Source organism: Campylobacter sp. RM9328, from assembly GCF_012978615.1.
Window position 1 is genome coordinate 1 of record NZ_LIWF01000008.1, and the last position, 106,924, is coordinate 106,924.

Here is a 106,924-nt window from a genome sequence, read left to right on the forward strand (position 1 = left end):
GTTTTTAATCTAAAAACTTTTGTTTTTTATTTATTAGTTTTAGTTTGCTAAGATAGCAAACTGGCTCAATCGATCACTTGTTTAGATTTCAAAGATTGACTAATAGTTTAACATTAATAATTTAAAAGAACAACGATAAAAAGGAAAGCTTTATTAACTCAAGAGGGTTAAAAGTGGTTTCTCTCAACTCGTGAGCTGGAATTATACAGGCATGATGCTTAAAGAAAGATTAAAAAGAGAGGGGAGATTGAAAAAAGTTGGGGAAAAATTTTCTACTTCTTACATTGGTTTGTAGAAGGGTCTAAAATACACGCATATCCAGTGTTTTGATGCACTAATATACTAACCGTTGAACTTCCATCTGATAAATTTATCCTGCAACTATCTTTTAAAAGCCTATCATATCCCCTTGCTGATCCACCGCCATTAGTAGTACTTACTGTGCGCATAGGTCTTCCTAGCTCATCAAAAGATATAGTTTGCGATCTATTTCTTCCGCAACTACCTTCAAGCGTAACATTTGTTACTCCATATCTCTTTCCTATGTTTAAGGACTGGTCGACTTTTTTACAAGCCACTTTAGAAATACCTTGCCAACCTGCGCTTAAAAGATGTCCGTTTTTTATTATATTACTAGCTGCTTCCGACACGGAATTTAAATTCCCGGTTCCATCCTTTGCTATGTCATGATATATATGATATTTCCAACTTGATTTATTTTTCTTGTCAATATTGCAATTGGTTACAGAGGTATTATTAAAAGTTAAATTCCAGCGTTTTTTATACCACTCTTTTTGTGGATCGCCTTTGCTGTCAAATTTAAATTTATCATCTTGCAAAGCCAAATGTTGTGCGTATCTTATGTGTGTAATTATCTGTTCGGCTGCCTCGCGTAAATTATCACGCTTAACTCTAGGCACAGCAAGAGCCGCTAAGATACCGGCTATAACTATAACCAAAACAAGTTCGATCATGGTAAAGGCTCTTTTACTTGCCAACTGCATCTCTTTCTCTTATATCAAATGCAGCTATAGTTTTATCAAAAATTTTAATCTTCACATCTGCAAATTTATAATCACGCGAATTTAAAAGAATTGTATCGCTGCTATTGCTTACATTAATATTATAAAACTTAAGTCTTAAGGTCAATTTGCTATCTTCGGTATAAATTTGATCCAAACCCATCTCTTTGAGCCTATTTGCAAGATCTCTAGCAACATCAAATTTATAAACAAAATGATTATTTGGCTCATCTATAAATTTATAAGCAATTTGGTTGAAAATCAAAAATAGCCAGTTTAATCCCAAAAACACAAGGATAAGTGCAGTTATCAGCCTGTAAGTTCTGCGAAATTGCGGTAAACGAACGCGGTATGAATTAAAAAACACCCTAACCATAAGCGGTGTTGCAATGATACAAAAAGGCAAAAATTCTTCCAGTTCAAGCTTTTGACGAACAGAAACCACCATGCAAAAACAAAACGAACAGATACAAACGAACCACAAAAGATCCTTTTTCTCTTTTATCCAAATTCTATAAAGAGTATAGACAAAAAAGATAAAAACAAATGGTGAAAAAACTGCAGCAAAGACCCCAAACGTATCCACAAAGTGTCCGCTTGGCCTGCCCCTGGTGTCAAAACCAAAAACATATAAACTAGCCAAAAAAAACAAAGCTCCAACCCATGACAAAAAGGCGTTTTTTCTATATAAACCGTATATAAAAAATGCCAAATAAAGTATCAAAAAGTCGCCGTCTATAAAAAACGAAGTAAAAAATAATACATAAAAAATTCTGTTATATCCGGCATGAAAAGCATAAAGTATGGCAAGTGTTAGAAATATACAAAGCCCTGCATTATTTAACACCAAAGCACTAGCAAGCGTGCCAGGAAGTAGCATAAAAAGTAAGGTGCATATAATGCGATCCGGCTCAAATTTGAGATAAAATTTACTTAATTTATAAAGCAAAACGACACTTGATGCGTGTAAAATAATCATTGGAAGGCGCAAAGCAAGATCGTTTTGTCCAAAAATGGCACAACTTGCGCGAACTAAATATCCTATAATCTCATTACTTTGAAAAAAAAGTCTTGCCTCATAATAACTAATGCTTAAATTTAATCCACAATACAACAACAAAGCAAGCTCAAATAGGCAGATTATAAATAAATTTCTAACCCTGGACGAACTTTCGTAAAATCTCATGCAGTTTTCTCTTTTTTAATGTCGTTAAAATACAAAATAGCCATAAAGATTATAGCTGCTAAAAGCATGAATGTCAAAAGTAGTAAAAATGCACTCCATCCTCCATTTTGATAAATAAAACTAGGGGCAAAGCTGCCAAGTGCACCGCCGGTATAGTAAAAGCTCACATAAAACCCATTCGTCATGGCTTTATACTGCTTTGCTCTGGCGTTTATGGTGCTTGAAGCCACAGAATGCGCTATAAAATTTCCTATACAAACAACAACCATCGCCGTAAATAAAACGATATAGTTATCAGACCAAAACATAAAAATACTTAGGATAAAGATCACTATGCCGATAAGAACCGCTAAAAAAGGGTTTTTAAAAAATTTGACGATGTTTTTAACATTAAACGCTATCAACACTCCCACAACATAACCAAGATACATCATGCCCGTTTTTGAACCGCTAAAATTTTCACCAAGACTCATCATGTAAAACGGAACAAAACTAAGTATGGCTTGAAAAGAGAAAAATACAAAAAATATCGAGGCGCAAATGTAAAAATTATGCTTTATCTTAAAAACCTCTTTAGCATCATGCAAGGTAGGCTTTATCGAATTTATGCTGCCGTCTTGAGATATTTTCTGTATCGCAAAAGCTAGCATGAGAAGAGAAATTCCAAGCGCAAGAAAGAAAAATCTCCAGCCAAAAATATCGGTAAAAAGCCCGGATAAAAACCTCGCTATAAATCCACCGATAATAGTAACCCCGACATATCTGCCGATATTTTGCCCTACTTCGCCGCTTGGGCTGTTTTGCGCGATATAGCTCATTATGCCTGTAAGTGCGGCAGGAGCGATAAGTCCTTGAATTCCTCGTATAAAAATGAGCAAATAATAACCGCTTGAAAGAGCAAATAAAATTTCTAAAATTCCAAATGATAAAAAGGCATAAAACAAAACGTTTTTTATGGAAAATTTCTCCAAAAAATATCCATAAACTATAGAAGCAACGGCAAGTGGAGCCAAAAAAGATGTTGTAAAAAGTGATGCTTGAAAACGTGAAATTTCAAGCATCTTTTCAAAGAGCGGCTGGATAGGTTGTGTGGCATACATGACGCACATCGCAAGAATTGCGGCTACATACATCAAGTAAAGATTCGCTCGTGCCACAAGTTTAGTCCACTAAATATGTATATCCCAGAAAAACTCGACCCACTCCGTCGCTTCTTTGACTCTATAATCAGGCAATAAAAGTGCCTTTTGTTTATAAAAAACAGTAGCGATTTTAATCTCCAAATCAGGATAGATTTTAAGCAATTCTCGCTTTATCTCAACCATGCTTTCGCCACTATCGATAATATCATCTACTAATAAAATTTTCTTATATCCGGTAAGGTTTGGGATATTAAAGATGTCGATAGTGTCTAGTTTATTTGTATTGTCATAGTGAATGGAATTTAGTGTAAATAAATTTCTGTTTTCAAGCGCAACTGCTAACGAGTGACCTAAAGTAAGTCCACCGCGTGCTATAGCCAGTATGACTTCAGGCTTAAACTCATCGTTTATTTGTTTTGCCATTTTTTGCACATCAAGTGCAAATTCCTCATAAGAATAAAACATAAATTTCCTTTTTTAATGAACTAAAAATATAATAAAACTAATAAAGGCAAGAACTATCACGCCAAGACTGATATCTTCAAATTCTCGCTTTAACAACTTAACTATCAAATACGCTATAAAACCAAAAGCCAAACCATTTGTGATCGAATACGTAAGTGGCATCAAAACAACGATAAAAAATGTCGCTATACTAACAGCCGTATCTTTAAAATTTACCGTTCCAAGCTCAGTAAACATAAGCACGCCGACCATTACAAGTACCGGATATATCGCATTTGCAGGTATAGCCTTAAACAACGGTAGCATAAAAAGCGTAAGGATGAAAAACGAACCGCAAAAAACAGCCGTAAGACCGGTTCTGCCACCCTGCTCAACTCCACTTGTGCTTTCTACAAAAGATGTTGTTGTACTAACTCCTATCATAGAGCCAACAACGGTAGCAACAGCATCTGCTTCTAATGTTTTTTCAAGTTTTTCAACACCGTCTTTTTTGCTCTCATCAAACATTCCAACACGCGTACCAATGCCTGTCAATGTACCGACTGAGTCAAATAGATCCGTAACAAAAAACACCACAATAACCGGCAAAAACGCTAATGTAAAATTCCCTGCTACATCAAAAAATACACTCTTTATATCAAGCTCTAAAAATATCGGAGCCATAGACGCGGGAAGTGAAATAAACTCGCTAGGATAAGGTGAGATACCTACTGTCCATGCCAAAGCAGATGTTAAAAATACCGCCAAGATAAAAGCACCTCTTATCTTCCAAGCCCAAAAAGCCACGACAAAAAATATCCCGGCGATACCTAAAAGCACTTGCGGATCTTTTAAATTTCCAAGTCCTACAAGAACCGCGTCACTGTTTACTACAATACCCATTTGCTGAAGACCGATAAAGCTTATAAACGTTCCGATACCGGCGCTTATAGCACGGCGAAGATCAAGAGGAATGGACTTTATAACCCAGATTCTAAAATTTGTAAAAGACAAAACAACAAAGATGATACCTGATAAAAAAACTACTCCAAGGGCTGTTTGCCATGCCATGCCCATGCCGATAACTAGTCCAAAGGTAAAATAAGCATTTAAGCCCATGCCTACGCTCATAGCAACAGGAGTGTTTGCCCAAAGTCCGTTTAATATAGTTGAAAATATCGTAATGAGCGCGGTCGCGGTAATAAGTGCATCCATGGGAAGCCCTGCTTTGCTCATAATGATAGCATTAACAGGCACGATATACATCATAGCAAGAAATGTCGTAAGCCCCGCACTAAATTCTTGCCTTACACTTGTGTTATTTTGCGCTAGTTTAAAAAAGTCCAATGTAAGCTCCTTTTTCGTGATTAGTAAGTTTTTATTTCGTTATATAAGCTATCGCGCTCAACAGGGATAAAGCCCGAAGTCTTTATCAAGTCGCAAAAAGTTTTTAAAGTAACCCCATGCGCGCTTGCGGCTCCAGCAGCACTTTGAATACTCTCTTTTTGTATAGTGCCGTCAAGATCATCAGCTCCAAATTCCTGAGCTATCATGGCCAAATTTAATGTCGAAGTAGCCCAGTAAGCCTTGATGTGAGGCATATTATCAAGCACCAAACGAGAGATCGCCATTGTTTTTAAAATTTCAACCGAACCCAAAAATTTCACGTCTTTAAGATAGTTGTTTTCCCTTTGATACACAAGCGGTATAAATGCATTAAATCCACCCGTAATATCTTGCAAATCACGAATTCTAAGCATATGATCGATACGGTCAGCCCTGCTTTCTATATGACCAAACAACATCGTAGCGTTGCTTTCTTTGCCTTTTTCGTGCCATTTTTTATGAATTTCAAGCCAATTTTGGCTACTTACTTTTCCTTTGCAAATTTTAGCCCTAACATCTTCGGCAAAAATTTCAGCCCCGCCCCCAGGCATGCTGTCTACGCCGTATTCAAGCATCTTTTCTATAACCTCATCGTAGCCAAGGGAGTAATGGCGTGATAAAAAGTCTATTTCAGCCGCAGTCATCGCTTTGACATGGATAGTTGGGTGTTTTGACTTAATCTTCTTAAAAATTTCTAAATACCACTGCCAGCCGCTTTGTGCGTTATGAGCTGAAACGATATGTACCTCTTTGGCTCCATTTTTAACGCTCTCGTCTACGATTTGCATTATCTCTTCGTGGCTCATTTTATAAGGATTTGGATTTTTGCGATGCGCGGAAAATGCACAAAATTTACAGACGTCAGCACAGATATTTGTAGGATTTATATGGCGATTTATGTTAAAAAAGACCTTTTTACCGTGCATTTGACGCCTTTTAGCATCAGCAAATTTTGCTAAATCAAATAGATCAAGTTCATAAAGTCCAAGCGCTTCCTCGGCGTTTATACGATCGCCGGACTCAAGTTTTTTAATCAAATTCATTATTATTTCTTTTCCTAAAGCTTAAACTAGTTTGGTGATTATATGAAAATAAAGCTTTGTTTTTGCAAAAATTTAATATCATTAGCGCTTACAAATTTTAAAGAGAGCTTTAGTTTATGTATAGTATCGAGGATATAAAACAAAATAAATTAATAATCAAGGCAGATGAGACCTTTGCTCAGTCACGTCAGAAAATGACAAAATTTTTCCAGAAAAACCAAGGTAGAAATTTTGTAAATTTTTTGATAAAAGAAAATGACGACTTTATAAAAACATACCTAAATGCACTGGTAAAAGAGTATTTTGGCGACTTTGCGCCTGAAACAGATGCATTTAGTCTTAGTATTTTAGCTACAAACAAATACGCCCAAGGCTTGGTTTCGGTTGATTCCGCTTTTGAAATTTTAATTGTTTATAAAAATATTCGCGGATATAACATCAAAAATTTTATCAAAACTTTCATCGAACTACTCCACTCTTCTTCTATAAATTTACAGATAAAAACGATAGAAATAGATGAACTTTTTTTACATTACAAAGACGATATAAAGGTAAAAAGTGAAATTTCATGGGTAAGATATATCTGTGGCTCAAAAAGTATCTACAGGATGGCAAAAACCCAAATTCAACTTGCAAAAGAGCACAATAAACTTGAGTTTTTAAGCTATCATTTAAAGCCGTTTTTACCGTTTGAAAACATAAAATACTTAGAGCAAGAGCCAAATCTAAAAACAGGCTTTGGCGGAAGTGATGAAATTTGGCACTTAAACTGCATACTAAACTGCCTTGACAGCGAGGTTTCGGTAAGAACTCAAGCTCTTAAGTTTATGGACGAGAAAGAAATTAGCGAGTTTAATCTAAACACCGACTTTTTAATGAGCCTAAAATCAGCTCTAAATTTAACCAAAAACTCCGATACCTTTATCGCTTCAAGCGTAGACGAAGTGACAAATTTAATGCAAACCAAGTCCAAAAAGACACAAGATACCGATAGTATAATAAGCCAAAAAATGCTTAGCAATATGAACAATATCGCGATATACTCACGCTTTTTGGCAGCGTCGCTTTGCAGACCTATGTTTAAAAGCGAGCTAAATTTCACTCAAAGAAGAGCCGCAAGACTTTCAAACGGACTATATCAGATACAAAACATAGTCTATACGCCAACACACAAAAAACCAGTTGGTATAAACAAGCTCATAAAAGAACTTTTATCCCTAAAAGATATAGACTATAAATTTGATATAAGCACTATTTTCTACATCAAAAGGGCGATCATAACAAAACCTGAGCTAGAAAAAGCGATAATGAATTTTAAAAAGATATTTGCAAGAAACAATACCTATTGTATCTTAAAAGCCTTGCTTGACGCCCAGATCATCCAAATTTTAGTAAAACCGATGGAGCACATATCGCAACTTGCACAATACGACGGTTATCACAACTTTACCGTTGATGAACACAGCGTTCTTAGTGTCAAATACCTTGAAAACATAAAAGATAAATTTATAAAAAATTTATACAGCGAGCTTTGTGCCGAAGGTCGCATAATGCTTAAAATGGTCACTTTAATGCATGATGTCGGCAAGGGTGTAAGTGGCGATCACAGCGTAGTTGGCTCAAATATCTTCCGCGCATACGCAAACAAGCTAGAGCTTAGCGCAAAAGCGACAAACACGGGTGTCACACTGATAAAGTATCATACTCTAATGAGCAACATCGCAAACAGAGAGGACATCTACTCGCAACGCGTGATATTTGGCTTCATATCAAAGCTAGCAGAAAAGCAAAATTTAAAGCTTCTTTACATTCTTAGTTACTGTGTCATAAATGCCACTAGCGAAACACTTTACACCCCATACACGGCAAAGCTACTCAAAAAACTATACGACCTATCATACGAGAGCTTTGACGATGAGACGCTACTTGATGAAGCAACAAGGCGTGTAAAAAAAGAACATAGTATAAAAAGAAACGAGGAATTTGAAAGGCTTGATGATGCTATAAAAGCAAAACTACTTAAAATTTCATCAAATTTATTATTTGCAAAACATAGTGTGGTCGATATCATAAACATAGCAAAACGTGCGTATAACCTAACATCAACTCAAATGGACGTCTTAAACAACCAAAGCTTAAGTGTAAAAATCATCTCAAACGAAAATTTAAATTTATCCGCCCTACTTGCAGTTTTGGCTGCTTACGATCTTGCATATATGGAAATTTATGAGTTGTTTGACGATAAATTTTTCATCCGCTTGGAATTTAACAAAAATGTAAAAAATAGCGAACTCTTAAATTTAAAAGTAAAGGCCGATGAGGCACTTCATAGTAATGAAAACATCAAGCTTGAATCCCCTAAGATAAGCCGCGATGAGATAACTTTTGACATAAACCACTCAAACGAATACGCAAGGCTCAATATAAACGCCAAAGATCAAAGAGGGTTAATGGCATACGTGATGAGTGTATTTGGCAAAATGAACTTTAAGATCACAAGCGCAAAGGTGCAAACTATCAAAAATCGCACACGCAACCTTTTCCTAATAGAAAAAAACGATGAGCTGTGTTATAATGCCGAAAAAATTTTAAAACTATTAATAAGCGAGTAAAATATGTGTGGAATAGTAGGATATATCGGAAAAGACGAAAAAAGAAATATAATCATAGACGGACTTAGAGAGCTTGAATATCGCGGATATGATAGCGCGGGCATGGCTGTCATGAGCCAGGATGAGATAAGCTATTTTAAGGCTGTTGGCAAGCTTGATAATCTAGCCGACAAGACCAAAGATTTTAGCTCAAGCGGTCTTGGTGTAGCTATAGGTCACACAAGATGGGCTACACATGGCAAACCAACCGAGATCAACGCTCACCCGCACCTTGGCGAGCACTCTTTTGTTGTTCATAACGGCATTATTGAAAATTACAAAGAGTTAAAAGAAGAGCTTGAGGGCAAAGGCGTAAAATTTCTAAGTCAAACGGATACCGAGGTCATAGTTCATCTTTTTGAAGAGAACTTAAAACATATAAAAGATCCTTTCAAAGCCTACGAAGCAACAATCGCAAGACTTCACGGAGCTTACGCCACGCTACTTATAACCAAAACAGCGCCAAATAAAATTTTCTTTGCCAAAGTTGCTGCACCTCTTGCCATCGGCAAAAACGATAAAAACGAAATTTACTTTGCCTCTTCGGATGCTCCGTTAATCGGCGTTGCAAAAGAGGTTTCATATCTTGACGATAAAGCTTACGGTGTAGTAAGTATAGATAGTATTGAAATTTACAAAGACGGAAAAAAGATAACTCCACACTTTTCAACACTACCAAAAGATAGAAGTTATGCCCAAAAAGAGGGTTATAGATTTTTCATGGAAAAGGAAATTTACGAGCAAAATACCGTTGTTTCCGAAGCCATAATGGGACGCGTTAAAAACGGTAAAATTTGTCTTGAAAATTTAACCGATGAATATCTAAAAAATATCGACGACATCGTGCTTTGCGCTTGTGGCACAAGCTATCATGCGGCACTTACCGCAAGCTATCTTTTTGAGCGTTTAGCAGACGTTAGGGTTAAGGTCGAATTTGCCAGCGAATTTAGATACCGCAAGCCTAAGCTTAACACAAATTCTCTATTTATCGTTATCTCTCAAAGCGGCGAAACAGCCGACACACTTGAAGCTTTAAAGATCGCAAAAGAGGCTGGACTTAAAACCTTAGCGATATGTAATGTTGATAACTCGTCTATCGTGCGTCTTGCCGACACAACTCTTCTAACTAGAGCCGGCATAGAAAAAGGCGTGGCTAGCACAAAGGCGTTCGCAACACAGATCGTTTTACTTTGGATGCTTGTTTTGCAAATGGCAAGCGCAAAAAAAAGCATAAGCCAAAGCGAGCTTGATACTGAAATTTCAGCCTTACTTCATATACCTCAAATTTTAAATATCGACAATAGCTTGCAAGAGCGTATTCACCGTCTTGCAAAACATTATCTGCATGGACATGGATTTTTCTTTATCGGAAGAGATATATTCTATCCGCTAGCTCTTGAAGGGGCATTAAAACTAAAAGAAATTTCATATCTACACGCGGAGGGTTATCCTGCAGGAGAGATGAAACATGGCCCTATAGCACTTGCCGATGATAGGCTATTTACTATCGCACTAATGCCTCAAACAACGCTTTATGAAAAGACAAAAAGCAATGTTGAAGAGCTTGCAGCAAGGGATGCCTACATACTAGCCATAAGCCCAAATGAGTTTGAGCTAAGCGATGATTTTATAAAAACAAGCAAGCAAGAACACCCTATGAGCGAGTTTTTTGAAATGATGATAATACTTCAAATTTTTGCTCTTGAAATTTCAATAAGACTTGGCAACAACGTAGACATGCCAAGAAACCTAGCAAAAAGCGTAACCGTAGAATAACTTCATATCTTGCCTGACCACAGATCAAAGCGATAAAAAACGCTTTGATTTTAGTCAGGGCAGACTCTAAATTTTAAAACTAACCTAAAATTTCGACCAAGCGAGACCTTGTCTCCTCACCCCATTCGCTTGCACTTATCACGCCGTCAACATCGCAAAGCTTTGCTTCATTTACCATGCAGTATTCGCTAAGTGCATTTTTGTATCCGCCTCTTATGCAAGCCTCTTTACCGATTAAAAATCCGGCTCCGCCGAATACCAATGCTCCAAGGTCAAAACACATCTTTATTCTAGCGCTAGAGCCACTCCTGACCCATGATAAAAAAATTTCATCATACCTTAGACTAAGTGCTCCGATACCGTCAGGAACAACCATCATATCTATACCATAAAGACTTTCTCCATAAATTTCAGGATGAAGCCTTATCCCGCTTTCATCGATAATCTCGGCTTTAAAAGCATAAGTTTTTACACTTATTTTTTCAAAAGTGCGTAAAAAACTATGTATCTGAGCAAAATTTAGCAAATTTACCTTGTCATATAACAAAATACCAACTTTCATCTCTATCCTTTATCAAAAATCTCAGCTAAATTTTAATGAAGCGCCTCATTTAACTTTATTGCTCTTTTACTTGCACTAGCGGTGATTTGTCCTGTTTGACTATTCTGACGGAAGTGAAGTCCACTTACTCCAGATAGCTCAAGACCTTTATAAATTTCTTTTTCAAATTTAAACTCAGGATTTATCAGGGCTAATTTACCGCGCTCTTCCTTGCTTATATACACTTTCGTTCCTTCAAGCACAGCTATGCCTGCGTCTACAATGCACTTGTCTCCAAGAGGTATGCCGGTAACCGAATTTGCACCAAGCAAGCAGTTTTTACCGATACTTACTGGGTTGCCATTTGTTCCGCTTAAGACGCCAAGTATGCTAGCTCCTCCACCGATATCGCTTCCCTCGCCAACCACCACCGAACTACTTACACGCCCTTCTATCATCACGCTTCCTGTAGTTCCCGCGTTAAAATTCACATACGCAGCTCCAGGCATAACGGTTGTTCCTGCGCTTATTAAAGCACCCATCCTAACCTTTGCACTATCAAGGATTCTCGTGTTATCACAAGGTATGATATGACTTAAATATCTTGGAAATTTATCTACGCTAACTATTGTAGGATACTCACCGTTCATCTTTAAATTTACCTCGTTTTGACGTAACCATTCAAGCTCGATCGGTTTGCTGTTTGCATCCCAAGCGACATTTGGCAGCACACCAAATGCTCCATCAAGCACAAGACTTCTAAGTGGCGCTTTTTGTAAACTAAGCAGATAAAGTTTAAGGTAAACAACCTCTACACTTAACGGTTTTGTATCTTCAAATATAAAAACAACACGAAATTTACCAACATTTTTTTGCTCTTCAAGAGCGTGTTTTACATTATAAACCACCTCAACATTTTTATGTGTTTGCATCTCATCTTTAAACACACCAAGAAGTTTCCATGCTTTTTTTGCTGCTCTTTGGCTAAATTCCGCCACAAATTCACTGCCATTAAAATCAACACTTATCCCATCTTCGCTCAAAGCCCAGATAATAGCTGCCGCACTTAAAAAATTTTCCTTAAAACTTACGGCCGCATAGCTTGCTTGCAAGATCTTATCTTGATCTAGCTGGCCTTTATCGACCCTTGCGATACCAAAAGCGATCGGGTCTTTATAGCCTTCGCTTGCTCTTAGGGTTTCGCAAAATTCTTTAAATTCATTGGCTGTTTTTATTTCGATTTTTGACATTTTTGCTTCCTGATTTTTTAAAAGAGTTTAGCAAATTTTGTATAAAAGATTGATGATTGAAAAATGAGAGTAAAATTTAAATTTATATGAAAGAAAAATGGTAACAAAATTCTAAGTCAAGCAAATCCGGTGTCGACTTAGAATTTTAATTAGCTTAAAAGTATTATTTACTGCAAGCTGACTGTCCATCCATTACAGGCTGTATAGCAGAGTTATCGGCACCGCCGTCATTATTTATCTTTTCTATCTCTTCCCAAAGCTTTTTAGCTGCCTCTTCGTAGCGTTTTGCAGTTATGCTTTCAGGCTGATAAAAGCTTATAGGCTTACCGCTATCGCCACCTACACGCACTGCCGGCTCGATAGGAATTTCAGCTAAAATTTGAGTGTTATAATCTTTAGCTATAGCCTCTGTTGTGCCCTTGCCAAAGATATCATACTCTTTACCGTTATCAGGACAGATAAAACCGCTCATGTTTTCTACTATTCCTGCGATTGGGATATGTAGTTTTTCAAACATATCTAGTCCGCGTTTACTATCATCAAGTGCAACAACTTGAGGTGTAGTAACACATACTCCGGCAGTTACAGGCACGTTTTGAGCTAAAGTTAGTTGCGCATCACCGGTTCCTGGAGGCATATCTAAGAACAATATATCAAGCTCGCTCCAAAGCACGTCTTTTAGTAGCTGCTCGATCGCTTTCATTATCATAGAGCCACGCCAAATTAACGAAGCACCCTCTTCCATCAAAACACCCATACTCATCATCTCAACACCGTGACTAAGGATAGGCTTTAGTTTGTTGCCGATAACTTGCGGTTGAGTTTGTGTCTCGCCTAACATTCTAGGGATATTTGGACCGTAAATATCAGCATCTAAAATTCCCACTTTTTTACCAAGTTTAGCCATAGATATAGCTAGATTTAGAGTTGTGGTTGACTTGCCAACGCCGCCTTTACCAGAGCTAACCATGATGAAATTTTTTATCTGAGGTGCGATATTTTTACCGCTAACTGAGTTGCTTTTCTCATCAGGTATCTTTGGCTGAGCGATACGAATAATCGCCACATGCGGTGTTAAAACACGCTTAATATCCTCTTTTAGCTCTTTTACCATCTCAGGATTTGAGCTTACTATCTCAACATCAACCTCTATCGGATCGCCCTCTTTAACGCTTTTTACAAAGCCAAAATCCACAATACTTTTTTCAAAGCCAGGATATATAACGCCTTTTAGGCGCTTTAAAATTTCCTCTTTATTTAACATTATTTTCCTCCGTTATCTTTCTTGAAATTTTATATGCACAAAATTTTGGACCACACATAGAACAAAAGTGCGCCTCTTTAAACACATCTTGAGGCAAGCTCTCGTCATGCAGCTCTCTTGCCTTATCAGGATCAAGCGCTAGTTCAAACTGCTTGTTCCAGTCAAAATTATATCTAGCATCGCTCATTGCATGATCGCGATCTATCGCTCCTGCTCTACCGCGAGCTATGTCGGCTGCGTGCGCTGCGATCTTATGGGCGATTATACCGTCTCTTACGTCAGCGGCATTTGGCAAGCCAAGATGCTCTTTTGGAGTAACATAACAAAGCATAGCTACACCATAAGATGCCGCCAAAGCCCCACCTATAGCACTTGTGATATGATCATATCCAGCACCTATATCAGTAACAAGTGGACCTAGCACATAAAACGGTGCATTATGACACCACTCTTGCTGAATTTTGACGTTGTATTCGATTTGATTTAACGGCACGTGTCCTGGACCTTCGACCATAACTTGCACGTTTTTATCCCATGCTCTAAGCGTAAGCTCGCCAAGTACCTTTAACTCGCTCAACTGCGCTTCATCAGTTGCATCATACAAGCAGCCTGGACGCAGACTATCTCCTAAAGAAAGAGCAACATCATACTTAGCGCAGATATCTAAAATTTGATCAAATGCCTCATAAAAAGGATTTTCTTTATGGTAGTGCATCATCCAAGTCGCCATAAGGCTTCCACCACGACTTACTATGCCCATTTTACGCTTTGATATAAGCGGCATAAATTTAAGTAAAAACCCGGCGTGTATCGTAAAATAGCTAACACCTTGTTTTGCCTGCCGCTCGATCACTTCAAGCATCGCTTCAATGGTCAAATTTTCTATCTCGCAAACATCATGTATGATCTGATACATCGGAACAGTACCAAGAGGAACGTTGCAATTTTTAATTATCGCCGTTCTTATCTCGTCAAGATCGCCTCCCGTGCTTAAGTCCATAACCGTGTCTGCACCGTATTTTAGACAAATATCAAGCTTTTCAAGCTCGCCGTTTATATCACTAACAAGACTTGAATTGCCGATATTTGCATTTACTTTTGTTTTTGCGTCTATACCGATCGCCATCGGGATTAAATTTGTGTGATTTATATTTGCAGGTATTATCATGCGTCCTTTTGCTACACACTCTCTAACAAAGTCAGGCTCTAAACCCTCAACCTTTGCGACATGGTGCATTTCAGGCGTTATGACACCCTGTTTGGCGTAATACATCTGCGTTGGAGTAGCATCGTTTTTACGCTCTTTTATCCACTCTTTTCTCATGATTTTTCCTAAAATGAAATCGGATAATTTTACTGCATTTTAACTTCTGTTATGCTTTAACATAAATTTATGTCTATCTTTTCAAATTTACAAAGCAAAATTCAAGTTTTATAGATGTATAATATCGTAACATTTTGATGTTTATTTACATAAAATACTCTTTAAAACAACATGCTTTAAAGTTGTTTTATGTTTTATTTTTTGCCTTTTCTCACAAAAATCTTAATAATGTTTCTAAAAGAAACCAAAAATATCAAACAAAAGGCAAAGCAAGGAGATAGATTTGCTAGATATTACACTTATTATGCTTGGAGCCGGGGATTCTACGCGTTTTGGACTACCGGTAAAAAAACAATGGCTAAGAGTAGGTTCTGATCCGCTTTGGCTAGTGGCAACTAAAAATTTGAGTGGTTTTTACTCATTTAAAGATGTTATAGTTGTTAGTAAAGAGAGTGAGTATATGTCCTTTTTCGCGCCAAATTATAAATTTATAAATGGTGGACAAACTCGCCAAGAAAGCCTAAAAAACGCACTTTCACTAGTAAAAAGCGAATTTGTTTTAGTAAGCGATATAGCACGCCCGATGATACCAAAAGAGCTTTTTAATAAAATCATAGAAGGCGCGAAGCAAGCAGACTGCGTAGTTCCTGCACTTAAGATCGCAGACACTGCCTATCTTGGCGAAGAGGCTATCGATAGAGAGAGAGTAAAACTTATACAAACCCCTCAACTTTCACGCACAAATTTACTAAAACAAGCGCTTGAAACAGATGTTACCTATACAGACGATAGCTCTGCTATAAGAGCAGTCGGCGGGTCTGTTTGGCATATTTTAGGAGATGAAAGAGCTAGAAAAATAACCACAAAAGAGGATCTTTCACGGCTTAACCTTGTCTCTCCTAGCCTTGAACAATTTGTCGGCACGGGATTTGACGTGCATGAGTTTGCAAAGGGCAGAGAGCTCTGGCTGTGCGGGGAAAAGCTTGAATTTGAACTAGGGTTAAAGGCTCACAGCGACGGAGATGTAGCGCTTCATACTTTAACAGATGCGATCTTGGGAGCTGCAGGGCTTGGCGACATAGGAGAGCTTTTTCCTGATACGGACGCAAATTTTAAAGACATAAGTTCGATGTTTTTGCTAAAAGAGGCTTATAAAAAAGTCCAAAGCGTTGGTTTTGAGCTTGTAAATGCAGACATAACGATAATGGCTGAAAAACCAAAAATTTCTAAATTTAAAAGAAAAATGGCGGAAAATATCGCGGTCGCTTTGAATTTAACACCAAATCGCATAAACGTAAAAGCAACTACCACCGAAAAACTTGGCTTTGTTGGACGTGGCGAAGGCATAGCCGTTATAGCAAGTGCGAGTTTAAAATATTATGACTGGACAAAAATATGAAAATTTTAATAGTAGAAAATGAAATTTACCTAGCAGGCTCTATCGCAAGTAAATTAGCTGACTTGGGTCACGAATGCGAGATAACAAATAACGTCAAAGACGCACTTAAATACGAAAATTTCGATGTTGTGCTACTTTCTACAGCACTTCCGGGGCAAGACTTCTACCCTGTGATAGATAAATTTCAAGATGCTATCATCATACTTCTTATCGCTTATATCAGTAATGATACCGTTTTAAAGCCGATACAAGCGGGAGCAAATGACTACATCCAAAAGCCTTTTATGCTTGAAGAACTCGTTAGAAAGATAAGGCATTTTGAAGAACACAAACGCATGAAAGCACTTTTACAAAGCTACGAAGACTACATACAATACACTCTTCGCAACTACAAAATAGACGACATAGACGTCAAAAAGGTAAAACTCCCTCTTTTAATACGCACGTCAAAAATACCTTATGCGGACAAATTTGTCCAGCTTTATATGAGCGAGATGAAGACCCCTTTTATCTTCTGTCCGGCAACTAAACTAGCCCAGATCGATAAAATTTTAAAACAAAATCCAAAAGAGTATCTTTATATCTCAAATTTTCAACTACTAAAAAATGACGAACAAGAGAGAATTTTATCGTTTTCATACAAAAAAAAGATAGTCATCTCAACAACAGACCTAGAGCTATCCGTGCCTTTTGATACGCTTGATATAGTAAATAAGGCGCAAGGATTTAGCGTGGATGAGATAGTAACTATCGACGAATACATAAGACACATTATAACCACATATCAGGATAGATTTCCAGATACGGAACTATCTAAAAAACTTGGAATTTCACGTAAATCACTTTGGGAGAAAAGAAAAAAATATGATATCCTCAAGAAAAAATAAAACTATAGCCATAAGCACCGAAGCGTTTGGAACGCTTGAACTTATCAAAAACAACATCATCTCAAATTTTAGCTCTTTTATGGACTATGATCAGATAAAAGCAACGAACAAATACGGTTTTTTCGAGAGTGAGCCGATGCCTTACTCTTTTGGATTTGCTCCATTTGGCGATGAAAATCAAGCAGTCGTAAAAAGCTTAAAACAAGGAGAGAGAGTAAATTTATCGCTAAAAGGTGAGATAATCGGGCATGTGGATGCAGATAAAATTTTTAAACTAGATAAACAAACAAGTGAAAAAAATATATTTTTAGCTAACGAATCAACAAGTGTCCATCAGATGAGACTTGGAGAATACGCCCTAAGCGGAGAATTTGAAATTTATGACCAAGAGCTAAAAAAGACAAAACAACGCCTTCAAAAGGTCATTAAAGAAACGGGTGCAAAGAGGATAACTGCGCTTTTCCTTACTGCTGATCCATTTAACCGAGCACATGAGCGCCTAGTGAGAATGACGATAGATAAAACCGACTTGGTTATTGTGTTTTTAGTAAGAACAACGCAAGATAGTCATATAAACTACGACTTGCGCAAAGAGGTACTTGAGTATTTTAACCAAAACTACTTACCGTCAAATAGGATTTTTATATTTCCGTTAAGAAACACAACCCTTTTTAGTTCACATAAAAATCCAACACTTGAGTATATAACTGCTCACCATTTAGGAGCAGACAAGCTAGTTATCGGGCAAAATCACACAGGCATAGGTATGTTTTTTGATCAAAACGAAGCCCATACTATACTTGATAAATACAAAGACGCTTTAAAGATGGATATCATCATCTTACCTGAACTTGTTTACTGTAACAAGTGCAAAACTCTTGTAAGCACAAAAACATGCCCGCATGGTGCACATCATCACATCAAATACCATCCAGACACTATAAAAACGCTACTTTTTCAAGGTATTTTGCCGCCTGCTATCTTGATACGCCCGGATATATCGGCGCTTATTTTGTCACAAATTTTACCGGATAGGTTTAAAGATATTCAAAAACTATGCGATGATTTATTTCCAAATTCAGGTCTTCTTGAAAAACGCAGCGATCGCGACTTTTATGAAGAGTTAATGAAACTTTATCAAACATCATCAATGACTTAAGGACGATACATGCAAAAATTATTTTTGACATTTTTTGGCACTGGGCTTTTACCAAAAGCTCCTGGGACTTGGGGTTCGCTAGCCGGTATGGTTTGCGCATATATAATTCTTGCGTATTTTTCTTCTACGACGCTGTTTTTAGCTAGTATTTTGCTGTTTTTGCTTGGCGTAAGCGCAGTGGAAAGCTATGAAAAAATAACCGGTAAACACGATAGTTCACATATCGTTATAGATGAAGTTGCAGGTGTATTTTTAGCGATAGCTATTAGTGGAGCTACGTTTGCTCAAATTTTGCTATCGTTTTTATTTTTTAGACTACTTGACATCAAAAAGCCGTCTATTATCGGACGTATAGACAGAAATGTCAAAGGCGGACTTGGTGTTATGGGAGATGATATGGTCGCTGGATTTTTCGCGGGACTTATGAGTGCGATAGCTTATGGTATATGCCTAAAATTTGGTATAAGTTTGATCTAAGCTCGTTAATATACGAGCTTTTATCTTGCTCTATTTTTTCTATTCTCTACGCCTTGGCTTTCATACTCCTCTATCTCGACGACATACTCGGGATTTTTCTTCTTAAGTCCGGCGTTTAATACGGTTATTATCTTAGCATCGGCATTTTTATGACTACATATAAGAAGAACCAAATTTAAATATATTCCCGCTTCTTGAGGCGCTTTTCCGTTTTGTTTTTGTGGAAATTTAAACTCTTCTATAAATTGACTTACAACCATAGCTAGATCATCTTTGCTCTTTTTGCTATCAGAAGCTATACTGATAAGATCTTTTATGCTAGTCTCTTTTTTGGGAGTTGCTTGCTTTGCGGACTTAGGAGCCACTTTATGTTCTATGTCGTCATTTTTTATAAATTTGATCAAAACCATCATAAGCACGATAATAGCGATTAAAAAAATCGCTATTATAACAAGCAAAATCGTGCTTTGTGTGCTCATATTAAAGTCTTGAACAGATATTACGTTTTGGATACGCTAGAAGCGTAATCGCCACCATAACACCTATCATGATCCAAATAAAATCCGGTACCGGCAACGGATCTCCTGCTGCATACGAGTGCATACCCGCCAAGTAGAAATTCACACCAAAATACGTCATAAGTATCGCCCAGTATGCAAAAAACGATGCAACAGCAAAGGCGTATTGGTTATTAAGCTTTGGTATAAATCTAATATGTAAAACTGCCGCATAAACCAGTATCGACACAAGAGCCCAGGTCTCTTTACTATCCCAACCCCAGTATCTACCCCAGCTTTCATTTGCCCAAACACCGCCTAAAAAGTTTCCTAAAGTTAGCAAGCTAAGACCAAGTATCATCGCCATCTCATTTATACGGGTAGCCTCTGTAATGTTGCGTGAAATTTCTTCGTTTGGTTTTTTCTTGCTTTGCATGATGATAAGTATAAGTACAAAACCGCCAAGCAATGCACAAAGCCCTAAAAATCCATAACTAGCCGTAATAATAGAAACATGGATCGTTAGCCAGTAGCTTTGAAGAACAGGCACAAGCGTTGTTATCTGTGGGTCCATCCAGCTTAAATGTGCAACAAAAAGCGTAACACCGGCAAGTATAGATGTAAGCGCGATAGCTATCGGGCTACGTTTTGAAAACACTATACCAGAAAGACCAAGCGCCCAAGCGATATATACCATAGACTCATAGGCATTACTCCAAGGAGCGTGTTCTGCGATATACCAGCGAAGCCCAAGACCAATGGTATGAACTGCAAATGCAAGTAAATTTATGCCATATATCACCTTAACGATCTTGTCGATATTTAGCTTTGGAGCTAACATTTTTATAAACACAAACAGTAACAACACTAAGCCGGCTAGTAAATATATCGGTGTTAAGCGATCAAAAACTTGCAGCTTGTTAAACAAAAGCTCGGTTTCTATCTTTTGCTTTGCAGGCATTATTTGTGAGCCGTAGTTGTTTTGATACTCAAAAATTTTATCCAAAGCCTTATCCGCTTCACTCCATTCTTGAGTTTTTACCGCATTATCAACTGCTGTAAAATAATCCCTCATCATGCCTATAACCAAATTTCCCTCTTCAGGAGAAAAATACATCATTGCCGATGCAGGAGAGTACCAAGTGTTTGATGGATCATCTTGTTTTGGAAAAATTTTAAATATCTCTCCTATAAACATCATATAAAAGACATTTAGCCTTTCATCTATCTTGATCACATCTTTATCAAAAGTGCCACGCGAGCCAGGGTGTTTGCGGTTAGCTTGTTCGGCAAATTTAGTAAGCTTATACTCGCTTCTGCCATCCTTACCTAGTTTAAAAAAGTCGTTAAAACTAGCGTATTTTGCATTTTCAGATACTCCCAAAACCTTTTTTAACTCGCTGCTTGACCCAAGTGCGATCACAAATTCATTACGCCAAAACTCCGGCATAACCATTATGGAAAGCGCTGCTTGGTTTGAGTCAAGCGAACCGATACGATCTTTTCTGTGAAATTTGTTTAATACTTCTTTACTAAGCGTATCAAAAGGTTTCATCCTGCCGTCAGGACTTTGCACGATAAGCCTTGAAAGCTTTTTGGCATGCTCTGGACTTATACGAGGCAAGAAGTCGTCAGCCGCTTTTAGCTGAGTTAAATTTAAAGCAAAAAGTCCGATCACAAGGAAGCTTGCTACTTTTTTTACAGAGTCGTTATCTATCAGTTTTGCTAGCTTTCTAAATCTACTTGTGGGGTTTACTACATTTAAGAAAAATCCTATGCCAAGCAAAAAGTATCCGATATAAGTCGGGATCTTGCCGGGGTCTTTGTTTACTGATAGTATTGTTCCGCGCTCATCTTGATCATATGAGCTTTGGAAAAATCTATATCCATCATAATCTAAAACGTGATTCATATATATCCTATAATCAAAACTTGGACTATCTCCATCTTTAACGACAACTTCACTTGCATAGCTCATTGGGGAATTTGAGCCAGGGTATCTTTTTAATTCAAAATCTTTTAAATACAAACTAAAAGGAAGCTTTATCTGTTGAAGTCCCCAAGATGCGTTAAACTGCTGACCTGCGACTGTAGCTTTACTAGGCTCTATAAGGTTATAAAACAGTGGAATTTCTTTGCTCTCACCCTTATATGTTAAAAGCACGTTTACTACGTCAAATTCGCCGTTTTGATTTGCCATGAGCTTTCTTTTTGCCTTAGCTGAAATAAATTTAGATATAAAATTTACTCCCTCTATCGTGTATAAATTTTTCTCTTCAAACTCATTTACACTCTCTGGGCTAATCACACTTTTAGAACTATCTATCATTGAAATTTTACTTAACTCCATGCTTGAAGTAACGCTAAATTTTCCATTTTCTAGTTTAAAAAGAACAAATTTTTGATTAGATTTTGGCATTGTGTTAAATAAGAAGCTTATATCACCTGCAACGACTTCTTCGCCCTCAAGTAGATATACATCTTCTCTATTTTCATCATCAGAGATCGTTAGCTCTATAACGGCTCTTCCACCCTCATCGTCGACAAATCTATATGCGGCGCTTGGCAGATACTCTACAAATTTCATATTAGCACTATCTTGACCGATCTTGAGCTTTATATCAAAGCCGTTTGTTACTATGTCGTTAAATGAACGAGGTATCGAAGTAGTAACCTCTTGTCCATCAACCAACGAACTTAGACTTATGTATGTGCCTTTTGTTGTTACAATATTAGTTTGGGAATTTTCTCTAATATGCACATTGCCTTCAAATCCAAAATACCTAGTTATCCCTGCGCCTATAAGTATAACTATAAAACCTGCATGAAAAAGCAATGACGGGAGTTTTTTGACATTTAAAAGCTTATATTGATAAATATTGTAGGCTAAATTTATACCTAACAATAACTGCACAAATGCAAACCAACCAGCACCATATACATAAAACCATGCGGCTTCGGTACCAGACTTACTCTCAATAATGGTTGCCGCGCCACTTCCGATAGCAAAGATGATCATCAATACTATCGCTGAACTCATACTTAAAAAAACTGATTTAAAACCAAACATTAAATACCTTTGTTGTGTAATCGCACAATTATATAATAAAATATTTAACGCAACCGTTAATTATATGGTTTTTTAGGGAGTTTGTGAGGAAGCTAAAGATATAGCGTAAAATTCATATAAATTTATTATAAATTTTACGCTCTTAAGGATTGGTTGTCAAAAAGCGAGCTACCGATAGATATTTTATCTTAGATAGCTGCCTTGTTTTTTCTCGGTAGAAACAGGTTTATTTTGTAGCTCCTCTTGCTCACTTAATGCATCTTTGCCTTTTAGGTATGCGATTATCGCTCCAAGATCTTGGTTGTTTACTATCTTGGCCTGTGTTTGCATAAGTAGTCTTCCACCCTTGCCAAATTCCGTATCACTTCTATATGAAATTATAGAGTCTTCTATATCCTGGGCACTTAAATTTTTAAGAGCTGTTGATCCATAAGGTCGTTTGTCTGCATTTTCACCGTGACAGCTCATGCACTGCTTTTCATACAGTTCTTTTCCTAAAGATGCGCTATATCTACCTTTGCGATCGACGCCGATTTTTACTATCCTGTTATCTTTGTATTTTCTAGGGTCTTCGTCGATGAAAACTTGAATTTTCTCATTTTTTTCATTGGCCTGTTTTGTTGCCATATCAGCAAGTTCTTTGCCAAACTCTCCATACGCTCTTATATAGTAAACTTCTGAAGCGCCAAATACACTTGCCGCAAAAACACACGCCAAAAAAGAAATTTTAAAAATTTTCATAAGCTTCCTTTTAAATGTCCTAAATTTAAAAATCCCAAGTTAGGGATACTAACTTGGGATTATATCATAAGCTTGTTAAATAAAGCTAAGTGAATTAGAATGAGTATCTAGCCTCAAATCTATATTTTTGAGAATCGCGATCAGATGCACCTTTTTCATCATAGTTAGCCCATGAGTAGAATGTGCTGAATTTTAGCTTTTTGTTGTATTGGTAAGCTACAGCAGGCATTACTTCTTGGTAATCTGTTTCATTACCTCCAGTGTATTTAACTGTACCAGCTACATAATCAACACTAAATTTAAATTTATCAATTCCATAACCTAGTTTAGCAAACCAGAAGTTACCTTTACCTTCAGCTAATGTATAATCACCAACTTTATCAGAGAATTGCTCAGCAACATCTATTAAAGAGCCTTGGTCTTCTAGGCTAAATGATGTCATGCCTTTGTTTTTAACATCATATCCGATATAACCAGCAGTTGCGTTAACGCCAAAGAATTCGCCAGATAACTCACCTGCATAGAATTTACCGTCATTATAATCAAAGCCTAGAGCTTTTCCTGCATTTTTAATATCTGAATTTGCATCAGAATTTACAAATTGACCTTTAAAGCCGATATTTACATCATTAGTAACATCAAAATCACCTGCTAGTTCAAGAGCAAGAAGGTCTGTTAGGTTTTCAAGAGAAGCATACCATAGTTGGAAACTAATAGGATCATAAGAACCGATAGCAGCTACACCATATAGGTTACCTGCATCATATTGCTCTAGTGTTCTGCCAGCAATAGGAGCTGGAAGCTTAGCTGTTACTGCTTCAAAATCATAAAGACCGCCATCACTCTCTTGCTTATCATTTTCAAGTCCATCAAATGCTATAGCAGCTAGAGTTAAGCCCTCTACATCTTTATTTAAAACCTTAATACCTGTGCCAATAGCATCATCAGTAAAGAATGTACCTAGAGTTTGTTTACCTGCTGTGATTGTAGTGTTAGCATAAGTATATCCTAGGTAAAATTGATGGATGCCTAGATTACTATCATTATTTACATTTGTTTTGTCTGTTCCAGTGTTTGTTCTGCCTGAATCGTCAGTCTTGTTATATCTAAGACCTATAACGCCAAAGAAGTTATCATCGATAGCCGCTTTGAAGTTAGCTATAAATTTAAACTGATGTCCTGCGCCAGTTGTGCTTCCAACTGCATCATCTGTAGTTTTATTTGTATAGCGGTATCTTGCCATACCTGAAACGTCTACATTTTTAATAGCCTCTTCAAGTGGAGTAGCAGAAGCAACGCTTGAGAAAGCACCTAAAGCAACCAAAGTAGCTAGACTAATTTTAGCTAATTTCATTTTCTAAGTCTCCTTTTAAGAAATATTGTGAAAGCCATTATAATACAGATTTTTTGATTTTAAGCTTAAAAAATCATAAAAATCTACGAATTTGTTACCGTGTATTTACCGTATATAGAGCAAATATGCTTTTGTTAAGAAAAAGGACTTGCTAATGTAATATGAAAATATGCAAAAAATAATTTTATAAAAAGAATTATGACAAAAAAGCATGAAAGATAAGGAAAGGGGCGAAGTTCCATCACAGCCCCTTAAAAGGAGTTCTAGTTTTGATTGCTTGGTGAAATTATAGTCAATGACAGTAAATCAACGGCTAATCAAAAAGATATATGCTCCTCTTTTGGTACTTCTATCTTTGTTTTTATATTTTTACGATTTGTATTGATTGTATTTTGCGGTTTTTTGATGCCTGAAATTTTGCCAGACGAACTTCCCTCACGTATGAGAAGCATACTCTCAAGGTTTCTGCCAAAAAATGTCGCGTAAACAAGATCGCCTTTGTCATAGTAGTATTTATTAGCACAAAAATTTGCGCTAGGTAACTTAGAATTTTTAGTGTCAACAGCAATGATAGTATAACAATATCCGCCATCTTCATAAGTAAGGTCTTTGATAAAACCTTTGATAGAACTTTTAGCAGGCTTTTGCACTACGATATTTTTTGGCTTAGATGGTTGTTTGTAAAAAAAGGAACAACCACCAAGAGCAAAAACTACAAAAATAGATATTAAAATTTTAAACATACAGACCCTTAAGCAGAAACATTTAGAACATTTCCACCAAGAGAAGCGATCTTTTCGTCGATAGAAGATAGGGCCTTATCGATAGTCTTTTGTGAAATTTCAGGCAAATTTCCACCCCATGCTTTTTGAGCTTCATTAAAACCTCTTAAAATTCCTTCGCGACCGGCTTGAAGCTTTTCTAAATCATCGCCTGCAAAAGATAAAACAAAGCCTGAAAGTCTTTGCGCGGTATTTGTAATACCAAAAAAACCCTCTTCACTCACTAGTGCACTTGCTTCATCTACATTTAACTTATCTATAGCTGTACCGTTATATCCGATGGAAGATAGGTCAAGTCCGCTTAAAATTTCAGATAAATTTGACGGCACGCCGGATATCACACCGCTTAATGCGCTTTGAGCGGAGGAGTTCGATGTTGTTTGGGCTGAAATTTGTGCTTGAAATTGTAAAAAATAACTATTTGAAAGCTCTTTTGCACTCATTGAGGAGAATTCTTTTAATTTCTCTTCATTGTTCTTGTTTAAAAGAGTATCTTGTTTTGTTTGTGTTTTTTCGCTTATCGTTGTTAAAATGCTTGAATTTAGGCTAACTTGCATATTTGCTCCTTTGCAATAATCTGCCACCAATATCGTCAAAAATGAAAATTTCTTTAGGTTTAAAAGGAAGAAAAAAGGGCGAAATTTTCGCCCTTGGGGTTTTATTTGCTTAAAGTTGCGTTAAGCATCCAAATTTCTTTTTCGTATTTTGCTATTTGCTCTTGAGCATAAGCTTGAGTTGTTGTATCGCCCTCGGCAACTTCGTCAAGGTCTTTAAATTCTTTTAAAAGATGTTTATACTCTGCTAAAACGATCTCCAAAACTTCTGTTGGAGTATAAGATGGTTTTGCTTCGTGTTTAATGCAAGTTAGTTTTGCCAACTCCTCAGCTTTAACAACAGCTGTACCGCCAAGCATGATAGCACGCTCTGCAACAGCATCGAAAATTTCGCTCATATCATCATATGCTTTTTCAGTGTATTCGTGAATGCTAAAAAACTGAATTCCTTTTACATTCCAGTGAAGATCGTGAAATTTAACATATAACGCGTTTGCGTCAGCCTGAATTTTATTTAGTCTTGCTATAACTTTTGACATTTTGTCTCCTTTTGTTAATTTGGCGTAATTTTAACACAGAATGCTTAATAATTATTAAATTAAATAATAAATTTTATTATTTAGGAAAATTTATCTTACTTTATAGTGAACACTTCCATTATAGCAAATATCTTCGGCTTTGACGTTATCATTTGTTAAAATTTCGCTTATTCCTTGTTTTTTATCTAGCTTGTCTTTATCAAACTCAACATCTTCTTGATATGCATAAACCATAGCAACAGTCGCAACCCCTTCGATCATCTCCATACGTCTAAAGGTTGCCACTTCGCCATTTACGTCGTCTGCGGTTACAACGGCTACGATTTTATCGTTTTTGTGAGCTATGATTTCTACATCTTTAAATTTACTAAGCTCGTTTAATACTAAATTTTTGTCTGCTTTTTCTTTTAAATTTATAACAACGCTTGAAATATTCATCTTACCTTCCAAAAATGTATGTTTTTCTCAAAAGCACTACTTAAAAGCATATCAGGAGAGATAAAGACTATACTATTTATCGTATTTTGAGGAGTTTGCAAACGCTTTACTTGCGTAAGAGAATTTGTATCAAAAACATAAATTTCACTCAAATCATCTTGAATATAAGCACCTGTTTTTGCGTCAGTGCTTAAAGCTATATCCATAACTGAAGTTTTTGCCTTTAGACGTCTTATCTCATTGCCCCGCAAAACAGCCACGCTCATATCAACGCCTGCAGTAAGCACAACGTTACCGTCATAGTCGATAGCATACATTGTATCTTTATGCACGTCTACAATCCTGCTCATATCCCTACTTTTAACATCGTAAAAGTAAATTTTACCTCCTTCGGTAGCTATAGCAACGGTTGTTTTGCTTGGATTTGCCTTCATATCAGCTAGAAGCGCGGTTGAAATTTTAAAGTCATGCTCACTCTTGCCGTTTTGTAAATTTATAATAGAAATTTCATTGCTGATAGTACCTAAAATCGCTTCATTTTCACTTAGAAACAGAGCTTTTTTAGCAGATTCGCCAAGTTGGGAAACAAGCTTTATGCCGCTATCTTTTACAAGATAAAGCGAACGTTTATTAGAATTTGCTTCAGCCAAAACCAGCAAAGAATCATTTAGCTCATCTATGCTTAGGATATTTGGTCGCAAAATTTCATCATTTATATTTTTAATGTCGTCAAAAACAATACTTTGCTTAAAAGTGTCATTTTTTACATCATAAATTTCTATACTACCGCTATAAGTTGCGATATAAAGGTTGTCATTTACAAGCGTCATAGACATGACATTTGCTTGTGTTTGTATGGTCTTAAAGGGCAAATCCTCGCCAAAAACAAAGCCCAAAAACAGTAAAAAAACTAAAAATACTCTCATAAGCTCTCCATTTTAATCGAATGTTTGAAGCAAGCATTAATACACTCGCCACATGAATTACAACGCTCGTTTATCATCGGACGAAAAACACCAAGAAAATCAATCGCCTTATACTTGCACGCATCTTGACAATTATAGCATATGACATCATTCCAAGCTAAGCAAGAATTTACTTGTATTGCTGTTTTTGCTCCGATATTTTGGCTAAATTTTAGATCTAGAACACTCTTTTTAACCGATTCACAAGCTATAGCACACTCTTTACAAAAGTTGCAACCCCTATCCTTAACGTCAAAAATCACTCTTTGTCCGTCAAAACTAAGCAACTCTCTTGCACAAACACTAACACAAGGTGCGTCGCAGCCCTCACAATCAAATTCACCGCTAAAATAAGGCGGAGTAATAAAGCGCGGCTGCTCCCCAACGGCAGTAACCGGCTTTAAAATTTTAGTAAATAGTGCGCGACGCTGCAACTATCTTACTCCCTCGTTTAAGATATCAAGTAAATTTGACTTAGCAGAGCCGTTGGCATCTCTAAATTCAGGAGTGAAGTTGTTTTTGATAGGCACTTTAACATCCGCTTGAGAAACGTGACAAGTTGTGCAGTTAAAGCGCTCGTCGTGCAAAATTCCCTTCAAGTCGGTTTTATTTCTTAAATCATACAAGTGTGAAGCAGGTATCGGTGTAGCTCCGCTATCTGCGGCAAATTCAGGCATATGACAGGTTACACACATGTTCATATCTTTAGTAATAGGCACTAAACCCTCTAAATCATGCGGGATAAACGGAGGTGCGTTTTCAAACGATCGGTCAAATTTCTTTGACATACCGGCAGGCTCTGCACTATAATTTATATCTCTAGCCGCGATATTGTCATTAGTAAGATCGCCTCTAAAACCCATATCGGTATCGCTTATGCTTTTGTTTGAAACCGCACAAGCACTTAAAATAAGCGCAAGTAGTGCGCCAAATGCTATAAATTTAAATTTCATCTTTCTTCCTTTAAATTTCTTATACTAAATTTCATCGCATCATCATTGCAAACATCAATACAGCGTCCACAACTTATGCACTCGCTATTTGTTACAAAACCGCTTTTATGCCCTACCATCGAAAGGACTTGCGGCTCGGGGCAAGCTTTTAGACATTTTGCACATTTGTTGCATTTGCTTAGGTCGTGACTGATACGAATTAGCGAAAATTTTGACAATAAAGCGTAAAACGCACCCAAAGGACAAATGTATCCACATATGCCTCTAGGTAAAACAAACATGTCAAAAACTATAATCACAAAGATCGCTGCTAATACAAAAATATCAAGATATATGATACCTCTTTGCACCATACCCACAAAACTTACACTCTCAAAAACAGGTAAAGAGAGCAAGGCTGAAAACACAAGAATTGCCAAAAGTAGGTAATATCTTGTGTTTTTAGGTAAATTTAAAAGCTTTGCGTCTTTATTAAAGCCTAGTTTTTCGCGTAGTTTTGCAGCCATATCCGTAAATAAATTTACAGGACAAACCCAAGCACAAAATGCACGTGGAGCAATAACAGCATATAAAATAGCCACAATCATAGCTCCAATAATCACACTCATACCGACACTTGCTCCTGCTAAAATAAGCTGTAGCAAAGCAAATGGATCAGCAAATGTGATCGCACCAAAAAGCGATGAGGCACTAAGATCGCCCAAAAGCAACTTTAAACCATAATGGTTTGATACGATAAACGCAACTAAAATTAAAATTTGAGTAAGCCTTCTAAAAAGTAAAATTTTCATCACAGCTCCCCATCATTTAAATAATCTTTAGCTTTATTAATATCAAGCTTTATGTTTGTATCAACGCCCTCGAGTCGCTTCTCGTCGCCTTCTACCCAACCTTTGACATAGTTTTGATCCACAGAGCCCATAACGATATCTCTAGGCATGATCTTAATGGCTGGATTTTGCGTAATGCAAACTCTTTCACATACTCCACAGCCTGTACAAACATCCATATCAACAACCGGTAGCAAAAATGCGTGTTTTGCGGTGCGTTCGTTTCGTCTGTACTCAAGTTTCAATGCCTTGTCTATAAGTGGACAATCACGATAACAGGCATCACAGCGGATACCCCAGTATGCGATACAGCTGTGAGTATCTATCATGGCAACGCCCATTCTTGCTTTATTGATGTCTAGCTCACCATTTGTGCTAACTAAAATTTTATCAAGTGCATTGGTCGGACAGGCTACCACGCAAGGTATATCCTCGCATAACTTGCAAGGAGTTTCACGCGGAGTAAAGTGTGGAGTGCCGTTTGCCACACCAGAGCTAAGCGTTGCTAGCTTTAACGTATCAAAAGGACATGCCTCAACGCAAAGCCCGCAACGTATACAGCTAGCTAAAAATTCGCTCTCATTTTTAGCTCCGGGCGGTCTAAGCAAAACTAGCTTATCCGCCTTTACAGCCTTTGTCCAAACAAAACTACCGGCAACAGCCAGCGCAACGGCTTTAAGTCCAAATTTTAGGACTTCTCTTCTATTTTGCACGACTAAGCCTTATAAACCTTAACGGCACATTTTTTATAATCCGTCTCTTTTGAGATAGGACAAGTCGCATCTAAACATACCTTGTTGATATACACGTTTTCATCAAAAAATGGTACATACACAAGTCCTACAGGCGGCTTGTTTCTACCATTTACATCAACACGTGCTTTGACTTTACCACGGCGGCTCTCTACCCATACTATCTCATTGTCAAGAATGCCGATCTTTTTCGCATCATCTTCATGCATGTAGCAAAGCGCCTCAGGAACAGCACGATAAAGTTCAGGAACACGCATTGTCATAGTGCCGGTATGCCAATGTTCAAGCACCCTTCCCGTACATAGCCATAACGGATACTCTTTGCTTGGCATTTCGCATGGATCCATATAAGGGCGGAAGAAAATTTTAGCTTTATTTGTTAGAGGAGTCTTATCTTGCGTTATCACGGCTTTTAAATTTCCGCTTGGAAGAGCTGCGTTTTTGTTACCGTAGAATGCAAAATTTTCACCCTCTTTTGCATATTTTTTAGCATAATAATCAAATTTAACGTTAAATCTCCACTGTGTCTCTTTGCCATTTACTACCGGCCATCTAAGTCCGCGCACTCTATGATACGTATCAAAATCAGCCAAGTCATGTCCATGTCCTACGCCAAATTTTCTATACTCTTCCCATAGATATTTTTGAACAAAGAAGCCATAACCGTTAAATTCTTTACCGTCTGAGCCGACAACTTTACGTTTGTCACCAAACACTTCAGAGTTATCGTAATCCTCCATAATAGCGTCTTTAGCGTTAAAGCTTTTTGCGTATTCATTAGCAAATAACACATCATAAAGCGTGTCTTCTTCGCTATAACCCATAGCTTTTGCTTCTTCAAGAACGCTAGGAAGAGTAACTTTATCATTTACTTTTACTTCGCCCCAGAACTCTTTTATCTTAAATCTTTTTGTAAATTCCATAATCTGCCACGTATCACTCATCGCTTCGCCGACAGGAAGAACTTGTTGTCTCCAGTGTTGAGTTCTACGCTCTGCGTTACCGTATGCACCCCATTTCTCATATATCATCGCTGTTGGAAGTATAAGGTCTGCAACTTTAGCAGAAATTCCAGGATATGGATCTGAAACAACGATAAAGTTATCCATCTCACGTGCCGCTTTTATCCAGTGGTTTGCATTTGCAGTGTTTTGCCAAGGGTTGTTTACCTGAACCCAGATAAATTTATTTTTACCATCTTCAAGATCACGAAGCATTTTTACATAGTGAGAAGCAACAACGTGGTTTATAGTATTTTTAGGAAGTTTCCAAATTTGCTCGGTTATCTCTCTGTGTTTTGGATTGGCAACGACCATGTCGGCAGGCAAGCGATGAACAAATGTTCCAACTTCGCGCGCTGTTCCGCATGCGCTTGGTTGTCCTGTTAGCGAGAAAGCACCGGATCCCGGAAGCGCTTGCTTGCCAAGCAGGAAGTGCACCATGTAGGCTTGTTCGTTTACCCATGTTCCTCTTTGGTGTTGGTTAAAGCCCATTGTCCAAAAGCTAACTACTTTGCGATTTTTCTCGATATAAAGGTCGGCTAATTGTTTTAATTTGGCTTTAAATTCATCTAGAGGCTCACTTGCGTCACCTTTTGCTATCTTGGCTGTAAATTCCAAAGTATATGGTGCAAGAGCTTTTTTAAACTCTTCAAAGCTTATATGCCAGTGTGCATCTGCCTTGCCGTTATTTTTATTTTCAAGAGTATCTCCTGCTTTCATGCCAAGGTACGCCAAAGTAACACCCTCAGCTTCACTTAAAACTTTTGATTTCTCTGTTGCTGCGGTATCTAACTCACTTGGTAGATATTTTGCGTGCTTGGTTTCCGGTCTAAGTCCGTAACCTATATCAACCGGACCTGTTGTAAATACGCAGTGACGTTTTACAAATTCCTGATCTATCATTTCAGGATGATTGTAAACTATCTCGCGAGCTATATAGTTCCAAATAGCCAGATCTGTAGATGGAGCAAAGATAATCTCTATATCTGCTAAATTTGAAGTTCTGTTTGAAAAAGTAGTTAAATTTACCACTTTAACCCTATCAGGATCACCAAGCTTTCTATCGCTTATGCGTGACCACAAGATCGGGTGCATCTCAGCCATGTTTGCGCCCCATGTTACGACAGTATCTGTCATCTCGATATCATCATAGCAACCAGCAGGCTCATCCACACCAAAAACTTGCATAAAACCGACAACGGCAGATGCCATACAGTGTCTTGCGTTTGGATCTATGGAGTTACTTCTAAAACCGCCTTTCATCATTTTTGAAGCGGCATAACCCTCCATGATAGTGTATTGGCCAGAGCCTAAAACTCCTACACCATGAGGACCAAGCTCTTTATAGGCTTTTCTAAATTGCACTTCCATTACGTCAAAGGCTTGTTTCCAGCTAACTTGCTTAAATTTACCTTTTTTATCAAATTCACCTTTTTCATTTACGCGAAGTAAAGGATGAGTTATACGGTCTTCGCCATACATTATCTTTGCATTAAAATAACCTTTAATACAGTTTAATCCACGGTTAACAGGTGCTTCAGGGTCACCTTTAACGGCTACGATCTTACCGTCTTTAGTAGCCACCATGATACCACAACCTGTACCACAGAAACGACAGGCAGCCTTATCCCAACGCCAACCTTTTTCTACTTCGTTTGCGTTAAGTCCGCTAGGTAGTGCGATACCGGCACTAGCACAAGCAGCCGTTGCGGCAGCTGATTTTATAAATTCCCGACGATCCATATTTTCTCCTTGATAAGAATTTAAGTCTTTGTACTTATTTGCCTAAAACATTAATATAACATAAATTTTATTTAAATCGGATTAACCCAGATCAATGAAGGATAAGAATTTATAATGATTATTAAATATTTAAGTGGAAAATTGTGAGATAAAATTTAATCAAAGACTACAACCACGATCGTAACGCAAAATAGTTTAAATATTGATAAGCATACTTATAAAGGTTATCCATAAATTTCACGAAAAATTTATCTATATTTTACGCAAGAGATAGAGTTTTAGTTTTAAATTTCTAATAAAAACGAGAAATTTCATTTTTTAAATGCATAGCAAGATAATATATCACACTATATTTTTCAATCAAAATCACAATAAAACATACAATAAACTTGAAGATTAATATAAATTAAATTTTCACACAAAGCTTGATTTTAACGTGATTTGGTAAATAGTTATAAATTAAAATAAATAGCGGTAAATAGATAAGTGGTGTCCCCATCAGGATTCGAACCTGAGGCCTCAAAATTAGGAATTTTGCGCTCTATCCTGCTGAGCTATGAGGACAATTTGCAATTTAAAGCGATAAATAATTAAATTTATATAAACTAAAAAGCCACCCAAATTTGGGTGGCTAGCTTTTGGCTTTTAGCCGTTTCTTTTCTTAATAATCTCTTCACTAACATTCTTTGGAACTTCTTCATAGTGATCAAATTCCATAGAGTATGTAGCGCGACCTTGAGTTTGGCTTCTAAGGTCTGTTGAGTAGCCAAACATAGACGCAAGTGGGCAGAATGCTGTAACGATCTTGTTACCACTTCTTTCATCCATTGAGTTTACTTGACCACGGCGCTTGTTAAGGTCACCGATAACATCACCCATATACTCTTCAGGTGTTTCAACTTCAACCTTCATCATAGGCTCAAGTATAACAGCGCCTGCTTTTTTAGCGCCCTCTTTAAAGCCCATAGATGCAGCAAGTTTAAACGCCATCTCAGATGAGTCAACTTCATGGTAGCTACCGTCAAATAAAGTAACTTTAACGTCTTCAACAGGGTAACCAGCAAGGATACCGTTTTGAAGTGCCTCTTTACAACCTTTTTCAACTGCAGGTATATACTCTTTTGGTACTACGCCGCCTTTGATATCGTTAACGAATTCAAATCCACTAGCAGCTTCAAGCGGCTCGATACGCAAGAAAACGTGTCCGTATTGACCACGACCGCCTGATTGTTTAGCGTATTTATACTCTTGCTCAACTGTCTTGCGGATAGTCTCACGGTAAGCAACTTGCGGTTGACCAACTTCTGCATCAACTTTAAATTCACGCAACATACGATCAACAATGATCTCTAGGTGAAGCTCGCCCATACCGCTAATGATAGTTTGACCACTCTCTTCATCGGTACTAACTCTAAAGCTTGGATCTTCTTGTGCTAGTTTCTGAAGAGCAATAGCCATTTTCTCTTGGTCAGCTTTAGTTTTTGGCTCAACCGCAACAGAGATAACCGGCTCTGGAAAGTCCATTTTCTCAAGGATCACAGGATCTTTTTCACTTGAAAGCGTATCGCCTGTTAGTGTATCTTTTAGACCAACAACCGCCCCGATCTCACCAGCGTGTAGAACTGAAATTTCTTCACGTTTATTTGAGTGCATTTTTAAAAGACGGCCGATTCTCTCTTTTTTACCTTTTGTTGAGTTAAATGCATAACTGCCACTCTCAAGACTTCCGCGATAAACACGAACGAAAGTTAGCTGACCAACAAAAGGGTCTGTCATGATCTTAAATGCAAGACCTGCAAATTCGCCATCATCGGTTGATTCAACATTTACTTCTGTACCATCTTCATATTCGCCTCTAATCGCTGCAACTTCATCTGGAGCAGGAAGGTAAGACACGATAGCGTCAAGTAGCGGCTGAACGCCTTTATTTTTAAATGATGTTCCGCAAACCATAGGTATAATGTTCATAGATAAACAACCGGCCTTTATACCTCTTTTGATCTCTTCAGCGCTTAGTTCTTCGCCACCAAAGAATTTTTCCATTAAAGCATCATCTGTCTCGGCAACTGCTTCGATCATTTTTGCTCTATACTCTTCTGCTTTCTCAACTAAATCAGCAGGAATTTCTCTCTCAACAAAAGTTGTAGGCTTGCTATCGTCTTCCCAAACTAGGGCTTTCATAGTAACTAAGTCTACTACGCCCTTAAACTCATCTTCTGCGCCGATAGGAATTTGGATAGGCACAGGATTGGCTTTTAGTCTAGTTTTGATTTGATTTTCAACATTGTAAAAGTTGGCACCTATACGGTCCATTTTATTTACGTAAACCATTCTTGGAACTTTATACTTGTTGGCTTGTCTCCAAACTGTTTCAGACTGAGGTTGAACGCCACCAACTGAACAAAATACTGCAACAGCACCATCAAGAACACGCATAGAACGTTCAACTTCGATAGTAAAGTCAACGTGTCCCGGAGTGTCGATTAGGTTAATTTGGTGATCTTTCCAAAAGCATGTAGTCGCAGCAGAAGTAATAGTAATACCACGCTCTTTTTCTTGCTCCATCCAGTCCATAGTAGCAGCGCCGTCATGAACCTCACCAAGCTTGTGACTCATACCCGTAAAGAATAAAATTCTCTCACTCGTAGTAGTCTTACCAGCATCGATGTGAGCTGCAATACCAATGTTTCTAACCATATGTAATGGGGTTTTTCTATCTGCCATAGTTTCTCTTTCTTACCAGCGGTAGTGAGCAAACGCTTTATTAGCCTCTGCCATTTTGTAAGTATCTTCTTTCTTCTTAAATGAAGCACCTTTTGAATTTGCAGCGTCAAATAGTTCGTTTGCAAGTTTGTCTATCATTGTTCTTTCACTTCTTTTTCTAGCAAAAGTGATAAGCCATCTAATAGCAAGAGCTTGCTGACGTGCAGGGCGAACTTCAACAGGTACTTGATAAGTTGCGCCACCTACACGGCGTGATTTAACCTCAAGAATAGGTTTTACGTTTTCAATAGCGTCGTTAAATACATCAATACCTTGTATCTCGCCACCTTTTTTCTCGATAGCTTTGATCGCACCATACATTATCTCTGTTGCGACGCTTTTCTTACCGTCATACATAAGTGCATTAATAAATTTAGTGATTACTTTATTTCCGTAAATCGGATCAGGTAAAACTTCCCTTACAGGGGCTTTTCTTCTTCTCATTTGATTATTTCCTTCAAATTTTATAAATTTTACTCAAACGCAACCAAATCTAGGGCGCGTCTGCGAACCTATTTGCTTACTTTTTTGCGTCTTTAGGGCGTTTAGCACCGTATTTAGAACGTGAAACAGTTCTTTTTGCAACACCTGCAGTATCAAGTGCACCACGAACGATGTGATACTTAACACCCGGTAAGTCTTTAACCCTACCACCGCGTACTAGCACGATGCTGTGTTCTTGTAGGTTATGTCCTTCACCGCCGATATAGCTGATAACTTCAAAGCCGCTAGTTAGTCTAACTTTGGCAACTTTCCTCAAAGCTGAGTTTGGTTTTTTAGGAGTTGTTGTATAAACTCTCGTGCAAACTCCTCTTCTTTGAGGGCACTCTTTTAGCGCAGGAGACTTTGATTTATAAGTAACCTTTTTGCGCTCATTTCTGACCAATTGATTTATGGTTGGCACAGTAATTCCTTTCATCTAAATTTATTAAAAAGATCTAATTTTATTTAAAAAAGGCTTAAATAATGGTTAAAATAATTTTAAATTATCAACTAATCTTGTTTAACAGCGTATTTTCCACTGCCACAAAATACAATACAAAAAGCCATACAAATATAAAGATATAAAATTTCGGCCTTAAAACCACCATAGTTTGTGATCTCCAAAGGATTTGGATATGCTGCGTAAATTATAAAGAGCGATGTAGCTATGATAATGGAAGCAGAAATTCTTGAATAAAATCCAATAATTAGCATTAAAGGAGCTAAAACTTCACCAAGATAAACTCCGTAAGCCAAAATTTCAGAAAGTCCTGATTTGACAAGTATTGCCTTAACACCACCGATACCGTTTGTTATCTTATGAAACCCATGCAAAAAAAGACAAATTCCAAGCCCAAGCCTAATAAACAATAATCCTAAATTAAAATTTTTCATTTTGCCTCGTAGTATAAAGTGTAGAGTTTAAATAAAAAGCCTCCTTTTTACGGGAGGCTTGAGATTTTAAAGTTGTTTGATTTTAACTTTTTTATCTTTGTATAGACCTGTTCCAACAGGTATCATACGACCAAGTATGACGTTTTCTTTTAGATCTTCAAGATAGTCAAATTTAGCCGCTATCGAAGCTTCAGTTAAGACTTTTGTTGTCTCCTGGAAAGACGCCGCAGAGATAACACTATCTGAACCGATTGCTGCACGCGTAACACCAAGAAGTATAGGCTCGGCGATAGCAGGCTCGCCGCCCATTCTCATGATGCGCTCGTTCTCTTCTTTAAATTTAGCACGAGAGATCATATCTCCCACGATGAAATTTGTATTTCCGCTATCAACTATCTTAACTTGACGTAGCATTTGTGATACAATGATCTCGATATGCTTATCAGCGATCGCAACACCTTGACGGCGGTAAACTTGCTGAATTTCACTAATTAAATAGTAGTGAAGAGCTTTTTCGCCAAGAATTCTTAAAATATCATGACTTGAGATAAGACCGTCAGTTAGTTTTTCACCGGCGTGAACAAATTCGCCGTTTCTTACTTGAATTTGACGTGATTTATCTATCAAATACTCAGCCGTAGCACCGTCTTCAGCTTCTATAATTATGCGCTCTTTTGAACGAAGCGGCTTATCAAAGCGAACAACACCATCAATCTCTGCAACGATAGCTGTATTTTTAGGACGTCTTGCTTCAAACAACTCACTAACACGTGGAAGACCACCAGTGATGTCTTTTGATTTGGCAACAGCTTTTGGAGTTTTAGCCAGGATGTCCGCCTGTAAAACTTCTGCTCCGTCATTTACAAATATCGCTGTTTTTGGCTCAAGTTGGTATCTGATTAATCCACCACTCTTAGTCGCTATAACTATCGTCGGTTTTACACCGCTTGGAAGATACTCATTGACAACAAGACGACTTTGTCCTGTTGCCTCATCAAACTGCTCTGCAGCGCTATAACCAGGATCGATATCTTCAAAGCTAACAACACCGGCCTCTTCAGCTATAGTAGGAGTTGAGTATGGGTCCCACTCAGCAATCACGAGCCTATCGTTACTTTCAGGTAGAGCTATAAGTGTTTTTGCCTCAACAGTTTCGTTATCATCTAACTGGATGATAGAATTTCTTGGTATGTAGTGGCGAACAGCTTCACGTCCATCTTTGTCTGAAACGATAACAAATAGACCTTTTTCAGTAACCTTATGACCTTTTTTAATATCTTTAAGACGCTCTAAATAATCACCGTTTAGGATGAAGAATTTAATAACGCCGTTTGCGCCAGCCGGAATTTTTTGTGTTACAGGCTCGCCGTTTGCGATCTTAAGCTCACTTGCAAATGGGATACGATTTGGCACATTCCAGCCCTCTTTGATAATCTCAACGATACTTTCATTAGCATTTACCATATCACCGTTTGAGTAAGGAAGATACATCTTACCCTCTATCTTGCCACTAACGCCTGCTAGCTCATTTGGCTTAGCAACGTCATTTCTGCGGATAGTGTATTTTATCTCCTCTTTTTTGCCTTTAATCACGATATTTACATCTTCGTGAGCAAATTCTATCTCTATCCTTCCGTCAATTGGAGCTTTGATCTTTGGCTCAACAAGTAGCACGGCTGCACTTCTGCGGTTTGCAACTATTGTTTTACCGTTATTTTCATACGTATTTAGGTTATAGTAGCGTATGAAACCCTCTTTTTGAGCTATAACTTGGCGATCTTGCTGTTCAGTCGAAGCCGTACCACCAATGTGAAATGTTCTTAGTGTTAGCTGAGTACCTGGCTCGCCGATTGATTGAGCTGAAATAATACCTACGGCCTCACCAGGTTTTACCAATTTACCCTCGCCTAGGTTTATACCATAACATTTAGCACAAACACCCTTTGGAGCTTTGCATGTTATAGGCGTTCTTATACTTACGGCTTTTATGCCTGCTTCTGCGATAACTTTTGCTTTTTCTTCGTCAAGCAATGTTCCTTCGCTAAATAAAATTTCATTAGTAATAGGATCTATCACATCGTCAGCAAGAACACGTCCAAGAACTCTCTCTTCAAGGCTTTCTATAAGCTCGCCGTTTTCAGTAATATCAGTTATCTCAACACCCTCGTGCGTACCGCAGTCATGCATAGTTACCTTAACATTTTGCGCAACATCGATAAGCTTACGTGTTAGGTAACCGGCATTGGCTGTTTTAAGAGCGGTATCTGCCAGACCCTTTCTCGCACCGTGAGTCGAAATAAAATATTCCATTATATTTAGACCTTCACGGAAATTCGAGGTAATAGGCGTTTCAATAATCGAACCGTCAGGCTTAGCCATAAGACCACGCATACCTGCCAGCTGTCTTATCTGAGCCGCACTACCCCTAGCACCAGAGTCTGCCATCATATAAATTGAGTTAAATCCGCCCTTATCGCCTTGAATAAGCTTCATCATCTCGCTTGCAACAGAGTTATTTGTATCAGTCCAAATATCAACGATCTTGTTATATCTTTCAGAGTCTGTTAAAAGACCTGCACCGTATTGGCGTTGAATTTCGCGAACTTTTTTCTTGGCTTCATCAATATGTTTTTCTTTACTATCAGGAACAATGATATCTGCAATAGATATAGAAATTCCAGCTTTTGTCGCATATCTAAAGCCTAAATTTTTAAGTTTATCAAGGAAATCAGCCGTTACTTCAAGGCCACCGTTTTTATAAACATAATCAACCAAATTCGCAATATCTTTTTTCTTCATGATCTTATTCCACATATTATCAGGAACAAAATCAGGAATAATAGCGCGAAGTATCAAGCGACCAGCTGTTGTAAATAGCGTTTTACCATCTACCATAGTTTTTATCTTAGCATGAAGCTCTAAAGAGTGTGCTTCCTCGGCTATCATAACTTCATCAACGCTTGAGAAAATTTTATTTGCACCTTTAGCTTCTGTTTTTTCCAAGCTTAGATAATAAATTCCCAAAACCATATCTTGTGACGGAACGGTTATTGCCTTACCGCTTGCAGGAAGTAAGATATTCATCGAGCTTAGCATTAAAATTTTACATTCAGCTATCGCCTCTTGTGAAAGTGGCACGTGAACAGCCATTTGGTCGCCGTCAAAGTCAGCGTTGAAAGCCGCACAAACTAGTGGGTGAAGCTGGATAGCCTTTCCTTCAACTAACACTGGGTGAAACGCCTGGATAGATAGCTTGTGAAGCGTTGGAGCACGGTTTAGCATTACAGGGTGGTCTTTAACAACCTCTTCAAGACACTCCCAAACCTCGTTAGTCTTATCCTCTATCATCTTTTTAGCTTGTTTTACGGTTGTCGCATAGCCTTTTTCTTCAAGACGAGCTAGAAGATGTGGCTTAAATAGCTCAAGAGCCATCCTCTTTGGAAGACCGCATTGATCCATTCTTAAACGTGGTCCAACAACGATAACCGAACGTCCAGAGAAATCAACACGCTTACCAAGTAGGTTTTGACGGAAACGTCCTTGCTTACCTTTAATGATCTCTGAAAGTGATTTTAAAGGACGTTTATTTGCACCTTTTACGGCGTTAGCGCGACGACCATTGTCAAATAATGCATCAACAGCCTCTTGAAGCATACGCTTTTCGTTTCTTATAATAATTTCAGGTGCATCAAGCTCTAAAAGGCGTTTTAAACGGCTGTTTCTATTTATAACACGACGATATAGATCGTTTACGTCTGAAACCGCAAATTTACCTCCGTCAAGACTAACAAGCGGACGTAAATCAGGTGGAAGAACCGGTAAATTTGTTATCATCATCCACTCTGGACGGTTGCCTGAATTTAAAAAGCTCTCGATAACTTTTAAGCGCTTCACGATTGTTTTTTTCTTAGCTTCTGAATTTGTTGATTCGATTTCCATTTTAAGTTGAGTTAAAATTTCCATCAAATCAAGATCAGCTAGCATATCGCGAATAACTTCGCCACCCATCTTAGCTACAAATCCGCTTTCTTCATAGCGTTGTGCTAAAAGCTGATACTGTTCTTCATTTAAGACATCGTATTTTTCAACTTTTTTAGAGTTTTCATTATCATAAAATGCTTCGCCTGAATTTTCAACAATATATGCCTCATAATAAAGCACACGCTCAAGATCTTTCATCTTTATACCAAGAAGTGTTCCTATACGGCTTGGTAGTGAGTTTACATACCAAATGTGAGCCACCGGTGTTACAAGCTCGATGTGCCCCATGCGAGAACGGCGAACTTTAGAACTAGTTACTTCAACACCGCATTTTTCACATTTAATGCCTTTATAGCGCATCTTTTTATATTTACCGCAAAGGCACTCATAATCACGAATAGGTCCGAAAATTTTAGCACAAAATAGTCCGTCACGCTCAGGCTTGAGTGTTCGATAATTAATGGTTTCAGGCTTTTTGACTTCGCCGTGACTCCAAGACTTTATCCTATCAGGACTTGCTAAACGAAGCTGGAAAGCTTCGAAATCACGCGGTCTGCGTTCTTCTTTTATCTCAACAGGTATTAACTCACTCATCTGCCTCTCCCTCATCATATATCTCAACATCAAGTGCCAATGATTTAAGCTCGTTTGTTAAAACGAAGAATGTTTCAGGAATTCCCGTCTCAGGCACATTTTCACCACGTGTAAGCGCCTTATATGCAGAAAGTCTACCCTCAACATCGTCTGATTTTACCGTTAGCATCTCTCTTAGAGTGTGCGCTGCGCCATAAGCTTCAAGCGCCCAAACCTCCATCTCACCAAATCTTTGACCACCAAATAGTGCCTTACCTCCAACAGGTTGTTGTGTTACAAGGCTGTATGGTCCGGTGCTTCTTGCGTGTACTTTTTCATCAACCAAGTGGTGAAGTTTTAACATATACATACAACCAACATTAACACGTTCTCTTATCTTAGAGCCGGTTCTGCCGTCATAAAGCTCTGTTTTGCCATCACTGTCGATCTTAGCCATTTCAAATAGTTTCGCAAATTCCTCAGGTTTAACACCTTCAAATATCGGTGTTGCAAATCTAACGCCTTTACTCCAGTCTTTTGCATACTCAAGTAATTTTTCATCACTCATCTTGCCAAGAGCATTTTTAGCATCCATAAGTTTTGAAACACTTGCAATCTCTATCATTTTATTTCTTAGATCTTTTATCCATTCGCCTTTTTTGGCTTCAAAAATTTCATTGATCTGCTCACCAAGACGATATCCGACAAGACCCAAGTGGCTCTCAAGAATTTGACCGATGTTCATACGGCTTGGAACACCTAGTGGGTTCAAAACGATATCTACTATCTGTCCACTTGGAAGATAAGGCATATCAACCTCAGGAACAATATTTGAAACGATACCTTTATTTCCGTGGCGGCCAGCCATTTTATCGCCCACTTTTAGCTTACGTTTAGTTGCGATGTAAACTTTTACAAGTTTAACCACACCGCTTGGCAATATATCATCTTTACCTAAAATTTCAATCTTAGCATCATGCTCTTCTTTTAACTTCTTCTTCTCGTTTTGGAAGTAGTTTTTAAGATCGTCGTATTGCTTTTGTATCTCTTTTGAGAAAGCTTTCACAACAGCATTTAGAGTAAAGCGGTTAATATTTTCAAGATCAGCCTTGTTTATCTTTTCGCCTTTTTTATACTCTTTTTTGTTGATCTCATAGTCACTAACAAGCTCATTTTTAGATAGCAATGATGTAACTTTTAGCATCTCTTCGCGATCAAGCATTAAAAGTCTATCGTGATGCTCTTTTTCTAGCAACGCTTTTTCATCTTCGTAAGCTTTATGTGTTCTACTATCTTTTTCATGACCTTTTTTAGTAAATATTTTAACATCTATAACAACGCCTTCCATTGAAGCCGTAGCATAAAGTGATTTATTTACAACGTGACCGGCTTTTTCGCCAAATATCGCACGAAGCAAGCGCTCTTCAGGAGTAGGCTTTACTTCGCCCTTAGGAGATACTTTACCAACCAAGATCATGCCAGGTTTTACCTGTGTGCCGATCTTAATGATGCCACTCTCGTCAAGATGAAGAAGATCCTCTTCTTTTATATTTGGTATATCTTTTGTTATCTCTTCAACGCCATCTTTTAGCTCACGTGCTTCGATCTCTTTTTCATAGATGTGAACACTTGTAAATTCATCATCACGTATCATCTTTTCACTAATAACAATCGCATCTTCGTAGTTGTAGCCATTCCAAGGCATGAAAGCGATAAGTGCGTTTTTGCCGATAGCAAGTTCGCCTTGTTCCATACTTGATCCGTCTGCTATAACCTGTCCCGCTTTTATCTCTTCACCCTTTTTAACTATCGGATGTTGTGAGAAAGTCGTGTTTTGGTTTGTTCTTAAATTTTTCTCAAGCGAATAGTGATCGATGTATGGACCAGCCTCATCCTCGCCTAAGATAAAGATGTTTTTATTATCAACCTTTTCAATAACACCGCCGCGTTTAGCTTTAATGCTCTCCCAAGCATCTCTTGCTATAACACTCTCCATACCTGTTCCTACGATAGGAGCAGTAGAGCGAAGTAAAGGCACGGCTTGACGTTGCATGTTTGATCCCATTAGCGCACGGTTGGCATCATCATGCTCTAAGAATGGAATAAGAGAAGCCGCAACACCTGCAATCATGCCAGAACAAAGGTCGATTAGCGTAACCTCCTCACGACGTGCAAGCATCATTTCGCCTTCGCGTCTTACCTCGATCAAATCCTCTATAATATGACCGTTTTCATCTAGCTTTGTAGAAGCAGCTGCTATTACATTACCCTCTTCTTGTGTTGCTGTTAAATAAATAATCTCATCAGTAACTCTACCGTCAACAACCTTTTTATAAGGTGCTTCAACAAAACCTAGCTCATTTACTTTGGCATAAGTTGAAAGAGTGTTGATTAGACCGATATTTTGACCTTCCGGAGTCTCAACAGGGCAAATACGACCGTAATGAGTTGGGTGAACGTCACGAACCTCAAAACCGGCTCTCTCTTTTACTAAGCCACCTTCGCCAAGCGCAGAAAGACGGCGTTTGTGTGTAACTTCACTTAGTGGGTTTGTTTGGTCCATAAACTGGCTAAGCTGTCCACCTGTAAAAAATTCCATAATCGTTGCCGTGATCATTTTTGGATTTATAAGATCATAAGGCATTATCTCATCTGTGTTGTTGCTTAAACTTGTAAATTTATCACGTATCGCTTTTTGCATTTTAACAAAGCCAAGATGAAGCTCGTTTGCTAAAAGCTCACCGATAGAACGGATACGACGGTTGCCTAAGTGATCACGATCATCTATAAAACCTTGTCCATTTTTAACTCTGATAAGATATTTTGCAGTTCTTATTATGTCTTCGCTTGTTAGAACGGTTACATACTCAGGAACATCAAGACCTAGTTTGTGATTCATCTTCATACGACCTACTTTTGTAAGATCGTATCTTTCAGGGTTAAAGAATATATCATTTACAAAGCTCTTAGCCGCCTCTTTTACAACAGGCTCACCAGGACGCATTACTTTATAAATTCTAATCGCAGAAAGATCGTTTTCATCATCAATACCTTCTGTTTGTTTTAAAAGCTTCATGGTTTCGCTGTCAGCCAAGAATGAGTTAATAATAGCATCATCAACTCCAGAAGCTAGGTTATTTATGATCTCAATACTATCTTGCTCGTTTAAAATTTTAGCCAGTTTGTTTTCATCAAGCTGAGAAAGTGTATCATATATAACCTCGCCACTCTCTTTATCTATAACAGGAGTCGCCAAATATCTACTCATAAGAATTTCAACAGGATACTCGACCCATTTAACACCATCTTCTATGAGTTTATCCGCCTTTTTCTTAGTAAGACGCTTACCGGCTTGATGGATTACATTTCCATGCTCGTCTTTTATATCATAATCAATTCTACCTGTATAATCATCAGGGTTAAACGGAGTTAAAAATTTATTGTTCTTAACGCTTAAAGTTTGGAGTGGGTAGAAAATTTTAATAATATCTTGTTTTTTATATCCAAGCGCTCTAAATAGTATAGTTACCGGAACTTTTCTGCGTTTATTTATACGCACATAAAGCACATCTTTAGTGTCATACTCAAAGTATAACCAGCTTCCGCGGTCAGGGATAATTTGAGCAGTGTTTATTAGTTTATTTACGACAGTTGCGCTCTCTTCTTGTTTAAAGATGACGCCTGGACTTCTATGAAGTTGGTTTACAACCACACGTTCAACGCCGTTTATAATAAATGAAATTCTATCTGTCATTAAAGGAATTTCACGTATAAAAATTTCTTGTTCTTTTATATCTTTTACGCCGATTCTCTCACCTGTTTTTTCATCTTTTTCATGTAAGATTAGGCGGATTTTCATTTTTAAATTTACAGAATACGTAAGACCTCTTTCGATACACTCTCTAATCGTATATCTTGGTTTGCCGATCTCTGAGCTAACATATTCTAAACTTAAGCGATTTTGTGGATCGTGAATAGGAAAAATTGATTTAAAAACTTTTTCAATTCCGCTTTCGGATTGAGTGTTGTCTAAATTTAAAAAATTATCAAAGCTCTTTTTTTGTAACTGTAGTAAGTTAGGAACATCTATCTCTTGTGGCACATTTGAAAAATCAACCCTTAAGCGACTTCCTGAGTATAAGCTATTTAACATTGCATCTACCTCGTGGTAATTTTGAAAGAAAGTATAGCCTTTTTATATAAGGCATCTAAATTTAAAAAAGAGAGGGTGTTCTCCCTCTCTGAATTTTGAATAATCTCAAATAAAATGAAATTATTTAAGCTCGACTTTAGCACCTGCTTCTTCAAGCTCTTTTTTAGCTGCTTCAGCTTCATCTTTACTAACGCCTTCTTTAAGAACTGAAGGAGTTTGCTCAACTGCGTCTTTAGCTTCTTTAAGACCAAGGCCTGTAAGAGCGCGAACAACTTTAATAACGTTGATTTTCTTATCACCGCCATCAAGTAGAACTACGTTGAATTCTGTTTTTTCTTCAGCTGCCTCAGCTGCACCGCCAGCAGCAGCACCAGCTACCATAACAGGAGCAGCGCTAACGCCGAATTTCTCTTCGAATTCTTTTACAAGCTCAGAAAGCTCAAGTACTGAAAGATTAGAGATAAACTCTAATACGTCTTCTTTAGTGATTGCCATTTTATTATCCTTATATATTTTTATGCTGATTGTTCTTTTTTCTCTTTAAGCGCATTTAATCCAATTGTGAAATTTTGAATTGGCGCATTCCAAACTTGTAGAAGCATTGCAATAAGCTCGTCGCGACTTGGCATCTTTGATAGAGCTTTAACTTTCTCAACGCTTGCAACTTCACCATCTATGTAAGCTGTTTTAATTTTGAAAAATTCAGAGTTGGTTTCTTCAAATTTAGCAACAACTTTTGTTACAGCTAATTGATCTTCGCTCCAAACATAGATATTTGTATCTTTAAGATCCATGCCGTCTTTTTCAACGTTTTTAAGAGCTATGTTAGCAAGAGTGTTTTTAACAACTTGAACTTTAACATTTTGCTCTTTTGCAGCTTGTCTTAAAACTTCAAGTTTTTTTACTGTAAGGCCACGATAGTCACAAACTACGATCGCTTCAGCAGTTTTAAATTCAGTCTCAAGCTTAGCTATAACTTCAGATTTCTCGTTACGTGTCACATTTTCTCCTTTCCGACCGGTAATTTCAGGCAGAGCGGGTCGAATCGATTAAGTCAGAAGACCTCGGCCATCTCCAATCTAAAATAAAAGTCTAAATTTGGATTTACAAATTCAGGCTTTTATTTTAGGAAAAAGAGCCATAAAGACTCTTTTTAAATTTTTATTATTTAAGATCCATCACTTCTTGAGTATCAAGTGAGATAGATGGACTCATTGTAAGCGATAGTGCAGCATTTTTAACATATCTGCCTTTTGCAGCGGCAGGTTTATGTTTATTAATTGCTCTAATAAAAGTTGAAATATTTTCTAGAAGTTGCTCTTTAGAAAAGCTTACTTTGCCAAGACCAGCATGGATATTTCCTTGTTTATCAACACGGAAATTTACTTGACCGCTTTTTGCATTATTAACAGCCTGAGCTACATCCATAGTAACTGTTCCTGTTTTTGGGTTTGGCATAAGACCTTTTGGTCCAAGTACACGAGCTACTTTACCTAAAACACCCATTAGGTTAGGTGTAGCAATAAGAACATCAAAATTTATAATTCCCTTTTGAACGTCCTCTATAATCTCTTCTGCTCCAACCAAGTCAGCACCAGCAGCTTTAGCCTCATCGGCTTTAGCGTCTTTTGCAATAACTGCAACACGAACTTTTTTACCGGTTCCTGCTGGTAATACAACTGAACCACGAACCATTTGATCAGCATGTCTTGGGTCAACGTTAAGCTTAAGAGCTATTTCGACAGTCTCGTCAAATTTAGCAGAAGCTAGTGTTTTAACAGTATCAATAGCTTCAGAAATATTGTAGTTTTTTTTATCTTCTACTTTTTTAAGTAGTTCTTGAAATCTTTTAGTATTTTTTGCCATTAAATTTCTCCGCATTTTAAAGTGCTTCCGCCTTCTGATATACAACCCGGCGGTAAGGGCCATTAGTCGATTACTTCAACACCCATAGAACGAGCTGAACCAGCGATGATCTTAGCAGCTTGCTCTTTGTCTTTTGTATTTAAATCGACAAGTTTTTTCTCAACTATCTCAAGCACTTGAGCTTTGGTGAGTTTGCCGACTTTATTTTTCAAAGGATTATCTGTTCCTTTTGTTATACCAGCAGCTTTTTTAATAAGGTCAGTTGCAGGTGGTTGTTTTGTGATGAAAGTAAAGCTTTTATCTGCATAAACAGTGATAACAACAGGTATATTAAAACCTACCATATCCTTTGTTCTTTCGTTAAATGCCTTACAAAACTCCATAATATTTACACCTTTTTGACCAAGAGCTGGACCAACAGGTGGGCTTGGATTTGCTTTAGTTGCAGCAATTTGCAATTTTATTTCGCCTATAACCTTTTTAGCCATAAACTAATCTCCTTAAATTATCTTCTCAACTTGTGAATACAAAATATCAACCGGTGTACTTCTACCAAATATCGAAACATTTAGTCTAAGTTTACCATGAACCATGTCGTACTCTTCTACAATACCTGTAAAATTCGCAAAAGGACCTTCCGTTATACGAACACTCTCGCCATCTTCAAAATAAATTTTAGGTTTAGGTGCAGCACGTTTTTCAACTTTTTCTAAAATCGTATTAATATCTTTGTCGCTTAAAGGTGTTGGCTTTTTTGCCTCACCGATAAATCTTCCAACTTTTGGCAATGATTGAATTTTATGCCAAAGAGCTGTATCTAAATCTAGGTTTGCAAAGGCATAACCAGGATAAAGAGTTCTTTCGTTTATTTTTTGTTTTCCGTTTTTTATCTCAATCACATCTTCTGTTGGAACGATTACTTCTTTTAATTGCTCCTCAATACCATGATCTTTTACTAAATTTTCTATAGCTCTTTTAACAGCCATCTCGCTACCGGCATATGTCTGAATAGCATACCATTTGTGCGCCATTAATCTATCCTCTCTTTTAAATTACATTAGAAAGAGTAAATGACATAATAGCGTCAACCAAAGCTAAAAAAAGAGACACCACAGTAACAACAATAAAAACGGTAATAAATGCATTCCTTACTTGTTCTTTTGTAGGAAATATCACTTTCACAATTTCAAGCTTAGATAACTTTATGTAATTTATTATTTTTTCCATTTTTAACCTTAATGATGGCAGGGCAAGAGGGATTCGAACCCCCAACCATTGGATTTGGAATCCAGCGCTCTACCGTTGGAGCTATTGCCCTAATGGTATTTTCCGTTAACTTTTTAGCTTAACTTCTTTATGAACAGTATGCTTTTTAAGTCTTGGACAATATTTTTTTAGCTCTAACTTCTCTGTTGTAGTTTTACTATTTTTTGTAGTAGTATAGTTTATATCACCACTCTCAGAACATTTTAAACCAACTTTAATTCTCATCAAAATTCCTTAAATTTAAAAGAGCGAACAAGTCGCTCTTTAATGTTATTAATTTAATTATGCAAGTATTTTAGAAACAACGCCTGAACCAACTGTTCTACCACCCTCACGGATCGCAAAACGTGTACCCTCTTCAAGAGCTACAGGAGCGATAAGTTCAACAGAAATTCTTACATTATCACCAGGCATAACCATCTCAGTTCCCTCAGGAAGTGTGATAGAACCTGTAACGTCTGTTGTTCTTACATAAAATTGTGGTCTATAGTTGTTAAAGAATGGAGTATGACGACCACCCTCTTCTTTAGTTAAGATATAAACCTCGCCCTCAAATTTTGTATGAGGAGTGATTGATTTTGGCTTACAAAGAACCATACCGCGCTCAACGTCTTCTTTCTTAGTACCTCTAAGAAGAACGCCTACGTTATCGCCAGCTTCGCCTTGCTCCATCTCTTTTCTAAACATCTCAACGCCTGTAACTGTAGTAGTTTGAGTGTCTCTGATACCAACGATCTCAATAGTGTCACCTACTTTAACAACACCTTTTTCGATTCTACCTGTAACAACTGTACCACGACCTGAAATTGAGAAAACGTCCTCGATAGGCATAAGAAGGTCTTTGTCTGTAGCACGAACAGGAGTTGGAATATAGCTATCAACTGCTGCCATAAGCTCCATAACTTTTGCTGACCACTCACCATCTTTACCTTCTTTGGCTTCGTTAAGAGCTTGAAGTGCTGAACCAGCAACGATTGGAGTGTCATCGCCCGGGAAGTTGTATTCGTTTAGAAGTTCACGAATTTCCATCTCAACTAATTCAAGAAGTTCAGCATCGTCAACCATATCAGCTTTGTTCATGAAAACAACGATGTATGGAACGCCAACTTGACGAGATAGTAGGATATGTTCTCTTGTTTGTGGCATTGGGCCATCAGCAGCAGAAACAACTAGAATCGCACCGTCCATTTGTGCAGCACCTGTAATCATGTTTTTAACATAGTCGGCGTGGCCTGGGCAGTCAACGTGTGCATAGTGGCGATTTTCAGTTTCATACTCAATGTGTGAAGTTGCGATAGTAATACCACGCTCTTTCTCTTCTGGAGCGTTATCGATATTATCATAATCTTTAAGCTCAGCAAGACCTTTTCTTGAAAGAACAGCAGAAATAGCAGCTGTTAAAGTTGTTTTACCATGGTCAACGTGACCGATAGTACCGATGTTTACGTGTGGCTTGTTGCGTGAAAATTTTTCTTTAGCCATCTTTTCCTCCGTTATGATATGTGTCTCATCTTTAAATTTGCATTATCTTGCAGCCAAATGTCGTATAAACCAGTGGAGCTCATAGCGGGACTTGAACCCGCGACCTCTTCCTTACCAAGGAAGTGCTCTACCTCTGAGCCATATGAGCGTTTAACGCTTGGCTGAGACGACTTTTGCTTAACAATACAAACAACTAAACTTTTGGATACTATAAACTGAATACTGTGTTAGGTAATAAAAATAACTATACAGCTCCCAGTCTGATATCCAATCTTGGAGCGGGAAACGGGACTCGAACCCGCGACCCTCAGCTTGGAAGGCTGATGCTCTAGCCAACTGAGCTACTCCCGCAATAGCATGGTGGTGAGACGTGGATTCGAACCACGGAAGACATAGTCAGCAGATTTACAGTCTGCCCTCGTTGGCCGCTTGAGTATCTCACCCTTTAATTAAAAAAGTATTGCTTGGTTTTTCTGGTCAAACACTGTTACAAAAAATGGAGCTGGTGAACGGACTTGAACCGCCGACCCACTGCTTACAAGGCAGTAGCTCTACCAACTGAGCTACACCAGCACCCCACTGTTTGTGAAGTGGGAATTATACATGAAATAAAATTAAAAGTCAAGGCTATTTTTGCATTTTTTATATTTTTTTGCGAAAAAATAAAAATTTAATTTTTTTTAAAAAGTAAAGCCATATAATAACATTTAAATTTTTAAAAAAGGACGACATAATGCAATTTTTACCATGGATTATTATATTAATGTTAATTTACGCGATATACTTTTTGATGATAAGATATGAAAAAAAAATAACCATACTGAGTAAATTAATAGAACAAAATAGCGAAGGCATAAAACAAAATCGCAATCTCATAGAAAAAAACAGAGCCCTCATAGAAGAAAATAAACACGACATACGCGAAAACACAAAAAGCATAAATACAAATTTAGAAAAAATAGATATTGATTTGGAAGACTAGTTTTTCAAATTTATTATATAAATTTAGCTGTTCTTTTGCATTAAAAGAACAAGCCCTATCCTATCTTTCACGCCTAATTTATTATATATAGAAGCAGTGTGGGCTTTTACCGTGCGTAAGGTTATACCTGTTTGCTCTGATATTTTTTGATTACTCAAGCCTTCATATATGAGTTGCGCCATCTCTTTTTCGCGTTCACTTAAATTTGCAAGACTGGATTCATTTACTTCTAAATCATTTTTTTGACCGCTAGTCATTTCTGTTATCATCTCCTGGATAAACTCAGGATAAAGCCACGCTTTGTCTTCTTGTATAGTTTTTATAGCATCATTTACGTGAATTTCTTGCATGTGAGAGTTTGCGTATCCTTTTGCTCCAAGCGTTAAAAGTGCTTTACCTTGAGCAAATTTTGGCTCATTTGCAATAAATAAAATTCTTAATTTGGCACAAAAATCAAAAATTTCAAGCATAAATTCACTAGCACTTCCTTTGATAGTTGCCACATCAACTATGGCGATATCCGGATCTTCTTGGTTTAACGCACTTAAAAAATCTCTTTTGCTATTTACAAATTTTATATCTTTGGCTAATGCATATCCCTGCCATAAATTTTGCAACGATCTATTTTGCGTGAGTAAAACTATCTTCATCTTGCACCTTTTTATCGCAGTTTGCATTACTGCATAAAATTTCATCATTTATATATATCAAAACATCATGCTTATAGCCATCGTCAAAACTACACTCTATGCTACGTAAAAAATCAATTACTCGATCAGCTTTTTCATTTAAGGCCATACTCATCTCAAAGCCATTGCTCGTTATCGCATATCTATACGGAGCATTTAAATTTATCTTATCAAGGTCAAAATTTATACTATCGGTGCTTTCATTATAGCCTTTTATGACTATTTTTAGGCTTTTTATGATCTCATCTTTTATCTTTAAACCATCAAATAAGTTGCTACTTTCACTAACGGTAAGCTCGCTAAAATTTTTTACGCAATCCGCAAATACAAACTCTTCTATGCTTTCATCCACAAGATCGCAACCACTTTCATGTTTAATAATAACAAATTCTCTCAAATTTAAAGGTTTTAAAATTTCACACTCGTTAAAATTAAAATCATAAAAAGCACTTCTCATTATCTTTCCGTTAATGCGTTATTTTTAGCCTTTAAAATCGGCTTTAAAAGATAGTCAAGCACGGTCTTTTTACCGGTTATGATATCTGCCGACACTATCATACCTACTTTTATGCGCAAAGGTTTTTCTTCGCTACCTAGATAATTTTTCTCAGTTTCTATACGAACAAGATAGTAGCTTTCTCCTGTTTTTTCGTTAGTTTCGGTGTCTGCACTTATTTGCATAACCTCGCCCTTTAATCCCCCATATATACTAAAGTCATAAGCCGTAAATTTAACCATCGTTTCAAGTCCCGGTCTTAAAAACGCCACATCGGCAGGTTTTACCTTGACTTCTGCTATAAGCTTATCTTCTAGCGGCACGATCTCTGCGATGTTTTCACCTGGTTTTATAACACCTGATACCGTATGTACCATAAGCTTGCTTACGATACCGTTTACAGGAGAGCGAACATTTGTCCTATCTACTCTGTCACTTAAATTTATCTGCGACTCACTTATACGGGCTATCTCAGCTGAAACTTCGTTTAACTCGGCTTTGGCCTTATTTTTAAAGGCAAGTCTTGCTTCGGTTATTTTGTTTCTAGCCTCTTTTATGGTTGATTCTACGCGCGGGACGGCTAGTCTTGACGCATCAAGTTCGCCTTTTAAGTCGCTTAACTTTTTTTGTAATTGAATGTATTCTATTTGACTAACAAGCCCTTTTTTAAACACCGGATCCATGATAGCTTTTTCCTTAAGCGTGAGGTTATATCCTGCTTGAGCTTGCTCGATCTTGTTTTGTAGCTCAACCAACTCGTTTTCGCGTTGGGCGATTTGCTCGTTTAAAATTCCTATCTGTTCGTTTAGATGCTCCATATTTGAGTTATGTAGACTTATCTCATACTGTATAGCTTTTGTGTTATTCGCATCTCTAACCTCGTCATATACAAAGGTTGTATCGTTTGACTCGGCATCAAGTCTTAAAAATTTCGCCATCAACTCATTGAATCTAAGCTGTGACTCACCATAACTACTTACGAAATTTTTATTATCTATTTTGACTATAACCTGATCTTTTTTGACCTCATCACCCTCTTTTACTAAAATTTCTTCGATGATTCCGCCTTCTAAATTTTGAATGGCTTGGTTTTTGCCGGATGGTATTATCTTACCGTCTCCTCTTGTTATCTCATCGATTTGCGCCTGTGACCCCCAAACCAAAAGCCAAAATATCGTTGCGCCTATTACATAAAGCAACATCTTAGAGCTTGATGGGGTTCTTGCAAGGACTGCTTCTGAAAGGCTTGACATAAATTTTAGATCGTTTGAGTCATATTCGTTTTTTTGAATATTGCCTTTTATATTTTTTATACTATTAAGAATTTCTTCGCAAGCCGACTCTTGATTTTTGATATGATCTTGTCTTATTTTTACATTTTCTTTTTCTTGCATATCTACTTCCCGCCAAGTTTTGCTAAAACATCATCTCTTACACCGTCTAGTAAAATTTTACCGTTATCGATAACTATTAGTCTATCTACAAGCTCAAGCATAGATGTTCTGTGTGTTACCAACAACATGGTTTTTCCGACTGTGTTTGATTTTAAATTTATTTTTAGCTTGTTTTCTGCCGTGTTGTCTAGCGAATTTGTCGGCTCGTCAAGCAAAACGATCGGGCTATCAAGCAAAAAAGCCCTAGCCACCGCTATACTTTGACGCTGACCACCGCTTATGCCGTCGCCTCTTTCGTAGACAGGCATGTCAAATCCAAGGGGATGAGCATTTACATACTCGTCAATACCACTGATTTTGGCTGCTTTGATGATTTGTATATCATCTACATAAGGTGCTTTTTGTACGATATTTTCACGAACGGTGCCTTTAAATAAAACAACATCTTGCGGAACATAACCGATATTTCTTCTAAGGTCTGCAGGATCGATTTGGTTTATATCTATACCGTCAATTAAAACAGAACCGTCAGTTGGCGAGTAAAGACCTAAAATAAGCTTTTGTATGGTTGTTTTTCCTGAGCCGTTCTTGCCTATGATACCTACCTTTTCGCCTGGTCTTATAACAAAATTTATCCTATCAAGTGATCCTTTTGTAGTGTCCGGGTAAGTAAAGCTTACATTTTTAAATTCTATCTTTCCTTCAAAAGAATTTCTTCTTACAAATTTCTTTCCTTCCGGGCGTTCAACAGGCATTTGCATTATCTTATCAAGACTTGCGTAAGCGGTCTTTGTCTGCTCGAAATTTGCCGCCAACGAAGCTACTTGCCCCATAGGTGCGATAGCCCTTGAGGCAAGCATGACTGAGGCTATAAGCCCACCCATGGTAAGCTCAACAGCCTCTATCATATAAACACCAAGAACAATGATAGCAATGGTATTAAGTTGAACCAAAAACGTAGTAACAGTCGTGATAGAGGTAGTTATCATTTTTGATTTGATATTTCTAGTAGCTATCTCGCCCGTTGCCTCTTCCCAGTGCCACTGAATATGCCCGTTGGCACCCAAAGTCTTTATCGTCTCAAGACTACTTAAACTCTCTATCAAAATTCCGTTTTTAGCAGCCGAGGCTTCAAAAGTGCTTTTTATGGCATTTTGCAAAGGATCTTTTATAAAAAATGTATAACAAAGTATGCAAATTATAATAATAATAGGCACAAGCACTAAATATCCACCGATAAAATACGTAACCACTAAAAATATAAAAGCAAAAGGCAGATCCACAAGTGCGGCAATAGAGGCTGATGAGAAAAAATTTCTAACCGTATCAAATTCTCGCAAGTTGTTTGCAAATGAGCCCACTGACTTTGGCTTGTTGCTAAATTTCATGTCCATAACGCGCTCAAAAAGCATCGAGCTCATGATAATATCACTCTTTTTGCCGGCAACTTCTAAAAAATAAGAGCGTATAAATTTTAAAAACAAGTCAATAATGTAAATTATCGCCACGCCAAGAGCCAAGACCCAAAGTGTTTCTACTGCGTTGTTTGGCACAACTCTATCGTAAACATTCATTGTAAACAATGGAGTTGCTAGAACAAATAAATTTACCAGTAAACTAGCCAAAATAACATCGATGTAAATTTTTTTAGAACGCTTTATCGTGCCCCAAAACCAATGCTCTTTACCCGTATCCACAAGACGAGTTGCATTTGTATCCTCTGGAGTAAATTTACGCTTTAGATAGTAAGCATAACCAAGGTATTCGTCTTTAAGCTTATCTATCTCGATCTCATTTGTGCCAGAACTTGAGTCGGGAGTTATTATCTTTGCTCGTTTTTTATCAGCACTAATCGATTGAAGTATGCATGCCTTTTTGCCCCTAAGCATCAAGATACAAGGCAAAACTAAAGAAGAAATTTCTTCTATGCGTTTTTTAACTATACTTGAAGAAAAGCCGGCTCTAGAAGCCGCACGAGAAAAAAGAGACTTAGAGCCATCGATCGAAAAAAGCTCAACCTCTTCTCCGTCTTGAACAGGAAGTCCGGTAGTTAGCGCATCGGCACTATAAGGGTTGTTATGAAGCTTGGTAAATATAACCAAACACTGAAGTAGCTCGTCTTTTGTCTTCTCATTACTCATGGGCACTATCCGATATTTTTAATCTCATCTATATAAAATCCTTGCATGTTTATAACGCCAAGCTCGATTAGCTTGTTTTTTTGCTCCTCGTTTTCAACGCCGATAGCAATTAATTTTATGCCTTTTGAACTCATTATAACTTCAAGTGAACGTCTTGTTTGCTCACTGCCGTTTTCGCTAAAGAAGTCTATGATGTTGCCTGCTTGAATTTTAACATAATCCGGGCTTAAAATTTTTAATTTCTCTATACTTTTTGCATCAAGCCCAAAATGGTCAAAGCCAAAGCCAAAGCCAAGCTCTTTTAATTTCTGCGTTAATCTAACAATGCTTTGTATACTCATATCGTCTTTATTTGGAATTTCTATATAGTTTTTAAATTTAGAATTTGCACTTATCCTTTTAAGAGCCGTCTCAAGCCTAATAAAACTATCTTGTGAAGTTAAAATTTCTTTACCTAAATTTATAGCCAGCGAGCCGTTTGGTAAAATTTTATTTGGTAAAATTTCAGCTATTCTATTTAATATATGAAGATCAAGCGTCGCACTTAAGTCAAGCTCCTTAACCATCGGCATAAAGTAGCTCGCCGACTGCCATTTGCCCTCATCATCAACAAGACGTAAATAAAGTTCGTATTGTTCAAATCCATTTTCATCACCCACTTTTTGAGAAGCAAATTTAAATTTATCGTTTTTCATGGATTTTGATATTAGATCGCGGTATTTTTCCTTGCCTATAATTAGCGCTGCACTATCATCTTTGAAAATTTTGTATTTGAAATTTCCAAGCTCTTTTGCATCTGCAAGAGTTATGTCTGCCGTAGTTAGGATGGTCTTTAGCCCAGAATTTGGCTTAAATTCAACTATCGCGGCATTTACTAAAAGCTCGTTTTGATCTATATCAAAATTCTCACTCTCTTTTTTAATCTCTTTCATGATACTTTCAATCAAAGTAGCAACACCGCTTGAAGTTACCGCGGGCATTAAAAGCGTAAAGTCATCATCGTTTAACCGTGCTGCAACACCGCTGTATTTGCTATCTTCAAGCTCAGTTTCTAAGATATTTGCTATCTTGATAACAAAACTTTGCCATTTTTCAAAACCTAAATTCTTCTTCAAATTTGCAAGCTCTTTAAAGCTCAAAAGCACCATAGATCCGCTTGAATACTCCTCACTTGCGATGTATTCGTTAAATTTAGTCTGAAAATAACGTCTATTATACATGCCACTAAGAGCATCTTTATAAAGGAGTTCTTGGTATCTATCAAGTGTTTTTGCCTCTTGCTCAAATATATCTTGCACCTTTGCAACCATGGAGTTCATAGCCAAAACCATTTGACGAAGATCGGTGGTAAAAGGAATTTTATCTTGGATCAAAAATTTATTATCAAGTATGGCCTCGGCTTGATTTCGCACCTTAACAAGGGGTCTAAATATCGTTTTAAGCCCAAAGTAAGTCGCACAAATAGCCAAAACCATCATTGCCAGCAAAAAGCCAAACATCTCTTTCATATTGTTATAAAGCTCATAGTATGCAAGTCCTGCACTGCTTTGAACATAAAGCGTGCCAAATTTCGTCCAACCAGTCATTATCTCACTGCTTTCGATAGGAGCCGTAAATTTGGTTAAATTTAAAAACCACTCCGGAACACTGACGACTTGTATATCTTGCGCTCGCTCGATCAAAATTTCATCATCCACGCCTTTTAGTGTGATATTTTGATAATACCCACTATCAAACATGGAATTTATCATAGTCTCCGCCATAGACATATCGTTAGGATCTATAACAGGCTTTAGCGCAAGTCCTAGCGAATTTGCAGTATGTCTTGCATTTGCTCCAAGTTGGTCTGCTATGTAGGTATTTAGACTTTTAAAATTTAAATACCCAACCGCGCCAAATATCACGAAACTAAACAGTGTCGTAGCTATTATTATCTGTTTAAAAAGTGTCATAGTCCCTCTTTTTTCATTTTGTCTATTAATTCCATCCATTTTGGATTTTGCTTTTTGTTTCCACCAGGAACAACCTGCCCAAGCCCCTCTTGTTTTGCAAGGTAAAGCGAATCACCATTAAAACTATAGACCGGAGCTAGGTCTGTTCTTTGTGTTGCTATTTTGATATTACCGTTGATATTATCTAAGATAAGCGGCACCGACTTTGGTGTCTCATAATAAGAAAGCACCATGTGTGCTTGGTTAAATTTAAGAGCTTTAACATAGGTAAAATAAAGCTTACTCGTAGGAACACCAAGCTGTTTTAGAGTAAAATACTTTGCCGTAACAAAGTCCTCACAATCCCCGGCCCCTTTGCCTAAAAATTCCATCCTAGTAGCCCAATAATCCTTTTTGCCCCAAACTTCCATATCATTAGCCCATCTTAAAGAGTTAAAAAATTCATTTACTTTTTTTAATTTTTCTTGCTCGGATTCGTTTTTGAGTGAATTCATTAAGGCATTTAGCGCTACAACTCGTCTTTTGGCATTTTCGCCATATATCTTAGAAACATTAGCTATAGTTGTTGACTGGATAAATTCGCCTATGGCGCTAACGCAAAATAGTAAGGCAAGAGCCGCTAAAAACGCTCTTGCTAAAGAATTTTTTACCTTTTTAGGCATAAATTTTTACTTTAAATCATTTTGGATACTGCAAGCACCTTGAATATATCTTTTAGCAAATCCCGGCTCAAAGCTATCAGCTAGCAAACCCATATTATCAAGAAGTCTGTATTTTGCATAGATTAAAGCCGTTTCGGTATTGATAATCTCTTTTAACGCAGTGTTATACTCACTCTCTGCATCAAGTAAATTTATAAGATCACGACGACCTATCTTAAATTCGTCCTGATATGCGTCAAGCGTTGCCTTTGCATATTCGACGTGTTGAGCAAGATACGACATCTTTTTTTGCTCGAGTTCATAGCTTTGCCATGAAAACTTAAGCGACTCTCTAAGCTCTCTTGTTAGGGTTTCAAGAGCTTGCTGCTCTTGTCTAACAGCCAGCTGACTCTTTTCTTTGTCTAGCTTATCATTTCCTTTATTATAAAGGTTATAGTTAAACCTCACAAGCGCATTTACGCTTTGATCTTCGTAGTTATTATATAACACATCAGTATGATCATACCCGCCAGATACCACAAGATCTACTTTTGGTAAAAACGGTGCATTTTTTTCTTTCACCACAGACTCCGCCATCGCAACATTTGATCTTTGAACCAAAAGAGATGGGTTGCATAGTAAAGCTCTATCATAGACCGCCTGCTCGTTGGTCGGTAGAGGTATATTAAATTCAGGCTCGATTAAATTTTGAGCAAAAAGCTTTTTACCGTATAATCTCTCAAAAGTAGAAACTGCATCTTCATAATTGTTTGCCGCAGAAATATAATTTGACTGCGCCAAGGTATACCTAGATCCTGCTTGGCGCTCTTCTGAAGCTATACCGTATCCAGACTGTGCCCTATCTTTTATCTGTGAGTAAATTTCTTCGTGATTTTTAACATTTAAGTCTTCTATGTCTAAAATTTTCTTAGTTTTTATAACTTCAACATAAGCATTTACCATCTCAAGAGCAAGTCTGTCGGCTCTTTGTGCCACGCTATAAGCAGCAGAGTCAAGACGCGCGCTTTGAGAATTTATCCTATTTTTATCGGCTCCGCCATTGTATAAATTTTCAACTAAAGTAAGTGTTGCGCTTGAAATTCTACCGTTGCCGGTTCTTGTGTTCGTATCATTATCCAAGCGTCTTCTTTCATGCCCAACCGAAGCTTGAGCATCAAGCGTTGGATAGTAGGCGTTTTTGGCGATATTTAGATCTTTACCAACTTGAAGGTAGTTATACTCCGTCTCTTTTAAGCTTGGATTTTCACTAAGAACGGTTTTTATAACTTCATTTAGCGTTACTGCACTATTCTTATCAGTGCCATTTGTTTGTGTTGAGGCAAAATTTGATTGACTAGTTTGAACCAAAAAGCTCTCTTTAGCTTTCTTGGTATCAGCGATATCGGTTTTGCTTAAATTTGTAAAATTTTCACTTTTGATCTTCATGTAAGCGTCGCTATAGCCAGGTGTCGCTCTTAGGTTTTTTAGTATATTATCTGCTTCAGAGGCCGAGATTGCAGAAGTATCGACGTAAAGAAATTCCCTGCCATTTTCAGCATAACTGCCAAAACTAAGTCTTTCGTCTTGTGAAATTATATCTTTTATATTTTGTTTTACGTTAGTTAGCTTAGTCTCGTTTTCAGACTGGGTAAACGCACCTAAAAACACCCTATACGTTAGGTCTTTAGCGGAAGAAATCGTAGCCGCAACTATCATTCCTACGATAAATATCTTTTTCATAGAAATTTCCTTTTTTCTAAAAATTTATAGGCATTTTATATACGAAAATGCCCAATTATACATAAATTCGTTTGAATTTTACAAATTCGCCGCGATCAGATCTATCGGATTTTCAAATTTAACATTTGAGCCGTGTATGTGAAGCGCATTTGAAATTTGCATCTTACAAGCACTGCACTCGGCGCTTACAAATTTCACATTGGTATCATTTACCATTGCGGCTTTTCTTTGTCCTGCCGCACGACTTAGATGATACTTCTCCGCTTGCATCGTCACTCCGCCAAATCCACAACACTCATTTGGATCGCTCATCTCTACTATATCGTAATTTTGCGCTAAAAGTTTACGAGGCTCTTTATAAACTCCTTGCATTTTTCTAGCATGACAAGCATCATGATACGTCACACTCTCTAATCTTTTGCCTTTGCTTGCCAGAATTTGCGCCAAATTTGTCTCTTTCTCAAGATACTCGGTGGCTAGGAAAATTTTCTTACTTATCTCTTTGGCTCTCTCTCGCCACTCGTCATTATCATGGAAAAAATGCTCGTAATCAACCTTAACCATCGCAGAACAGGTCGCCTCAGGGATAATTATCGCATCTATCTTATCATTTAGGCTCTCAAAATACTCAATATTTCTCTTTGCCAAAACCTCAACCGTCGCAAAATCACCCGTAAAATACGCCGGTGCGCCACAACATGCTTGCTTTTTCATCAAATGCACGTTTAATTTTAGCTCACGAGCTATTTTTAGCAAGCTCTCACCAATGCTTGTGTATGCGTAGTTTCCCATGCAGCCGATAAATATTCCTATCGTCTTTTCGCCACCGTTATCTATAAATTCCTCATGTGAATTTAAAAAGCTCTTGCCTTTAGCGGTCGGAAATAGCCTCTCTTTTTTTACCATCGGCAGGCTAAAGCGTGGCGTCATCGTGCTCTCTTTTATCTTAAATGCACAGCTTTGAAAGACATAGCCCATTTTAGCGCAAAAGTCCATTATAGCTCGGTGGCGAAGTAACCAGAAAAACGCCTTTTTATACCAAGCTATGCCGTATTTATTTGCTAGATCTTTTCTGACATTTTCTATCGCCGTATCCACGCGTAAGGAATTTGGGCAGACATCTACGCAGTTGGTGCATAAAAAACAGCTCTCAAATATATTTTTTGCATTTTTATCAAGGTTGAGTTCACCTCGCTCGTAAGCGCCTAAAAGATCCAAAAAACCCCTTGGGCTCGTTACCTCATCGCTATTTATATTGTGGATAGTGCAAACCTGTATGCACTTGCCGCATTTTACACATTTGTCTGAAATTTCACTAAATTTAAACATCATATCGTCTTTGAAAAGCTATTTTTACTATCTTTAAATTTTATCATATATTCATCAAAACACATAGCGATATTGCGGATTATGAGTGTGCCGGTCTCGTTTACGCTGATCTTATCGGGCGTAACGCTAACAAATTCACTCAAATTCTCAAGCTCTTTTAGCTCCCCATTAAAGTGATCAAAAAAGTCTATCTTAAACTCCGCTTCAACCGCTTTTATATCAAGCGCGAAGTTACTCATCAGGCTCATTATAACAGCCTTTCTAAGCAGGTCTTCATCGTTTAGATAAACACCCTTTGCGTAAGGTAAAATTCCGCTATCAAGGGCCTTTTCGTATTCGTCCATATCTTTATAATTTTGCGCGTAGTAGCGCTTGCCCTCACCTATACTGGTTAGTCCTATACCGATAAGATCGGCTCCTCCCTTTGTCGTATAGCCTTGGAAATTTCTATGCAAAGTCTCGTTTGCAAGCGCGCCAAAAAGCTCGTCATTTGGCTTTGCAAAGTGATCCATGCCTATCATTTTATAGCCGTTTTTGATAAAAAACTCGGCCGTGTATTTTAAAATTTCAAGTTTGGTTTTTGGGCTTGGGAGCGTAGCTTCATCAAATTTACGCATTGACTTTTTAATCCACGGCACATGAGCATAGTTAAACACCGCCAGCCTATCAGGACTTAGCGTCAAAGCCTTATCAAGCGTAGTTTTAAAGCTCTCAAGTGTTTGATAAGGAAGTCCATAAATAAGATCCATATTGATTGAGTTTATACCTTTTGCGCGTGCCATGTCTACAGCATTTTTAGTGATCTCATAAGGCTGTATCCTATGAATTTCCTTTTGCACTTTCTCATCAAAGTCTTGCACGCCGTAGCTTATGCGGTTAAACCCATGCGAGACAAGCACATCAAGTTGCTCATCGGTTAAAAATCTAGGATCTATCTCGCAGCTAATCTCCGCCTCACTCATAAAATTTGGAAATTTAGCTTTTATAAGACGGATTATTCTATCAAGTTGTTCGGCATTATAAAAAGTAGGAGTACCGCCACCAAAATGCATCTGAAGCACAGGCGCACTTGTGTCAAGATGACGTGATAAAAGCTCAAGCTCTTTTGCCAGATACTCGATATATCTCTCTTTTTTATCCTCTTTACTTGTATAAATTACATTGCAACCGCAAAAATAACAGGCGCTTCTACAAAACGGAAGATGTAAATAAAGCGAAAGAGGTCTTGATTTATCGCGATTTTCAAGCTCGTTTATATATGCTTTATAGTCAAATTTATCACTAAACTCAAGCGCAGTCGGATAGCTTGTATATCTTGGCCCAGGGCGTGAATACTTTACATATGCGTCAAAATCAATCATTAAATTTACTCCTAGCTGCTTTCATCATCTCGCTCATATCGACAAATAAATTCGGATGATCTTTTTTTATGTTTTTTACTAATTTCTCAATATCAACACTAAAATTTTTCTCATTTTTCTTCGTTGCTATGCGTTTTATCTCATCCATAGCCACAACCCAAACATCACTAAAATCAATCGGAACATTCTGCCAAATCGTCTTTTCAAGCTTTAGATCAAAATTTTCTTTTTGCAGTTTACGAAAGGCTTCGATCATCTGCGAAAGGGATTTTATCGAAACCATCGTGTGTAAATTTTGGTTTTCATCGATACCAAACCAAGGCTCAACACCATCCCAAGAGCCACTTTTTAAATTTAAAGCACGCTCGTTTGGATTATCAGTCGGCACTATCTCAAATATCGTTCTCTCATCCTCGTTAATACCAAGTGAGCTGCTAATCTCGTTGATTTTAGCCAGTGGATTTTTATTTTTTTCACTCATTATTTTCTCATTTCAAATTTTATCTATGCCTATCAAGCCAAACCATTACACCCTTTTGCGCGTGCAGTCTATTTTCCGCCTCGGCAAAAATTTCGTCCGCATGCGCCTCAAAAACCTCTTCGCTCACTTCATATCCGCGGTAAGCAGGTAAGCAGTGCAAAAATATAGCTTTTTTATCGGCTAATTTCATTAGCTCACTATCCACACAAAAGCCCGCAAATTCTTTTATGCGTTTTTCCTTTTCCGCCTCTTGTCCCATTGAGACCCAAGTATCGGTAGTAACGACATTTGCGCCGCTTATCGCCTCTTTTATATCATTTGTGATGATGATTTTAGCACCTGAGATTTTAGCATTCTCCTGAGCCGCGGCTAAGATCTCCGCATCCACCTCATAGCCCTTTGGCGTGGCGACTCTAAACTCAAAGCCAAGCTTGCTAGCTAACATCAGCCACGAGTGAGTCATATTATTTCCGTCTCCCACATATGCAGCCTTTACCTCTTCCACTTTTAGCCCGCACTCTATCATAGTTAGCATATCGGCCATTAGTTGCACGGGATGAAATTTATCACTAAGTCCGTTTATCACAGGGATCTTACTAAATTTCGCAAATTCCTCCAACGTCTCATGGCGATTAACGCGAAGCATCGCCATATCGCACATTCCACTTATTACGCGTGCCGTGTCTTTTATAGGCTCACCGCGTCCGATTTGGATATCATTTGAGCTTAGAAACATCGCATGCCCGCCAAGCTGATACATCCCCACATCAAAGCTCACCCTAGTCCTAGTAGAGCTTTTCTCAAATATCATAGCAAGACTTTGCTCTTTTAGATAAGGCTTATAGTTTTTGTCTTTAGCCTCTTTTTTTATCTCGATGGCTAAATTTAAAATTTCAATAATTTCCTCTTTACTAAAGTCGTTTAACGTTAAAAAATGTCTCACTTAAAGTCCTTTTCTTAAAATTTGGGCAGCCTCTTTGGCGTGGTAGCTTATGATCAGATCTGCACCCGCCCTTTTAAAGCCAAGCAAGGTCTCCATCATCACTCTTTCATAATCAATCACACCAGCTTTTGCTCCAGCTTTTAAAAGAGCATACTCACCACTTACGTTATACGCACAAACGGGAAGTCTTGTAGCATCTCTTAGCTCACGAATGATGTCTAAGTAGGCAAGTGCGGGTTTTACCATGAGTATATCGGCTCCTTGCGCCTCATCTTCCAAGCTCTCATTTACTGCCTCCAAGCGGTTTGCAGCGTCCATTTGATAGCTTCTTCTATCGCCAAAGCTTGGCGCGCTCTCTGCTACGTCACGAAACGGTCCGTAATACGCTGAAGCAAATTTGGTCGAATACGCCATAACAGGCAGATTTTCATAGCCGTTTTCATCAAGTGCTTCTCTAAGCGTCGTGATAATGCCGTCCATCATGCCACTAGGTGCTATCATATCAGCTCCGTTTTTAGCATGTATAAGCGCTTGCTTGGCTGAAATTTCAAGCGTAGCGTCATTATCAACAGTCTCATGAACATGATCTAAAATTCCACAATGTCCGTGATCTGTGTATTCGCAAAAGCAAAGGTCGGTTACGACGACAAGGTGTGGAAATTTATCTTTGATCGCACGAAGCGCTGTGGCGATAATACCATCATTACTTAATGCGTCAGAGCCGATACTATCTTTTAAATTTGGAATTCCAAACAAGATAATAGACTTTATGCCCAAATTTACGATAACTTCGCACTCTTTTAAAATTTCATCTAAACTCATCTGAAAGACACCCGGCATAGAGTTTATCTCTTTTTTTATCCCCTTGCCTTCCACCACAAAAAGCGGATATATAAAGTCGCTTGCACTAAGCGAATTTTCACGAACCATGTCCCTTATTGCAGGGTTTATCCTAAGTCTTCTAAAGCGTTTAAACATAATTTTGCCTTTTATCTGCTAAAATATTTCATTTTATAAGTGTATCATAGTTGGAGTAAATTTAATATGAAAATCGAGATTTCAAACATTGCCAACCTGCCCTCAAGATTTGGTAAATACAAAATTAAAGCTTTTAAAGAGGGATTTAAAGAGCATTTAGCGATCTACAAAGAGCCTTTTGGCGATGTAACAAATGTGCGTATCCACTCAGAGTGTCTAACAGGAGATGCGATAGGAAGCCTAAAATGCGACTGTCGCGATCAACTTGAGGCGAGTTTAAAATTTATAGAAGAACATAGCGGTATGGTTATCTATCTTCGTCAAGAAGGTCGTAATATAGGGCTTTTAAACAAAATAAACGCTTACGCACTTCAAGACAAAGGGCTTGATACGATAGAGGCAAACCACCAACTTGGCTTTAAAGCCGACGAGCGAACATATGAGATAGTTGATTTTATCTTAAAACATTTTGGTATAACAAAGATAAATTTACTCACAAACAACCCACTTAAACTAATGGGGTTAAAGTGTGTAGAAGTCGTAGCAAGAGTGCCGATCGTAATAGAGCCAAACGAATTTAACGAGGGTTATTTGCGTGTTAAAAAAGAGCAAATGGGACATATTTTAGATGAAAAATAGCTTGGTTTTGTCACCTGAATTTAAAGATAAAACAGTTAAATTTGCCGAAATTTTAGCCAAATTTAACCGCATACACAGCCTTACAAACTACAAAAATATAGACGAGCAAATTCTTGACAGCATAGCTCCGATAGAAATTTTTGACATAAAAGATGCTAAAGTAGCCATTGATGTCGGTAGTGGTGCCGGCTTTCCTGCGATATTTTTAACAATGATAATGAACGAATGCGAGTGGCATTTGTTTGAGCCAAACGCTAAAAAATCATCCTTTCTAAGTTACGCAAAAGTTGCTCTAAATTTACAAAATCTCACGGTTCACAGCCAAAAGATCGAAAATTCTAATAAATTTCATGCAGACCTTATAACATCAAGAGCCTTGATGAAAACACCCCAGTTGATCAAAATATGCAATGGCTTTTATGATAAAAGCACAAAATTTCTGCTTTATAAGGGATCGAGCGTAAACGAAGAACTAGGCGATATAAAGGCTGAAATTTATAATAACAAAAACAGAAATTACATTTTAATGGAAAATATATGCTAGGAAAAATCATAACTTTAATCATCGTATTTGCGGTAATTTATCTCGTATTTTTTAAAATGCTACGCAAAAAAGACAGTGGGAATAAAGAAATAGAAAATTTCGTAGAATGCGACAAATGCGGCACTTTCGTCGACATGAAAAGTGCTGTTTTAAGCAACGGCAGATATGTCTGTCGTGATTGCATAAAGGCTAGATAATGCAACTTATCGGACATGAGCTAGTGGAATTTGAACCGCTATTTTGGACACAAAGCACAAACGAGATGTCAAAAGATAGGCTAAATTTGTTTGAGTTTGATAAAGATCTCATAAAATTTGCAAAGCAACATCAAATGAACTTCGCCACCGTCTGCATAGACACCAAACAAGCCATCATAGCAAACGCTTGTGGCGCAAAATTTATACTTTGCCATAAATTAATCGCAAAAAATTTGTCCGACCTGGCACAATTTTATCTTTTTGACGCAAAAATAGCCTGCGTAATAACTCATGAGCACGAGCTTGAAGAGCTTGCTAAATTTGGCGTTGATGTTGCGATATTTCAGAAAGGGGTCGTAGGTGGAAATTTTTAAAACCTGTTTTTTAATGGTAGGGCTTGTGCTTCTTTTTATGTTTGTAGGAGCATGGATCGGTGGCGAACAAGGCATGATAATGGCATTTTTAGTGGCGCTTGGCATGAACTTTTTTAGCTACTTTTTTAGCGACAAGTTGGTATTAAAGCGCTATAACGCCATTGAAGTAGACGAAAACAGCGCGCATGGACTTTACGCCATCGTTAAAAGACTTTGCCAAAAAACAAGCATGCCAATGCCTCGCATTTACATCATACCCGAGCAAATGCCAAACGCCTTTGCCACAGGAAGAAACCCAAGCCACGCAGCCGTAGCGGCAACGGAAGGGCTTTTAAATTTATTAGACGAAAACGAAGTGGAAGCGGTTTTAGCTCACGAGCTAAGCCATGTGCGCCACTACGACATCCTAACCGGAACGATCGCCGCAGTTATTGCAGGGGCGATCGCCATGCTTGCAAATTTTGCTCAATTTGGCGCGATGAATAGAGAAAATTCACAGCGCAACAATGCTCTTATGATGATCATCATCGCGGTTGTGATGCCACTAGCAGCTAGCGTAATACAAATGGCTATCTCAAGAGAAAGGGAGTATAAAGCCGACAAAGGTGCAGCGCTAATGACTGGACACCCGGAGTGGCTAGCAAGCGCACTAAACAAGCTTGAAAACTACTCGCGCTCATATGCTATACAAAACGCCTCACCGCAAAGCGCACATATGTTTATCGTAAATCCATTTGGCTCATTTAAAGACAAATTCAGCGGTCTTTTTAGGACTCATCCAAGTACAAGCGATAGGATAGTAAGGCTAAACGAACTAGCTCAGCAACTAGGCACAAGTCATAGAAATCACGGGGCAAGCGGCTTTTTTAGAAGATAAATTTATTGATTTTGCAGCAAAAGACAGTCAGCCTTTTTAATGCTATACTCAAACAAAAGCTTGCCAGTCTCAAAATAAAAAACATGTTCCATAATAATGTCTTGGTCAAGCATATCAAGAGCTTTTTTATCGGAGCAAATTTGAGTCAAGTTCATTTTTCTTGTTTCGCTTGCGTATTTTTCAAGCTCTTCTTTGTTAAATTTTGAGACCCAAGTCTTTTTTGTGTCATTAACAGCATATCTATAAAGCAAGACATCAGCGATATTTAAAAGGTCGTTTAAAACGATGTTTGAATTACATCTAAGCGGAAGAGCCTTTTTATATGCTTTGGCATAAATTTCAGCAGCTTCGTGGCTTGTTTGAGAGAGGACAAAATTTAAAATCACACATAGTAAAAAAACTACTCGCAACTGCTCTTATCCACCGATATATCAAAAAGATGTTTGTTGTTTAGCGTATAGCTACCATTTAGTTTTATACCTCTGTTTAGCATGACTTTTGCAATACTTGTAGCGCAAATCGCACTTTTGCCGTTTTGATAGAATTCATTTTTAAGCCGTGCCACCTGTGCTTTTTTTAAATTTGAAATCTTTCTATTTGCGGTATCGTTTAATTTAAAATTTGCATTGACGTTTAAACCATCAATATCAAGCGAGTCTATCACAACCATCTCATCAACTCTGTATGGTAAATTTTGACCTGCTAGTTGTTTTATAAATTTTGGAATTTCTTCCGTTTTTAGACTTGATAAAATTTGTTCATAAATTTTAAGCTCGTTTGCGTTATTTGCAAAAGCCACCACTCCCAAGCAAATGGCAAAAAGAGCTTTTTTCATGATTGCCATTTTCTATCTATAAACGGCGAGAGCTTTGTTAAAACATCATAATTTATCGTATTAAAAAACTGCGCCCACACATTTGCATCATCAAACACACAAACCATCTCACCGCAATTTTCACAGCTAAAGCTATCCATCGACATCTTGCCAAGAAGCCGTTTGCCGTTTGCTAGCGTTAGATCTCCATCTCCCGTATATCGCAAAAGCCCGTCGCCATATCCAAGGTCATATGTAGCTATATTTATGTCGCTTGTAGCGCAAAATTTAGCCCCATATCCTACGCATTGACCGGCTTTTAGCACTCTTTGACTAATGCGCTGTGCCCACAGACTAAGAACGGGTTGCAAATTTAGACTATCGTTAAACTGCGCGTATCCATGCTGAGCGATACCTACACGAACCATATCATCGCTCATATCGCTAAATCTTTCAACTCCGGCTGAGTTATGAGAGTGAAATATCGGTTTTAAAAGTCTAAATTTATCACAAAAGGCGAGAATTTTCACCTTCGCCTCACTAAATTTTTGCTTTTGCACAAAATAATCCGCATTCATCTCGTCACTAGCCCTAAAGTGCGTGTAAGCACCCTCAAGCTTTAAATTTTTACTTAAAATAACATCAAAAGCACTATCAAGCTCATCTATACAAAGCCCGTTTCTATGCATGATCGTATCAATCGCAAGATGAATTCTAGTGCCGTCTTTGACGCTATTTAAAGCATAAATATCATTTATACCGTATATGAAATTTTGACTTTCGTTTTTATTTGGTATGTGAGAAAGGATCAAAATTTTATCAAAAAACTCACCTATCTCATGCGCCTCTTTTTCGTTTTTTACGGCACAAAATTTTATACCAAATTCCTTTGCAACAGGAGCTATAAGCAAAGCCCCGTGCCCATATGCGTTATCCTTTAAAACCAAGATAACGCGCTCTTTACCGCCCGCTTTATTGCAAATTTGTGTTAGATTATGTGTATAGGCGGATTTATTTAGACGAATTTCAGACATTAAATTTCACATCATAAGCGCTATATACGTCTGGTAGTAGCTTTCTAACAGCGTAGTCATACGCATAAAATTTGGCATAAATTTCTTTTAAATTTACATCTTTTGCTTTATCAAAATCAAAAACATCAGTATAACCCTTTTTAGGCACATTTGCATCTAATAACTCAAAAAATTGCGCTCTTGCGGCAAAAATTTTTTCTATCTTTTCCTTAACTTGTGCTTGTTTTGACTCTTCTTGCACGCTTACTCCTCTATTAAAATTTTCATATCGTCGCCGTAAAGTTTCACGTAAAGTGTTTTTTGTCCTTGAAATTTATATGTCGGCGTAGAGTAGTCCTCAAAAAAGCTTACTCTAAAAATATTCTCATTTTTTAAATTCGGATAAGGTGTGATGATAAGGTTCGAAAAAGCTATATTTTTACTCTCTTTTCTGGCAAATATCGCTCTTTTCATGCTTTGAAATTTATCCAAACTCATACCGTCGTATCTTGCGAAATTTTTATCGTAAAATTTTAGATAATTTTCTATATCGCTCTCACTCCATGTCTTTTTCCATCTAAAGAGCTTTGAAATAATAACAGCGATTTGCTCGGCACTTGCATTTGGCTTAGCATCTTCGTAAATTAACGCCAAAGAGCGCTTGTAATCGATGATTTTGTCGTATTGCATTAAAGTATCGTTCTCCATGGCGACACAGCCTTTTGTTTTAAGCTCATCAGTCCTCTCGCCATCAAGCGGATAACCATGTATCCATATGCCTCCGCCGTTTCTTTTTGCAAGTTTATCAAGTAAATTTGGGTAAGAAAGAGAAAATGCAAGCGGTCCAAGATATCTATCGCTAGGCACAAATCTTCTTGTTAGCTGATACACGCCAATCGGCGTCTTAAGGTCGCCCTCTATAAGCTTTTCACCGCTTTTGCCAACTATAACGCCAGTATCAAAAGTCTGCTTTAAAACACCGTCCGAGTAAGTAAATACGCTTAGTTTTTTATCTGTTTTATCAACCACCGTAAGCAAAATATCATTGTCATAGTAACCGTATTTTACGTCCTTGCCATCAAGCTTTTTAAGCCAATACTCTTTGCTTAAGATATTTTTTTCTATCTCTTTTATGACAGCTGAAATTCCATTTTTTAGGTAAATTTCTTCGTAGTTTTGAGCCCAAGCGGCCACCATGAAAGACACAAGTAATAAAAGCTTTTTCAATCTAACCCCATTAAAGTAAAAATTTAAAGCGTAATTATAGCCTAAAAATTTCACTTTTAAGCGTTAAATTTCACTTTTTAAGCTAAGCACTATATAATAAAACTTGCGTATAATGACATAAAATACAAAAAAATAATTTCACAAGGAGTTAGTTATGAAAAAATTTCTACTTGTTTGCCTTTTGTCGGGCGGTTTTTGTGCGAGTCTCTTAGCAGCTGATATTAGCGTTGAAAATTTAAGAGCTCGTCCTTCAAATATCGGTGCAAGCAATAGTGCGATATTTATGGACATAAAAAACAGTTCAAACGCCGATGTAAAACTAGTCGCTGTTAAATCAAGCATATGCAAAAGCACTGAGCTACACACACATAAACTGGTTGATGGTATGAAAATGATGACAAAGATAGACGACATAAATGTTCCCAAAGAAGGCATGGCAAAACTAGCTCCGGGCGGACTTCACGTCATGCTTATAGGGCTTGATAAACCGCTTGTTGACGGTGATATAGTTGATCTTGAAATGAGCTTTGATAACGGAGAAATACTAAATTTTAACGATATAAAAGTCATAAACAACTTCAGATAAACGCAGCTTGCGTTATTTAACCACATTTATGCAAATTTAGGAGTGTGTAATGAAAAAAATATTTGCTTTTTTGGTTTTTGTGCTAATAATCGGTGGAGCTGCTCTTTTGCTTCTAAAACCGTCAAAATACGACTTTAAGGCGTATTCTCCAAGCGGAGAAGTTAGCTTGCAATCATTTGAAGGAAAATATAAAGCGATATATTTTGGCTATCTTTTTTGTCCAGATGTTTGTCCTACTACGCTTTCACTGGTAGGCGATGTGCTAACTAAGCTAGATAGAAATGACTTTGAGCTAATCTTCATAACGCTTGATCCAAAGCGAGATAAGCCAGAAGACCTAACAATGATGGCTAAAAATTTCTATAAAGATGCAACTGGTCTAAAGCTACTTGACATTGACAAAGTAACGGCGAATTATGGAGTTAAATTTAAAGAAATTCCTATGCCAAATTCGGAAATGTTTTATACCGTAGCACACAGTTCATCGATATATCTAATCGACAAAAATGGTAAATTTTACTCTGAAATTTCAAATCTAACCACAGAAAATATCAAAGAAAACATCTTAAATCTTATCAAAGAAAGACCGTAATCAAAATGATAAAAATACATAAATTTCTTCTTACAACACTATGCGCTACGACTATGTTTGCTGAAGTTGCGACCATAGATGCAACACCAAAAAACATATCTGAATTTAAACAGGTCGTAGACATTAGAACACCTCCTGAATGGCACAACACAGGCGTAGTAAAAGGTGCAAAACTTATTACTATGACAAATGACAAAGAGGGCTTTTTGATGTCATTAAAGGCAGCCGGCATAGACACAAAAGAGCCAATCGCGCTTATTTGCAGAAGTGGCGCAAGAAGTAGAGCTTTTGCAGAGTTTATAAATGGCGATAACCTAAAGATTATCAACCTACATGGGGGCATGAGTTCACTCATAGCAAAAGGCTATCAACCCGTTTCGCCCAATCAATAAATATAAATTTTATGTAAAATATTTAAATTTAAATCGTATCATATCGTATAAATTTTAAAAGGAGAAAAAAGATGAAAAACTATCTTGATATTATAAATTTTCGCCATGCATGCAAAATTTTTGACGACACAAAAAAGATTAAAAGCGAAGATTTTGATTTTATTTTAGAAGCGGGTCGTGTAAGTCCAAGCTCGACAGGACTTGAGCAATGGGACTTTGTAGTGGTGCAAAACCCGGCACTTAGAGAAAAGATACGCAAGGTATCATGGGATCAACCGCAAATCACCACTTGCTCGCACTTGGTTATCATTTTAGCTAAAATTTCAGACATCAAAAGCGATAGCAAATACGTAGCTGATATGATAAACAGACGTCCTGATAAAACACCTCAAGAGCATGAAGCTAGAGTGAATTTTTACAAAAGTTTCATCACAGAGAATTTTAAAGACGACGATGAGTTGCTATTTCAATGGTCACACGAGCAGTGCATGTATCCTGCGATAAACATGATGAATGCCGCAGCATCTCTTGGCATAGACAGCTGCCCGATAGAGGGTTTTGAGCGTGAAGAGGTTGGCAAGCTTTTAAATATCGATCCCAAAAAACACCGCGTAGCCATAGCTATACCGTTTGGATACCGCCTAAACGAACAGCCTGTTAAATATCGCAGAACGATGGACGACGTTGTTACTTGGATAAATTAATCTACTTAACGAGCCAAATTTCGGCTCGTTAAAAATCTTCAAAAATTTACTTTTTAAAAATTCAAACAATCATTAAAATAAGAACATAGCAAAATATAAATAAAACTGTATCAAAATGAAAGTTATTAAAAGGGATTTAAATAGCCTAAATGGTGGAAGCGAGGGGGATCGAACCCCTGTCCAAAAACAAAACAACCGCAGCCTCTACATGTTTAGCAAAAGTGAAAGTTTCATCTAGCAAGGCTCACTTTCCAAAACCAAAAGCTAGACTAAGACAAGGTTTCGACTCTCAGCTCGTCAAACTGCTAGCCTACACTATCTGGATTACTCGCGGACTCTTTTAGATAGTATCAAAAAGCGCAAGGCTCAACTGAACTTACGCGGCTTTAGCGTAAGCAGGAGCGAAATTAACGTTATTTGCGTTTAAATTTAATTTGAGCTTTTTACGCTTTGCTCAAAGCGACATGCCACCACGACCATCCTGCTCCTGTCGAAGCCAAGTCGCTCCCGTAAAGAGATTAGTCCAGTATTTTACAGCTTTTTAAATTTTTAGTCAAGCTGCGAAGGTATATCGATTATATTTGGATTGAGAACACTAAAATACTCAGCATCACCTTCTATATCGTTTTTGTATTTTGCAAATTGATCACTAACAAGCAAAAGCCAATCAATAAAACTATCATTTGCGGGTCCTTGCAAACTCCTAGCCTCCTCACAGACATCTTCGGCAAGCGTGGTAAGTTTTAAAACAGGATCGATATGCATATAACCTGCGGCGGATTTGATATTATGAAAAATTCTAAAAAGTTCATCGATGTTGTTTTTAAATTTGTCCTCGCGTGATAAATTTACGATTAAAGGCTCCATTAGATCACACATCAACGAATAATGCGATAAAAATTCCTCAACAATATCATAAGAAAAGTCCACTTCAAGTCTTTTTAGCATACCCATTTTTACATCCTTAGCATAGGTTGATATGAATTGTAACAAAATTTTGATAAAATTAAATAATTTTTGTTAATATTTGGAGAATTTAATGACCACTAACACAAAAAAAATAACAGTCACCGATATACAAAAGAAAAAAAACAAAGAGCCAATAGTTGCCATAACGGCTTATGATGCACTTTTTGCAAAAATCTTTGATGAAGTGACGGATATCATTCTTGTCGGAGATAGCTTAAATATGAGCTTTAACAACAAGCAAGACACCTTAAGTATCGGTATAAACGAGATGATATATCACACAAATGCCGTATGTGCGGGCGCAAAACAAGCACTTATCATAACCGATATGCCATTTGGTAGCTACACAAATGAGGATATGGCATTAAAAAATGCAGTTGAAATTTTCAAAAAAACAAAAGCAGATGCAGTTAAATTAGAAGGCGGGCTAAGAGTGGCAAATACCATCAAACGCCTTTGCGATGAAGGCATAAGCGTATGCGGACATATCGGGCTAATGCCTCAATTCGTGAGATTTGAAGGTGGCTATAGCGTCAAAGGTCGCGATCCAAAAACCGCTCAAAATTTAATCAACGACGCAAGAGCGCTAGAGGCAGCCGGGGTGTTTGCCATCGTGCTTGAAGGAGTTGTTTCCGATGTTGCGCAAGCAGTTAGCAAAAGTGTAAATGTACCGATAATCGGCATAGGTTCAGGGAACCAAGTAGATGGGCAAATTTTAGTTTGGTCTGATATGCTTGGCTTTTTTGATAAATTTAAACCAAAATTTGTAAAACGCTACCTAGATGGCGCCAATTTGATCAAAAATGCCGTTCAAAACTATGCTGATGAAGTAAAAAGCAGAGCCTTCCCAAACGAAGAATTTGAGTATAAAAACTAAAAATAAAATTTAAAATAGAAGATGAAATGGATAGAATAGTAGAAATAGAAAAGATAAATTTCGAAAGCGAATACGAAGTTTCACTCCGTCCGTCGGTATTTGATGATTATATCGGGCAAGAAAAGATCAAGCAAAATTTAAATGTCTTCATAAAAGCTGCCAAAAAGCGTGGTGAGTGCTTAGATCATGTGCTTTTTTACGGACCTCCCGGGCTTGGAAAGACGACCTTAGCTCACATCATCGCAAACGAAATGGGAGTAAGTATAAAAATGACCGCCGCCCCGATGATAGAAAAAAGTGGCGATCTAGCAGCGATACTTACAAACCTACAAGAGGGCGACGTGCTTTTTATAGATGAAATTCATCGCCTAAGTCCAGCCATAGAAGAAGTGCTATATCCTGCGATGGAAGACTTTCGTCTTGACATTATCATAGGTTCGGGACCGGCTGCTCAAACGATAAAGATAGACTTACCAAAATTTACCCTCATCGGAGCTACAACGCGTGCGGGCATGATCTCCGCACCTTTGCGCGATCGCTTTGGTATGGACTTTCGTCTTCAGTTTTATACGCCGCCAGAACTATCTCGTATCGTAGAAATCGCCTCTGCAAAACTAGGCAAAGAGTGCAACATAAAGGCATCTTTGGAAATAGCCAAGCGCTCACGCGGAACACCGCGTATCGCTTTAAGACTATTAAAACGAATTCGCGACTTTGCCGAAGTAAACGATGAAAATTTCATCTCACATGAGCGAAGCAAAGAGGCGCTTGACGCACTTGGTGTAAACTCTCTTGGCTTTGACGAAATGGACATAAAATACCTAGAAATTTTACTAGAAGCAAAGCGCAGACCTCTAGGACTAAGTACGATAGCCGCAGCAATGAGCGAAGATGAGGGGACAGTTGAGGACGTACTTGAACCATACTTGCTAGCAAACGGATATATCGAGCGAACTGCTCGTGGCAGGATCGCCTCAGCAAAGGCATATGATGTGTTTAAAATTTCGCCGCCAAGCGATCTAAAAGCTAGCGAGAAAACACTATTTAATGAGTGAGCATTTCTCACTCAAAAGTTAGATAAAATTAATCCCAACTATTAACCCAAAGCTTCATGTTTTTGTATAAACTACTACTTTAATATGGCCACCTGACATCAAATAAACCATTCTCACTCACTCAGCTTGGCATGGTATTGTTTTTTATTTTATTTATCATTTTGAGGTTAATTTATTTAAAGCTTCTGTAATATTTTCATTATTTGCGCCGGTTTTACCTAGCAAATTTACCAAAAACCACCATAGAACTCCTACTTTCATAAAGCAATTTCGCATCGTCCGTAAACGGATAAAACTCGCTCATTTCTTCTCCTTTGTAAATTTAACTTATTTTACTCCTCATCACTTAATCACCCATAAAAAGAAGACATGCAAACAAACTGTTACACTAAACGTATAATACACAGCAAGATAGCAAACGCGAAATGTTATGAAATATTTAATACAAAATTGACCGTGGATTATTTGATATTATTTGCTATAATATTGTATTTTAGCAAGGAAAGCAATGAATAGTCGCATATTTTTTGGATTTTTAGTATTTTTTGCACTCTCTTTAGTGCTTTATCTATTTAAACCATTTTTGTTAAATATCTTTATCGCCATGCTTTTGGCGGTCGCAACATCAAACATAAACGTCAAATTTCTAACCATTACAAAAAACAAAAGAACTCTATCGGCTTCGCTTACGACGATAGTTTTGTTCTTGTTGTTCATAGCGCCTTTGCTTTATGCAGTTATAAAAATAACCAAGCATGCAGCAGGCTTTGACATAGATAATATCACGACGACTATCGACTACATAAAAAATTACGACTTCAAGCTCCCTGGCGCACTTTCGTTTTTAGAGCCAAATTTCAAGGAATTTATAAACGAATTTGACATCAAAACACTCTTTACTCAACTCATATCAAACCTTACAAATTTAGGTAAAACCAGCGTTAAATTTATAGCCGATATAATTGTTATACTTGTGTTTTTCTTTTTTTGCAACCTTTATGGAAGCGAGCTTGTTGCGTATTTAAAAAATGCTCTTCCGTTAGAAAAATACGACACACAGTATGTCTTAAGCGAGGTAGCAAACGTAATGAGCGTCGTATCATACTCAACCATAGCAAATATGATAATACAAGGTTTTTTGTTTGCTATTATCACTATGATATACGGATATGATGGCTTTTTGACGGGAATTTTATTTGCTTTTGCGTCACTTGTGCCAGTCATCGGCGGTCTTTTAGCATGGGGTCCGCTAAGCCTTTACGAGTTTGCAAACGGTAATGTTTCTGCAGCGATCGTGATCGCCGTTTATACGATCGTAGTTATATCAATCATCGCAGATACCTTCTTAAAGCCTCTCGTGATAAAATTTATTAACTCTCGTTTGGTTAAAATTCCAACTCAAATAAACGAACTTTTGATATTTTTTGCAATGATCGCGGGACTTACTACATTTGGCTTTTGGGGCGTGATACTTGGTCCTGCTATCGTTACGTTTTTTATGTCCGTTATAAAACTTTACACTCTACTTAGAGAGAGATCATTTGTATAATTGAGGAGAAGATATGATATTTGAAGATGAATTTATAAAAGTAGAACGCGAAGAAAATGAGCTTCCTTGGGTTAAAATTTTTACCAAATTCCCATACCGAGAGCTTAGTGAATGCGACGAAAAAACTCGTGCAAGACTTTTTGAAGCGATGTTAATAACCGAAAAAACTATGCTTGAGTTTTATAATCCAACAAAAATAAACATCGCAAGCTTTGGCAACTATGTCCCTCACGTGCACATACACGTCATAGCACGTTTTGAAGACGACGTATTTTTCCCAGAAAGCGTTTGGGGCAAGAAACAACGCGAAAGCAAGTTAAATTTAGCCAAATTTGATGACTTTGCAAAAATTTTAAGCGATAGCTTAAAAGGATGATTGTTGCAAGATAAAAAAAATGCCATAATCTCCGTCACGCTTATCGTAAGCCTAGTAGTTTGCACCATACTTTACAATCTATACTCACAGTATCTAAAAGAGCGTAAAGAAGAGAGTATAAAGGTTTATTTCGACTATCAGATCAAACAACTTAACAAAAACATAGAAGACGCAAAACTATCATCGCTGGCACTTGCTATCATCTTAAGCAAAAACGACGCGATACAAGAGTGTTTTACGAGCAACGACAGAACAAAGTGCTTGCAAGATGTTGAGGAGATAATAAACACCTTCGGCACGGTTTCCGTATATAAAAATTTACGTCTTCATCTGCATACAAAAGACTTAAGAAGCTATGTTAGAAGCTGGGATACAAAGCTTTATGGAGATAAACTTACTCACTTTAGACACCTCATCAGCGAGTCAGCAAAGCAAAAACGACCAATGACAGGGATAGAAGTCGGCATGGCTGGAGTTAAGATCCGCTCCATATCAGGAGTAATGGCAGGCGAGCAAAATGTTGGCACGATAGAGGTTATGCTTGATTTTGAGTACATGGGAGAGTTTTTTAAAGAACAAGGTATCGATCTTTTTGTGCTTTTAGATAAGGACCAAGCCATAAGCAAACAAGGCATAAGAAACGCAAATTTACTTAGCAAATACTATATCGAAAATTTAAATACCGCAAATTTAAATATACTTGAAATTTTACGCGATATAGACTTTGATCAAAATGACTTCATAAGATATAAGAACCATTATTTTAGTGTCGTGCCACTTATGGATGCTAGCTCAAAGCGTATAGGATATTACGTGCTTCATATCAACAAAGATGAAAAAGAGCGCAACCTATCACAAAACTACATCCCAGACAACGAGTTCTTGTTTTAAATGTTATCAATCTGAAATTTGAAAATAATAATAAAAAGTGCTTCCCTCTTTAGGGACGCTTTTTACTTCGTATTTTATATCTTCCTTGTTACAAATTTCACTCACGATATTTAGCCCCAGACCAAAACCGCCTCGCACCTCGTCTTCTCTTACATAACGCTTCCAGATACGCTTTGTATCTTTAATACCATCACCAAAATCCTGAACACTAAGCACGGCCTCTTCGCCGTTTGATCTTAAATTTATTATCACCCTGCTATCTTGAGGACTGTATTTTATAGCATTTGTAATGGTGTTGTCGATTATCCTTTGAGCTGCAAGTTTGCTGATATTGACAAAAATTTTTTCTTCTAAATTTGGAACAAGCATGATATGTTTTGACTGGGCAACGCTATTTAAAAACAAAATTCTTTCATGTATATATAAGCCAAGGTCGATCCGCTCTTTTGGAAATTTTATATATCCGCGTTTGATGTAAAACTCGACATCTTCGTATGTTATTTGCATTTGTTTTAGGGCATTTTTGATACGATTTGTGTATTTGTTATCCATGCCAAGCATTTCAAGGTTCATACCTGCTACGCCAAGAGGTGTTTTTAGCTCATGCATGGCATCGTTAAAGAAGTTACTCATGTATCTTTGAACATCTTTGTATGGCTTTACACTACCAAGATAACTCATATAAAGTATAAAAAACACCATAACCAAGGCAACGGTAAGCATAAGAGCGGTTAAGAAAACCATACGTTTGTTGCTTTGCTCTTGGGTTACTATGATATAGTAAAGCTTTTTATCCTTAAAGAAAAAACTCTTATAAAATAAAAATTTACCTTGCTCAAGCACAACAAATTTAAAATTTTCAGGTCTTACACTAAGGGTAGAAACGATCGGGTTAAAATCAGCATCATAAATAGCGTATTTAAATATAAGAGAAGTTGGCATCTCTTTGTTGTTTAAAAACAGTGTTCGTATTTGTTTTTCGTATTTAAGTAAGCTAAAAAGATTTTTTGAAGTCTCATCTTTTTGGCTTAATCCCAAAATAACCAAACTTTGAAATACAAATAACGCCATAATGACGATAGTGGCTAAAATGGGAATTTTAAAGCTTTTATCCATTTATTTTATAGCCGACTCGTCTTTTTGATGTTATAAATTCATTTGATGTTTTTTGACGAATTTTAAGAACATGCATCCTTATATCAGCGCCGTCTATCTCTTTGTCGCCCCAGACAAACTCACGCAACTCATCCATGCTTACATACATGTTTAGATGAGATACTAAGCACTCAACAAGGTCAGTCTCTTTAGCACTTAAGTCTATTAAAGCCCCATCTTTTTGCAAAACTCTTTTGCTTGTATTAAACTCAAATCCCCCATTTAGCTTAATTACATTTTTATCATCGACACTATAATACTTCCTCATAAGCTCGGCAACTCTAAATTTAAGCTCAGCTAGCTCAAACGGCTTTTTTAAATACTCATTACAGCCAAGCTCGTAGCCTATCGCCATATCATCGATATCAACAAGCGATGTTGTGATCATTATAGGCGTGTTTAAATTTAAATTTTTTATGTATTTTATAACCTCATGTCCGCTTATCTTTGGAACTTTTATATCAAGGATAAAAAGATGATAAAAGTTGCTAGCTATCAGATCACAAGCTTTTTGACCGTCACTAGCGCAATCAACATCATATCCAAGCATTTGCAAATACTCACAAACACTCTCTTGAAACTGTATGTCATCTTCTAAAAGTAAAATCTTCAACGTAAACCTTTGCTCTTTAAATTTAAAGGAGCGTTTGTATAAAACAAACGCTCATGTTGCTCATGCACCGGTAAAAATTTGACCTGCATAAACAATGTAATATCTTAGCAAAATTACGCCACATATTACAAGTAAAGTATTTAAAAGTATTGCAGTTGGTTTATATGCATGACCTTTTAATACGGTAAGATCTATCACGATAGGCAAAACAAGTCCCATACCTACAACACCAAACCAGAAAATCCCTGCTAAAGCGCCGCTTCCTAAAGCTTGAACAGCAACAACCTCACTGCTACCGCCCTTTGAAAACATAAGAGCAAATAAAGCACCAAGCAAGGCTATCTCACAAACTATCGCAAAAAGGTCAAATTTTAATAAGCCTGCCACAACATGTTGGTCGATATTATCTTTAAAAAAGACCATACCACAAATAACGCTTGCAGCTATACCAGAGCTAAATCCTGAAACTAAAAATAGTATAGGAAGCACAGGGGTGTCCCATAGTGGAAGTTTGCTTATCGCACTTAGCAAAAAGCCCGTATATACGCCAACTCCTATAGCTAGGACGAAAAGTAAAATTTCCATTAATTTTACAAGACCTGACTTTAAAACTAAATTTGAAAGACTCTCTAAGATAGATATATTGCTTGCTTTTATTTGCGGTGCAAATGCAACTAACAAATAAATAAACGCAAGAGGCGTATAAAGCAAAAGCAAAGCAACACCTATAGACATAACTGAAGCAAAGTTATATTTTATAAGTATCCAGTAAAAACTAAGAGGCTTACCAAGGTCAAGCACCAAAAGTGCAAGTCCCACACAAATAGTTATAGGTGCTATTATCGCAGCTGCCTTAAAACAACCGTCAAATTTAGAAGATGATGAAATTTTATCAAGCTCTATACCCTTCCATCTAAGAAATAACGCAACTATCATCGCACCTGCACTAAGACCCGCCAAAAATAAATACACCGCGATCGGCCAAGGCCAATAAATTTCATTATATTGAGCCATACTTCCCCACATATTATTCATTGTTTCCTCCTTTGCGGTTAGCTATCATTCCAAGCTGTGGTCTTGTTTTAAATTCCTCTTTAGGAAGATAGACTTTTTTCTCTTTCATGATTTTTGAAACTTCAGAATTTTCATCGTTTAGATCTCCAAATGTAAGAGCATCTGTCGGACAAACTGCAACGCAAGCCGGCTGCTCGCCTTTTGAAAGGCGTGTTTCATAGCAAAATGTACACTTACCTATCTCACCTGTTTGCGGCTCAACAAAACGAGCATCATAAGGACAGGCCAGGATGCAGTATTTACAGCTAACACATGTGCGATGATCAAGCAGTGTAATGCCTTCTGCCGTTTTAAAACTAGCTCCCGTAGGACATACCGTAACGCAAGGACTATCTTCACACATAACGCAGCTGTGGCGTAAAAAATCCATCTTTAAATTTGGAAACGTTCCTGTCATTTTTGCATGCACTTGCAAGCGATAAACTCCGCTTGGAACGTTGTTTTCGCTTCTGCATGCAACCGAACAGCCTTGACAGCCGATGCATAAATTTTCATCATGTATCATAAAGTATTTTTTCATCATCTCCCCCTTACGCCTTAATAATGTCCACGCCAACGTTTGTTATCATCGTGGCTGCCACCGGACCCTCTTCCGGATTTAAAAGTCTGCTTTGGTTTGTTCCGTCGCCGTCTGTACGAGTCATGCCAGGCGTTGTATGACCAAATCCGTGATAAACGAACAACGTATCTTCTCTTATGCCCTCAGTCAGCATAACTTTACCTTTGTCTTTGCCAAATTTATTCTGCAAGATAACTTTATCTCCGTCTTTTAGTCCTTTTCTTGCTGCAGTTTTTGGATGTATCCAGATCGGAGCTTCACTCATCATATCATTTAAGAAAGGAACGTTTTGCGTATGTCCATTTGTATGTATAGGTGTTTTTCCACTCATCAAGCAAAGCTCATGACCGCCAAATACATCCATATCTAGCGTATTTAAGCAACCATACCCAGGGAACTGAGCCTCTACTTCCTCGCTAAATAGCTCTATCTTGCCACTCTTTGTTTTAAGTTTGGCCATACCGTCCATAAGACCGTTTTCATCTACAAATTGAGCTGCGCTTGGATATTTTTCAACGAATTTAGCAACAGAACCTTTTTCTCTATATAAAATTCCAGGTACTTTCCAGGTCACATAACCGTCTTTTTCAAGGGCAGCTAAAAGGTCTACATTGCCCTTTACTTGTTGCATACGCCACTCTCTGATGTCGTTCCATTTGTATAGTTCGTCTATTTTCATTTTGCGCGCAAGCTCTCTGAAAATTTCAGCGCCACTCTTTGTATCGCCGATAGGCTCGACTATTTTATTTCTTATCATATATGCAGGTTTTTGACCTGATTTATCCTCTATACCCTCATCTCTTTCAAGATAAGTGCTCTCAGGTAAAACCACATCCGCATAAGTTGCCATATCGTTTAGGTAAACATCACTTACTACGATAAAGTCAAGTTTTTTCATAGCATCTATCGTTTTTTGCGTACCGGCAACGTTTATTAGGTGGTTAAATCGTATATTAAACCAGCCTTTTACAGGATAAGGTTTGTCTGTTAAAATTGCGTCAGGAATATCCATCAAAACACCGTGTTGGCGGCTAACAAATTTATGTTTTCCATCCTCACCCGCAAAGTCAACCCTTGTTCCTTTTGGCACTTTAAAGTCTTTATCTGGGTTTGTTATCTCGGGGATTTCATTTAGTCCTGTTAATTTGTTATATGTTTTTGCATTTTTACCACCAAAAAGACCGCCTTTAACTTCCCAGTTGCCCATCATAGCATTTGCAGTCATAATGGCTCTTGTTCTCATGTATTCGGCTCTTGTAGTTGTAGTTTTGTGTCCAAAGTCAATGATAACGCGAGGTGCTGCAGCCCAAATTTCAGCCGCTATACGCTCAACTGTTGCAGCAGGTATGCCAGTGATACTTTCTTGCCACTGTGGAGTAGTATCTTTTGCCGCCTCTACGACCTTATCAAAGCCTATAGTAAATTTCTCTATAAATTCTTTATTATAAGTATCATTTTTAATCCATGTATTAATAAGCGCCATAACAAAAGCCAGGTCAGTTCCCGGTTTTACAGGTAGCCATTCGTCTGCTTTTGAAGCAACAACACTAAATCTAGGCTCGAGAACTACAAGCTTTGTATCTTTTTGGTCCGCAAATTTCGCAAGCTTTTTAGCATCTGATATAACTATGCCTTCAAATAAATTGTGTCCGAAGTTTACAATGTATTTTGCGTTGCTAAAGTCACGTTTTAACTTCGCGTCACCATACATGTGAGTACAAACCATTTGGTATGTTATCGGACAGTTTGAAAAGTGAGAAAAGCAGTTTGGCGAACCATAGCTTGAAGCAAAATTTACCATCAACTTATGTGTTTGACAGCTTTTACAGGTAAACACAAAGCTTTGCGGTCCGTATTTATCTTTAATCTCTTGCATTTTAGTTGCAACTAGATCTAACGCCTCATCCCAACTAGCTTCACGCCATTTGCCTTCGCCTCTTTCGCCAACGCGTATTAAAGGCTTAACTATACGTTGCGGATCGTAAAGCTGAGAGTGTCCAGAGCCACCTCTAGCACATACTGAAGTTCCTGTTCCGGACGCTTTGTGGTTACCTTGTATAAAGACGTTTTTACCGTCTACCACGCGTCCTTCGATAGGACATCGTGAAGAGCACATTTCACAGAAGCTAGGAGTAAAACTCTCGCTTCCTTTTAATGCTTTAGCACCAACCGCCCCTAGACTGCCAGGCGTAAAACAGGTTGCTAAAACACCCGCTCCAGCGCTTGTTTTTAAAAAATCTCGTCTTGATTTATTCATCTTCTCCTCCTTAGACTTCAGTATTATTTTACAATAATTTCGTAAAAATAGAGTAAAATTTTACTTAAAGATAAAATTTAGTTTCTAAGATTTATATTAAATGGGAGAAAATGTAAAAAATGTTACATTTTATTCTATTAAAAGGAAGAATAATCGGTTAAGATTTCTCTTAACCGATTTTAGTTTTTATAAAAGCGCAGGTGCAACAAGGAAGCCCAAAGCAACTGATATTGCTACCATTATAGTACCTGGAACAAAGAATGAGTGGTTAAATACAAATTTACCGACTTTTGTTGTTCCTGTGTCGTCCATAGCGATAGCGCCAAGTGTTGTTGGGTAAGTTGGAAGCACGAATAAGCCTGAAACAGCTGCGAAAGAAGCAACTAAGATCCAAACGTGTTGTGCATTCTCAGGACTTGTCATACCAAGAGCAACGGCAACAGCAGGCATCATAACGCGAGTTGTTGCAGCTTGTGAGTATAGCAAGCAGCTTAGGAAGTAAAGTACCACAGCTAGGATAAATGGATACTGGACAACCACATCTTTAGCTATCTCTTTAATGCTTTCAATGTGTCCGTTAACAAATGTCGTTCCAAGCCATGCGATACCGATGATACATATACAAGCGTTCATACCGCTTTGGAATGTACTAGTTGAAAGTAATTTACCAGTTTCAACTTTACATAAAACAACGATAGCAAAACCGATAGTAAGCATAAAGCTGATGATGGCATTATCACGTGTTAAGATTGGATTTTCGATAAGACCAACACTTTTTGAGATCGCAAGCGCATAAGCAACGATAATCAAAACACCAACACCAAATATCGCAACTGATCTTTTTGCATAAGGTTTTAGCTCTTTATACTCAACATTTTTTACCTCTTCAACAAGACCTTTTGCAAGTCTTTCTTGATAGATAGGATCTTTTGAAAGATCAAGATCGTAAAATTTGTTTACAAAAAATGCAGTTACAACCATAGCAATGAAAGTTGTAGAAATACATATAAATAAAAGTATAGGATAGCTAACACCCAAAGGCTCACAAACGCCTGTCATTGCAACAAATGCTGCTGAGATAGGGCTAGCAGTAATTGCTACTTGGCTTGAAACAACAGCAAGTGCAAGTGGTGCGCTTGGTTTGATGTTTTGACCTTTTGCAACCTCAGTAATAACAGGAAGCATAGAAAACGCAGTGTGTCCGGTACCAGCAAATATAGTTAGTAAATATGTAACTATTGGTGCTAGGTAGTTGATTTGTTTTGGGTTCTTACGTAAAATTTTAGAAGCTACTTGAACCAAAAAGTCAAGACCACCCGCAACTTGCATAGCAGTAATTGCAGAGATAACAGAAGCAATAATAAGGATAACATCCATAGGGATGCCCTTCATCTCAACTTTCATACCAAGCATAGCTAGTATAATGATACCTAAACCGCCGGCATAACCGACACCCATACCACCAAGCTTAACGCCTAGGTAGATGCCTCCGAACAGGACTATAATCTGCAAAATCAGCATTATATCCATAACGAAACTCCTTTTGTTAAATTTTGTCTTTAAAAAAATTTTTTAAGAACATTTGGTTGAATTTTGACATATTCAACCAAATACTTATCTTAAATTTATTTGCCCATGCTTGGATTTAGCATATTTTTTGGCTCAAGAATCTTATCGATCTCTTCTTTAGTTAAATATCCTCTTTCTAAGCAGATATCACCTACGGCTTTGCCTGTTTGTAAAGCTTCTTTAGCAATAGATGCTGATTTTTCATAACCAATATAAGGGTTAAACGCTGTAACTATACCTACAGAGCCTAGTACTGATTTTAAGCAAGCTTCAGGATTTGCAGTAAGTTTTTTGATAGCTTTTTCAGACAATGTTTTCATTGCGTTTTCAAGGATTGTAATAGAGTTAAATAATCCATAAGCTATACCTGGCTCAAACGCATTTAGTTCAAATTCTCCTCTCTCACTGCAAAGCATTATAGTTACGTCATTACCGATAACTTCATAGCAAGCCTCGCCTACCACTTCAGCAATAACCGGATTTACTTTACCAGGCATGATTGAACTACCAGGTTGCATTTGAGGTAGATTAATCTCACCTAAACCGCATCTTGGACCTGAGTTCATTAATCTTAAATCGTTTGCGATCTTACTTAGTCTAACAGCAGCTGTTTTTAGAGCACCGCTTACATGAACAAAATCTCCTGTATCTTGTGTAGCAGCGATAAAATCTTCAGCCGGTTTAAAATCAACCCCCGTAATAGCGCTTAACTTTTTCTCAACTACGAATTTATAGTCAGGGTGGCAGTTAATGCCAGTTCCTATCGCAGTAGCACCCATGTTTAGATGAGTTAAAGTTTCGCGAGCAGCTGTGATTTTAGCGATATCGCTTTTAATATAGCTTGCAAACGCGTTAAAGGTATTACCAAGTGTTGTAGGAACAGCATCTTCAAGCTCTGTTCTACCCATTTTGATTATGTCTTTAAAGTCTTTTGCTTTTATTTCAAGCTCAGCCTTTAACCCTTCCATGGCTTTAAGAAGATCGCCAAGTTTGGCATGCGCAGCTACTTTTATTGAACTTGGATAAGCATCATTTGTGCTTTGACCAAGGTTGGTGTGATCATTTGGATGTAGGTATTGATACTCGCCTTTCTTATGACCCATTAGCTCAAGTGCAATGTTTGTGATAACCTCATTTGCGTTCATATTTGTAGATGTTCCAGCGCCACCTTGTATCATATCAACTACAAATTGGTCAAGATATTTACCTGCAATTATCTCATCGCAAGCTTTAGCTATAGCATCGGCCTTATCGGCATCCAAAACACCAACCTCTTTGTTAGCTAGTGCAGCTGCTTTTTTTATCTGAGCAAATGCTTTTACAAAAAACGGATAATCCTTAAGAGTTCTACCGCTCATATGAAAATTCTCAAGCGCTCTGAAAGTCTGCACACCGTAATAAACGCTGTCGTCTATCTCTAGCTCACCAATGAAGTCGTGTTCTTTTCTTGTTCCCATCATTTCTCCTTTAAGAAAATTGTTAGTGAAACTATATCTCTTTTTTTAATTTTTTAAATTAATTTGGATTTTATTTTTTAAACTTTCTTCAAAAATCTCATTTAATCGCACTTTTGGTTAATACTAAAAATATAATTTAAGTTAAAATTTATATATTTGATTGACAAAAAATGATATTTTTTTAAAATGTTATTTTTTTATTATTAAAATATTGCGTATTTTCTCATATTTCCACCATGCTTTTTAAGCTTAGAGCATGATTTTTTGATAATTTTTATCCAAAATAGTATTAAAAGTTTTATAAATTTTATGCAGAAATTCTAAATTTTGGCGCTTTTTATGATAATTTTCATTTTTGCCCTATCTTAGCAAATATTGTTTAAGACTTCTCTTGCAAAATTTTTAAAATTTAGCTAATTTTTAGAAAAATATTATATCCATTTACTTTTATGAGAGTAAAATGTGTTAAATTTATTCCATTATGGCCACAAATAGTAGCTTTATATAAAGATTTAAACAGAAAACTTAAGTAAAAAAATTATATATGAATATTAAAAAGAAGAGGATGGCCCGACTTTATAAAATTTGTCGGGTCGAAATTTATAATGATTTTAAGCGTCTAATCCTAAGCTCGTGCGGTATTCTTCATAACTTCCACGGAAATCAACAACTTCGCCATTACCTTTTAGGTGCAAAATTCTATTTGCAAAAGCGTCAATTAACTCTCTATCGTGACTTACACAGATAACAGAACCGCTAAAATTATAAAAAGCTTCACCAAGAGCGATGATAGCTTCAAGGTCAAGATGGTTGTTTGGCTCATCCATGATCATTAAATTTGGCTTGTGTAGCATAAGCTGAGAAAGGCGAACGCGATGTTTTTCGCCGCCACTTAGCGCGCCTACAGCCTTTTCTTGATCGGCGCCACTAAAAAGCATCCTACCAAGGCATTTGCGAATTTCATCTATGTCTTTATTTTTTGCATCCTGCAGATACTCATATAGTTTTAGATCGCCATCAATCTTATTTACCGTATCTTGCGCAAAGCATCCTAGCTCAATGGTAGCACCGATATGGACGGTTCCACTGTCTGGTGCTAGCTCACCAGTAATAATCTTGCAAAGCGTGGTTTTGCCTACGCCGTTGTGTCCTATAATAGCTACTTTATCGCCCTTTTCTAGTTTGAAATTTAAATTCTCAAAAATAACCTTATCATCAAATTTCTTTGAAATTCCACTTAGCTCGATAAGCTCATTTCCTATCTCACGATTTGCACGGAACAAAATGCTAGGATCGCGACGACTAGAGACCGCTATCTCTTGAATGTCAAGCTTTGCCAGCTGCTTTGCACGACTTGTTGCCTGACGAGCTTTTGAGGCATTTGCGGAGAAACGAGCGATAAATTTTTCAAGCTCCTCTTTCTCTTTTAGCTTTTTATCACGCTCCATCTCATGTTGTTTAGCTATCAAATTTGCAGCCATATACCATTCATCGTAATTACCGGTAAATTCGCGAATTTTCTTAAAATCAATATCAAGGATATGCGTGCAAACACGGTTTAGAAAGTGACGATCGTGGCTGATAACTACAAGCGTTCCTTCGTGGCGGTTTAACTCGTTTTCAAGCCAAGCGATAGCATCGATGTCAAGGTTATTTGTAGGCTCGTCAAGAAACAAAATATCAGGCTTTGGAAACAACACTTGTGCCAAAAGCACTTTTACTTTATCTGAGTTTTCAACCTCGCTCATAAGTTTATCAAATTCATTTAGTCCAAGCGAACTTAAAATTTTCTCGATACGCGTTTCATACTCATAAGTCGGGTCTTCTTCTGCGGAAATGATCTCAAGCTCACTCAAGCGATCATTGATCTCATCCGTAAATTCCTCGCTCATATAAAGCTTTTCTTTCTCTTTTACTGCGTCATAAAGGCGTTTGTTGCCGTAAAGCACAGCATCTTTTAACGTAAAATTTTCAAAAGCAAACTGATCTTGACCAAGAACTCCGACACGAAGTCCATTTTCAATTACTATCTCGCCGCTACTTGCTTCTATATCACCGCTTAAAATTTTTAAAAATGTCGATTTACCTGCGCCATTTGCTCCGATAAGTCCATATCTGTTTTGGCGCTTTAACACCAAATTTACATCTTCAAAAAGCAAACTGCTAGCAAAACGCTGCGTAAGTCCCTTAACTTCAAGCATATTTATCCTTAGTGAATTTTTTAAATTTTATATTTTGCCAAAATGTTGATTAAAATTTGATAACTGGCATTTTTAGACTACTTACGAAATATTTTTATATATTTTAATGTAAGTAAAATTTATTTCTTGAGCATGGTTTTTAATATACGCTTGCCTATCTCAACGCCAGGCTGATCGTATGTATTAACACCAAGCATTACTCCCACGGCTGAAGTTAAAAGCTCATAGTAAAATATCAAAAATCCGACATGTTTCTCATCAAGCCTATCAAGCTCTAAAATATCCACACTTAAACCTTCTTGTACAAGAGCCATAGCTGTTGCGTCACACTGGGCGTTTAAAAGCTTATTTAGACTAAGTCCCGCAACAAAGTCACACCCCTCAAGTCCTTTTAAACTAATGTCAGGAACAGCCACCTCGGTACTTTCACAAATTTTGATAAAAGTTACGGTTTTATCCTTGACGCCATCCATGATAAGCTGTAAAAAACTATGTTGATCACTTGAACCAATAAGCCCGATAGGAGTTCTGCCGACACGTTTGAAGCCCTTTTTCTTTCCAAGGCTTTCAGCCCAAAGCTGAACATACCAATCGTTAAATTCACGAAATCTATCGCAATAACTAAAGACAACGTTTATATGGGCATTTCTGTGAATTGCGTAGTGGTACGCCTTTGCCATTAGGCTTGTATCGTTTTTGTCTATGTAACGACTTTTGCATTCCAACGCCCCTTCTAAAAGCTCTTTTATGTCATATCCGCAAAGCGCCAAAGGAACAAGCCCAATAGCACTTAAAACACTAAACCTGCCACCTACATTTTGTGGGATATTAAACACTTTTATAGAGTTATTTTTTGCAAATTCTTCTAAATTTGTTCCAGAATCTGTTATTATCAAGAAATTTTTGCTTAAATTTTTAAGTTTAAATTCGTCCAAAATGCACTTAAATATCGTGATGGTTTCGATCGTATTGCCTGATTTTGAACTTACGATAAACAAAGTTTCTTCAAATTTTATATCATCCATGACCGCTTTGTAGCTTTGAGGGTCAACATTGTCAAGGACATACAATTGGCGTTTTTGCTTTTTTGACTTAAGCATGGATCTTATAGCTTTAACCCCAAGAGAGCTTCCTCCGATACCTACTAATACAATGTTTTTAATATAAGATAAACTTTTTTCATATACATAAATTTCATCAACCGTCTTAAGCCCCGTTGATGGCAGATGATAGTATCCTATCTCACCGTTTTTATATTCGTCATTTATGCGTGCAGCATAAGCGTCTATCGTAGTTGAATCTATTAAGTTAAATCTAAATATATTTTTTATCATTTTTTATACTCTTTTGCATAAAAGAAGTTTGTAGCCTCCATGAAGCCATCTATACTACCGCAATCAAAACGTCTACCTTTAAATTTATATGCCAAAACCATACCCTGCTTTGCCTGAGTTTTTAACGCGTCAGTTATCTGAATTTCACCGTTTTTACCAGGCTTTGTATGCTCTAAAATATCAAAAATATCAGGAGTTAATATATATCTACCAATAATTGCAAAATTTGTCGGTGCTTCGCTAGGATCCGGTTTTTCAACCATATCATCAACCATAAGCAAATCATCTTCTATAAATCTACCGCTTACCACGCCGTAACTTTTGGTTTGCTCTCTTTCAACTTCCATAACGGCAACGATAGAGCAGCGATACCGCTCATAAATTCTCATCATCTGCGATAAGACGTTTTCGCCATCTTCATTTATACAAAGATCATCTGCCAAAATCACACCAAAAGCCTCGTCACGAACCAAAGTTTTACCGGTATATATAGCATGACCAAGACCTCTCATCTCATTTTGGCGAGTAAAAGAAAAAGTGCATGAACTCATTATTTTTCTAATGTCAGTTAATAGCGGCTCTTTATTAGTGCCTGCTATTTGATGTTCTAACTCGTAGCTTATATCAAAATAATCCTCCAAAGCACGTTTTCCACGTCCCACTACAAACGCCATGTTGTCCATGCCCGCCTCAAGTGCCTCTTCTACGCCGTAATGAACAAGAGGTTTTGTGATAATAGGGAGCATCTCTTTTGGCAAGGATTTTGTCGCAGGTAAAAATCTAGTTCCGTATCCTGCCGCCGGAAATAAACAAGTTTGTAGCATTTGTGTCCTTTTAAATTTGCGTTATTTTATCACTCGATGGCTAAAAAAGCACTTTGAGGAACATTAAATTTTACTCTTTTTCCAGTAGCAAGCTCTTCGCTTTTTAGCCTATTGGAACCAACTATACACTTTAGTAAAAAATCCCCCGCCTTTATCTTAATAAGCGCCTTGTTGCCAAAATAAAGTGAAACAGAGTGCAAAATTCCCTCAAATTTAGCATCTTCTTCGTTTATGGTTATTAAATTTTGATTTATCGCGATCTTTTGTGCATCTTTTAACTCTTGTGGCAAAACCAATGAAAAATCCCCAAAATTTATAGCTCCGTCTTTTGCATCGAAAATATTTTTAAGCTCAAATTCACTAACCCTGCCGTTATGCAAAAATATATTCTCGTCGCTTATTGCGCTTAACCATTTTTCATCATGGCTGGCGATGATGAAATTTGAGCCGTGTTGCTCTTTTACATACTCTATCGCTTTACTAAAAAGCCTCGAAGTTCCCATATCCACGGCATTTGTCGGCTCATCAAGTAAATTTAACCGAGCCCGCAACGACAACAAAAGCGCAAAGGCTATGCGTTTATTTTGCCCTGAGCTAAGTTCAAAGTGAGCCTTATCTAAAAAACTCTCGTCAAGCCCGACAAGCTCAAGCACTTCAGGTACTATAGCATTAAATTTAGCTTCTTGATTTCTGCTTTTTAAAGCAAATTTAAAGTTCTCCCTTACACTTCTTTTTAGCAAGCTAGGCTCGGGGAGTAAGACTGCTATTTGTTTAAGCTCGCCAAGACTCATCTTGTTAAGCTCTTTATCCCAAATTTTTATACTTCCCTCACTTGGCTTTAAAAGCCCGGAAATACACTTTATAAGAGTGCTTTTACCACTTCCGTTAAAGCCAGAAAGTGCGGTAGTTTGACTTGTGCTTATATCTAAATTTTTTATATCAAGAGCGGTAAAATTTTTATAATCAAGCTTTAAATTTCGTATCTTTATCATCTATCAAGCCTTTTTAAAGCGTGAATAAGCAAATTGACCAAAAATGCAATACTAATTAAAACAAGTGCCAAGGCTATGCCCATATTAAACTCGCCTTTGCTTGTTTCAAGAGATATGGCGGTTGTGATAGTGCGAGTAAAGTATTTGATGTTGCCACCTATCAACATAGCAACTCCAACCTCTGCGACTATACGTCCATAAGCCGTAGCAACAACGACCATAAGCGAATAACGAAGCTCATAAAGCACGCAAAAGGCAAGTTGTGCAGGGCTTAAACGATATGAAAGTATGCTTAGATAGTGCCTTTCATCCATATTTTCAACCACACTTGAGCTTAGCGAAACGATAATAGGAAGCGCTAGAACAAACTGTCCTAACATTACAGCCTTTAAGGTAAAAAGTAGCTCAAGATCTCCTAGTGGACCGTTGCGAGTGATAAAAGCATAGATAATAAGCCCAACCGCAACCGTAGGCATGGCAAGCATTGTGTCGCTAAGTAGCTTTAAAGCCTTTGCAAACTTAAATTTATAAAAACCAAGAGCAAAACCAAGCGGGAGTCCAACCAAAAGTGCCGCTACTATCGACACACTAGAGCTTTTTAACGTGGCAAATATAGCTGAATACGTCGATTCGTCTCCGCTAAAAAGTAGCCCAAAAGCCCCCCTAATCCCTTCAAGTATAAAATCCAAAAAATAACCTTTGTGATTTAAAATATTTTATGTAAAAAATGCATATTAAATTTAACTTTTTATGCTATTATAGCATATTTTTAATACCAAATCTTAAGGAGAATTCTATGAAGAAAATACTTTTAAGTTCTATGCTTCTTGCATCTGCCATGTTTGCCGCAGACACCGACCTAACTATGGCAACCACAACAAGCACAGCAGATACGGGCTTGCTTGATGCGATAGTGCCTGTTTATAAGGCAAAAACAGGGGTTGATCTAAAATTTACTGCAGTAGGAACAGGAGCTGCTTTAAAAATGGGTCAAAACTGTGACGTTGACGTGCTTTTCGTGCACTCTCCAAAAGCTGAAAAAGAATTCGTAGAAAAGGGATACGGCGTAGAAAGAAAAGCTGTTATGTATAACGACTTTGTTTTAATCGCCGATAAATCAATCGCCGATAAATTTAAAGACAAAGATCTAAAGAGTGCGTTTGAGATGATAAAAGCTCAAAATATCAAATTCTTCTCACGTGGCGACAAATCAGGCACGGACAATAAAGAAAAAGGTATTTGGAAAAGTATACTTGGTGAAGTACCTGAAAAAGACGGCTTTTACTCACAAACAGGTCAAGGCATGATAGCTACCATTAACATCGCGGCAGAGCAAAAAGGCGTTACGTTTACAGATCGCGGAACATACATCAAATACGAAGCAAACGCCAAAGGCAACCCTGATCTAGTTATCGTAAATGAAGGAGACAAAGCGCTTAAAAACTTCTACTCAGTTATCTCTGTAAGCCCTAAACACTGTCCTAAAACAGATATAGAAAATGCAGATAAATTTGGCAACTGGATAATCAGCGAAGAGGGACAAAAATTCATAGGCGAATTTAAGCTAATGGATAAACAACTTTTCACTCCGGACGCAGCAACTAGAAAGAACTGATCTTTACAAAACAGAAATTTCTTAAATTTTACATCAAAAAGCTTTCGCCTTGAAATTTAGTTTCACTACGATCCAAATTTAAGAGGCGATCGCCTGAAATAATCAAACAACAACCCATCTTAATATCAACCATAAAATAAATTTATAAAAGATAAGCTAAAATTCTTTCTAAAAACAGAGGAAAATTTGCAAACCGTATCTAAAATTTCAACCGCCAAAACAGAGATCAAAAAATCAACTTTCATAAGCTACCTAGCGCCGATGGCAGAATTTAGAACTCTCCACGAACAGCTAAAAGACCAACATCCAAAAGCAGTACATATCGTTTGGGCTTATAGAGAACTAAATAAATACGCTCAGATAGTAGAAAACCAAAGCGATGACGGCGAGCCAAAGGGCACAAGCGGAGCACCAAGCCTTAACGCACTAAGAGGAGCCGATCTTGTTGACACATGTGTATTTATCGTAAGGTATTTTGGAGGTATCAAGCTTGGCACGGGAGGATTGGTGCGAGCATATGGCGGAGCGGTAAATTTGGCCATAAACGAAGCTGAGCTTATTGAATTTGAGATAAAGGATGAGAGTGTGTTTTTTACTCCATTTACCTTAATGAGTCGTTTTGAACACTATTTTAACGCACAAAATTTAAATGATCTAAAACGTGAATTTAATGAAACCGGAGCGATATGGTCGGTTAAATTTAACGACAAAGAGTTTAAAAATTTTTATGATTTCTCTCATGTTTTTGAACACGAAGGGGTTGAGTTTTTGGCGCTTGGACTTAACACAAAACCCTATTTTTAAGCCTTTTAGTAGTAAAATCATCAAAAAATATAAAGAACTTGAATGACAACTTGGAATAATATCTATAACCACTTTGACCCAGTAGCTTTTAGTTTATTTGGCTTTAACGTGCATTGGTATGGCATAATGTATGTTCTAGCCCTACTTGGCGCATTAGCCGCCGCAAAATACTTTGTTAAAAAAGACAAAATCCCAATCACCGACGCAATGCTTGATAATTACTTTTTTTGGGTGGAAATAGGCGTGATACTGGGCGCAAGACTTGGCTATATTGCCATTTATTCAGGTGAAGCATGGTGGTATTTTACAAACCCATGGCAAATTTTCAACCCTTTTTACAACGGTGAATTTGTAGGAATTCGCGGCATGAGCTATCATGGTGCGGTTGTGGGATTTTTACTAGCCACTTTGCTTTACTGTAAAAAATACAAACAAAATTTATGGCTTTTGCTTGATCTATGCGCCTTATCCATACCATTTGGATACTTCTTTGGGCGTGTGGGAAATTTTTTAAACCAAGAGTTGTTTGGACGAGTTAGCGATGTGCCGTGGGCGATAAATGTCCTTGGCGCACTTCGCCATCCAAGTCAACTTTACGAGGCATTTTTAGAGGGTGTTGTAATTTTTGTCATCTTGTTTTTCTATAGAAAATACAAAAAATTTCACGGAGAGCTTATCTGTATCTATGCCGTGCTTTACACTTTAGCAAGATTTATCTGCGAATTTTACCGAGAACCTGATGTCGGTATAGGCTTTGTATTTTTAAATTTTTCAATGGGGCAAATTTTATCCATATTAATGTTTAGCGCCGGAATTGGAATTTATATTTTTTTACGTAAAATTAACAATAATATTTAATAATGGTTAAAGACATATTGTAGTAGTATTACATTAAAATTTTAGATTTACCATTTAAGCTTTTTCTAAAATTAATCATTTAAAGGAGGGCTCATGAGTGAGCTGATAGAGGGTTTCTTAGGCAAGAGAGTCGATACTAAAAAGAGTCGATTGCCTGCGCTTTGGGATAGATGGCAAAGTATCACGGGTTTTATTTTAGCCTGTTTTATATTGTGCCATATGGTTTTCACTTCAACGATTTTGTTAGGTAAAGACGCATTTAACGCTGTCGTCGGTTTTGCTGAAGCGAAATTTTTGTTTGGAGAGGCAACGTGGTGGATTACGAACGTTATTGCTGCTGTTATCTTTGCAGTGTTCATTACTCACGCGTTTTTAGCCATGAGAAAATTCCCTGCGAACTATAGACAATATAAAATGTTTAGAGGACACAAAGATCGCATGAAACACGGCGATACTACGCTTTGGTGGTTTCAGTTTTTAACAGGTTTTGCTCTATTCTTCACAGCTAGTGCACACCTTGTGGACATAGTGTTTGGCGGACATATTACTGCTGAGAGTTCAGCACAAAATTTTGCTACACTAGAACTTTTCTACTTTGCACTTCTTGTATTTATGGTTGTTCATGCAGGCGTTGGAATGTATCGTTTGTATGTAAAATGGGTAAGCATAGATGGCGCGAACAGACATGAAATGCTTGAAAAAAGAAAGAAAGCAAAAGTCGTTGTTTTTGCTGTGTATGGCGCGTTAGCTGTGATCGCACTAATTGCTGACTTTGTTTGGCTAACCGTAAAGTAGGAGCAAAAAGATGAATGTAAAATATTGTGATGCATTAGTTATAGGTGGTGGTCTAGCTGGACTTAGAGCTGCTGTTGCGGCAGGAGAAAAAGGACTAAGCACTATCGTTTTAAGTCTTATTCCTGTAAAAAGAAGCCACTCGGCTGCAGCTCAAGGTGGTATGCAAGCAAGCCTTGGTAACTCAAAAATGAGCGAAGGCGACAACGAAGACGTACACTTTGCCGATACCGTAAAAGGTAGCGACTGGGGTTGTGATCAACAAGTGGCTCGTATGTTTTGTCAAACTGCACCAAAAGCTATTAGAGAGCTTGCCGCATGGGGCGTGCCTTGGACTAGAATTACAAAAGGCGAAAGAAGCGCTATTATCAACGCTCAAAAAACAACTATCGTAGAAAAACCTGAAGTTCACGGACTTATCCACTCTCGTGACTTTGGTGGTACAAAAAAATGGAGAACGTGTTATACAGCTGACGCTACAGGACATACTATGCTTTTTGCCGTAGCAAACGAAGCTTTAAAACACAATGTTGATATCCACGATCGCAAAGAGGCTATCGCATTAATCCACGAAAACAACCGCTGCTACGGAGCGATAGTTCGTGATCTAGTAACAGGCGAAATAACAGCTTATGTTTCAAAAGGAACATTGATCGCAACAGGCGGCTACGGTAGAGTTTATAAACACACTACAAATGCTGTTGTGTGTGAAGGTATCGGTGCTGCTATCGCCCTTGAAACCGGCGTAGCTCAACTTGGCAATATGGAAGCTGTTCAGTTCCACCCAACTCCAATCGTTCCAAGCGGTATACTTCTAACAGAAGGTTGTCGTGGTGACGGCGGAATTCTTCGTGACGTTGACGGCTATCGCTTTATGCCTGACTATGAGCCGGAGAAAAAAGAGCTTGCAAGCCGTGACGTTGTAAGTCGTCGTATCATGGAACACATCAGAAACGGCAAAGGCGTAAAAAGCCCTTACGGCGAGCATGTTTGGCTAGACATATCTATCCTTGGACGCGAACATATCGAGAAAAACTTACGTGACGTTCAAGAAATTTGCCAAATTTTTAACGGTATAGATCCAGCAGATGAGGGTCCAAAAGGTTGGGCGCCAATCCTTCCTATGCAACACTACTCAATGGGTGGTATTAAAACAAAACCAACAGGCGAGAGTCCAACTTTAGCAGGTTTATTTAGTGCTGGTGAAGCGGCTTGCTGGGATATGCACGGCTTTAACAGACTTGGCGGCAACTCAGTTTCTGAAACAGTTGTTGCTGGTATGATTGTAGGTGATTATTTTGCCGACTACTGCGCTTCTCATGAGATCGAGATAAAAACTGAAAATATACAAAAATTTGTTAACAAAGAGCTTGATTATATGAACGAGCTTGTTAATAAAGATGGTAAATTTAATATATTTGAAATCAAAAATCGCATGAAAGACATCATGTGGGAACACGTAGCTATCTTTAGAACAGGCGAGGGGCTTGAAAAAGCCGTTAAAGAGCTTGAAGAACTATATAAACAATCACTTGATGTTAAAGTTACAAACAAAACTTTATTTGGCAACCCTGAGCTTGAAGAAGCTTACCGTGTACCAAAAATGTTAAAACTAGCACTTTGTATAGCTTACGGCGCTCTTCTTAGAACTGAAAGCCGCGGAGCACACTACAGAGAAGACTATACAAAACGCGACGACCTAAACTGGCTAAATAGAACTCTAACAAGCTGGAAAGAAGGCGATACAATGCCAACAGTAGCTTACGAGCCACTTGATATCATGAAGATGGAAATTCCACCGGCATTTAGAGGATATGGTGCAAAAGGTAACATTATAGAGCACCCAGACAGCGCAGTTCGCCAAGCGCAAGTTGATGAAATTCGCGCAAAAATGGAAGCTGAAGGCAAAGGCAGATACGAGATACAAAATACACTTATGCCTTATGAGCTTCAAGAAAAATACAAAGCACCAAACGAAAGAGCAGGTATAGGATATGAGTAGAAAAATAACTATTAGAGCGTTTAAATATAACCCGCTCTCTAAAATTTCAAAACCGCATTTTGCAAGTTATGAGCTTGAAGAGACTCCAGGTATGTCATTATTTATCGCGTTAAACGTAATACGCGAAAAATTTGATCCGGATCTAAGCTTTGACTTCGTTTGCCGTGCGGGTATTTGCGGAAGTTGCGGTATGCTAGTGAACGGCACACCAAAACTTGCATGTAGAACACTTACAAAAGACTACGAAAGTGGTGTTATCGAACTTATGCCACTTCCTGTGTTTAAGCTATTAAAAGACTTAAGTGTAGATACCGGCAACTGGATGAATGCGATGAGTAAACGCGTTGAGAGCTGGATACACACAGATCATGAGCCACAAATCGCTAAACTTGAAGAAAAAGTCGAGCCTGAAGTGGCACAAGAAGTTTTTGAGCTTGATCGTTGTATAGAGTGTGGTATATGTGTAGCAGCATGTGGCACAGCTATCATGAGACCAGACTTCATCGGTGCAGTTGGTCTTAACCGTGTTGCAAGATTTAAAATCGACGCACTTGATAAAAGAACAGATGAGGACTTTTATGAGCTTATCGGTGATGATGACGGAGTGTTTGGTTGCATGAGTTTACTTGGCTGTGAAGATAACTGCCCTAAACACCTACCACTTCAAAGCCGTATAGCATATATGCGTAGAAAAATGGCGGTTCAAAAGTAACTCATCCTTTTATCTTCTTCTTATGGAGTTTGAACTATGTTTCAAACTCCTTCTTCTTGTAAATTTTTATATCTTTTATCTAAAATTTAAACGGTTTCAAGTAAGCGATCATCATTTATTTTTCTGCTGTTTTGTTTATTGCTTTACAGATCTTATTTAAAAATATTATTAGTAAAGACCATTTTAATAACACAATAAAAAGGCTCAATTTAACTTAAGAGAATTTCTACTTAGTTTTGCTCGTATCTTTGCAAGAACTCTTATCGGTTTTGATAAAATTTCTACCTCATCTCATTTGTAGTTGCAAGTAGAAGATAAAAACTTTCCTTATTATTGCATTTAAGCTCATACTCTTTTAAATGTGTGATAAAACTATCTCTTTTTATCCACTTCTTAAAGAGAGTGCAAACACAAGAAATTTAGTTAAGCAATGCTTAATTCTATAATGAACTTTAGTACTATAATCCATAAGTACATCATATACTCTCCAACCATTAGAGCAAATCACACTCTTGTCAAATTTGCTAAAAGTCTTTAAATAAATAACAGTTCTTTACTAGAATAATTATTTACTACCTATGTATATACTTTACCATCTCGCTTTAACACTATTTCTGTTTACGGCTACGAGCTAGCAAAATAAAAACACCGGTTGTTTTACTGGCTTAACACCCAATGTTTACCATACCATTCTTTTAGTTTTGAAAAAGCTCTCACTTATCTATATTTACCGCTAAATTTAACTAGATACTTTTTAGCATTTGTTTGCCGTTAAAATTCTTATTTGTTTAAAATATCTACATAAGCTTACTTTTGGATTTATATTATTTATGATATTTTACCTGTCTTTATATTTATGCAAATATATTTCAATTTTCTCTAAATTTAGCCTCTAAAATTCCACGAGGTATTTATGCTTATTTTTAACTTCACTGTATTAGTTGCTTTTAGAGAACATAAGTTAAATTGAGCCTATAAATTTTAGATGCTAATATCAATATTCGCAGTCTAAAAATTTAAAAAATACATATACTAAGAATGCAATTTTACTCTATATGGACAAAAATAAACTAAGCGTGTATTGTGGTTTTGATTAAACTAATTTTATAATATACTTCAAGGCAAGATCAAATAAAAATTTAAAATTATTTATAAAAATTAATTAAGAAGAAAAAGACGGGGATAGCCCCGCCTTGAGTATTTTAGTTTAGGATATTAAATTTATAAGATAATTGTAGCCAAAACTCTTTGTCGCCAAAGTCATGTGCTTTATTACCTAATACATTAGTTGCTTTTCTATCAAGATCTGTGTATGTTACACTTGCTTGAAGACCTTTAACCGATGGAATATCATACGAAGCTTGAATAGCCCAACCATCTATCTCTGCAGCCTCACCAGCTGTTTTGCCAAAAGCATTTCCGCCATGAGTATTTTTAGATAGTCTATCTTGCTCACCTGTTACATAGTGTAAAGCTGTTTTTAGACCTTTGACACCAATAGTACTAAAGTCATAGTTTAGTATAAACTTATGAGTGTCCATACCTGCAAAACCTGTGTATACAAATGGTCCACGAATAGGCATAGCAGTGTATGAACCAGGTCCGTTGCCTACGCCAAGGATTACCGCGTCATCATCACTAACTGTTGTATATGCATATGACGCACCAAATCCGTAAAAATCAGAAACGCCAACACGCACACCTAGCATATCACCATCTAAATTTACATTTGCAGCATCTAGTGAACCATCAGCACGTGAGCCCTTCCATTGTAGGTCGAATTTTAATTTTAGTAAGTCAGCTACCGGCAATACATAATTAGCTTCTGCTAAATATAAATCGATATCGCCATTTTTAGCAACCGTTGTAGGATATAATTCAACATCAGTAACAGCTGCATATGCGCCAGTTAAAGTTAGACCAGGAAGAGATTTATTTACAATAGATGCGCTGTAAATATCATCAAATTTTACAGTGTTTGGACCTGTTAGGTTGCCTAGTATAACGCGATCTTTAAATACTGGAGCGCGTCCCGTGGTGTCATTTGCATGAGTTTTACCAGCGTCTATTTTACTACCCATAGCAACACTACTTCTGCCTTGGAATTTATAAAACCAGCCAGCCCATAAAGATGTATCAGGGATGTCTTTGTTTGTGATAGTCACACCCTCAAATGCCTCTTTGAAAGCACGAGTGTAGTTGCCAGCAACTAGTGGAGTAACTACGTATTGGCGACCTGCTTTGATGTCGGTTTTGCCAACAGCATAGCCTAAATATGCCTCAGAAAGTACAAAGCCATTAGCCCACCACTCTTTGTTATACATTGATTTAGATTTATTTTCTACATGAAAAGGTGATCCCCAGCCTTGACCTGTAAGACCGATTCTAAATCCATAAAGTGAATCTGTAACATAACCAAGCTCAACACCAACACCAAAGATGTTTTCATTGTTTTGATCAGCAGTGCCTTCTTTTTCAGTATGGTCAGCATAAGTAGCTTTAAGTGTAGCAGAAAGTTTGCCGTTGCTTAGAGCTTCGGCAAGATTGTCAGCAGCATTTGCACTAGCTAAACAGCCAAGAGCTACAGCAGCAACCAAACTAAGTTTGCCTAGTTTCATATCGAACTCCTATTTTGATAATTTAAAAAAATCTAATATTAAAAATCTAATATTAAAAATTTTTATCTTTGCATTATAACATAGGAATTTTTATTTTTTACATAAATTTAGAAAAATGGTTACATTTTGGTAAACGTTGTGTATTTTTGCATATTTTTAAGTTAAATTATACTAAAATCGCCACAAATTTTAACACCAAGAGTGAGAAATGTGTGAGTTTTTAGAGCAATTTTGGAAGCATAAATTATTTTTAGATAAAGAAAAAGTCATCATTGCAGATGAGAGAATTTTAGCAGTTTTAGTGTGTGCCGATGAAGAGAATTTTGATAGATTTATCGCGCTTAGCGAATTTAGACAGATACTGCATTCGCTAGGCTTAAGAGCCGATGTTTTTAGTATACAAAGCGCACAAATAGGCATAATAAACGCGCTTAAAAATGCAAAAATATCAAAACAAAAACTGCTAAAAAATATAAAGCTTATTAAAGATGAAAATATAATCAGCAATGAAAAATTTATTAAATTAGAAAATTTTATAAATAATTTATCACAAGAGCTAAATTTTAACCATCAAACAAGCGAAAGTAAGCATGACTTTTTTCATGATAAGATAGAAAAATTAAATGAAATTTCAAAGATTATCACTGATCTTGATAAAGATGGTTTTTTTACCCAAAGAGCTCAAAACGCAACACAAAAGATCAAAGAACTAAAATTTAATGTCGCACTCACGGGAGTGATAAATTCCGGCAAATCAAGCTTACTAAATGCACTTTTAGGCGAAAAACTCCTAGGCACCTCAAATGTGCCTGAAACAGTAAATTTAACCATATTAAAACACGCCAAAGAACCTTATGCAAACGTAAATTTCTGGAACGAAGAAGAGCTAAAACAACTTGAGATCACGCCTGATAATGAGCATTTAAATTTAGTTGGTAGCAGTAAAAAAATAAAAAAAGAGGAGCTAAAGAACTACACTTCGGCAAAAACTAAAATTTCACAAACCGTAAAAAGCGTCGAACTGTATGAAAACTTGGAGCTTTTACGAGATAACATCTGCATAATCGACACTCCCGGCATCGATGATGCGGTGTTTTTAAGAGAAGAGCTTGTTAGGAGATTTATGAGCGAATGCGATTTGATGGTTCACCTTATGAACGCCTCGCAAAGCACGACTCAAAAAGATGTAGAATTTATAAAAAATTCACTAAAAAACTCACATATCGTGTGCCTTGTAGTGGTGCTAACTCACGCTGATCTGCTAAGCCAAAAAGAGCTAAGCGAAGTTATAGAATACACGAAAAAAAGCATGGAAAAAGAGGGCTTAAGGGATGTGGAATTTTTTAGTGTAAGCTCAAAAAGATACTTTGAAGGCAAGGATGATAGCGGCGTAAGTGAATTTAAAGAGTATCTTTACGAAACATTTTTTGGAGAAGACAACGACAAATCAAAACTAAGCATAAACGCCTACAAGATGGAACTTGGCGCTGTTGCAGACGAGTTCTTAAGACAGTGCAAAACCCAACTTTTAACTCTAAACGGCTCAAATTTAGAATTAAACAAAAATTTAAATGACATCAAAGAGCAAAAACTTGCCTTGCAAAACGAGATAAAAAATATCAACGAAACAGTTAAATTTGAACTTGACAAGATAGACGTAGACAGCTTAAATTCACAGTTTCTGCTCACTCTTAAAGGACTTGCAAACACCATCAAAGACAAAGTGATAAACGAAAATGCATACCAAAAAAGACAAGGCAAGAGCGACGAAAAGCGCATAAATTATATCGTTCAAAGTGCGTTAAATGATGGAATTTTAAATGCCGCAAGACTTAGTAGAAACGAAATTTTAAGACAGATAACATCTTGCACCGATACTTTAAATTTAAATTTTAACGACTTGAATATAAAAGTGGATAGTAAAATTTTTAACATCGGAGAATATCTTAGCAAGCAAAATATCGTTTTTGACTACGTAAAAATTTGCACCGATATATCAAAAAGCCTAAAACAAAAGGATCAAAGCGACGTTTTGAGTGCGCTTGATGAGTTCTTAAAAGATAAAAACATAATAAATTTTGCAAAAAATTTAGCCATATTTGAGAGAGAAAAATTTCAAGCCCAACTTGATGAAAATTTAAAGACAAAACAAGAAAAACTATCACAAAATGAAAAAATCCTAAGTCTTGAGCTTAAAAATTTAAATAAAACAAGCGAAGAATTTAATGAAAAACTAAACCAAACAATAAAGCTTGAAGCCGAACTTGAGGGGATTATGAAGAGGTTGAAAGATGCTTAAAAACTTTATAAATTCATATAAAAGTGCATACTTTAAAATTTTTAGTGATGATTTTTACGGGGATTTTAAACGCTTCGAACAAGCGCTTTTGGAGCCTAAATTTCACCCAAGTGCCGAGCTTAAAAACGAACTAGGGAAACTTGATCTGTTTTTATGCGAGCCTGCACAAGTTGCTATCGTCGGTCAATTTTCAAGCGGTAAGTCAACATTTTTAAATGCCCTACTTGGTCAAAATGTCTTGCCAACAGGCGTTACGCCGGTAACCGCTCGCCTTACACACATTAAATACGGAGAAAATTTTTCGCTTAGGGTTGATTATAAAAACGGCAAAGAGCTAAATTTAAACATATCAGAGATAGAGAAATTTGTCGACCAACGCGTATTTAACGACGATGTAAAGGATCTTTGCATATATGCCCCGCTTGAGATCTTAAAACGTGTAAATTTTATAGACACCCCTGGCCTAAACTCGCTTTCGAGTTCAGACACAAATATCACCAAGGAGGTTTTAAGTGATGTTTGTGGGGTTGTGTGGCTAAGTCTTATCGAAAATGCCGCAAGAGCAAGTGAGCTAAGCCAAATAAATGAGCTGGTAAAAAGCGAAGAAAAAAGCGCGATATGCGTGCTTAACCAAAAAGATAAGCTAACCAAAGCCGAGCTTGATAATGTCATGACGCATGCAAAGGTAACATTTGACGGTATTTTTAAAGAAATAATACCGATATCTGCAAAACAGGCAAATTTAGCACGTGAAAACGGCGATGAGGCTCTGGCAAATAGCTCAAATTTCAAGACTGTTTTAGAGGCGATAGAAAATACCTTTGCAAATGAAGAGATAAAGCAAAATTTTGTCCTTAAAAAGTGCAAAAACATCTCGCAAGAGTTGATAAGCGAACATGAGTATTTCATGCAAGTTTATGAAAAAGGGATGAAAATTCTTAGCGATTTTGATGAAAATTTAGAAAAAAACCTGGCTCTTGTAAAGCAAAATTTCTCCCCTAAAATCGAGATAGCATTTAACGAGATCAAGCAAATCGCAAAAGTCATAGCAGACGAGATAGTCTCAAGCATGAAGCCAAAGAAAATGAGGCGATTTGAGCACAAAAAGACGCTATTAAAAGGCAAAAAGATCGATCAAATCGAATACGAAATAATGAGTTTTGACAATGATGAAATTTTTTCAAAGCTGATCTATAACGATGTTAAACTAGCAAAATTTTTTAGAATTTACAGACAAAATTTAAAGAATTTACAAGATGAGCTTTGCACGGCCTTAAGTGAAATTTATGAAAATTTAGAAAGTGAATTTTTAATATACAAAAGCGAATTTGAAGGTGTCAGAAAAGAGAGTGCGGTGCATTCTGATATCGAATTTGCCACGATACGAGCTTATGCAGGAAGAATTTACGAGCTTGTGCTTAGGGATTTTGAAGCGATAAAATTTGCCAAGATCCAAACACTTTTACTATTTTTTGAAAAATTAAATTTAAAAATCATAACAAACTACGAGAATGCAATAAAAATCGCAGTTCACTTCATCAAAGAAAAGATCGAAAATTCCATTGTTTCACACGAAAAAGATCCGATAAATTTCTCCGTTTACATACCAAGTGCAAATGAAATTTACGAAAGAGTTTTGATCTCGTTAAATTTATATGAATTTGAAAATGAAATGCTATCAAACGCTTCATTTTTAAATAAAATTTTATCAAACATGAGAAAAGAATTTAAAGAGACGAAAGAGGCCAAAGAAGC

98 protein-coding genes, 6 tRNA genes and 1 other RNA gene are annotated in these 106,924 nt (G+C 37.3%); 29 read left to right on the top strand and 76 right to left on the bottom strand.

The window, feature by feature from the left end:
- Window positions 1–272: 272 nt before the first annotated feature.
- From CCAL9328_RS06400 to mqnE, 6 genes are read right to left on the bottom strand one after another with little or no spacing between them, the layout of a single operon-like run.
- Complete coding sequence (locus CCAL9328_RS06400) at window positions 273–998, bottom strand: pilus assembly FimT family protein (RefSeq protein WP_169937850.1); 726 nt, start codon at window positions 996–998, stop codon at window positions 273–275.
- Window positions 988–2,208 carry a glycosyltransferase family protein gene (locus CCAL9328_RS06405; protein WP_169972215.1) on the bottom strand — a complete coding sequence of 407 codons (1,221 nt, stop codon included), beginning with the start codon at window positions 2,206–2,208 and terminating at the stop codon, window positions 988–990. The genes CCAL9328_RS06400 and CCAL9328_RS06405 overlap by 11 nt, the downstream gene beginning before the upstream one ends.
- The gene (locus CCAL9328_RS06410) at window positions 2,205–3,365 is read right to left on the bottom strand and encodes an MFS transporter (RefSeq protein WP_169972216.1); all 1,161 of its coding nucleotides are present in this window, start codon (window positions 3,363–3,365) and stop codon (window positions 2,205–2,207) included. Before CCAL9328_RS06410 ends, CCAL9328_RS06405 begins: the two co-directional genes overlap by 4 nt.
- A 12-nt stretch (window positions 3,366–3,377) precedes the next feature.
- Window positions 3,378–3,815 (bottom strand): phosphoribosyltransferase, encoded by a 438-nt coding sequence (locus CCAL9328_RS06415; RefSeq protein ID WP_169937844.1) that lies wholly within the window; start codon window positions 3,813–3,815, stop codon window positions 3,378–3,380.
- Window positions 3,816–3,827: 12 nt separating this feature from the next.
- On the bottom strand, window positions 3,828–5,141 hold the full coding sequence (locus tag CCAL9328_RS06420; protein WP_169972217.1) for an NCS2 family permease: 1,314 nt from the start codon (window positions 5,139–5,141) through the stop codon (window positions 3,828–3,830).
- Window positions 5,142–5,161: 20 nt separating this feature from the next.
- On the bottom strand, window positions 5,162–6,226 hold the full coding sequence (gene mqnE / locus CCAL9328_RS06425) for an aminofutalosine synthase MqnE (RefSeq protein ID WP_349304197.1): 1,065 nt from the start codon (window positions 6,224–6,226) through the stop codon (window positions 5,162–5,164).
- A 113-nt stretch (window positions 6,227–6,339) separates the two neighbouring features.
- Between mqnE and CCAL9328_RS06430 the strand changes: the two genes are divergently transcribed.
- Window positions 6,340–8,835, top strand: a complete 2,496-nt coding sequence (locus tag CCAL9328_RS06430) for an HD domain-containing protein (RefSeq protein WP_169972218.1) — start codon at window positions 6,340–6,342, stop codon at window positions 8,833–8,835.
- A gap of 3 nt (window positions 8,836–8,838) precedes the next feature.
- Window positions 8,839–10,650 (top strand): glutamine--fructose-6-phosphate transaminase (isomerizing), encoded by a 1,812-nt coding sequence (glmS, locus tag CCAL9328_RS06435; protein ID WP_170000283.1) that lies wholly within the window; start codon window positions 8,839–8,841, stop codon window positions 10,648–10,650.
- A gap of 79 nt (window positions 10,651–10,729) precedes the next feature.
- Here the strand turns inward: glmS and CCAL9328_RS06440 are convergent, their stop codons facing one another.
- The 4 genes from CCAL9328_RS06440 to thiC form a co-directional block, all read right to left on the bottom strand.
- Window positions 10,730–11,212: a type 1 glutamine amidotransferase family protein gene (locus CCAL9328_RS06440; RefSeq protein WP_169937834.1), complete on the bottom strand. Its 483-nt coding sequence runs from the start codon at window positions 11,210–11,212 to the stop codon at window positions 10,730–10,732.
- A gap of 32 nt (window positions 11,213–11,244) precedes the next feature.
- Complete coding sequence (locus CCAL9328_RS06445) at window positions 11,245–12,441, bottom strand: tetrahydrodipicolinate N-succinyltransferase N-terminal domain-containing protein (RefSeq protein ID WP_169937832.1); 1,197 nt, start codon at window positions 12,439–12,441, stop codon at window positions 11,245–11,247.
- Between the two features lie 163 nt (window positions 12,442–12,604).
- Complete coding sequence (locus CCAL9328_RS06450) at window positions 12,605–13,705, bottom strand: Mrp/NBP35 family ATP-binding protein (protein ID WP_170000284.1); 1,101 nt, start codon at window positions 13,703–13,705, stop codon at window positions 12,605–12,607.
- Window positions 13,695–15,029 (bottom strand): phosphomethylpyrimidine synthase ThiC, encoded by a 1,335-nt coding sequence (gene thiC / locus CCAL9328_RS06455; RefSeq protein ID WP_169972221.1) that lies wholly within the window; start codon window positions 15,027–15,029, stop codon window positions 13,695–13,697. The genes CCAL9328_RS06450 and thiC overlap by 11 nt, the downstream gene beginning before the upstream one ends.
- A gap of 283 nt (window positions 15,030–15,312) precedes the next feature.
- Between thiC and CCAL9328_RS06460 the strand changes: the two genes are divergently transcribed.
- Genes CCAL9328_RS06460 through CCAL9328_RS06475 form a run of 4 tightly spaced genes read left to right on the top strand, consistent with a single transcriptional unit; the run spans window position 15,313 to window position 18,951 of the window.
- Window positions 15,313–16,428, top strand: a complete 1,116-nt coding sequence (locus CCAL9328_RS06460) for a bifunctional 2-C-methyl-D-erythritol 4-phosphate cytidylyltransferase/2-C-methyl-D-erythritol 2,4-cyclodiphosphate synthase (protein ID WP_170000285.1) — start codon at window positions 15,313–15,315, stop codon at window positions 16,426–16,428.
- On the top strand, window positions 16,425–17,315 hold the full coding sequence (locus CCAL9328_RS06465) for a response regulator (RefSeq protein ID WP_169937824.1): 891 nt from the start codon (window positions 16,425–16,427) through the stop codon (window positions 17,313–17,315). The genes CCAL9328_RS06460 and CCAL9328_RS06465 overlap by 4 nt, the downstream gene beginning before the upstream one ends.
- A complete protein-coding gene (locus CCAL9328_RS06470) occupies window positions 17,293–18,474 on the top strand; it encodes a sulfate adenylyltransferase (RefSeq protein WP_169972223.1) in 1,182 nt (393 codons plus the stop codon). The genes CCAL9328_RS06465 and CCAL9328_RS06470 overlap by 23 nt, the downstream gene beginning before the upstream one ends.
- A 9-nt stretch (window positions 18,475–18,483) precedes the next feature.
- The gene (locus CCAL9328_RS06475; protein WP_170000286.1) at window positions 18,484–18,951 is read left to right on the top strand and encodes a phosphatidylglycerophosphatase A family protein; all 468 of its coding nucleotides are present in this window, start codon (window positions 18,484–18,486) and stop codon (window positions 18,949–18,951) included.
- Window positions 18,952–18,971: 20 nt separating this feature from the next.
- Here CCAL9328_RS06475 and CCAL9328_RS06480 read toward each other — a convergent pair whose 3' ends face one another.
- The 34 genes from CCAL9328_RS06480 to CCAL9328_RS06645 all read right to left on the bottom strand — a co-directional run bounded on the left by CCAL9328_RS06480 (window position 18,972) and on the right by CCAL9328_RS06645 (window position 51,204).
- Window positions 18,972–19,430, bottom strand: coding sequence for a fatty-acid--CoA ligase (locus CCAL9328_RS06480; RefSeq protein WP_170000287.1), 459 nt, complete (start codon window positions 19,428–19,430; stop codon window positions 18,972–18,974).
- Between the two features lies 1 nt (window position 19,431).
- The gene (locus tag CCAL9328_RS06485; RefSeq protein ID WP_170000288.1) at window positions 19,432–22,518 is read right to left on the bottom strand and encodes a cytochrome c biogenesis protein CcsA; all 3,087 of its coding nucleotides are present in this window, start codon (window positions 22,516–22,518) and stop codon (window positions 19,432–19,434) included.
- A 183-nt stretch (window positions 22,519–22,701) separates the two neighbouring features.
- Entirely contained in the window at window positions 22,702–23,259 is a 558-nt protein-coding gene (locus CCAL9328_RS06490) for a c-type cytochrome (protein WP_169937815.1), read from the bottom strand.
- 94 nt (window positions 23,260–23,353) lie between these two features.
- Window positions 23,354–24,613, bottom strand: a complete 1,260-nt coding sequence (locus tag CCAL9328_RS06495) for a major outer membrane protein (RefSeq protein WP_170000289.1) — start codon at window positions 24,611–24,613, stop codon at window positions 23,354–23,356.
- A 317-nt stretch (window positions 24,614–24,930) separates the two neighbouring features.
- Complete coding sequence (locus CCAL9328_RS06500) at window positions 24,931–25,356, bottom strand: hypothetical protein (RefSeq protein ID WP_170000290.1); 426 nt, start codon at window positions 25,354–25,356, stop codon at window positions 24,931–24,933.
- Between the two features lie 8 nt (window positions 25,357–25,364).
- The gene (locus tag CCAL9328_RS06505; RefSeq protein WP_170000291.1) at window positions 25,365–25,952 is read right to left on the bottom strand and encodes a hydrogenase-4 component G; all 588 of its coding nucleotides are present in this window, start codon (window positions 25,950–25,952) and stop codon (window positions 25,365–25,367) included.
- Window positions 25,953–26,053: 101 nt separating this feature from the next.
- Window positions 26,054–26,488: a Dps family protein gene (locus CCAL9328_RS06510; RefSeq protein ID WP_169937807.1), complete on the bottom strand. Its 435-nt coding sequence runs from the start codon at window positions 26,486–26,488 to the stop codon at window positions 26,054–26,056.
- Window positions 26,489–26,578: 90 nt separating this feature from the next.
- Window positions 26,579–26,926 (bottom strand): chaperone NapD, encoded by a 348-nt coding sequence (locus CCAL9328_RS06515; RefSeq protein ID WP_169937805.1) that lies wholly within the window; start codon window positions 26,924–26,926, stop codon window positions 26,579–26,581.
- Complete coding sequence (locus CCAL9328_RS06520; protein ID WP_169972230.1) at window positions 26,923–27,852, bottom strand: WD40 repeat domain-containing protein; 930 nt, start codon at window positions 27,850–27,852, stop codon at window positions 26,923–26,925. The genes CCAL9328_RS06515 and CCAL9328_RS06520 overlap by 4 nt, the downstream gene beginning before the upstream one ends.
- On the bottom strand, window positions 27,849–28,325 hold the full coding sequence (locus tag CCAL9328_RS06525) for a 4Fe-4S dicluster domain-containing protein (protein ID WP_169972231.1): 477 nt from the start codon (window positions 28,323–28,325) through the stop codon (window positions 27,849–27,851). Before CCAL9328_RS06525 ends, CCAL9328_RS06520 begins: the two co-directional genes overlap by 4 nt.
- Complete coding sequence (locus CCAL9328_RS06530) at window positions 28,326–28,844, bottom strand: nitrate reductase cytochrome c-type subunit (protein WP_169937800.1); 519 nt, start codon at window positions 28,842–28,844, stop codon at window positions 28,326–28,328.
- Entirely contained in the window at window positions 28,841–29,635 is a 795-nt protein-coding gene (gene napH / locus CCAL9328_RS06535; protein WP_169937798.1) for a quinol dehydrogenase ferredoxin subunit NapH, read from the bottom strand. The genes CCAL9328_RS06530 and napH overlap by 4 nt, the downstream gene beginning before the upstream one ends.
- Complete coding sequence (gene napG, locus CCAL9328_RS06540; RefSeq protein ID WP_169937796.1) at window positions 29,635–30,387, bottom strand: ferredoxin-type protein NapG; 753 nt, start codon at window positions 30,385–30,387, stop codon at window positions 29,635–29,637. Before napG ends, napH begins: the two co-directional genes overlap by 1 nt.
- A 2-nt stretch (window positions 30,388–30,389) precedes the next feature.
- A complete protein-coding gene (gene napA / locus CCAL9328_RS06545) occupies window positions 30,390–33,170 on the bottom strand; it encodes a nitrate reductase catalytic subunit NapA (protein ID WP_170000292.1) in 2,781 nt (926 codons plus the stop codon).
- A gap of 487 nt (window positions 33,171–33,657) precedes the next feature.
- Window positions 33,658–33,734 (bottom strand) — tRNA-Arg (locus CCAL9328_RS06550).
- A gap of 81 nt (window positions 33,735–33,815) precedes the next feature.
- Window positions 33,816–35,894, bottom strand: coding sequence for an elongation factor G (fusA, locus tag CCAL9328_RS06555; RefSeq protein WP_169937792.1), 2,079 nt, complete (start codon window positions 35,892–35,894; stop codon window positions 33,816–33,818).
- Between the two features lie 12 nt (window positions 35,895–35,906).
- Window positions 35,907–36,377: a 30S ribosomal protein S7 gene (gene rpsG / locus CCAL9328_RS06560; RefSeq protein WP_169937789.1), complete on the bottom strand. Its 471-nt coding sequence runs from the start codon at window positions 36,375–36,377 to the stop codon at window positions 35,907–35,909.
- A 76-nt stretch (window positions 36,378–36,453) separates the two neighbouring features.
- Window positions 36,454–36,837, bottom strand: coding sequence for a 30S ribosomal protein S12 (gene rpsL, locus CCAL9328_RS06565; protein ID WP_169937788.1), 384 nt, complete (start codon window positions 36,835–36,837; stop codon window positions 36,454–36,456).
- A gap of 89 nt (window positions 36,838–36,926) precedes the next feature.
- A complete protein-coding gene (locus CCAL9328_RS06570) occupies window positions 36,927–37,310 on the bottom strand; it encodes a DoxX family protein (RefSeq protein ID WP_169937786.1) in 384 nt (127 codons plus the stop codon).
- Between the two features lie 66 nt (window positions 37,311–37,376).
- Window positions 37,377–41,885 carry a DNA-directed RNA polymerase subunit beta' gene (gene rpoC / locus CCAL9328_RS06575; protein ID WP_169937784.1) on the bottom strand — a complete coding sequence of 1,503 codons (4,509 nt, stop codon included), beginning with the start codon at window positions 41,883–41,885 and terminating at the stop codon, window positions 37,377–37,379.
- Window positions 41,878–46,017 (bottom strand): DNA-directed RNA polymerase subunit beta, encoded by a 4,140-nt coding sequence (gene rpoB / locus CCAL9328_RS06580; protein WP_169937782.1) that lies wholly within the window; start codon window positions 46,015–46,017, stop codon window positions 41,878–41,880. Before rpoB ends, rpoC begins: the two co-directional genes overlap by 8 nt.
- A gap of 120 nt (window positions 46,018–46,137) precedes the next feature.
- Window positions 46,138–46,512, bottom strand: a complete 375-nt coding sequence (gene rplL / locus CCAL9328_RS06585) for a 50S ribosomal protein L7/L12 (protein WP_169937780.1) — start codon at window positions 46,510–46,512, stop codon at window positions 46,138–46,140.
- A gap of 20 nt (window positions 46,513–46,532) precedes the next feature.
- Window positions 46,533–47,018 carry a 50S ribosomal protein L10 gene (gene rplJ / locus CCAL9328_RS06590; protein ID WP_169937778.1) on the bottom strand — a complete coding sequence of 162 codons (486 nt, stop codon included), beginning with the start codon at window positions 47,016–47,018 and terminating at the stop codon, window positions 46,533–46,535.
- A 163-nt stretch (window positions 47,019–47,181) separates the two neighbouring features.
- The gene (gene rplA, locus CCAL9328_RS06595) at window positions 47,182–47,883 is read right to left on the bottom strand and encodes a 50S ribosomal protein L1 (RefSeq protein WP_169937776.1); all 702 of its coding nucleotides are present in this window, start codon (window positions 47,881–47,883) and stop codon (window positions 47,182–47,184) included.
- Window positions 47,884–47,945: 62 nt separating this feature from the next.
- A complete protein-coding gene (gene rplK / locus CCAL9328_RS06600; protein ID WP_169937774.1) occupies window positions 47,946–48,371 on the bottom strand; it encodes a 50S ribosomal protein L11 in 426 nt (141 codons plus the stop codon).
- A gap of 12 nt (window positions 48,372–48,383) precedes the next feature.
- Window positions 48,384–48,914 (bottom strand): transcription termination/antitermination protein NusG, encoded by a 531-nt coding sequence (nusG, locus tag CCAL9328_RS06605; protein WP_169937773.1) that lies wholly within the window; start codon window positions 48,912–48,914, stop codon window positions 48,384–48,386.
- Between the two features lie 16 nt (window positions 48,915–48,930).
- Window positions 48,931–49,110: a preprotein translocase subunit SecE gene (secE, locus tag CCAL9328_RS06610; RefSeq protein WP_169937771.1), complete on the bottom strand. Its 180-nt coding sequence runs from the start codon at window positions 49,108–49,110 to the stop codon at window positions 48,931–48,933.
- A 15-nt stretch (window positions 49,111–49,125) separates the two neighbouring features.
- Window positions 49,126–49,201 (bottom strand) — tRNA-Trp (locus CCAL9328_RS06615).
- A 14-nt stretch (window positions 49,202–49,215) separates the two neighbouring features.
- Window positions 49,216–49,374: a 50S ribosomal protein L33 gene (gene rpmG, locus CCAL9328_RS06620; protein ID WP_169937769.1), complete on the bottom strand. Its 159-nt coding sequence runs from the start codon at window positions 49,372–49,374 to the stop codon at window positions 49,216–49,218.
- Window positions 49,375–49,431: 57 nt separating this feature from the next.
- Complete coding sequence (gene tuf, locus CCAL9328_RS06625) at window positions 49,432–50,631, bottom strand: elongation factor Tu (RefSeq protein WP_169937767.1); 1,200 nt, start codon at window positions 50,629–50,631, stop codon at window positions 49,432–49,434.
- Between the two features lie 73 nt (window positions 50,632–50,704).
- A tRNA-Thr gene (locus tag CCAL9328_RS06630) sits at window positions 50,705–50,779 on the bottom strand.
- 126 nt (window positions 50,780–50,905) lie between these two features.
- Window positions 50,906–50,982, bottom strand: a tRNA-Gly gene (locus tag CCAL9328_RS06635).
- Between the two features lie 7 nt (window positions 50,983–50,989).
- Window positions 50,990–51,074: transfer RNA gene (locus CCAL9328_RS06640), tRNA-Tyr, on the bottom strand.
- Between the two features lie 54 nt (window positions 51,075–51,128).
- Window positions 51,129–51,204 (bottom strand) — tRNA-Thr (locus CCAL9328_RS06645).
- Between the two features lie 160 nt (window positions 51,205–51,364).
- Here CCAL9328_RS06645 and CCAL9328_RS06650 point away from each other — a divergent pair.
- Window positions 51,365–51,613, top strand: coding sequence for a hypothetical protein (locus tag CCAL9328_RS06650; protein ID WP_194239036.1), 249 nt, complete (start codon window positions 51,365–51,367; stop codon window positions 51,611–51,613).
- Between the two features lie 23 nt (window positions 51,614–51,636).
- On the opposite strand, the gene CCAL9328_RS06655 is transcribed toward CCAL9328_RS06650, so the two are convergent.
- The 12 genes from CCAL9328_RS06655 to hemB form a co-directional block, all read right to left on the bottom strand.
- Entirely contained in the window at window positions 51,637–52,263 is a 627-nt protein-coding gene (locus CCAL9328_RS06655) for a helix-turn-helix transcriptional regulator (RefSeq protein WP_169937765.1), read from the bottom strand.
- Window positions 52,235–52,759 (bottom strand): DUF5416 family protein, encoded by a 525-nt coding sequence (locus tag CCAL9328_RS06660; protein WP_170000293.1) that lies wholly within the window; start codon window positions 52,757–52,759, stop codon window positions 52,235–52,237. Before CCAL9328_RS06660 ends, CCAL9328_RS06655 begins: the two co-directional genes overlap by 29 nt.
- Window positions 52,759–54,192: an HlyD family type I secretion periplasmic adaptor subunit gene (locus CCAL9328_RS06665; RefSeq protein ID WP_170000294.1), complete on the bottom strand. Its 1,434-nt coding sequence runs from the start codon at window positions 54,190–54,192 to the stop codon at window positions 52,759–52,761. The genes CCAL9328_RS06660 and CCAL9328_RS06665 overlap by 1 nt, the downstream gene beginning before the upstream one ends.
- Before the next feature lie 2 nt (window positions 54,193–54,194).
- Window positions 54,195–56,333 (bottom strand): type I secretion system permease/ATPase, encoded by a 2,139-nt coding sequence (locus tag CCAL9328_RS06670; protein ID WP_170000295.1) that lies wholly within the window; start codon window positions 56,331–56,333, stop codon window positions 54,195–54,197.
- Between the two features lie 5 nt (window positions 56,334–56,338).
- Window positions 56,339–58,285: a bifunctional diguanylate cyclase/phosphodiesterase gene (locus CCAL9328_RS06675; RefSeq protein ID WP_170000296.1), complete on the bottom strand. Its 1,947-nt coding sequence runs from the start codon at window positions 58,283–58,285 to the stop codon at window positions 56,339–56,341.
- Window positions 58,282–58,947, bottom strand: a complete 666-nt coding sequence (locus CCAL9328_RS06680) for a transglutaminase-like cysteine peptidase (RefSeq protein WP_169937755.1) — start codon at window positions 58,945–58,947, stop codon at window positions 58,282–58,284. The genes CCAL9328_RS06675 and CCAL9328_RS06680 overlap by 4 nt, the downstream gene beginning before the upstream one ends.
- 6 nt (window positions 58,948–58,953) lie before the next feature.
- Window positions 58,954–60,666: a TolC family protein gene (locus tag CCAL9328_RS06685; RefSeq protein ID WP_169937753.1), complete on the bottom strand. Its 1,713-nt coding sequence runs from the start codon at window positions 60,664–60,666 to the stop codon at window positions 58,954–58,956.
- Window positions 60,667–60,744: 78 nt separating this feature from the next.
- Window positions 60,745–61,995 carry a (Fe-S)-binding protein gene (locus tag CCAL9328_RS06690; protein WP_170000297.1) on the bottom strand — a complete coding sequence of 417 codons (1,251 nt, stop codon included), beginning with the start codon at window positions 61,993–61,995 and terminating at the stop codon, window positions 60,745–60,747.
- Window positions 61,995–63,356 carry an oxygen-independent coproporphyrinogen III oxidase gene (gene hemN, locus CCAL9328_RS06695; protein ID WP_170000298.1) on the bottom strand — a complete coding sequence of 454 codons (1,362 nt, stop codon included), beginning with the start codon at window positions 63,354–63,356 and terminating at the stop codon, window positions 61,995–61,997. Before hemN ends, CCAL9328_RS06690 begins: the two co-directional genes overlap by 1 nt.
- Window positions 63,349–63,837 carry a DUF2603 domain-containing protein gene (locus CCAL9328_RS06700; RefSeq protein WP_169972243.1) on the bottom strand — a complete coding sequence of 163 codons (489 nt, stop codon included), beginning with the start codon at window positions 63,835–63,837 and terminating at the stop codon, window positions 63,349–63,351. Before CCAL9328_RS06700 ends, hemN begins: the two co-directional genes overlap by 8 nt.
- A 19-nt stretch (window positions 63,838–63,856) precedes the next feature.
- Window positions 63,857–64,780 (bottom strand): ornithine carbamoyltransferase, encoded by a 924-nt coding sequence (argF, locus tag CCAL9328_RS06705; protein WP_170000299.1) that lies wholly within the window; start codon window positions 64,778–64,780, stop codon window positions 63,857–63,859.
- On the bottom strand, window positions 64,781–65,758 hold the full coding sequence (gene hemB / locus CCAL9328_RS06710; protein ID WP_169937743.1) for a porphobilinogen synthase: 978 nt from the start codon (window positions 65,756–65,758) through the stop codon (window positions 64,781–64,783).
- Window positions 65,759–65,824: 66 nt separating this feature from the next.
- Here hemB and ribA point away from each other — a divergent pair, with 66 nt between their 5' ends.
- Genes ribA through htpX form a run of 5 tightly spaced genes read left to right on the top strand, consistent with a single transcriptional unit; the run spans window position 65,825 to window position 68,389 of the window.
- Complete coding sequence (ribA, locus tag CCAL9328_RS06715) at window positions 65,825–66,397, top strand: GTP cyclohydrolase II (RefSeq protein ID WP_169937741.1); 573 nt, start codon at window positions 65,825–65,827, stop codon at window positions 66,395–66,397.
- The gene (gene rsmG / locus CCAL9328_RS06720) at window positions 66,387–66,941 is read left to right on the top strand and encodes a 16S rRNA (guanine(527)-N(7))-methyltransferase RsmG (RefSeq protein WP_169937739.1); all 555 of its coding nucleotides are present in this window, start codon (window positions 66,387–66,389) and stop codon (window positions 66,939–66,941) included. The genes ribA and rsmG overlap by 11 nt, the downstream gene beginning before the upstream one ends.
- A complete protein-coding gene (locus tag CCAL9328_RS06725) occupies window positions 66,935–67,138 on the top strand; it encodes a PP0621 family protein (protein WP_169937737.1) in 204 nt (67 codons plus the stop codon). The genes rsmG and CCAL9328_RS06725 overlap by 7 nt, the downstream gene beginning before the upstream one ends.
- Window positions 67,138–67,512 carry a hypothetical protein gene (locus CCAL9328_RS06730; protein WP_169937735.1) on the top strand — a complete coding sequence of 125 codons (375 nt, stop codon included), beginning with the start codon at window positions 67,138–67,140 and terminating at the stop codon, window positions 67,510–67,512. Before CCAL9328_RS06725 ends, CCAL9328_RS06730 begins: the two co-directional genes overlap by 1 nt.
- On the top strand, window positions 67,499–68,389 hold the full coding sequence (gene htpX / locus CCAL9328_RS06735) for a zinc metalloprotease HtpX (RefSeq protein ID WP_169937734.1): 891 nt from the start codon (window positions 67,499–67,501) through the stop codon (window positions 68,387–68,389). Before CCAL9328_RS06730 ends, htpX begins: the two co-directional genes overlap by 14 nt.
- 2 nt (window positions 68,390–68,391) lie before the next feature.
- Here the strand turns inward: htpX and CCAL9328_RS06740 are convergent, their stop codons facing one another.
- Genes CCAL9328_RS06740 through pgp2 form a run of 5 tightly spaced genes read right to left on the bottom strand, consistent with a single transcriptional unit; the run spans window position 68,392 to window position 71,443 of the window.
- A complete protein-coding gene (locus CCAL9328_RS06740) occupies window positions 68,392–68,799 on the bottom strand; it encodes a hypothetical protein (RefSeq protein ID WP_194239126.1) in 408 nt (135 codons plus the stop codon).
- Window positions 68,790–69,224 (bottom strand): hypothetical protein, encoded by a 435-nt coding sequence (locus tag CCAL9328_RS06745; protein WP_169937730.1) that lies wholly within the window; start codon window positions 69,222–69,224, stop codon window positions 68,790–68,792. Before CCAL9328_RS06745 ends, CCAL9328_RS06740 begins: the two co-directional genes overlap by 10 nt.
- Complete coding sequence (locus tag CCAL9328_RS06750; protein ID WP_169972246.1) at window positions 69,221–70,237, bottom strand: alanine racemase; 1,017 nt, start codon at window positions 70,235–70,237, stop codon at window positions 69,221–69,223. Before CCAL9328_RS06750 ends, CCAL9328_RS06745 begins: the two co-directional genes overlap by 4 nt.
- Window positions 70,230–70,478, bottom strand: a complete 249-nt coding sequence (gene cmeU, locus CCAL9328_RS06755) for a CmeU family protein (protein ID WP_170000300.1) — start codon at window positions 70,476–70,478, stop codon at window positions 70,230–70,232. Before cmeU ends, CCAL9328_RS06750 begins: the two co-directional genes overlap by 8 nt.
- A 2-nt stretch (window positions 70,479–70,480) precedes the next feature.
- Window positions 70,481–71,443, bottom strand: coding sequence for a cell shape-determining L,D-carboxypeptidase Pgp2 (gene pgp2, locus CCAL9328_RS06760; RefSeq protein ID WP_228026624.1), 963 nt, complete (start codon window positions 71,441–71,443; stop codon window positions 70,481–70,483).
- A 154-nt stretch (window positions 71,444–71,597) separates the two neighbouring features.
- Here pgp2 and CCAL9328_RS06765 point away from each other — a divergent pair, with 154 nt between their 5' ends.
- The 4 genes from CCAL9328_RS06765 (at window position 71,598) to CCAL9328_RS06780 (ending at window position 73,717) form a co-directional block, all read left to right on the top strand.
- Entirely contained in the window at window positions 71,598–72,029 is a 432-nt protein-coding gene (locus CCAL9328_RS06765; protein ID WP_169972248.1) for a copper chaperone PCu(A)C, read from the top strand.
- 49 nt (window positions 72,030–72,078) lie between these two features.
- Window positions 72,079–72,621, top strand: coding sequence for an SCO family protein (locus tag CCAL9328_RS06770; protein ID WP_169937723.1), 543 nt, complete (start codon window positions 72,079–72,081; stop codon window positions 72,619–72,621).
- Window positions 72,622–72,626: 5 nt separating this feature from the next.
- Window positions 72,627–73,013 carry a rhodanese-like domain-containing protein gene (locus CCAL9328_RS06775; RefSeq protein ID WP_170000301.1) on the top strand — a complete coding sequence of 129 codons (387 nt, stop codon included), beginning with the start codon at window positions 72,627–72,629 and terminating at the stop codon, window positions 73,011–73,013.
- Between the two features lie 71 nt (window positions 73,014–73,084).
- On the top strand, window positions 73,085–73,717 hold the full coding sequence (locus tag CCAL9328_RS06780; RefSeq protein ID WP_170000302.1) for an NAD(P)H-dependent oxidoreductase: 633 nt from the start codon (window positions 73,085–73,087) through the stop codon (window positions 73,715–73,717).
- Between the two features lie 150 nt (window positions 73,718–73,867).
- On the opposite strand, the gene ssrA is transcribed toward CCAL9328_RS06780, so the two are convergent.
- Together ssrA and CCAL9328_RS06790 are read right to left on the bottom strand one after the other, a co-directional pair.
- Window positions 73,868–74,226: a transfer-messenger RNA gene (ssrA, locus tag CCAL9328_RS06785) on the bottom strand.
- Between the two features lie 40 nt (window positions 74,227–74,266).
- The gene (locus CCAL9328_RS06790; RefSeq protein ID WP_169937718.1) at window positions 74,267–74,671 is read right to left on the bottom strand and encodes an Hpt domain-containing protein; all 405 of its coding nucleotides are present in this window, start codon (window positions 74,669–74,671) and stop codon (window positions 74,267–74,269) included.
- Window positions 74,672–74,756: 85 nt separating this feature from the next.
- Between CCAL9328_RS06790 and panB the strand changes: the two genes are divergently transcribed.
- The 5 genes from panB (at window position 74,757) to CCAL9328_RS06815 (ending at window position 79,434) form a co-directional block, all read left to right on the top strand.
- Entirely contained in the window at window positions 74,757–75,563 is an 807-nt protein-coding gene (gene panB, locus CCAL9328_RS06795; protein ID WP_169972251.1) for a 3-methyl-2-oxobutanoate hydroxymethyltransferase, read from the top strand.
- Window positions 75,564–75,589: 26 nt separating this feature from the next.
- A complete protein-coding gene (gene ruvB / locus CCAL9328_RS06800; protein WP_170000303.1) occupies window positions 75,590–76,618 on the top strand; it encodes a Holliday junction branch migration DNA helicase RuvB in 1,029 nt (342 codons plus the stop codon).
- 508 nt (window positions 76,619–77,126) lie between these two features.
- A complete protein-coding gene (locus CCAL9328_RS06805; RefSeq protein ID WP_169972252.1) occupies window positions 77,127–78,167 on the top strand; it encodes an AI-2E family transporter in 1,041 nt (346 codons plus the stop codon).
- A 13-nt stretch (window positions 78,168–78,180) separates the two neighbouring features.
- Complete coding sequence (locus CCAL9328_RS06810) at window positions 78,181–78,543, top strand: HIT family protein (protein WP_170000304.1); 363 nt, start codon at window positions 78,181–78,183, stop codon at window positions 78,541–78,543.
- Window positions 78,544–78,546: 3 nt separating this feature from the next.
- Window positions 78,547–79,434, top strand: coding sequence for a cache domain-containing protein (locus tag CCAL9328_RS06815; RefSeq protein WP_169937709.1), 888 nt, complete (start codon window positions 78,547–78,549; stop codon window positions 79,432–79,434).
- A 6-nt stretch (window positions 79,435–79,440) separates the two neighbouring features.
- On the opposite strand, the gene CCAL9328_RS06820 is transcribed toward CCAL9328_RS06815, so the two are convergent.
- The 12 genes from CCAL9328_RS06820 to tupB all read right to left on the bottom strand — a co-directional run bounded on the left by CCAL9328_RS06820 (window position 79,441) and on the right by tupB (window position 94,158).
- Window positions 79,441–80,550 carry a sensor histidine kinase gene (locus tag CCAL9328_RS06820; protein WP_169937707.1) on the bottom strand — a complete coding sequence of 370 codons (1,110 nt, stop codon included), beginning with the start codon at window positions 80,548–80,550 and terminating at the stop codon, window positions 79,441–79,443.
- Window positions 80,543–81,202, bottom strand: coding sequence for a response regulator transcription factor (locus CCAL9328_RS06825; RefSeq protein ID WP_169937705.1), 660 nt, complete (start codon window positions 81,200–81,202; stop codon window positions 80,543–80,545). The genes CCAL9328_RS06820 and CCAL9328_RS06825 overlap by 8 nt, the downstream gene beginning before the upstream one ends.
- 60 nt (window positions 81,203–81,262) lie before the next feature.
- A complete protein-coding gene (gene nrfD, locus CCAL9328_RS06830; RefSeq protein WP_169937703.1) occupies window positions 81,263–82,237 on the bottom strand; it encodes an NrfD/PsrC family molybdoenzyme membrane anchor subunit in 975 nt (324 codons plus the stop codon).
- Entirely contained in the window at window positions 82,230–82,796 is a 567-nt protein-coding gene (locus tag CCAL9328_RS06835; protein WP_170000305.1) for a 4Fe-4S dicluster domain-containing protein, read from the bottom strand. The genes nrfD and CCAL9328_RS06835 overlap by 8 nt, the downstream gene beginning before the upstream one ends.
- 10 nt (window positions 82,797–82,806) lie before the next feature.
- A complete protein-coding gene (gene phsA / locus CCAL9328_RS06840; RefSeq protein ID WP_169937699.1) occupies window positions 82,807–85,092 on the bottom strand; it encodes a thiosulfate reductase PhsA in 2,286 nt (761 codons plus the stop codon).
- A 186-nt stretch (window positions 85,093–85,278) separates the two neighbouring features.
- Window positions 85,279–86,622: an anaerobic C4-dicarboxylate transporter gene (locus CCAL9328_RS06845; RefSeq protein WP_169937697.1), complete on the bottom strand. Its 1,344-nt coding sequence runs from the start codon at window positions 86,620–86,622 to the stop codon at window positions 85,279–85,281.
- Between the two features lie 95 nt (window positions 86,623–86,717).
- Window positions 86,718–88,118 carry an aspartate ammonia-lyase gene (locus tag CCAL9328_RS06850; protein ID WP_170000306.1) on the bottom strand — a complete coding sequence of 467 codons (1,401 nt, stop codon included), beginning with the start codon at window positions 88,116–88,118 and terminating at the stop codon, window positions 86,718–86,720.
- 611 nt (window positions 88,119–88,729) lie between these two features.
- Window positions 88,730–90,319 (bottom strand): ABC-F family ATP-binding cassette domain-containing protein, encoded by a 1,590-nt coding sequence (locus CCAL9328_RS06855; RefSeq protein WP_170000307.1) that lies wholly within the window; start codon window positions 90,317–90,319, stop codon window positions 88,730–88,732.
- 119 nt (window positions 90,320–90,438) lie between these two features.
- The gene (locus CCAL9328_RS06860) at window positions 90,439–91,653 is read right to left on the bottom strand and encodes a glucose-6-phosphate isomerase (RefSeq protein WP_170000308.1); all 1,215 of its coding nucleotides are present in this window, start codon (window positions 91,651–91,653) and stop codon (window positions 90,439–90,441) included.
- Window positions 91,650–92,477, bottom strand: coding sequence for a UTP--glucose-1-phosphate uridylyltransferase GalU (gene galU, locus CCAL9328_RS06865; RefSeq protein WP_170000309.1), 828 nt, complete (start codon window positions 92,475–92,477; stop codon window positions 91,650–91,652). The genes CCAL9328_RS06860 and galU overlap by 4 nt, the downstream gene beginning before the upstream one ends.
- A 29-nt stretch (window positions 92,478–92,506) precedes the next feature.
- Window positions 92,507–93,469: a tungstate ABC transporter ATP-binding protein TupC gene (gene tupC / locus CCAL9328_RS06870; protein WP_170000310.1), complete on the bottom strand. Its 963-nt coding sequence runs from the start codon at window positions 93,467–93,469 to the stop codon at window positions 92,507–92,509.
- Window positions 93,466–94,158 carry a tungstate ABC transporter permease TupB gene (tupB, locus tag CCAL9328_RS06875; RefSeq protein WP_169937685.1) on the bottom strand — a complete coding sequence of 231 codons (693 nt, stop codon included), beginning with the start codon at window positions 94,156–94,158 and terminating at the stop codon, window positions 93,466–93,468. The genes tupC and tupB overlap by 4 nt, the downstream gene beginning before the upstream one ends.
- A 107-nt stretch (window positions 94,159–94,265) precedes the next feature.
- Between tupB and tupA the strand changes: the two genes are divergently transcribed.
- The 6 genes from tupA (at window position 94,266) to CCAL9328_RS06905 (ending at window position 100,252) form a co-directional block, all read left to right on the top strand.
- Complete coding sequence (tupA, locus tag CCAL9328_RS06880; protein WP_169937683.1) at window positions 94,266–95,084, top strand: tungstate ABC transporter substrate-binding protein TupA; 819 nt, start codon at window positions 94,266–94,268, stop codon at window positions 95,082–95,084.
- A 186-nt stretch (window positions 95,085–95,270) separates the two neighbouring features.
- The gene (locus tag CCAL9328_RS06885; RefSeq protein ID WP_169937681.1) at window positions 95,271–95,888 is read left to right on the top strand and encodes an IMPACT family protein; all 618 of its coding nucleotides are present in this window, start codon (window positions 95,271–95,273) and stop codon (window positions 95,886–95,888) included.
- Between the two features lie 42 nt (window positions 95,889–95,930).
- Window positions 95,931–96,746, top strand: coding sequence for a prolipoprotein diacylglyceryl transferase (gene lgt, locus CCAL9328_RS06890; protein WP_169937679.1), 816 nt, complete (start codon window positions 95,931–95,933; stop codon window positions 96,744–96,746).
- Window positions 96,747–96,839: 93 nt separating this feature from the next.
- Window positions 96,840–97,541, top strand: coding sequence for a fumarate reductase cytochrome b subunit (locus tag CCAL9328_RS06895; protein WP_169937677.1), 702 nt, complete (start codon window positions 96,840–96,842; stop codon window positions 97,539–97,541).
- Window positions 97,542–97,551: 10 nt separating this feature from the next.
- Window positions 97,552–99,540, top strand: a complete 1,989-nt coding sequence (locus tag CCAL9328_RS06900; RefSeq protein ID WP_170000311.1) for a fumarate reductase flavoprotein subunit — start codon at window positions 97,552–97,554, stop codon at window positions 99,538–99,540.
- Window positions 99,533–100,252, top strand: coding sequence for a fumarate reductase iron-sulfur subunit (locus tag CCAL9328_RS06905; protein WP_169937673.1), 720 nt, complete (start codon window positions 99,533–99,535; stop codon window positions 100,250–100,252). Before CCAL9328_RS06900 ends, CCAL9328_RS06905 begins: the two co-directional genes overlap by 8 nt.
- A 1,202-nt stretch (window positions 100,253–101,454) precedes the next feature.
- Here the strand turns inward: CCAL9328_RS06905 and CCAL9328_RS06910 are convergent.
- Window positions 101,455–102,870 carry an OprD family outer membrane porin gene (locus CCAL9328_RS06910; protein ID WP_170000312.1) on the bottom strand — a complete coding sequence of 472 codons (1,416 nt, stop codon included), beginning with the start codon at window positions 102,868–102,870 and terminating at the stop codon, window positions 101,455–101,457.
- A 208-nt stretch (window positions 102,871–103,078) separates the two neighbouring features.
- Here CCAL9328_RS06910 and CCAL9328_RS06915 point away from each other — a divergent pair, with 208 nt between their 5' ends.
- Both CCAL9328_RS06915 and CCAL9328_RS06920 read left to right on the top strand, forming a co-directional pair.
- The gene (locus CCAL9328_RS06915) at window positions 103,079–105,169 is read left to right on the top strand and encodes a dynamin family protein (protein ID WP_170000313.1); all 2,091 of its coding nucleotides are present in this window, start codon (window positions 103,079–103,081) and stop codon (window positions 105,167–105,169) included.
- A partial coding sequence (locus CCAL9328_RS06920) for a dynamin family protein (protein ID WP_170000314.1) occupies window positions 105,162–106,924 on the top strand: 1,763 nt, incomplete at its 3' end. The genes CCAL9328_RS06915 and CCAL9328_RS06920, both read left to right, overlap by 8 nt.

What these genes read in the sequence shown, in the direction of transcription:
- CCAL9328_RS06405 (WP_169972215.1), bottom strand. Translation starts at nt 2,208, where the DNA reads ATGAGATTTTACGAAAGTTCGTCCAGGGTTAGAAATTTATTTATAATC.
- CCAL9328_RS06415 (WP_169937844.1), bottom strand. Translation starts at nt 3,815, where the DNA reads ATGTTTTATTCTTATGAGGAATTTGCACTTGATGTGCAAAAAATGGCA.
- CCAL9328_RS06430 (WP_169972218.1), top strand. Translation starts at nt 6,340, where the DNA reads ATGTATAGTATCGAGGATATAAAACAAAATAAATTAATAATCAAGGCA.
- glmS (WP_170000283.1), top strand. Translation starts at nt 8,839, where the DNA reads ATGTGTGGAATAGTAGGATATATCGGAAAAGACGAAAAAAGAAATATA.
- CCAL9328_RS06440 (WP_169937834.1), bottom strand. Translation starts at nt 11,212, where the DNA reads ATGAAAGTTGGTATTTTGTTATATGACAAGGTAAATTTGCTAAATTTT.
- CCAL9328_RS06445 (WP_169937832.1), bottom strand. Translation starts at nt 12,441, where the DNA reads ATGTCAAAAATCGAAATAAAAACAGCCAATGAATTTAAAGAATTTTGC.
- CCAL9328_RS06450 (WP_170000284.1), bottom strand. Translation starts at nt 13,705, where the DNA reads ATGTTAAATAAAGAGGAAATTTTAAAGCGCCTAAAAGGCGTTATATAT.
- thiC (WP_169972221.1), bottom strand. Translation starts at nt 15,029, where the DNA reads ATGAGAAAAGAGTGGATAAAAGAGCGTAAAAACGATGCTACTCCAACG.
- CCAL9328_RS06465 (WP_169937824.1), top strand. Translation starts at nt 16,425, where the DNA reads ATGAAAATTTTAATAGTAGAAAATGAAATTTACCTAGCAGGCTCTATC.
- CCAL9328_RS06470 (WP_169972223.1), top strand. Translation starts at nt 17,293, where the DNA reads ATGATATCCTCAAGAAAAAATAAAACTATAGCCATAAGCACCGAAGCG.
- CCAL9328_RS06475 (WP_170000286.1), top strand. Translation starts at nt 18,484, where the DNA reads ATGCAAAAATTATTTTTGACATTTTTTGGCACTGGGCTTTTACCAAAA.
- CCAL9328_RS06480 (WP_170000287.1), bottom strand. Translation starts at nt 19,430, where the DNA reads ATGAGCACACAAAGCACGATTTTGCTTGTTATAATAGCGATTTTTTTA.
- CCAL9328_RS06485 (WP_170000288.1), bottom strand. Translation starts at nt 22,518, where the DNA reads ATGTTTGGTTTTAAATCAGTTTTTTTAAGTATGAGTTCAGCGATAGTA.
- CCAL9328_RS06490 (WP_169937815.1), bottom strand. Translation starts at nt 23,259, where the DNA reads ATGAAAATTTTTAAAATTTCTTTTTTGGCGTGTGTTTTTGCGGCAAGT.
- CCAL9328_RS06495 (WP_170000289.1), bottom strand. Translation starts at nt 24,613, where the DNA reads ATGAAATTAGCTAAAATTAGTCTAGCTACTTTGGTTGCTTTAGGTGCT.
- CCAL9328_RS06500 (WP_170000290.1), bottom strand. Translation starts at nt 25,356, where the DNA reads ATGTTTAAAATTTTAATATCTATTTTTGTAGTTTTTGCTCTTGGTGGT.
- CCAL9328_RS06505 (WP_170000291.1), bottom strand. Translation starts at nt 25,952, where the DNA reads ATGCAAGTTAGCCTAAATTCAAGCATTTTAACAACGATAAGCGAAAAA.
- CCAL9328_RS06510 (WP_169937807.1), bottom strand. Translation starts at nt 26,488, where the DNA reads ATGTCAAAAGTTATAGCAAGACTAAATAAAATTCAGGCTGACGCAAAC.
- CCAL9328_RS06515 (WP_169937805.1), bottom strand. Translation starts at nt 26,926, where the DNA reads ATGAATATTTCAAGCGTTGTTATAAATTTAAAAGAAAAAGCAGACAAA.
- CCAL9328_RS06520 (WP_169972230.1), bottom strand. Translation starts at nt 27,852, where the DNA reads ATGAGAGTATTTTTAGTTTTTTTACTGTTTTTGGGCTTTGTTTTTGGC.
- CCAL9328_RS06530 (WP_169937800.1), bottom strand. Translation starts at nt 28,844, where the DNA reads ATGAAATTTAAATTTATAGCATTTGGCGCACTACTTGCGCTTATTTTA.
- napH (WP_169937798.1), bottom strand. Translation starts at nt 29,635, where the DNA reads ATGAAAATTTTACTTTTTAGAAGGCTTACTCAAATTTTAATTTTAGTT.
- napA (WP_170000292.1), bottom strand. Translation starts at nt 33,170, where the DNA reads ATGGATCGTCGGGAATTTATAAAATCAGCTGCCGCAACGGCTGCTTGT.
- fusA (WP_169937792.1), bottom strand. Translation starts at nt 35,894, where the DNA reads ATGGCAGATAGAAAAACCCCATTACATATGGTTAGAAACATTGGTATT.
- rpsG (WP_169937789.1), bottom strand. Translation starts at nt 36,377, where the DNA reads ATGAGAAGAAGAAAAGCCCCTGTAAGGGAAGTTTTACCTGATCCGATT.
- CCAL9328_RS06570 (WP_169937786.1), bottom strand. Translation starts at nt 37,310, where the DNA reads ATGAAAAATTTTAATTTAGGATTATTGTTTATTAGGCTTGGGCTTGGA.
- rpoC (WP_169937784.1), bottom strand. Translation starts at nt 41,885, where the DNA reads ATGAGTGAGTTAATACCTGTTGAGATAAAAGAAGAACGCAGACCGCGT.
- rpoB (WP_169937782.1), bottom strand. Translation starts at nt 46,017, where the DNA reads ATGTTAAATAGCTTATACTCAGGAAGTCGCTTAAGGGTTGATTTTTCA.
- rplL (WP_169937780.1), bottom strand. Translation starts at nt 46,512, where the DNA reads ATGGCAATCACTAAAGAAGACGTATTAGAGTTTATCTCTAATCTTTCA.
- rplA (WP_169937776.1), bottom strand. Translation starts at nt 47,883, where the DNA reads ATGGCAAAAAATACTAAAAGATTTCAAGAACTACTTAAAAAAGTAGAA.
- rplK (WP_169937774.1), bottom strand. Translation starts at nt 48,371, where the DNA reads ATGGCTAAAAAGGTTATAGGCGAAATAAAATTGCAAATTGCTGCAACT.
- nusG (WP_169937773.1), bottom strand. Translation starts at nt 48,914, where the DNA reads ATGGCGCACAAATGGTATGCTATTCAGACATATGCCGGTAGCGAGATG.
- secE (WP_169937771.1), bottom strand. Translation starts at nt 49,110, where the DNA reads ATGGAAAAAATAATAAATTACATAAAGTTATCTAAGCTTGAAATTGTG.
- rpmG (WP_169937769.1), bottom strand. Translation starts at nt 49,374, where the DNA reads ATGAGAATTAAAGTTGGTTTAAAATGTTCTGAGAGTGGTGATATAAAC.
- tuf (WP_169937767.1), bottom strand. Translation starts at nt 50,631, where the DNA reads ATGGCTAAAGAAAAATTTTCACGCAACAAGCCACACGTAAACATCGGT.
- CCAL9328_RS06650 (WP_194239036.1), top strand. Translation starts at nt 51,365, where the DNA reads ATGCAATTTTTACCATGGATTATTATATTAATGTTAATTTACGCGATA.
- CCAL9328_RS06655 (WP_169937765.1), bottom strand. Translation starts at nt 52,263, where the DNA reads ATGAAGATAGTTTTACTCACGCAAAATAGATCGTTGCAAAATTTATGG.
- CCAL9328_RS06660 (WP_170000293.1), bottom strand. Translation starts at nt 52,759, where the DNA reads ATGAGAAGTGCTTTTTATGATTTTAATTTTAACGAGTGTGAAATTTTA.
- CCAL9328_RS06665 (WP_170000294.1), bottom strand. Translation starts at nt 54,192, where the DNA reads ATGCAAGAAAAAGAAAATGTAAAAATAAGACAAGATCATATCAAAAAT.
- CCAL9328_RS06670 (WP_170000295.1), bottom strand. Translation starts at nt 56,333, where the DNA reads ATGAGTAATGAGAAGACAAAAGACGAGCTACTTCAGTGTTTGGTTATA.
- CCAL9328_RS06675 (WP_170000296.1), bottom strand. Translation starts at nt 58,285, where the DNA reads ATGACACTTTTTAAACAGATAATAATAGCTACGACACTGTTTAGTTTC.
- CCAL9328_RS06680 (WP_169937755.1), bottom strand. Translation starts at nt 58,947, where the DNA reads ATGCCTAAAAAGGTAAAAAATTCTTTAGCAAGAGCGTTTTTAGCGGCT.
- CCAL9328_RS06685 (WP_169937753.1), bottom strand. Translation starts at nt 60,666, where the DNA reads ATGAAAAAGATATTTATCGTAGGAATGATAGTTGCGGCTACGATTTCT.
- CCAL9328_RS06690 (WP_170000297.1), bottom strand. Translation starts at nt 61,995, where the DNA reads ATGTTTAAATTTAGTGAAATTTCAGACAAATGTGTAAAATGCGGCAAG.
- hemN (WP_170000298.1), bottom strand. Translation starts at nt 63,356, where the DNA reads ATGATTGATTTTGACGCATATGTAAAGTATTCACGCCCTGGGCCAAGA.
- CCAL9328_RS06700 (WP_169972243.1), bottom strand. Translation starts at nt 63,837, where the DNA reads ATGAGTGAAAAAAATAAAAATCCACTGGCTAAAATCAACGAGATTAGC.
- hemB (WP_169937743.1), bottom strand. Translation starts at nt 65,758, where the DNA reads ATGTTTAAACGCTTTAGAAGACTTAGGATAAACCCTGCAATAAGGGAC.
- ribA (WP_169937741.1), top strand. Translation starts at nt 65,825, where the DNA reads ATGAAAATCGAGATTTCAAACATTGCCAACCTGCCCTCAAGATTTGGT.
- rsmG (WP_169937739.1), top strand. Translation starts at nt 66,387, where the DNA reads ATGAAAAATAGCTTGGTTTTGTCACCTGAATTTAAAGATAAAACAGTT.
- CCAL9328_RS06725 (WP_169937737.1), top strand. Translation starts at nt 66,935, where the DNA reads ATGCTAGGAAAAATCATAACTTTAATCATCGTATTTGCGGTAATTTAT.
- CCAL9328_RS06730 (WP_169937735.1), top strand. Translation starts at nt 67,138, where the DNA reads ATGCAACTTATCGGACATGAGCTAGTGGAATTTGAACCGCTATTTTGG.
- CCAL9328_RS06745 (WP_169937730.1), bottom strand. Translation starts at nt 69,224, where the DNA reads ATGAAAAAAGCTCTTTTTGCCATTTGCTTGGGAGTGGTGGCTTTTGCA.
- CCAL9328_RS06750 (WP_169972246.1), bottom strand. Translation starts at nt 70,237, where the DNA reads ATGTCTGAAATTCGTCTAAATAAATCCGCCTATACACATAATCTAACA.
- CCAL9328_RS06765 (WP_169972248.1), top strand. Translation starts at nt 71,598, where the DNA reads ATGAAAAAATTTCTACTTGTTTGCCTTTTGTCGGGCGGTTTTTGTGCG.
- CCAL9328_RS06770 (WP_169937723.1), top strand. Translation starts at nt 72,079, where the DNA reads ATGAAAAAAATATTTGCTTTTTTGGTTTTTGTGCTAATAATCGGTGGA.
- CCAL9328_RS06775 (WP_170000301.1), top strand. Translation starts at nt 72,627, where the DNA reads ATGATAAAAATACATAAATTTCTTCTTACAACACTATGCGCTACGACT.
- CCAL9328_RS06780 (WP_170000302.1), top strand. Translation starts at nt 73,085, where the DNA reads ATGAAAAACTATCTTGATATTATAAATTTTCGCCATGCATGCAAAATT.
- CCAL9328_RS06790 (WP_169937718.1), bottom strand. Translation starts at nt 74,671, where the DNA reads ATGGGTATGCTAAAAAGACTTGAAGTGGACTTTTCTTATGATATTGTT.
- panB (WP_169972251.1), top strand. Translation starts at nt 74,757, where the DNA reads ATGACCACTAACACAAAAAAAATAACAGTCACCGATATACAAAAGAAA.
- ruvB (WP_170000303.1), top strand. Translation starts at nt 75,590, where the DNA reads ATGGATAGAATAGTAGAAATAGAAAAGATAAATTTCGAAAGCGAATAC.
- CCAL9328_RS06805 (WP_169972252.1), top strand. Translation starts at nt 77,127, where the DNA reads ATGAATAGTCGCATATTTTTTGGATTTTTAGTATTTTTTGCACTCTCT.
- CCAL9328_RS06810 (WP_170000304.1), top strand. Translation starts at nt 78,181, where the DNA reads ATGATATTTGAAGATGAATTTATAAAAGTAGAACGCGAAGAAAATGAG.
- CCAL9328_RS06820 (WP_169937707.1), bottom strand. Translation starts at nt 80,550, where the DNA reads ATGGATAAAAGCTTTAAAATTCCCATTTTAGCCACTATCGTCATTATG.
- nrfD (WP_169937703.1), bottom strand. Translation starts at nt 82,237, where the DNA reads ATGAATAATATGTGGGGAAGTATGGCTCAATATAATGAAATTTATTGG.
- CCAL9328_RS06835 (WP_170000305.1), bottom strand. Translation starts at nt 82,796, where the DNA reads ATGAAAAAATACTTTATGATACATGATGAAAATTTATGCATCGGCTGT.
- phsA (WP_169937699.1), bottom strand. Translation starts at nt 85,092, where the DNA reads ATGAATAAATCAAGACGAGATTTTTTAAAAACAAGCGCTGGAGCGGGT.
- CCAL9328_RS06845 (WP_169937697.1), bottom strand. Translation starts at nt 86,622, where the DNA reads ATGGATATAATGCTGATTTTGCAGATTATAGTCCTGTTCGGAGGCATC.
- CCAL9328_RS06850 (WP_170000306.1), bottom strand. Translation starts at nt 88,118, where the DNA reads ATGGGAACAAGAAAAGAACACGACTTCATTGGTGAGCTAGAGATAGAC.
- CCAL9328_RS06855 (WP_170000307.1), bottom strand. Translation starts at nt 90,319, where the DNA reads ATGCTTGAAGTTAAGGGACTTACGCAGCGTTTTGCTAGCAGTTTGCTT.
- CCAL9328_RS06860 (WP_170000308.1), bottom strand. Translation starts at nt 91,653, where the DNA reads ATGATAAAAAATATATTTAGATTTAACTTAATAGATTCAACTACGATA.
- galU (WP_170000309.1), bottom strand. Translation starts at nt 92,477, where the DNA reads ATGCTACAAACTTGTTTATTTCCGGCGGCAGGATACGGAACTAGATTT.
- tupC (WP_170000310.1), bottom strand. Translation starts at nt 93,469, where the DNA reads ATGATAAAGATACGAAATTTAAAGCTTGATTATAAAAATTTTACCGCT.
- tupA (WP_169937683.1), top strand. Translation starts at nt 94,266, where the DNA reads ATGAAGAAAATACTTTTAAGTTCTATGCTTCTTGCATCTGCCATGTTT.
- lgt (WP_169937679.1), top strand. Translation starts at nt 95,931, where the DNA reads ATGACAACTTGGAATAATATCTATAACCACTTTGACCCAGTAGCTTTT.
- CCAL9328_RS06895 (WP_169937677.1), top strand. Translation starts at nt 96,840, where the DNA reads ATGAGTGAGCTGATAGAGGGTTTCTTAGGCAAGAGAGTCGATACTAAA.
- CCAL9328_RS06900 (WP_170000311.1), top strand. Translation starts at nt 97,552, where the DNA reads ATGAATGTAAAATATTGTGATGCATTAGTTATAGGTGGTGGTCTAGCT.
- CCAL9328_RS06905 (WP_169937673.1), top strand. Translation starts at nt 99,533, where the DNA reads ATGAGTAGAAAAATAACTATTAGAGCGTTTAAATATAACCCGCTCTCT.
- CCAL9328_RS06910 (WP_170000312.1), bottom strand. Translation starts at nt 102,870, where the DNA reads ATGAAACTAGGCAAACTTAGTTTGGTTGCTGCTGTAGCTCTTGGCTGT.
- CCAL9328_RS06915 (WP_170000313.1), top strand. Translation starts at nt 103,079, where the DNA reads ATGTGTGAGTTTTTAGAGCAATTTTGGAAGCATAAATTATTTTTAGAT.